This is a genomic window from Nostoc paludosum FACHB-159 (assembly GCF_014698835.1).
Classification (GTDB): Bacteria; Cyanobacteriota; Cyanobacteriia; order Cyanobacteriales; family Nostocaceae; genus Nostoc; species Nostoc paludosum.
The window spans coordinates 1-115,343 of the sequence record NZ_JACJTU010000003.1; the positions used below are offsets into that span (position 1 = coordinate 1).

The following is a 115,343-nucleotide window of genomic DNA, read 5'->3' on the forward strand; positions in this document are numbered from 1 at the left end:
TTACTGGTAAATATTTTTAATCGGCGGTGAATTCAACAATGTGTCAATTAATTTATCCTAAATCTGGCTAATCCAGGTGTTTTTTTCTCCCTCGTGAGAAATCCGGGTTAGGTGCAAATTTTTCAGCAGCTAAACGGATTCGTCCTGCATCAAATTCTGAAATATTGCTGCTATAGCTTTTGACTGCAATGTTAAGTTTGTCGCAAATTGCTACTAACTCTCTGTTATCCAAACTCAATTCTTTTGATAGTTCATAGATTCTGACTTGGGCGTTGTTCATCTACTGCTTGCCTTTGCCAACAAAGTTTCCCAAGTCTAGTATTCCCAAATGCTGGCAAGGAACAACATTTTCAACTTCTGTTACTTTGCCTATTTTGTGTATATTGTCCACCAACAAGTTTATATTACCGACTTTTGTAAAAAGTCGGTAATATGATACTTTTACATTTAAAGCGAAAAATACTAGCTTTTGTGATGGGTAATTTGCCAAGTATATCACCTAAATTGAGTGTAAAAATTCTTGAGATTATCATCAATAAGTTTACCTGATGAGACAATAAACATCAACGAAACCTTCATATAAACTCACAATATTTTAACTTCAAAATAGTATTTACAATTTTACATGATTAATGGCTAAATAAATTATGAGAATCAACAATTACTAGTAGTTATTGAGCGCGATAAAAAGCAAGATTTACCCGTTATGGTTTGTTCGCAAATCCCACATTTCCTTTACTATCTTTGTGAAAGATAAGTAGGTAGGCACGAAAAAACCGAACTATGTGAAGATAAGTAAATACGGAGAATAAATCTGCCGAGGTAACTAATATATATGGGCTCTCGTTTAAGAGTGTTCCTGAGTCGTGAGCAAGACAGAACTTTGTTCAACCTGAGAACAGCAGATGTACCACAGAAAGTCAAAGACCGAGCAGAAGTAATTAGGTTAAATGCACACGGTTGGTATGTGGAAAAAATAGCGGCTCATGTAAATTGGACTTCACAGACAGTCAGAGAAGTTTTGCATAAATGGGAAAAACATGGTCTACAAGGGCTATGGGAACAACCAGGCAGAGGAGGGAAAGCAACATGGCAGGAAGAGGACATAGTATTTTTGGAAGAATGCCTGAAAAAAGAACCACGAACATACAACAGTCATCAGTTGGCGCAAAAGTTAGAAACTGAACGCGCGATTAAACTGAGTCCCGACAGAATTAGACGGGTACTCAAAAAAAGGGGATCGATTGGAAGCGAGCCAGAAAAAGCCACAAAAGAAAACAAGACCCCACCGTTCGAGAGTACAAACAAGCTGACCTAGAAATGCTCGAATTATTTGCGGCGACGGGAGAAATAGACCTCAAGTATTTAGATGAATCAGGGTTTTGCTTGTGGAGTGAACCCGGTTACACCTATTACTTTCGCGGTGAACAAAAACGTTTGGAACAAACTCTTCGTCGTGGTCGCCGACTCAGCATCATCGGATTTCTTCAACCTTTGATCAGTTTTGTTTATGGTTTAGTCATTGGGGGCGTTAACCGGAAGTCTTATATCCAGATGATGGAGGAAGAAGCTGCTGATGCTCAGAAAACCGGACGTATTCGCGTAATTGTCCAAGATAACGGGCCAATACACCGATGTCATGAGGTACAAGAACTCTGGCCTAAATGGGAGAGCATGGGTTTGTACATCTTCTTTTTACCCAAATATTGTTCCCAAATGAATCCCATTGAATTGGAATGGCAGCATCTTAAAAAAGATGAACTAAGAGGTCAAACATTTGATGATGAATTAGACCTTGCTTATGCCGTAATTAATGGTGTTGAAGCTAGAGGAAAAAAAGGAGATTACAGTACTCAACGTGTTAAATTTAACTCTAATTCCACTGCTTAATGTTTCGTTACATACTTGGAAATTTTCCCACCCACCTACTTAGTCGAAATTTATGGAGATTATAATTTTGAATTTTCCTTTAGGGGTTTGACGGCTGTTGCAAATTAAGCTCTTGGAATGGTTCAGAAGATTCTTCCAATTTCAAGCTACCAGCAGATTTACCATTGATTTGTAGAGTGTATTGACCCTGTGGCAAGCTTTCTAAATAATACACTCCGGCACCGTTGGTCACGGAAAAACGCCGAGTCTCTCGATCTGTTTGTATAGCTTCTACCCGTGCGCCTGCGATCGCTTGACCTTGAGCATCCGTAACTACCCCCGATCGCGTGTAAGAACGAATTAGCGGAATCATCACAGGGGTGTAACTCCCAGCAATCACATCAACGGCTAAACCCTCAACCGCAGCCTGCCAATCAGGGGGTAAACCTGCTGGATCGAGGTCGAGGCGATAAATTCCAGGAGACATGCGTACTAAAGTGCGATCGCCTTGGATTTGTGGTGAAAATGACTTCAGAGATTTATTGTTCAAAGTCAACAATAGATCGACATTATCTCTATAAACTTCTTCGCCTCCATCCTGTTTGCCGTTATTGTTCCGGTCAAAAAATGGCTTAATCGACAGTCCACCCTGTGTACGGAAGTAATTAGAACGGCGATCGCCTGGACTAATACCCCCTTGTAGATTCAGGCTAGAAGCTAAATCGATGCTGAAAGTTGCTTCGTCGGAACTCGGCGATACACCTTGATAACGCAGCCGTAATAGCAAACCTGGTAAAACTGTTGTTGACAATGTGGCTAGTAGTCCACTACGTTCACAACCAATGCCATAACCCAACTGTGCTTCCCACTGATAGCTACCATCAATGGCCTGTTGTTGCGAACGATAGCGCCAACCCACACTTAGCAAGCTATCGCTACGATTTTGATTGAGTGTTTCATAATTTAACAGCAGCGAGTTGCCACTAGTTGAAAAGCGGTTTTTAGAGAAGTTGTAACTCAGTTCCGACAAACTGCCAATTTCGTTACCGCGTTGCGCTAATTCGAGTCTACCGAGACGTTGCAGCAAATTCCACCGCAGGCGGTTTTTAGTATCTAAGCCGACACGCGCAAAGGTAAAGGCATCTTTGCCACTCAAATTAATTTGCATTCCGCCAGATGTCGCATCAGCGGTGTCAGTACTGGCGAATAAGGTGAATTGAGGCAAAACTCGCCAATCTACATTAAAACGGCTAGACAAGCGATCGCTGGTAAATGCAGCACTCACACTGGAAGATGGATTATAGCGAATATCTGTATTCACATTCCACTTATTGCCCGTCAGTGCTGAAACTGCTACCTGCAAAGGGAACTTTCCAGGACGCCAAAATAATTCTCCTAAGGCTCTAGCCGATTCGTCATAAACTCCACCTAAGCCTACTGTCAAATTTTCCGATAAACCCCAACGCCCAGCAATTCCTCCCCGAAACTCAGAAAAGTTTCCCAATAAACTTTGATTTGCCAAAAAATCCCGTCGTAAACCACCAGAAAAGATTAATCCGGAAGCACCTGCTGGTAATTGTCCCAGTACTGAAGAAAAAGTAGCCTCTTGAATTTGTGGTTGGGCGGTGAGTCGCCCTTGGGGATACAGCAAGATGCGATAATTATTGCCGAAAAATTGATTTTGGCTTTTAATATTTTCAAAGCGGTAAATCCCAGAAGAATCAACTAAAATTTCGGCAATTACGCGATCGCCAAAACCTTGTACTAACCGCACTAATGTACCTGGTTCAGCTTTACCAGAAATTGTGCGTCCAATAGCATCTGCTTGTAAACGCTGGCGGGGATCGGAAAAACCACCACTAAAGGGTTGAGGTGGTACAAACCCCTGTCGTTGAATGTATGTAAAGCCCCAATAGTCTCCTGTTCCTTGAGTTTGCCAAAAAGTTGGCTGAGAACCCACAAAATAATCAGCTGAATTAGTTTGTCGTAAAAACTGGGCTTCGGCAATATTCCAAGTTCGCTGATTTTGTAAATTTGGTTGATCGGTACGGATGAACCACGAACCACCGAAAGCACTACCAACAGCCATCAGATCGCCTCTATAACTTGTCGATCTGGTAGTACTACCGCTAGCATTTACCTTTTGCTCAACTGCGGCAACACTAAAACTTTGAGGCGCAATGCGTGGTAGTCCTTCTAGTTGAATCGGAGTTTCTGTTTCTGCTAGTTTGCCACTAATTCGATCTAGCCCTGGAACATCTAAAACAATGGCATATTCATTGATGTCAAATTTCGCCGCTACACCAAATAGAGTTTGTAAATCTTGAATTGTTAAGACTAATCCTAATTCTGGATCGGTGCGAAGTTTTGTTGGGTCGATGCGAGTCACAACAGTAGGCGATCGCACTTCTAATTGACCATCAGTTAAGGTGGTAACATTTAATTTCAACCCTTGAATGACAGCATCATAGGGTAATAGCCAATTTGCAAAATCAATTGCTTGGGAACCATCTTCTTGACCACGTACTAAAACGCTAGGATTGACATTGCGGTTGCCTACATTCAATCCTACGGGAAAAACTTTAAATTCGGATTCCTTAGCTAATTCGGTATTTGTAGGCGTTTGTAGATTTGAAATCGCAGGTGTATCTGCCTTAGCTGGGGCGATGGTGATTTGACAGATAAGAGCGATCGCAGCTAGCAGGCATTTACCTCTATTTACTAACCGAAGTTGCACAAATTTTTCACTTCTCAGTAAATTTATGTATAAAAATAGAGACATTTTACAACGTCTCTACAAATATATAATTCCCACGCAGCAAGTAAAATTATCGATATTAAGCTGACGAGAGCATTTAACGCAGCAGTTTTTTTTCGTGTTACCTGTTGCCTTCTATACAAGCTATTTTTTTTCTAATGCAGCGGTTTGTGTAGGAATCGTAACATTTACATTGAAGGGCAACTTATTTTTGTTATTGTCTTCACCCCAGACCAACTCACCACTTAGCTGATATTGACCAGGTTTGAGGGCTGGTTGGTCTTTATTGGGGTAATTTAATAAGAAATTGCGATCGCTATTTGCCACTACAGCATTAGCAGATATCTGCCCAGTTTTGATAACAGTTTGCCCTTGGCGTAAAGTCCAATTTAAACTAGGGAGAACAGTTGCTTGACCGCTATTCCGAACTAAGATTTGAATTTGTTTTTGTTCTTGATTAAAGCTGGCACTATCAATTGCTAGTTGGGGAGAAAGATTGCCTATTCTGACATAGAATGTTACACCAATTCTTGCCACCAAAGTAACGTTATTACCAGCACCATCTTGTGATTGATTGAGAGTTTCATTAAATATTACCGCCCGATATTCTCCGTCAGGTAAATTAGGAGCCAAGCGACTGATGAGGCGCACCCGCCGAACTTCTCCTGGTTGGACAGTCAACTCACGCGGTGAAAATTGCAGATAGCTCGTCAGGTCATTAGGGCTAGAGGGTAAGGTTTGAAACCCTGTATCACGGTTATATGTGAAAGGTTGAGCATAGATCCGAATACGAGAAGGGGTCTTACTAGTATTGGAAATTGTTATCATTCCTTGGGCTTGTCCGCGTTCTGCTTTGGCTTCAATTACCAGTGGAGAAACGCTCATTTGTGCTTTAGCAGCAACAGGAAACAAAATTAGGGCAAATAAGCCGGCACTAACAGCAGCTAAAGAGCGCCAATTATTATTGAGCATATTTATAACTATGGCAGGATTGCAAATTTAATTCCTGATTTATAGTTCCCAAAAGCAGACTTATTTATCTATAGGTCATCAGAAAAATATCTTGCCACTTGAAGATTTACTCTCTAGCAGCAAGATATTCAGCAACTATTTTTCTCAATCAATTTGAAGGTAAACTGCAAAAATTCTAGACTATGGCACGATAGTCAATGTTGTTACATAGCTGTAGTTTCCAGGAACTAGGGTACTGCCTTTATCTACTATCATGTCTATATCCAAAGGCAAGCCACTACCAGAGGGCAGTAACACAGAATTACTACTCTGAGAATCTGTACTGCCAAAAGGTGAGTTGATTATCCCAACAGAGTAAGAGGGTGTAAAGCTAGGACCTCCAGTCTGCTGTGGCTTAGATATACTCACTCTGGCACCTTGGTTACAGCTAACAAAAACCTTACCAAATGCTCCTCCAGGAAATCCTCCCGCTAGTGCAGTTGGGTTAGTCACCTGGTTGAGTCCCAATTTACCAGGGGTAATTTGATCGAAGTTGCAGACACCACTGACATTTCCTGTAAACGGAACATCAGCAGTTTGTGCCAATGTTTTGGGTGCAAGAGCAGCAGAACCAACAATTATCAAAGCAGCAGTTAATAAAGAACGACGAATCATTTTTTAATCCTTTTAAAATAAATAAGGGTTGGAGAAAACAGTTATGGTGCGATGGTTAACGTAACTACGTAGGTATAAGTTCCTGGTGTAAAAGCTACTGGCCGCTTTACTAACAAACCGACCTCTAGATTGGTGTTGCCTGGCGGCAAAATTCCACTCCCACCACCAACATCACTGCGAAGGCTGGTTGAACCAAATTTTAAAAACCCAATGTGCGTTGTCTGGGATGGATCGACACTAGGCCCAGATACTAACCTTGGGGCAGAAACAGAGATGGTGGCAGATGTGCTGCTTTGCACACTCATAGTCGCAGGAGTTTGCGATTCAAACTTTGTCGGAATTCCACCAGAATCACTAGAAATAGTTGGTTCAGCAGTACCAGGGGCAGGAGAACTAAAGGTAGCTTCAACTGGAACTGTTCCACTGAAAGGAACATCTGCACTTTGAGCTAGTACAGCTCGATTTAGAGCGAATGCACTTGCCAGCAACAGGCTAGAGGTTAACGCCAGACGGTAAAGCATAAAAAAGTTAACTGATTGCTCAGCTTTTTCCTGTATCAGTGCCTTGTTTTTAGATTAGCAATCAAATACTACAATCTAGATAGAGAAAATACGCAATTCTTATTCCTAAGATCGAATTGCGTTAGAATACTTAGTCCAAGTTATGATTTATGAAATTCTAGATTTTGCATCCGTGGATTTGTAGGATGCCTGCGGTGTTTGCTAGCTTACGCACACTACTTTATACAGGCGACCAAGATGCCCACCCCACAAGATTGAATAATTTATTTCTTGGAAATCCTTTAAGAGAAATCACCAGCTATTTCTGAAGCGCCTGCTGAAAAGTCTTGATGGCATCAACATGATTCACCATATCAATGCAGCGTAACAACAAATCCAGATCGATCCCTTTGACCTCTTCACTACTAGAAAGTTTTTCATAGTGAAGTTTGTTGCCCTCTTGACGCAAGTGATAAACTTCTAATACGCCATCCTCCCAGAACCACACTTCAGGAATCTTAAACCGCTTGTATGCTTCCAGTTTGTTGATACCGCCACTGGTAAACACCACCTCTACCGCCAAATTAGGACGCACTCGACCAGGAGCAAGTTTATAAGATTCATCCGCCTCTCGTTTGACAGCACCCGCTTCACTTTCCAAGGTCATTGAGCCAGTTGGAGTAAAGTCGAACCCTGGCATGAGCAGGTAAAGCTCTAACAATGCGGCAATTCTCTTCTTAACAGTTTCGTGCGGTTCTCCAGGCATTCTTCGGATCTCCAAAACACCATCTAAAAAAGACAGCCGATATCCTGGGCGGTCTAATAATTGCTCAACTGCTTTGAATTCTCTCCAAGTCAGTCCCTCAAATAAAAGGGGTGATTCTTTTATGGGTGTAGTAATGGCTGCTGTAGTCATAAAAGTCTCCAGTCTGTTTCCAAATGAGCAATTATCAGCTTTGGAGTTCAGTTGGTTAATTCTAACTTCTTTCTAAGATATTAAAAATTACTTTTTATTTCTTCAGCGTTTAATTCACAACAAAAGCTATTTTTTCGCTTAGATAATTCGAGAAACATCAACGAAACCTTCACGAAGGCTGACAATATTTGAAACTTCAGAATACATATTTCCAACTTTACCTGCTTGATGGGTAAATAAATCATGACAACCGACAATTATCAACAGTTCTTGAGCGCGGGAAAAGGCAACATTCACCCGTTCTGGTTTCTTAGCAAATCCCACATCTCCTTTATTATTGTTACGAACCATACTCACAATTACAACAGGTCTTTCCATCCCTTGAAATCTGTCTACTGTCCCAGTACGAATTTCTAGGGAAGGGAAAAGTTCAGATTGCAGGCGTTCATCGATTTTTCTTAATTGAGCGCCATAAAATGTAATTACAGCAATTTCTTTTTTTGGTTCGCCATTGGCAACTTGAGAAGCCCAAGTCTTCTCGAACTGCTGGCACAAACGTTCAATGGCATCGATTTCGGGAGTATTAAAGTAAGAAGTTCCGTGACGTTCTTCTAAATATTTCTTTTCTATAGGAGTTTTTACCCAGAGAATATGGTGAGATTCTTGAATGATTTCACCTGCTAAATGATGTGCGCGTTTTCTATCGGGTTCCAAAATACCAGATTCTAGTTTACCGTCGTAAAACTGATTGATTGCACCCATAATATAGGGATGCATTCGATATTGTGTAGTCAGCATTTGCTTGATGCTTTCATCAGCAGATTCAAACTGACTTTTAAATAGTGATTCTTCTAAAAATTGTAGTTCGTCTCGTGTATTGCCAATTGCTTGGGCAACTTCTTCTAAAGTGCTAGTATCAAGCATGGGTGGTAATTGTCGATGGTCGCCTACCATGACTAACTTTTTACCTTTCAATGCTGGAATTAGTAATTCTGGTGGAGTACACTTACTAACTTCGTCAATGATGACGACATCAAAGGATTTAAATTCTTCAGAAAAACCTCTATTTGCAGCTTGAACGCAGGTGATACCGACGACGTTGGCATTATCTAAATATATACGCCTTAAATCGTCGCTATCCCCTTCCGTTGGCTGTCTTAATTTTTTTATCCAGTCTTGCACAAAATTCTGATATTTGTTGAGATAAGCCTCTTCTTTTTGGAGTTGTTGTTGCCAAGATTCAAACTGGAAATTTAAACTCTGTAAAAAGTCTATATTAAAGAAATCACCATTAGAATTTTCTGGTTTAAATTTATCGGGTATGGTTTGCCATTCTGTCAACCACCAGTTTCTTTGAGCAATTAAACTTTCTGATGGCTGTGGTTGTAATTGTTGTTCTAATTCCCGGAGACTAATTTGCAATTTTTGAAGTTGCTGTAGAGAATTTTCAGTTTCTTGTTTTAGTTTTGCTAAATGCTCGTGTAGAGAAGTCTTAATTACTTCCAACACGGCAAAAGGTTCTATTAATGAAATTAAAGTTTCAAGCTGACTGATACAATTTACCCAACAATGCACTTGGTTTGCAAATTCTTGGGGTTGTTCCCAAATCTTTGATTGTGTTGTGAGATATTGCTCGGCTAAAGTGCGTAGTTGGTTGGGTATGTTTGGCTGTTGGCTCAGTTCTTGCAAGATATTAAGAACTTGTGCAAGTTGGCAATTCGCATCTTGCTGCGTTTTTTCTAGCTGATATTGAGTAGTAGAAATTTGCTGTTGGCTGATTTCATTTTTTTGAAGTTCATTTAATTGTTGATGTAGATGATGAAGCTGCTGTTCGGTTTCAGTTTTGACTTTTAAAACGCATTGACGTGCATTTGCTAGGATAGTTTCTAACAATTCTTGTGTAATTCGGGTGAGAGTCGAGTCAATATTATTCCATTCCCAGGATGCACCATAGGTTTTTTGCATTCTGATTAAGAAAAACTGGGTATTTTCAACTAATAATTTTCGCTGTTTGGGGTTGAGTAATTGATAATTATTAAACTGTTGATAAGTCTCTTGCCATTGAGTGCGATCGCTTTGTGATAACACCATTGGAATCTGGCTAAAATTTTGTTGTAAAAAATAACTAAAATTATGCTGTTTGCCTCGCCTGTCAGCAAAATTGCCATCTATTTCATAAGCGATCGCTTTTGTCAATAAGTCCCAATCTGGCAGGTTAATTTTGTAGTTTTTTGGTACTATCGGTAATTTTAATGTATTAGCAAACATCAATAAGCCTAGTGGCAAGTCTACTAAATTATCTGTTAGTGGTAAACCTGATTGTTGGCAATCTTTTAAAGTTTGATAGAGATGAGAATGTGCTGTAGACTTCCATTCTTTAACTGCTGAGATAATATAATCAATTTCTCTCTGACGGTTTTGCCATATCTGAATTGTTTGCTGTAGGTTTTGCTGCTTGGTAATAAATTTCTGATAATCTGCTTGTAACTGATTTAACGATTCAAAATTCTGTTTCACAGTTTGCGCTAACGCTGCAACTGCTGACATATTTTCACTGGCACTTTGAGCAGAATTCAAAGCAGTTTTAAATTGTAAAATTTCTGTTGCGATAGTTTCACGTAACCAAATCGCTAAACCAAAAGCGCCAAACGCTGGCCGCACAAAGCCAAGTTCATCACTACATTTAATAGATTTACGAACATTGGCTAAAAATTCTTCTACTAAACTATTACCTTCTGCATAGGGTTTAAGCAGTGGCAAAAAATTTGTGATTTCTGGAGATTCCCAATTGACATTGGTAACAGTATTTAGTATATTATCTAAACCAGAAATTAAGGATTCAACCTCATTTTGTGCTGCTAAAGAATCGTTATAAGATTTTTCTTGATTTTTAAAGTTTGACTCAATTTTTAACTTATTTTTCTGAAATTTACTTAATTCTTTATCGAATTTTTCTTCCGCTTGCAAGTAGGCTGTAAATCTTTCTGATGATGAGAGCAATTTCCGAAACAGTTCAATATTTTCGAGTCGTTGATTTAGATTATTTTCGCAGTCATTTGCAGTATTTTCTAGCCATCTACCAATTACTTGGTCTTCTAAAAATGGCTGTCCTTCCTCTCCAACTTTTTCGGCTTTTCCTTTGCGTACAGCCCGAATAACTGGGTTGTGAACTAATCGACTCAAGGCGTTATCTACTGCTAAATTCGCTTGAGAAGCAATTAAAGTGCGTCCGCCACGAAGGGCAACTTGATAGCAAATTTCAGCGATTACGGTAGTTTTACCAGTACCCGGTGGCCCTTGAATTAAAACAAGATCCTTGGCTGCAAGTACTTTTTCTACTGCTGCTTTTTGACCGGGATTTGCAGCAGATAATAACAAATCTTGTGGTTGAATTTCAATAGTTGTTTTGATTTTTCTAGCCTGAGAAGCATCGAATAAAAAGTTACCCAAATATGGATTTTGAGTATAGCCATTATTCAAATCTTCTAAAGCTTTTTTCTTGCGTTGAATCTGCTGAATATCACCAACTGCTTCAAAACACAAAAATCCTGTAGCTGGCAATTTATAACGTTCTGTTGTCATATATTCAGCTAAGTCTCTTTCTAATCTTACGCTGATGATGCAACGATTAGGATCGATTTCTTCAATAGTCCCTAATTGACGACCACTCATCCAATTTTTGCCAATGGGAGCAGTTTCAAAAAGTTTTAAATCTTCGTTTTTTGCTTGCTTTGCACGTTCCCAAAAGTTTTCTAATTCCAAAGAATTTTGATAAAAGCCATCAAGGGTTGCTGAGGTGACATCAATTTCAAAATTAATTCGCCTTTTGTGATTATAGTTATGACTTATATAACGTACACAAAATTGACGTGCTTTAGCAATTTTTTCTTCAATTTGTAAAAACGCTTTCCAAGCTTTTAGCTGATCTTCTGTAGGTACATTATCGCCACAAACTGGTGCGGCTGCTATGCGCGTTAATGTTGTTGGTGGGATGTCGAGATGATGCTGGTGATTAGGTAACAAACGTAAAGGAAAAGCTACAGAATAGCTATCAGCATTTCCCCGCGATAGTTGTAATAAGTGAGCCGAAAGTATCTTTAAACCGTCGCGTCCATCTTTTTGGACAGCTACTGTAAATCCTAATGTTTTTCTTAGCTTCTCAAGTCTTGGTGGTAATTGAAAATTCTCAGAATCTGTTGCTATTGTTAAATCCCAAATTTCTTCTTTTGGGTCTTTTCCTGCACCTTTGCGACGCACATAAAACAGACAAGGCTTTTTACCAACGCATTCAAACATTAATTCATTAGCATGTTCGCGTCGTTCTCGAAACTCAGGATATGCTTGTAGGGCGCTTTCTCCTTCGAGGTTGCGGATAAGTCTATCAATTGTTGAACCTACGAATGTATAACCCCAATCTTCAGAAGATGTTTTAGTTTTTGCGGATTTTGCTGTTAGTTTATTTACAGCTAAACGAATGCGTTCTGCCTCTGATTCTGAGATGGAACTTGTATGACTTTTGACTGCAATATTGAGTTTTTCACAAATTACTAATAGCTTTTTACTATCTAAATTCAATTCTTTTGATAGTTCATAAATTCTTAGTTTAACTTTGTTCATTCAAGATTGCCTTTACTGATGATTATATAGATAATTCATATAAAAACTGCATTTATTAAATACTAAAGAATAATATTTTTATTCACGCAGAGACGCAGAGGCACAGAGAGAGATATGAGATTATACTCTTTAATTGGCATTACTAAAATTAAATATAAAAATCAACTCTTACCAACTCTTACTCTCTGCGACTCTGCGCCTTTGCGTGACATATTCATACCTTCATCTGGGTTTAAAATAATATATCAGGATTTTTATTAGAAGCCTAAAGTTTGTACTGTTGATAAACTTGACTCGCGGCGCGATGCAACAAAGAGTGTCGCCAAACGAGGGATTTCATATCATCAGCATAACCGCCACCAATGACGCAAGCGACAGGATAACCAGTACTCATACAAGTACTTAAAACCTGCATTTCTCGACGGAAAATGCCAGTATCAGTTAAGGCTAATTTTCCCAAGCGATCGCCTACATGAGGATCTACACCTGCATCATAAAATATTATATCTGGCTTGACTTGAGATAATAAATCTGGTAAGTAACTTGCCAATGTTTGCAAATAAGTATCATCTTCCATTCCCACTGGTAAAGGAACATCTAAATCGCTGGTTTGTTTAGTACCTGGGAAATTGACTTCGCAGTGCATGGAGAAAGTAAAAACACTTTCATCGTCTTGGAAGATAAAAGCGGTGCCGTCTCCTTGATGAACGTCCAAATCTACAATGAGGATTTTTTGCGCGAGTCCGAGTTTTTGTAAAACGCGACAGGCGATCGCTAAATCGTTGAAAATACAAAAACCAGATCCATAACTGGGAAAAGCATGATGAGTTCCACCAGCAGTATTACAAGCTAAACCCTGACTCAGTGCTAGCTTAGCAGTCAGTATTGTACCACCAACCGCTACACAGGTACGATTTGCCAGCGCTGGACTCCAAGGTAAGCCAATGCGACGCTGTGCTTTGGGTTCTAGAGTTCCTTCACAATAAGCTTGAACGTAGTTTGGGGTGTGAACCAACTCTATCAATTCTGCGGGCGGGCGTTCAGGCGTATGAAATTGTTCTTGATTTGCTACACCGTCGGCTAATAGCAATTCGTAGAGTTGCCGAAATTTGGACATCGGAAAGCGATGCCCTTCAGGTAATGGCGCAACGTAATCTGGGTGGTAAATAATTGGCAAGTCCATGTTATTAATTTTGAACCATAGTCTGGTGCCAAATACATCTAGAGATTATGTGGTAATCAATCATCAGATTGTTTTTATACGACAAAATTCATGCAACAGTGGTTTAAATGCAACCAAACAGCACTTACCCAGCACTTATGGCAATTTTTTGGTAACAGCAATGGAGAAAATCCCAATTATTTAACTACCATTGGCCAATGATGGGCAAAATTCAACCGCCAACAGATTATTTAGCAACAGCGAATAATTTGTTATCCCTGTTAGTTGAACTTTCATACTTTATGAGACAATTTCAATCATTAATCCTGAATATCCATACACTTAATTTGTTAAAAAATTTGTTAAAAATTACATTCTCACATACTGTAATATCGCGCAACACCTATAAGCGATCGAGTAGCTAATTCGACAATTAGCAAAGGCCACAGATTTTAGATTTGTCTTATCCACAAGCGTTAGTCTAATATGAACCAAAATCATCTAAAATTTTTTTGATGAACTTTAATCATAATTACAACAAAATTGAAAATGGATATGATGCAATGGATTCTGCCGATCGCCTTTATTGTAGCTGGTTTTGTAGCTGGAATAATTGGTGAAAAACTTATATTCAGAAAACTCGAACAATTCGTTATTAAGAAACACATTGCTGGGGGAAATATTATATTTCATTCCCTGCACCGCATGACCTTTATCTGGTTTGTAATTGGCGGTTTTTTTTGGGCAGTTCTCAGTTCTCCCCTAAGACCAGATATTGTCAATGTACTGCAAAAAATTCTCACCATAGCATTTTTGTATTCAGTGACTTTAGTTTTAGCAAGGCTGGCTGCTGGTTTTGCTAACTTATTAGTTCGGAGAACAGAAGGAGTTCCGACTTCACTAGTTTCTAATCTTGCTAAAGCTGTTGTTTTACTTTTGGGTACATTAATTTTATTACAAACTGTTGGCGTGCAAATTACACCAATAGTTACAACTTTAGGTATTGGTGGTCTAGCCGTTGGTTTGGCACTTCAAGACACATTAGCAAATTTATTTTCTGGTTTTTATTTAATTATTTCTAAACAAGTCAGAACTGGAGATTATGTCAAATTAGATGCAGGACAGGAAGGTTATGTTACAGACATCACATGGCGCAATACAACAATCAAAGAAATTTCCAATAATGTGGTAATTGTTCCAAACTCTAAGTTAGCATCAGCAATTTTCACTAACTATCATTTACCCGCCAAGGAAATCACTTTAACGATGAATGTCGGCGTTAGTTATGATAGTGACTTAGAACAAGTTGAAAAAGTGACTGTGGAAGTTGCTAAGGAAGTTATGCAAGAAATTGCACCGAAGTTAATTGCAAATGAACCATATATTAGATTTCATACCTTTGGAGATTTTAGTATAGATTTCACGCTTTATATGCGAGTCAGCGAATTTTTTGACCAGCGAATTGGCAAACATATATTTATTAAAAAATTACACAAACGCTATCAGGAAGTAGGGATTACAATTCCCTTTCCCATTAAAGAAATTTATGTGCAACATAATATGAATGGAAATTCGACTTTAAATTCTGATTAACAGGATGTTTGAAAAGTCTTCTTGGCGGGATAAAAAGTTTTAGATCCCTCTAAATCTCCCTTTTTAAGGGAGACTATGAGAGTTAAATTGCTAATGCTCGCTTTTCTAATGGTAGTTGAAAGCGATCGCCTGGTGTCGGTTCAATCACCCGCGTCGAAAGATTGTTTTTCTCCAATAGCGAACGAAATTCCGCAGCACTTCCTTTAGTCTGAATCAATTTCATCAGCAATCCTTCAAATATCACGTCTCCACCAGCTGCTGTGGGTAATATTACTTGAGGCTGTAACGATTTTGCTACATCTAAAGCGCTATTTTGTCCTTTAATAATTGACCCAAGCAAAGGTAGTGTCATGTCAATAAACGGTGTAACCACTACATCGATAGGTGCAGCTTGCTTCACTTGTGGAGAATGATACCCGTGAGGCTCATAGTATAAAGTTAAACCGCTTTCCAATTCTTTAATGAGATAACTATTTTCTACCAAAGTGGGGCCAATGGGCGAACCAGGAAAAGCCTTGATTTCAATTTGATTATCTAAAGTGAAAGTTTCACCATGAGCCAGAGTAGTTACCTGGGTGTAACCTAGTTGGTGTACTACCTTGGCTGCATTGGGAGAAGCTACAACCTTGATATTGTGGTCAAGCTGCTTGAGTGTTGGTGGGTGAGAATGGTCTTCTAAACCCTGAGATAGCAGAATTAAATCAATGTTCTCAGGTATTGGGCGATTTTGCGATCGCCAACCTTTAAATAACCAATCCAAATTACTGAAAATTAACGAATCAACTAGCCAAGGGTCGATTAATATTCGTTTCTCGCCGATTTCCAGCAGCCAGCTATTGCTGTCAAACCAAGTTAAGAACATAAAATTTTGTAAAGATAACGTCTATCTTTATTATCAATCGTGTTAGCTCTCTTGCAGGCGCTTCTAACAACTCACTTTAAATCACACATTTCTTTCTTTGCACCTTTGCGCCTTTGCGCCTTTGCGTGAGATAAAAAAGAAGTGATTTATTTACCTAAAAATAACTGTAATGTCCGATCTTGGTTTCACTCATATTGCGCTTGCAGTTAGTAATGTCGATGCAAGTATCGCATTTTATACAAAATATGCTCAAATGACCGTTGTACACCGTCGCACTGATGAAGCGATTAAATCAGATGTTGCTTGGATTAGCGACCTTACCAGACCTTTTGTGATTGTCCTCATCCAATCAACTCAAGTAGAAGGCGTACTGCTACCACAATCCCATCTTGGAGTAGCTTATCAGAATCGGGAAGACATCGATCGCCTGTGCAATGAAGCACGCATAGAGGGAGTACTGTTGGATGGGCCAAATGACTTCGGCCCCCCAGTTGGTTACTGGGCTTATCTTCGAGACCCAGATGGCCATACACTGGAAATTTCTTACGGTCAGGTAGTTCAATTTACAGTTCAAGACGCGATTAATCGCGTCTCTACAAATTAATAGGTATTACCTTTTACCAGGAGTTCGTCCACCTTCATCGTTACTACCGCCGTGGGGACGGGAATTACCTGGGTCACAGCCCTCAGCACCATTACCTATACCTTGGTTGCAATGGCGGCGTTCTCCGTCACGCTGTGTTGAAGTTTCAGTAGTTTCCTCAACTGCAACTTCCTGCCGTTGTTGTCCAACAACGTATTGTGAGGAGATATTTGCTACCCCTCCAGTGCTATAAAGTGCTTGATATAGCAAAGCAGAGACTTCAGACCTAGTTGCTATCCGTTCGGCATTCAGCAAATTCACATTGGGATAGTTAACAACTATACCGCGCTGTGTCAATGCAGCAATTAGACTGCGATGTTCGCTACTTATATTAGTTGCATCGCTGTAAACAGATAAAATCGTATCCGTAGAACCGCTGGCTTGATAATTTAAACCCTGTGCTAACGCTACCAGAATGTCGAGGCGAGAAAGGCTTTGAGTGGGATTGAAATCCTTACCAATCACAGCGTTTAAAAAGCCCATTTGGTAAACATCCCTAATGGCATTGTAAGCCCAGTATCGACTTGAGACATCCTTAAAAGCGATCGCTTGGCGGATTTTGCCCTTGGTGAACGCTTTCCGCAGCATTGCCGCAAATTGGGCACGAGTTACCGGCGCATCTGGGCGAAAAGTTCCATCCGGAAAACCTTCAAGAATTTCCATCGCTGCCAATTCGGCAATAAAATCTTTAGCCCAATGGTCTGTGGAAACATCAGAAAATCCAACTTGGAGGTTGCGAGATACCCCAACTTCGCGATAATTCATCAGCAGTTGGCTGACATCATAGCTAGAGTTATCGCTGACTTCAGTCACCCGCACCAAACTACCAGGAGTAGCTTGCAAAGCCCGTGCCAAGTCGGAACTAAAGATGCTAAAGGAGGACTGGCGGACTAAAGCGAATTCACCTTGAGTGAAAGATACAGGATAAACACTGTTTGCTTTGACTGTTGATAAACCTTCTACTTGGAATTGATTAGCTTGGAAGGCTTGGGAACCGCTAAGGAAATTAACCCTTTGATTGCTGACTTGGGTGAAATAGTCGTAGGTGGTGGTACCTGCATCAATAGTCCCATCTTGGTCAGCATCAATACCATAAATAGTGCGAATGACTCGATATTCTGTTGGTTTAGCTGACAAAATCAGGTTAACTGCGGAGTTTGCTGATAAACATTCAAATTCGCTGTAGCCAATGAAGCGGTTTTGTAGATCGTATAATCGCACAACAATGCGATCGCTAGCTTTTAACCCTTTAACAAATTTCGCTTTTTGCTTAATTTTGTATTTGTAATCACCCAAAAATCGCTCTTTTAAGAAGTTTTTGTTCTGTTTACTCTTAACAGAAACACGGGCAATTACTTCTGACAAATTACCAGATGGTTCCCAAATTGCCAGACTAAAACCTGTTTTTTGTCCCTTGACGGAAACACTATTAGTATTTACTTGAGTGCGGCTTTCTGTGGTTACAGTTTGTCGTTGGATAGTAGTAGTACTACTCCTTGTTTCTACTTCATTATCAGCTAAAATTTGTTGCTCAGTAGAATTATCAGGTATTTGGGCGACGATGGTAGAAAACCCTGAAGTTGCGTAAGCAGAAACTATTGGCGAAAATATTGCCACAAAAGTTGTAGCAAGAACTAATTTGCCCAAATGACCAAAGTTACTATGATTTGTCTTTTTCATCTCACACTACCATTCGTCTAAAAAGTCAAAGGGGTATTTGGTATCCCTAACTTATTAATCCCTGGTAATAGATAAAACTAACATCTCAATTATTTATATAGGCAAAAGGCAAGAGGCAATAGCAAAAAAAGGGTTTTGAGTTCTGCCTAGCTTTACAAAAATCAAATATTAGAATTCCTATTAATTGCATAAAAAAAATTCCGTACACTTGAATTTTCTATAACACTACCCTCTACCTGTTAACTATTGCCTTTTGCCTTTTGCCTCTTGCCTCTTGCCTTTTATCCGCAAATTCTATGGCGAGATGCAAGATTTGACGCCAGAGAACATTACTATATTTAAGAGTAGTTTATAAATCTTTATAATGACTGGAACTACAAAGCAGCCAACAACAGCTACTACCTTAGAAAAATTCTTTTGGACTTGGCAGGGCTATAAAATTCAGTATACCGTCATGGGTACGGGACGCCCTCTGGTATTGGTTCATGGCTTTGGTGCTTCCATTGGCCACTGGCGGAAAAACATCCCAGTTTTAGCAAATGCTGGCTACCAAGTTTTTGCTTTGGATCTTTTGGGTTTTGGTGGTTCCGATAAAGCACCCATTGATTACAGCGTCCAAGTGTGGGTGGAACTGCTAAAAGATTTTTGCACAGCACACATTCAGGAACCGGCTGTATTTATTGGCAACTCCATCGGCGCACTTTTGAGCTTGATAGTACTGGTAGAACATCCAGAAGTTGCTGCTGGCGGTGTTTTAATTAACTCTGCGGGTGGGTTGAGTCATCGTCCCCACGAATTGAATCCGCCGTTAAGGATTGTGATGGCAGCTTTTAATCGGGTTGTACGATCGCCAATTACAGGCAAATTTGTTTACAATCGCATCCGCCAAAAAGCTCAGATTCGCCGCACTCTTTACCAAGTTTACCGCGATCGCCAAGCTGTCACCGATGAATTAGTCGATCTACTTTATACTCCCTCTTGCGATCCAGGAGCGCAACAAGTTTTCGCCTCGATTCTCACCGCGCCTCCCGGCCCCAGCCCAGAGGAACTTTTGCCTAAAGTAGAACGTCCTCTATTGGTAATTTGGGGTGCTGACGATCCCTGGACACCAATTACTGGGGCAAAGATTTACGAAAAGGCACGTGAGAAGGGCAAAGATATCAAAATAGTTTCCATTCCCAATGCCGGTCATTGTCCCCATGATGAAGTTCCAGATGTTGTTAATGCCCAAATTGCCCAATGGTTAGGGCAAATTTGACAATTTGGCGCATAGACCAGCCACTACCCAACTTTGCCAAAGTTGAAGTAGCTGGCATTATCAAAACAAGGGCATCAGTTTGTGTTTATGCGCTTTGGGGCGAGTAGAGTAGAAATTCGGTTAACAATCTGGGTGAGTCGCTCTTAATTTTGAATTGCACCTTGACAAAATCAAACTCATGTGGTGGGTATAATGGAGCTTGATGTGTGTAATGGACATAAAGGGGTAATTCCCTTGAGTCACCATCCAGATTTTTCCCAACAAGGTTATCAAGTCATTAGCGAACTAGGACGCAACAAAGAAGGGGGACGCGTTACTTACCTAGCTAAAGTTCTCAATTGCGATCGCCAAGTAGTAATTAAAGAATTTCGTTTTGCTAGTGCGATCGTTGATTGGTCTGGTGTGAAAGCCTATGAACGCGAAATTGAAATATTGCAACAACTCAATCATTCCCGCATTCCTCGCTATATAGATTCGTTTGAAATGCCAGGGTTTTTTTATATGGTTCAAGAATATAAAAATGCCCCATCCTTAGGTTCAAAACGCAGCTTTTATCCCGAACAAATTAAGCAAATTGCTATATCAATATTAGAAATTTTGGTTTATTTACAAAAGCAAATTCCGCCAATTATTCATCGGGATATTAAACCAGAGAATATTCTAATTGATGAGCAACTAAATGCTTACTTAGTTGATTTTGGTCTAGCTAAGATACAGAATACAAAAATAGCTCTTAGCAGCTTTGTAACAGGAACTCCAGGCTTCATGCCACCAGAGGAACAATTTGGTTATCCTCTCACAGAAGCGTCAGACTTATATAGTTTGGGAGCAACGTTAATTTGCTTACTTAGTAATACCCGTTCTGTTGATATTGGTAAGTTAATTGATGATAATTACCGCTTTAATTTCCAGAAATTAGTTCCTCAAATCAGCCCACGTTTTGAGTCGTGGTTAATGAAAATGGTGGAACGCAATCGTAAACGCCGCTATGCCAATGCGACTGTTGCTTTGGAAACACTCAAGCCAATTGAGGTTGTTGGTACTGGCACTGGAATAGAAAATTTAATCAGGACAATTAAACCTTTAAAACGAGTTACTGTATTGGGAATAGCTACTGTAATGACGTTGGCTGCTTTGGCAGCAACTTTGATGAGTTGTCAACCTGGTGTTACAGTCAGGCAATTGTTAGAAAGTAAAGAATGTCAGGATTTGGATTTAAATGGAAGCTGTCAAGAAAAAACTGAATAGGAAATAGGCAATGGGCAATAGGCAATAGGCAATAGATTTTTTTCACAAATCACTGAGGATTGCTATATCAATACTTCCTATTCCCCACTCCCTATATTTATTCAGAGGTTTAATGCTAACTCGTGACTAAATTTCCCCAACCGACGTAGGGCAATTTTGCGGCTGTTGCCCGAACTTGTTCTGCGTTAGCTACTAACTGACCGCAAGCATCCCAAGTACCAGAAATGAAGGTGCTTCTTGTACCTTCACCAATGAAAACTGGGACAGTGCGATCGCCAATTTGTACTTCCAAAGTTTCCAAATTCACTGTTACATTTACTTCGGGATTGGCGGCTACTAATTCTTGTAATTGTTTGACATTAGCAGCATCGGCTGTCACACAAGGTATGCCCATTGCCACACAGTTACCGAAAAAGATTTCGGCAAAACTTTCACCGATTAATGCTTGAATTCCCCATTTAGCGATCGCTTGGGGTGCGTGTTCCCGTGATGAACCACAGCCAAAATTTCTATTAACTATTAAAATCTTCGCCCCTCGGTATTGAGGTTGGTCAAAGGGATGTTCGCCATTTAACGCTTTGCGGTCATCAATAAACGCGCCTTCGCCTAATCCATCAAAGGTAACGGCTTTCAAATAGCGGGCAGGAATAATGCGATCGGTATCTATATCATTACCCACTAAAGGTATACCGCGCCCTGAAACTGTTTTAACTTCACTCACCATATTAGGGATTGGGGATTGGGGACTGGGGCAGGGGAGGCAGGGGAAAAGGTTAAAGGGAAAAGGGAAAAGGAATAAATTTTATGTTTCCCCTTTTCCCCTTACCCCTTTCCCAATGCCCCTTTTAAAATTACAACAACTCACGCACGTCAGAGACTTCGCCTTTAATGGCAGCAGTAGCCACCATCGCTGGACTCATTAATAATGTGCGGCCAGAGGAGGAACCTTGCCTTCCTTTAAAGTTGCGGTTAGAAGAGGAGGCACTAATTTGTCTTCCTTGTAATTTGTCGGGGTTCATCGCCAAACACATGGAACATCCAGGTTCGCGCCATTCAAATCCAGCTTCGGTGAAAATTTTGTCTAGTCCTTCAGCTTCAGCTTCTTGCTTCACCCGTTCGGAACCAGGGACGACAAAAGCTTTAACTCCCTCGGCAACATGGCGACCTCTGGCGATTTTGGCAGCTTCCCGCAAATCGCTAATTCTGCCATTAGTGCAACTGCCAATGAAGCAGACATCGATTTTGGTGCCTTTGATGGGTTGACCTGGGTATAAATCCATGTAGCGGTAAGCTTCTTCGGCAACAAAGCGGTCTTCTTCTGGCAGTTCTTCCGGCTGAGGAACAAACTGGTTTACACCGATGCCTTGACCGGGAGTAATTCCCCAGGTAACGGTGGGAGGAATTTCGGCAGCGTCGAAGACCACCACATCGTCATATTCTGCATCAGCATCACTTTTAATGGATTCCCACCAAGTTACTGCTTTGTCCCAATCTGCACCTTTGGGGGCAAAATCTCTACCATTGAGGTAATCGTAGGTGACTCGATCGGGGTTGACGTAGCCGCATCTGGCACCGCCTTCGATCGCCATATTGCAGACTGTCATCCTCTCTTCCATGTTCATTTGTTCAAAGGTGGTGCCTGCAAATTCGTAGGCATAACCCACGCCACCTTTAACGCCAAGGGTGCGGATGATATGTAAAATCACATCTTTGGCATAAACACCGGGGTTAAGAGTGCCGTTAACTTCGATTTTGCGGACTTTCAGTTTGGATAGTGCGAGGGTTTGGGAAGCCAGAACATCCCGGACTTGGCTAGTACCAATACCAAATGCGATCGCCCCAAATGCACCATGACTTGAAGTGTGGCTATCTCCACAAGCGATGGTCATTCCCGGCTGAGTCAGCCCTTGTTCGGGTGCGATGACATGAACTATCCCCTGACTACCAGAACCAATATTGTAAAAAGTTATATTATTTTCTTGACAATTCTGTTCCAGCGCCTGAATCATTTCCTCCGCCAAGGGATCGACGAAAGGACGTGCCTGATTTTCTGTGGGTACAATATGGTCTACCGTGGCGACAGTACGCTCAGGGAACAGTACTTTTAAATTTCTCTCACGTAACATAGCAAAGGCTTGGGGACTAGTGACTTCGTGAACTAGATGAAGCCCGATAAATAGTTGCGTCAGCCCTGAGGGAAGTGTACCAACGGTGTGTAAGTCCCAAACTTTATCGAATAAAGTACCTTTGCTCATACGTCAATCGGTGTTTAATGAGTCAGAGTTTTCATGGTATCAAAAAAAAGTCTGACTTTTTCTATACGATTTATTGATTGACGGGATTGGGGATTGGGGATTGGGGATTGGGGATTGGGGATTGGTGACTGGGGACTGGGGAGATGGGAAGATGAGAGTGAAACTTTTGAACCTCAGAGGTTCGTCGTTGAATATTTGAGGTTCGTCGTCGAATATCTGAGGTTCGTCGTTGAATATTTGAGGTTCGTCGTTGAATATCTGAGGTTCGTCGCTGAATATCTGAGGTTCGTTGCTGAATATTTGAGGTTCGTCGTTGAATATCTGAGGTTCGTCGCTGAATATTTGAGGTTCGTCGTTGAATATTTGAGGCTTGTCGCTGAATATCTGAGGTTCGTCGCTGAATATCTAAGGTTCGCCGTTGAATATTTGAGGTTCGCCGTTGAATATCTGAGGTTCGTCGCTGAATATCTGAGGCTCGCCGTTGAATATCTAAGGTTCGTCGCTGAGTATCTGAGCTTTAAACTTCTAGTTTTCACACTCCCTCATCTTCCCATGCCCCATGCCCCATGCCCTTAGTTATTTATAGATATTCTCAAATCCGTCGAATCTCCTCTTGGAATGTTTGGCGATCGCGTTCAGCTTGTTCTCTATTTTGTTGAGTTAATTCGATGTTATGCAGTGTGATTTTTCGTAAGTAATTCACATATTAAGTTAATTGAGCGATCGCCGTAGTATTCGCTTGCTGCTGGGTCGCTACAACAGCTAAAACAGCTTGTATCCGGTCTAATCTGTCTGGTTGATTTTGGGTTATAAAAAATTCTTTTTTTGGAAGTGTGGGCGATCGCAAACTCCGATCCAAATGCGATCGCTTTAAATCTAGGCAAGAGTTTTACCACTACACTATGCTTCCAATCAAAAAGCCGCCCTGTAAGGCGGCTTTTGTTCTATCGGCTTTTGTTCTATGGGCAGTACCAGACTCGAACTGATGACATCCTGCTTGTAAGGCAGGCGCTCTACCAACTGAGCTAACCGCCCTTTTGTCTCACGATTATATAATATAGCAAAAGATTTTCCATTGCGCTAGTGTTTTTAGAAAAATATTTTTTTAACGCTTACCGCAAGCATCAGAGAATCGCAGAAACGGGAAACCCACTTTTTCAAGGGATGGGAGGATGTCAAAAAAAGACTGTTGACTGTTAAGCGTCAACAGTCAACAGTCAACATAAAATCCCATACCTTTTTAGCGGTAGGATTACTTCAATTCCTTCCTTGCCAACGCTGAATAGGGATACAGTCAATATCTAATTGATCTAAAGCACGGGCAACTACAAAATCAACTAAATCCTCGATGGTTTGAGGATTGTGATACCAAGCAGGAATAGCAGGGACAATTCTCACTCCAGTTTCTGCTAAGGAAGTTAAGTTACGCAGATGAATCAAGCTAAAAGGGGTTTCACGCGGTACAATCACCAGTTTTCGACCTTCTTTGAGTTGAACATCAGCTGCGCGTTCTAGTAAATCGGAACTCAAGCCAACTGCTAGCTTTGCCACTGTACTCATGCTGCATGGAATAATTATCATCCCCAGGGTGGCAAAGGAACCACTGGCAATTCCAGCACCAACATCACCCCAAGGATGACAGCGTAGCTTACCAGAAAGTGGGACTCCTGCTTGCTCTCGCCAGAATTGTTCTTGCCCTGTTGGTTCTGGTGGCATCCGAATTTCCTGTTCTGACTGCCAAACCATGTAAGTTGATCTAGAGGCAACCAGTTCAATGCTATATTCTGCTTCCAACAGAAATTTGATAGCGCGAACGGCGTAAATCAGACCAGATGCGCCCGATACGCCTAAAATCAATGGCTTAGTTTTATTCGACACATAAATCCTAAATGTATTTACTCTTCGTCACCATAAGGGTCGAGGTCATCAGCTTCAATGTCATTTGCTAAGTAGAGGTCTGAAATATCTTCATTAGAGCCACTACCAGCTAAACCTTTGGGTACACCATCGCTACCAACAGTTACTAAATCAATTTGCTGACGGTAATAATCGACACTCTTAACTTGTACGGCGACGCGATCGCCTAGTCGATAGGAAGCCCGATTTTTGCGACCAAAGAGTGCTTGCTGTCTAGCGCGATATTCATACCAATCATCTTTGAGAGAACTGACATGTACCAATCCTTCCACTCTCAGGGGTACGCCAGGATTATTGCTGGATTCAACCGCCTCTGCTGGTACTTCAATTTCCACAAAGAAACCGTAGGATTGAACACCGGTAATCACGCCTTGAAATACCTCACCAATCCGCTGTTTCATCAGTTGGGCTTTTTGCAGTCCTGCTAAATCAGCTTCGGCTTCTTGGACTTCTTTTTCTCGGTCATTGATTTGGACAATTACCCTAGTCAAATCGCTTTGCAGTTCTTGTTGCAGTTCTGGGGGTAAAACGTTCCAGTTAATTTCCTCGTGGCTAGAGGAGTGGCGCAAGTTAACTTTCTCTCTCACACGGGTGTTACGGCGATCGCGTCCATGTTCCAGTAGTGTATAATACACTCTCTGCATCAACAAGTCTGGGTAACGCCGCAAGGGGGCGCTAAAGTGGACATATTGCCCTAATGCCAGACCAAAGTGAGGCCCTTTGGTGGTGCTGTATGCAGAGGGTTTGAGAGTATCTTGCAACAAATAGGTAAGAACTTGCTCGGAAGCAGATTCAGCAAAAGCTCTAGTCAAATGTTGATAATCTAAAGGTTGAATATCTGCTTCTGGGTCTAGGGTGAGGTCAACGCCTAAATTGATTGCCAATTTCAGCATTTCTTGGACATCTTCGATATCGGGTGTGCCTTGGACTCGCCAGATAGCAGGAACACCAAGGGCGTTTAAGTGAGTCGCCATCAGTTGATTAACTAGCAGCACCAACTCAGTCAGTAGCGATCGCACTGGTAAATCATTTACCACTACAGCTCCCAGAATTCCCTCATCATAATACGGGTTTTGGCTGGGTGGGAGATTCAACTGGAGGCTACCACGATTTAACCTTACTTGTCTTAAATCTCTTTGCAAAGCTTGGAGATTTTGCAAGATTTCCAATACCTCTGGGGATTGATTGTGAAATTCACCTGCAAGAATTTCTTCGGCTTGTTCTGTGGTTAGTGCAGTCTCGACTTTGATGACGCTGGGTTGAATTTCCCACTCTACTATTTGTCCTGATTTGGGATCGATGGTAATTAAGAAAGAGATGGTTAAGCGATCGCTTCCCGGTACTAAAGAACAGCGTTCTGCCACAATTGGGGGCAACATTGGCAGTATTAATTCTCCCAAATACACTGATTTGCCTCGTTTGAGTGCTTCTCTATCTAGAGCTTCATCAGGTTGCACATAGTGAGAAATATCAGTGATATGAACTCCTAAAAGCCAATTTCCGCTGGGGTTTCTTTCTAAACTAAAAGCGTTTTCGATTACTTTTGTGTCTCCATTTACACCTTCAATGGTGATAGTAAACACATTACGTAAATCTAAACGATTTTTCAGGTCTGCTTTTAAGAGTTTTTTGGGCAACTTGCCAGCGGCTTCCAAGACGTTATCCGGGAAACCACGAGATAGATCGTGCTTACATGTTACCAAATCTATATCAGCAGCCGCTTCGGCATCACTGCCGAGGATTTGCACTACCCTACCCAAGGGGGGGTATTGAGCTAACGGATAACGCAAGACTTCCACATGGGCGAGGTGATCGATGGCGTCTTCTAATTTTGCACCATTAGGCTGAATCTTGAGTTCAAACAGCAATCGGTCGTCTAGAGGTACAGCCCGAAAACCGCTTTCTACTTGCTTAATTCGTGCCAATAATGTGTGGTTGGAACGTTCTAAGATGAGCTTCACCTCTCCTTCTGGAGAGCGACGCCGACTGCCTTCTTTGAGAACTCTTACCAAAACGCGATCGCCATTCCAAGCATTACTCAGATGACTTTCACGAATGTAAATATCCTCAGCACCTTCCACATCTTGAATCGCAAAGCAAAAACCTTTACTAGAACAACGGAGTTTTGCTTCGATGATTCCCTCTTCCATAACACGGCGATACTTGCCGCGTTCTTTCACCAAAATACCGATTTTTTCCAGAACATCTAAGGCTATGTGAAGCTTTTGTAAACTTTTTTCATCTTCACAACCAAGTTTCTTTTCCAAAACTTTACGAGCCACCAATTTATCATCGGTGAAATTGGCAAGGAGTGTAGCGATTGAAAATTCCATGCAGTGAACCGACCTTTGGTCAAAACATCATTTTTTTAATCTGGTTCTTTCCTGTATGCCCTCACCAAAGAAGGCGAAAAGTGACCTCTGCCGATTGACAAAGGGTAAAGGAGAAAGGGGAAAAAGACCAGTCTTAAGACCTTTCCCCTTTTCCTTTAAACCTTTCCCTTCTTCTGTTTTCCCTTTCACCTTTACCTTGATTAAGAGCTTAAAGGGTTTTGAAGGCTTACAGAAACAAGCTGGAAACGAATTGCCCTGAGGCAAGGCTTCCTAATTTCCAAGGAAAGGAAGCCAACCTACCTTGCGGGAAACTGCTCTTGAAGTTGTGTTGAGCCGAAGAAGCCGACCAACGAACAACTCTGAGCGTCTTATTGGACTTCTCACTGCACGATGCTCTCAGAGTTTGCTTGGTTTAAATTCCTTCATCTAACTAAACTTAGAAAGTACGCCTGATAGAGATTTAGCCCCGCTAGGTAATTACGCGACGGTTTTTGAGAAGCTGGGTTTGGAGAATCCATACTGCCCAAAGCGCTATGCAGGGGAGCCACTGCGGTCTTGGGGTCTGACGCCACTCCCTTCAAGCCGGGGAACCCGTCCAACGGGGTGGCTCCCCAAGTGGAGGAGCCAGTGCGGTCTTGGGGGTTTCCCCCATGAGCAAGTGGCGTGGTTTCTTTCCCCCATGAGCAACTGCCGTCAAGCGGCGTGGAAACTACAGGTGTTTGATTGTCTAGATTGAAGGTAATTTTACGCCATTAGACTCTGATTTTTAACTAGGAGGAACTGCTGGTAAACCCAATTTTTCCACACGTAGAATCGGTAACAATTAGGCGAGCAGCTTAATAAGCAGTGAGGGCGAACCTTATCTACATTATTGTAGATTTAGAGCGCACTTCCAGAAAATAGTTATAGACATTAAGTTGGGTAAATAGTATAGCATTACAGATAAAACTACCCAGGTAAGTTGACACTAGCCAAAAATTTCCTCAAAAAAGAGCTACTGCTACAATTGGGACACGGGGCAAAGCAAGAATATTACTTTAGAGCATTGGGCATGGGGAGTTCTGAGTTCTAAGTTAGGAGTTAAAAGTTAAGAGTAAAAGTTATTCTTCCCCTACTCCCTCATCCCCCCCATCTCCCCATCTCCCCATTCCCCATTCCCTTTAGATTGGTAACAGTACTATGTTGGCTCAATTCCAGAGCTTGTATCCCAACGGCAGCCTGATTTCTGAATTAGTCCAAATTTTTCAAGGAAAATATATTGTTCGGGCAAGCGTACAAATTGAAGGTGTAACCCGTGCTACGGGTATGGCAGCAGCAGAAACAATAGAAGCAGCAGAAGACCAAGCCAGAACCAGGGCGTTGACGGTTTTGGGAATCAGTAATGCACCACAGGAATCAATTTCTCAAACACAACCAAATTCTTCGTTGAACGCTAAAGGAGGATTGAGTGAGTCTACTCATTCTTCTGCAAAAAATGAAGATTTTGTTGCTCCTCAGTGGTCAGCTGTTAGCGAAAAAGAAATATCCACACCATCCTCCAAACAAAAGAATATCAAACTAGAACCAGTAACAAACGAAAATTTAGATCTGCCAACGGCTAGCAGCAGAATAGAACTGACACCTGACACGCCAAGCACAAACGATACCTACAGCCAAGATTTAGGTCGAGAGTTTGCTTTGACTGCTAACGGACAACTAGAATTCGATCCGCCAGCCGAAAATTTGCAAATGGAATCTGGTAAACAGATAGAAAATCCAACCTTTCCAGGGATTTCTGCCAGTAATGTCACACCATTTACACCCCGGAATTATAGTGCTCAAGAGGATGCAGTTCCGCAAATAAGTACAAGCAAGAGAAAGAAAAAAGCTGAACCCGTAGATTTATCTGATGTAATTGCCAAAACAGATGTCGAACTTCAGCGCTTAGGCTGGACACCAGAACAAGGACGGGAATATCTGATTAAAACTTACGGCAAGCGGGGGCGTACTTTGCTGAGTGAAGAAGAATTACACGGATTTCTTAGATATCTCCAATCTCAGCCAGACCCGATAGCAGGATTTTAGTGAGTCATTTGTCTTTTGTCATTTGTGATTTGTAAGGACTAATGGCAAAAGACGCAGGCTCTTTTAATTTCTCTAAAGTAATAGCTCAAAAAATAGATGTTGAAATGCAGCGGTTAGAAACTTATGGGAAGCGATCGCCTAGTTTATTGACTGAAGTAGAATTACTAAACTTCCTCGAATACCTCCAATCTCAGCCAGAAGACCCATTAGACATCTAGTGAAATTAATTCTGCGTTACGCAAAACCCTTGTAGAGACGTAGCATTGCTACACCCTTGTAGAGACGTAGCATTGCTACGTCTCTACATTGATTTTCATCAGATGTCTATTAGCCGGATTTTAGTATAGTTATGAGTGCTGAGTTGAAATTCTGCTCAGCACTCAGCACTTTAAACTAGGGCTACCGGACGGCTACCAGCAGCGTGGCGGTCAATTACTTGGTCAATCAAGCCATAATCTTTAGCTTCTTCTGGCGACATAAAAAAGTCGCGTTCGGTATCTTCAGCAATACGCTCAATTGGTTGACCTGTGTGTTCAGCTAAATACTCATTTAGCCGCCGTTTGTGGTAGAGAATTTCCCGCGCCTGAATTTCAATCTCAGTCGCCTGTCCTTGAGCGCCGCCTAGAGGTTGATGAATCATAATTCGAGAATGAGGTAGACTCATCCGCTTACCCTTGGCACCAGCGCTGAGGAGGAAAGCGCCCATACTGGCCGCTAATCCGGTACAAATGGTACAGACATCAGGGCGAATTTGTTTCATAGTATCAAAAATCCCCATACCAGCCGTCACCGAACCACCGGGAGAATTGATATACATATAAATGTCTTTCTCCGGGTCTTCAGCATCCAAATACAGCAGTTGGGCGACAATCAAGTTGGCGAGATTGTTGTCAACTTGTTGTCCCATAAATATGATGCGCTCACGCAACAGCCGTGAGTAGATGTCAAAGGCGCGTTCACCTCGACCCGATTGTTCAATAACGATAGGAATCATTGGAAAGGTGTTTGTGGCTATATTAAATACATTTTATCGATGAGAACAGGAAACTGGAGTCGATCGCTCCTGTTCTCTGGGAGATTAGGAAATAGAATTCTAACCCTTTTAATCGTTAGTTGCACTCAGGGCACTTTTTAGACCTAAAGGCTGTCTTTCAAAATGTCCCTGTTTAGGGAAGAACAATCAAAAAACTCCGAGTGTTGCCAAGGTCATATCTCAACGTTTTTTGTATGACTTTGGTCATTTAGTGATTTGACTTGTTGGGAAATTCTATTAAATGAAGGTAACATTTTAAACATTTTTTCAGAATTTACCTCGACATTTGTCAAATTATTTTTGTTAGATTCGGTAAATCGATAGTACGAGGTGTATTTAGAATAACCAGTCCTAATTGAAATGCTATCCACTTAGAGAGAGACGTGCCATGCGGGAAAAATTTGTACAAGCCGCCATCATCACCTTCTTGCTCCACCTGATAGCAGGACTTAGCCCGAATACTATAGCTCAGACAAAAACAGCATCACCTGTGCCCGAAACGCCAACAAATATTATCGTCAGTTTGCTATTGCGTACTTTTGAGTAAAAATAATTTACAAATTGCACATCTTTAGGTGATATTCAAAACTTAATACTAGTGCTTTTTACTCCAATACGCTTGGGTTCTCCTCAGGTTGCCTATGTTTGTTAGGTCAAGCTGGATCGGTTTTAGTTTTTAATCTTAACTGAACTGTATTTTTTCCTACCTGAGGCATTATCTTTTTGTAGGATTTTTTGTTGTGTACATAGCAATCTAGACGAACATTCCTGGCAAAAAGGTAGACTGAGCAAAGAAGGCAACTATTTGCATTTGATTATGACTAATCGTCTTGCTGAAGCTAAGAGCCTGTACCTCCGGAAACACGCCGAAAACCCGATTGACTGGTGGCCTTGGTGTGACGAAGCACTTGCAACTGCAAAAGCGCAAGATAAACCGATTTTTCTCTCCATTGGTTACTCTAGTTGCCACTGGTGTACTGTTATGGAAGGTGAGGCTTTTTCCGATTTAGCGATCGCCAATTACATGAATGCTAACTTTCTTCCCATCAAGGTAGACCGAGAAGAAAGACCAGACCTCGATAGCATCTACATGCAGGCTTTACAGATGATGAGCGGTCAAGGGGGTTGGCCTTTAAATGTCTTTCTTTCCCCTGAGGATTTAGTGCCGTTTTATGCTGGTACTTATTTTCCTGTAGACCAACGCTATGGTCGTCCTGGATTTTTACAAGTTTTACAAGCACTACGCCGTTATTACGATACAGAAAAACAAGACTTACAGCAACGCAAAGCGATTATTATTGAGTCGCTGCTTACGTCTGCGGTATTGCAAGACGCTACAACAAACGAGCTTGAAGACCATGAATTACTCCGACAAGGTTGGGAAACCAGCACAGGTATAATTACTCCAAATCAAACTGGCAATAGCTTTCCGATGATTCCCTATGCAGAATTAGCACTGCGGGGAACTCGATTTAATTTTGAATCTCGGTATGATAGCAAGGAAGTTTGTACCCAGCGGGGACTAGACCTAGCACTGGGGGGAATTTATGACCATGTAGCTGGCGGGTTTCATCGCTATACTGTTGACCCGACTTGGACAGTACCCCACTTTGAAAAGATGCTCTATGACAATGGACAAATTGTCGAGTATCTAGCTGGTTTGTGGAGTGGAGGAATACAAGAGCCAGCTTTTGAAAGAGCGATCGCCGATACCATAGAATGGCTCAAACGTGAAATGACCGCCCCTGAAGGTTATTTCTATGCGGCTCAAGATGCCGACAGTTTCACTGAACCCACAGCAGTGGAGCCGGAGGAAGGAGCCTTTTACGTTTGGAGTTACAACGAATTACAACAACTGTTAACCTCTGAAGAACTTACGGAATTACAACAACAGTTTACGGTAACCCCTAACGGCAACTTTGAAGGCAAGAATGTTTTGCAAAGACGCCATACCGGGCAACTGAGTGCAACGCTGGAAACAGCACTGAGCAAATTATTTACGGTTCGCTATGGTGCTAACCCTGAGTCACTTGAAACTTTTCCCCCTGCTCGTAACAACCAAGAAGCAAAAACTACTAACTGGCCAGGTCGTATTCCCTCAGTGACAGATACGAAAATGATTGTCGCCTGGAATAGCTTGATGATTTCTGGGCTGGCTAGAGCTGCGGGAGTATTTCGACAAGGGTCATACCTGAAGTTAGCAGCACGAGCAGCGAATTTCATTTTAGATCGTCAGTTTGTTGATGGGCGTTTTCACCGACTGAACTATCAAGGAGAAGCAACCGTTTTAGCTCAGTCTGAAGACTACGCCTTTTTTATTAAAGCTCTTTTGGATTTACAAGCTGCCAATCCTGAAGAGAAGCAATGGTTAGAAAGAGCGATCGCTATCCAAGACGAATTTAACGAATTTCTCTGGAGCGTAGAATTAGGTGGTTATTATAACGCATCAAGCGATGCTAGTCAAGATTTAATTGTGCGCGAACGGAGTTATGCTGATAACGCCACAGCATCAGCCAATGGAGTGGCGATCGCTAACCTTGTGCGTTTAGCTCTACTCACCGATAATCTACATTATTTAGATTTAGCAGAACAAGGTTTAAAAGCTTTTAGGAGTGTAATGCATCGCGCTCCCCAAGCTTGTCCGAGCTTGTTTACAGCCTTGGATTGGTATCGGAATTCAACTTTGATTCGCAGCACAACAGAGCAAATAAACTCTTTGATCCCCAACTTTCTGCCGAGTGCTGTTTTTACTGTGGTATCTGATTTACCAGAGGGAAGTGTTGGTTTAGTTTGCCAAGGTTTGAAATGCCTTGCACCAGCAGAAAGTGTAGAACGGTTATTGCAGCAAGTCCAGCAAAGCCAAAATAGGGGATAATTTTGGTAGCATCGGACGTGTAACTATGAATAAACCGACCGTACAGCTTTGCCTAAAATCGTGGCGAATTGAGGGTTGAAATTTAAACGCAAAGGTACGCAAAGGTACGCAGAGAATTCGCTACGAACTTATGTAAAGCTGTACTAGGATGAATTAGGTGAAGTCAGAATGACGACCTGCAACGAATTAACAGCCATAGTTTTAGCAGGCGGCAAGAGTTCTCGTATGGGTCAGGATAAAGCCTTGATTTCAATTCAAGGGATGCCATTGTTAGAGCGAGTTTGTGGCGTTGCCAAAGGCTGTGCCAATCATGTTTATGTAGTAACTCCCTGGCCGGAACGTTATCAAGATTTACTTTTGTCTGGTTGCCAGTTTATCAGAGAAGTACCTTTGCCTTCTGCCTCTCTCCAGACACACGGGCCTTTAGTTGGATTTGCCCAAGGACTGGCCCAAGTACAGACAGAATGGGTGTTGTTGCTAGCTTGCGATTTGCCGAAATTAGAGGTTGAAGTTTTGCAAGAATGGGCAACTAGACTTGATAGGGTCGGCGATAATGCGATCGCAGCTTTAGCTCATCATCCTAAAGGCTGGGAACCTCTATGTGGTTTTTATCGCCGTCGGTGTTTGCCACAACTCCTAGATTTTATCAACCAAGGGGGGCGATCGTTTCAGGAGTGGTTGCGGCAATATCCTGTGGAAGTTTTGCCGCTACCAGAACTCGAAATGCTGTTTAACTGTAATACACCAGAGGACTTGGACTTAAGTTGAATTCTAGTTAGCGATTGCGGCAAAATTTGCGATCGCTATCATTCTGAGGATATTGCCAAGAATAGGCAAAATGGCTAACTCCCTTGAGTTGGGGAGCAAATTGACGAAGTGCTTGCATTTGCACTTCTAGCGGTGGACGATTACTAACAGGCTTTCCCCACTGACCGGCTAAAGCAGGGATTATCTGCGTACCCGGTTTTGCCATACTCAAAACCCGCTGCACTTGGGAGACAATACAACTGGCATTGCCGCAAGTTGCGTAAGACATGGGATGCCATTGCAATGTGGTGGGGAATCTATCCCAAGGTTGCAAACGGGAATCATAGCCTTGTCCTACAGTTTGGTTCCCATCAGGGAAAAACACCACTCCTGTGGGAATACCTTGCTGTTTTGCTGGATAACTAGCGATGGTGACAAAATCTAGAATTCCTTGCATGGCGTGGGCAACGGCGAGTTGCCACAATTCCCATTGTAAAAGTGGTTGTCTATCAGTTGCTGGCTGAATTGATTTTTCGGCGGGTGGGGGAATGCGTCCTTGCCAAAGGGGTTCGCCTTCTTGGGGATAAAGTTTATCAACTTCTACTACATCTCCAGTAGTGACATATCCCTTGCTCAAAAAGCGGCGAATTAAGTCCAGTCCTTTGTAATTCTGTGCCCGTTTAAATAAAGCTTCTTGAGTTGCGGGACTAAATAGCCATAAATCTGAGACTTTGGTGGCGATGGAATCAGTTCCTGCTTGTCGGGGATAGCGCACGTAGTCCAATAACAAGCCATCTGGACGACGGCGTAAAATTTCCTGCACTAATTGGTAATAGTCGCGTTTTGCTTGGAGGTTGTAGGGGTCGATAAATACTTGAGAGCCATTGTCTACAACATATAAGCTTGTTTGACCTTTGCCATTGCGAGCGATCGCAGCTTCTCTATCTTTTCGCTGGGCGTAAGTATAGCCGAAATTTGTGGTAAACATCCACGCATAAACCTTCAAACCCCGTTGCCGAGCTTTTTTAATTGCTACAGACAACAAATCGATGTTTTCTACTCCTGGAGTACGAATCACAGAAGGCCAAACCGTCGGGTTACCAGTTGCTGGCAATAACACTTGCCCGTCGTAAAATACTTCTAAATAAACTTGGTTATAGCCACCGTTAACAATCCGATCCATAACCAAATCGATTGTTCCTGGCTGAATATCGCAGGGATACAAGCGCAACCAAAGGGCTTGGATTTGTGGCCAAGTCCGACTACGGCACTCGCGTAAGTCCTGTGCCTGTTCTTGTAATATTTTTTGATATCGAGCCTGGGCATTTTGATTGCCTTTGAGGGCTGACAAACGTAAGTTTTCTTTTTCTCGCGCCGCCGCTGGTGATAACTGACAATACTGGGTTACTTGCGCCTTTGCTGGTTGGCTCCCAAAACTAGAAAGTAATGAGCTACTACTGAAAACAACAGCGAATAGGCGTCGCCAAAATAATCTCGTTCTTGCAACGTTCAAAGGACGATTAAACATACCTGCTAGTAGATGGACACAAAAATCAATTACTCCAACTCAGATGGTTATAAGCAACTTGTATCAAATTATATAGTCGAGTAATCAGGGTTTTAAAACCTACTTTTTTAAGACTGGCAAACATCTATTTCTGTTGCCGTATTCTTTTTGTAAACATATAAATACATAAACTCGAATATAAAACATATAAATACAAAGCGAGTTTACCCTGGTATTCGATCAACTCTACTTTGCCCTAATTATTGAAAATCTGCCAAAGGAAATGTGATTTTTGAACTTAAAAATACTGGAAGTTACACTTAATAATTTTTTTGAACGTCAAGATATATACTTTCAAACTTTCTCCAAGTAGGAGAGAAGCTTTGAAATATGATCTAAGGGAGTACTAATTACTTTAGTATAAAATTTTAAATTTTGAACTCAGACTGAGATTCAAGTTAAGAAGGTTACCAAGAGTGGAGGCGGAGTGTCTCCAGCTCCACTCAAGATTGAAGAATCAAAACTTGAGACTGCTGACTCTTAATCATGGAATAGGTAATAGTTAAGAGTTAACCGCCACGCTTGAGTGCTGATTCTACCTGCTGTAACTCCTTCTCTAAGCGATTTTTGAGTTTTTCGGGTACGGGACGATTAGGGTAAGAACTGTAGTGTCCAGCTAGGGAGTTGAGAGCTGTTCGCATAGTTGTAAAGGAGCCAAGACCAGAAACAGAGTTAGCTCGTTGGTAACGAGCTGAAAAGTCATTAATTTTTTGACGCGCTTCTGCTTGAATTGCTCCTTTGTTTGGTGAATCTGGTGATAAATTTATGGCCTCTCTCATGATGTTGACCACAGTCAAAGTGTCTTGGCGATAATCACCAGTCAAACTATCTGGACTGCCAGAACAACCCATCAAGCCGATAGATACAACCAAAACCAGCGCAAGCAGACGCGACCAATAGCGCTTCATATGCATTAACTAAAAGAATACGTAAATCAACGTCCATCGTATCTTGGATTGGTATCTTGGGGATCAATTTTAGTGGGGAATGGGGCATAGGGCATGGGGCATAGAGATGAGGGGTTGAAGAAGGCACAAGGCAGTCCCAATGAAAAAAATTCAAAATTCTTGCATTAAATAACTTTTGCCTTCTCTTACCCAATGCCCAATGCCTAATGCCCTATGTCCTATGCCCCACAACCAACGACTGTTTGATAAAGCGTATCCCGTTGTTGGTAAGGTCGTCCTAAAGAAGCGATCGCAGCTTGTAATGCTTCCACTTCCATGCACGTACCGCCCAAGGCTCCTGCCATTGTGGTAATGTGTTCTTCCATTAAGGTGCCGCCGATATCGTTACAACCCCAAACTAAGGCTTCTGTTGCACCAGCAAGTCCGAGTTTTACCCAACTTTGCTGATGGTTGGGAATCCAATTTCCTAAGTAAATCCGCGCTACAGCGCCTAGTAGTAGTGCATCTTGCAATATCGGTTGGTCGCGTCCAACGCGGCGACGTAAGGGTTTGGGTGCTTCTTGCCCAACGAAGGGTAATAAAATAAACTCTGTAATCCGTGCTGGATATTCTCTTTCGATGGCTATTTTTTGCAGCGATCGCAGTTTTTCTAAATGCCCAATTTGCTGTTCGTGGCTTTCAATATGCCCAGATAGCATGGTACTGGTGGTATGCAAGCCTAGTTTGTGAGCGGTGCTGATAATTTCTAACCAAGTGGCTGTATCAATCTTTTCTGGGCACAGTATCCGCCTAACTGTATCATCTAATACTTCTGCTGCTGTTCCTGGCATTGAACCAACACCAGCATCTCGCAAAGCACCAATCACATCAGCGTATTCAAGTCCGTCAAGTCTGGCGATAAATTGCACTTCCTGGGGAGAAAAAGCGTGTAGATGTATCTGAGGAAATTCCTGTTTGATGCTTTCTACTAGTTTGAGGTAATAGGGCAAAGATTTGCCGTTGATTTGTGCTTGGGGATTTAATCCTCCCTGCATACAGATTTCTGTCGCACCCCGTTGCACCGCATCTGCGGCCTTTTCCAAAATTTGTGCCCCATCCAACCAATATGCGCCTGTATCGCCATCATCTCGACGGAAGGCACAAAAACTACAGTGCTGTTCGCAAATATTAGTAAAATTGATATTACGATTTATTACGTAGGTAACTGTATCACCTGCTTGTGAGTGGCGTAAAGTATCCGATGTAATACGTATTGCAGCGATCGCCTCTGGTTCGGTTTGTTGTAACAATACCACTCCTTCTTCGGGAGATAAATCATACCCCATCAAGGCACGCTCAAGAATTTTTTCAACAGAAATTTTTGTTACCATTACTTTCTTAATATTGTGAGCAAATTTTCAATTTATGAGCTTGCAAATAATACAATTTTACTTAAAAAATACACCAAGCTCTGGATAATTCCATCCTTGAAGGTAAGTTTTTCTTTTAAGTTTATTTTTTTAGTTTGTTAGAAATAATCCCATAACGCTCAAAGTCTTGATAAAGATATTTTTTTGGATACCTGTCGAAATCTTGGCGACATTAATATATTAGACTTGTTGCATAAATAAATAAGTTTTTATCTCACGCAGAGGCGCTCCAGGCGCAGAGAAGAGAACGCAAAGAAGGACTTTTGCAAGAGACTCCATGAACAAAATTCACAACGAAGGAATGAAAATATTTCTTTCCTAGTCACCAGTCCCCAGTCCCCAGTCCCTATTTTCAAGGCAGGTCTATTGAATTATTTCTAGTTTAGATAAAAAAATAGTGTGGCTTTTGTACCACAACTATTTTGACGTATTAATGCAGATTTTTATCTTGGAAATCATCAGTCAAGTGCTGATATGACTAGTTTGTTCTTGGTTGTGGTGTTCGTCGATGCTGTATTAGCAATCCAATGCCCATACCAATACCGACAATGACAGTAAAGTAGAATAAACCAATCAATCGGATATAAATTGGTGGTGCGATCGCTTCGACTTCAACTTCTTGTGCTACTTTTACTGGTGTAAATTGACGACTAGATCCTGGGTTGGGAGTTGCTTCCACCTCAACTTTATGTGGCGCACCATCAAAAAATTGTTCTTGCCATGTTAACTTACCTTCTTGGTCGGTAAGTCCTTTGTAGGCAAAGACTGTTAAATTATCTTCTAGAGCGATCGCTCTTACTTGCAAGATTACATCTTTTATGGGTTGTCCTGTGGCACTATCCTTGACCTGTAACCCTAAATTCGCAAGTTTACCGACAGTCGCGTTTTTATCTCCCTGGAGTTGAATTTCCAATCCTTGCGATTTTTGAGATGATGGTGCGATGGCTTCAGTATCACTTGAGTGTTGTCCAGTGCCATGAGCTTCGGCGACTTCTGCACTAATATTAATAAATAAAAGAGCTAAGATAGCTACCACAGTCAAGCTACTTAATAAAAGACGCACTGATTGGGGTGCAATTTCTCCTTGTTGTAGTTCTTGTTGTCTGCCAATAACCCAACCACCCAACAATCCAACTGCTAATAAAATAGCTGCGATAACAATAAAATATTTATATTTAACTGGATTCTCTCGGACATTCATATTTAAAGTTTGCTCATAGGGAGCAAAAGCATTTGCTACCAACGGTGAAACTTTAACTAGCAACTGATAATTTCCCCGAATGGGGAACATCTGCTGAATTTCTAGCTTTCCATCAGGTGCAATGGCATTCATTTGCAACAGTTTTGTTCCTTCAACAATCGGAAAATCTGTTGTTAACCAAGGATTAGATGGTGGCGTCAAAATTTGTAAGCTAATTTTGGCATTTTCTAAAGATTTACCCGCCGCATCAACAACTTGTAGTCTCAGGTCAACAGGAGATTGATGTCTTTCTGTTCCTGCTTCAAAGGGAAGAATACGTCCTAAAGGTGGGTTCGTAGAAAGTAACACTCTAGAAGTAAGAATTTGAGAGTTACCTGCTAAGGAATAAAGAATTGACAAAGTGATGCAAACAGCACTGATAACTCCAAATAGTCGATATTTTTTCATAAAAGCTGGCGTTGAGGAAGGATTGAGAAGTATTTGGCGATTGCAAAAAGCTACTAATTAACGAGCAACAAATCTATTATTTGATTGGAGTGCAAAAATTCATTTTATAGAGCCACCAGTCGCCAAAGTTTAAAATGAATTTTGACGACTGACTCCTGAATTCCGTTTTGATAACTTTATTAGGTGTCAAAACATTGTCTAATCCACCATTAAAATTTTGGAATTAGGTAGTTTAGTGACATGCAACGCCTAAAGTGTGATGTCGTGCTGAATGTGCTGCGTTGTGCGCCGCAGGATAGGTGGAGAATAACGCAGTCCAAATAATTAAAGAAGATAGCAACATATAAAGCGTTATCTGTACTGGCTTGGACAAGGTAATAGTTGCGGTCTTCTGCAATACTGAAAGATGAGAAAAACTACTCATTTTTGACCTCGGATAATTAATTTGGGTAATCGATCGATCAAAGGGCATAATGCCGATTGATTGAAAAAAGATATACGATAAAGTTCCTATTTGACAAGTGGGTATGAAATTTATTGGGTAATTTGTCCTTAGTGAATACTATACTATCGTTTCAATATTAGCTAATAGTATGCAGAAATCTACACACAAAGTCCATACAAATAACAAAACAATGACACACGGTTTTGATTAACGCGAAGATGACACAGCGAGATTAATTAAAAATTACAAATGTGATGTTACCAAATATAGCAATCCTATTTGATTTACAAACATACTCGTTAAGAAAGTGAACAGGGTTGGGGGAACAGGCAACAGTTTGTATCTCATTTAGGACTACTATATCGAAAGTTCTTTAAAATCCGATTGGATTTATCTCTCGGCCAATTAAATACGCTACACCTTAGCAACAATTTTTTGCTGAGGTTCAGTTACCAAGTACTATGGTATACATTGTTGAAAATTTAATTACTGTTAAGGTATTAACTATATCAAGAATAAATACAAAAAAATATTGATTTTTGAACTTATTTATACTTGTAATTAAGTAAAAATGCTGTTAAATATAATAAAACTTGCCTAGAGTCTTCCAAAACAGCTAATCATCGGAAAATCGCACAACCAAGAACGAACTCTACTTCCTATTTTCAAGGCAGAGTTCCCCGTTGCCTTCTTGTTGATGTGAATTTAATAACTTTGGTAACCGTTTTGAAGCCTTTCAAATTTATTGACAATTATTTTTAATTCATATAATATACACAAGGACAATTGCAAATAATTTTCAATTCTTTTTTGGTGCTAACTGTTAACTGTCATGCCCTATAACTTCGCTCTGGGTAAGGAAAAACTTTGGAGTCGCCGTCAATTACTAAAGCTGGGGTTAGCAGGTGTGGGAGTGACTGGTGCAGCTGCACTTTGGCAGACGCTAAATCTACAAAGTCAGTCAATAGTCAAGGTACCACCATTTGAAATGGAAGCATCAGATAACGTTGCTAACCCGACGAAGATGCTAAGGGATTTTGACTATGGGACGCTCAAGCAAGAAAATGGGCGTACTATCCGAGAATTTCAGTTAACTGCGGGTACTTCCATTATTCAACTAAATAGTGCCGTCTCTTACAACATCTGGGATTTAAACGGCCGCATACCAGGGCCAACGCTACGGGCCAAACAAGGCGATCGCGTGCGAATATTATTTCTCAATAACGCTGGACATTCTCACTCTTTGCATTTTCATGGGGTTCATCCAGCAGAAATGGATGGTGTTCGTCCAGTCAGCAACGGCAAAGCTACTATTTATGAATTTGATGCCGAACCTTATGGCGTTCATTTATACCACTGTCATATTGAACCAGTTACCCGTCACATTGCCAAGGGACTGTACGGGATGTTTATCATCGATCCTCCTACTCCCCGTCCGCCAGCTGATGAAATTGTACTAGTGATGGCTGGATATGACGTGAATGATGATGGCCATAATGATTATTACGCCTTTAACGGTCTGCCTCATTACTACATGCATCATCCCATTCCTATTTATCAAAATCAGTTGATTCGGCTGTACATCCTCAACATTATTGAATACGATCCGGCGGTCACCTTTCACCTCCACGCTAACTTTTTTGATGTTTATCGCTACGGCATGAGTATGAACAAGAGTGAAAAAACTGATGTGATTACGATGGGCATAGCAGAAAGGCACATTTTAGAATTTGCTTTTCGCTACCCAGGTAAATATATGTTTCATCCCCATCAAGATGCGATCGCTGAAAACGGCTGTATGGGTCAATTTGAAGTACTTACTGACAGCAAATCTCAAAAAAGTGTTAAGAATTCCTAACAAAATTCTCAGTAATTATTGGTCAATCTACTTAATTCATAATAAATGGGTGAAAATTTTAATCAACTAGTTGATAAAAAATATCATTATATGCGAAAGTAAATTGTATGACAAATTGTCATACAAAAACTTTTTAGTAATAGTTTTGCAGTGTTTGAATTAATACCTTTTAAATTGTGTGAGGAGCAAAGATGATAAAATTTCGCTATATCTGTTTAACTGTTGCGACTGCGGCAATAATTACCTTGAGTTCCTGTAGCAGTACGCCAACCGCAGAAAATCTCTCAGCCCCAGTTGCTACTCCTCAAGCTACAGAAGCAGCAGCAAATAATAGCAGTCATAGCAGTCACGGTGGTAAAGAAAAAATCAATATTAATACTGCTATATTGTCAGAATTAGATAAATTTGAAGCCAAACTAGGTGTACCGGCTTTATCTAACAAAATTCAGGCGAATCGTCCTTACGGTAGTCCAGAAGATTTAGTCACAAAAAAAGTGATTACTCAAGAGCAATTCGACCAAATTAAAGACCAGGTTGGCGTTCAAGATGTAGTACTTACAGGTGAAGCCAAAGATGTTGATTATATGTCTAAATTAGGCTTAATGAAAGGACATCTTTTAGTAGCAAAAGAACTCCTAGATCAAAATCAACCGAAACAGGCAGAACCTCATATTGGGCATCCAGTTGAGGAGATTTATGTTGATGTAGAAGACCAACTTAATGAGCGCAAAGTTAAAGAATTTAAGACAACTTTGGTGAGTTTGCAAGATTTAGTAAAATCTAGTCCCAAGGATAGTAAAGTTAAAACTAATTTTACTTCTTCAGTGGCAGCAGTTGATGGAGCGATCGCAGCTTTACCAGCACCAGAACGTTCAAAACCAGGATTTGTATTACAGGTAGTTAACGAATTACTGGATGCAGCGAACTCAGAATATGGCGCAGCGATCGCAGATGGTAAGATATCCGCAGCAATTGAATATCAAGACTCTCGTGGATTTGTTGTTTACGCTAATGAATTATACAAAGGAATTTCTAGCCAAGTAGCTCAACAAGATGCCGAAGCAGATAAAGCAATTAATACTAGTTTTGCTGAACTCATAAAAGTTTGGCCTGCCGCAATTCCACCAGCTAAACCGGTAAAGACTCCAGAGGATGTTACCAAATTGGTGAAAACCATTGAGGAAAACTCTCAAAAAGTGATTGATATATCCAGTACCCAAGCACAGCAATAACATTTTGATTTAATGGGAAGCTTAGGGTAAGGTGTTTAAAATTAGGAGAACGTTAAGAGTTAGCAGTGAAGAGTTAGGAGTTCTGGAGTGAGGTAGAGACGCGATTAATCGCCTCTGTACAGGAGTTAAGAATTTAATAATTATAATAATTTTTTAACTCCTCACTCATAACTCCTAACTCCCAACTCATAACCCCTAATTCATAACTAATTACACTCTATTCGTCACTTCAATTAACAACTGATGCAAGAACTTGACCAGAAAAAAACCATTGATTTGCTCAACGCCATCATGGAATTTGAATTAGCAGGAGTAGTACGGTATACACACTATTCCTTAATGGTGACTGGCCCTAACCGCATTCCCATAGTAGCTTTCTTCAAAGCACAAGCAAGCGAATCTTTACTTCATGCCCAACAAGTAGGAGAAATTCTCACAGGTTTAGATGGGCATCCTTCCTTAAAAATTGCGCCAATGGAAGAAACCTACAAGCATACAGTCAAAGATATTTTGGCAGAAAGCTTATCCCATGAAAAAAAGGCATTAGATTTGTATAAAAGTCTCCTAGAAACTGTCAACAATGCCAGCGTTTATCTAGAAGAATTTGCTCGTGGCATGATAGGGCAAGAAGAGATGCATAATCTCGAACTGAAAAAGATGTTACGTGATTTTAGTTAGATAGTTAATAGTTATTAGTCATTGGCATTGGACATTTGCAAATGACTAATGGCTAATCACAAATGATTAATGACTAATAACAAAAATGAATTTTAGTACTGCTATACCTACTTTTGTAATTACACTCCGAGAAGGAGTAGAAGCTGCTCTTGTTGTGGGAATTGTCCTAGCTTTACTGAAAAAAGCTAAAAAATCCCATCTGAAACCTTGGGTATATGCTGGTGTCGGCGTTGGTATTGCCATTAGTGCCTTGATAGGTGTGCTATTCAGTTGGATAATTCAGGTAGTGGGAACTGCTAATCCTCAATATACTTCCGTAGTTGAGCCACTACTAGAAGGTGTATTTAGTGTATTAGCGATCGCAATGCTTAGTTGGATGCTCATCTGGATGACTCAACAAGCCAAATTTTTGAAAGCGCAAGTTGAGGGAGCAGTTACACAAGCACTGACAAAAAACTCAAATGCCGCTTGGGGTGTTTTTAGTTTAGTTTTTATTGCGGTTGTTCGCGAAGGCTTTGAAACAGTTCTGTTTATTGCTGCTAACTTTCAACAAGGACTAATACCCAGCATCGGCGCAGTTGCGGGTTTGACAGTAGCGATCGCCATAGGTGTGCTTTTATTTAAATGGGGCATCAAAATTAATATCCGCCAGTTTTTCCAGGTAATGGGCGTTTTATTAGTATTGATTGTCGCTGGTTTAGTAGTTTCAGCCTTGAAAAATTTTGACGACGCGGTGGCTAACTTTGCCTTTAGCAGTCGTGCCACACAAAGCCTTTGTTTCTATTACGAACGCTTTACTAAAATCCACTCCTGTATTTTAGGCCCAATAGTCTCAAATACTTCCACAATTTTGCCAGAAGAACAATTTCCTGGCATTATCCTCAAATCTTTATTTGGCTACAGCGACAAAATTTATCTCGTCCAATCCGTGGCATATATCGGGTTTTTGCTCACCATAGGCGGGCTATATTTCCGCAGTCTTGGAGGAGACTTTTTTCAAGGTAAAAAGAATACTCCATCTCGTCAAAAACCAATCAATTCTGCAAAAGATTAAAACAATCTCTGAACCCTCTCTGCGCCTCTCTTGCTTCCTGCGTGAGACAAAACCATGCCGATTCTTAAATTATATTTATTATCCTTAAGTACGCTCTGCTCCAAACAAATCTTGTTTCAGTTGCTGACAAGCCTTTTCTATAGCATCTATACTCCCTGGATTCACCAAACCATAATAATCAAACACATAAATTCGGTTGTTTTGAGTCGCTTGCAATTGCTTCCAAAAACTTTCCTTTTTCAAAGAATCTAAAAGCCCTACTTCCGAATTCCCTTGCGGAGGATTAACCAAAATGATCGCATCTGGATTTGCCTCTAAAACTTTCTCAGCCGAAAGCGTCACATAACCACCAACTGGACTTTTACCTTGTAATTCTGCTGCCAGATTATTCACCTTAAATTGCGTTAGTAAATCTCCTGCCCAACTATTTTTATTGGGTGCTAAAATTGGTTGACGGCTAACCAGTACCAAAGCCGTAAGGCTCTGATTATGGTCATTTGGCAAGAAAGTTTTGTAACGATTTAACAAAGGCTGAGGATCGGCATCAATTAATTCAGCTAGTGTTTTAGTCAACTTTTCGAGAGATTCCCAGTTATTAACCTGGGTAAGCAAAGTTGGAATCCTTAATTGGTTAATTTTTTGAATAGGAATAGTAGAAAAACCTTCTGCACCAATAACTAAATCTGGTTTAAGTGCGACAATTTTTTCTAAATTAGGAGGATTTTGACCTTCGCTAACACGAGGAATATTTTTAAAACGAGAGTCATCTTTAAATAATTTACTACCGGTAATTCCGACAATTTTTGTTTTGTCAAGTTCAGCGATAATATCAGCTGACAGAGAAGAAAGGGCAACAACTCTTTTAGCTGATTTTTTTGGTAATTGCTGCGAATTTGAGTTAGTTGTTTCAGTAGTATTTGCTACTTTTGCTGGTAGTTGTTGAGTACTAGCACTGTTGCAAGCAACTAAGGTTATACTCAACAAAAATGCTAAAGCAGATAAAAGCCAACGATGATACATAATAAAATCCCTTACGAGTTTTGTTCCTCATATAGTTTCGCGCATCTCCATGCAGAATTGCTATAAGAATTGCAGAACAAACTCAGGGCTATATTTAAAAATAGCAAATCTAGTTTCTATTTAATTTTTCCAGATTTCAGATTTAGTATTACTTGATTTCTCATAAAATTAAAAAAATTAAGAAAGCATCTATGACAAAAATTTAAATTTACAGATGTTAGTCTATAAATTCTTAGTTTTCTCAGTACTTATATATTCAAAACTAGAAACTGGCTTCATGGACTTTTCCCTAGCCCTACGGATATAAAAAAAGGCGAGTAAAAAGGTAGTTTAAAATTCCCAAAGAATTTTGCCACCGTTTTACCCCCCAGGATCTATACAAGGTTTTTTAAAAAGTTTTCTTGAATTATAAATTTATAGTTGTGTAAGTGATTATTCGCTTATTGATTAACATTATTATACTAATTAGCTCATTATATTAGTATTCTTGACTACAAAAGTCAGGATTTAACCAAAGCTTTAACTTGAGCTTGGTATGTTTGAATAAACTGGCATTACTTAGGGGAATAACTAAAAAGGACTGGGTATGATTGGGTTTTAAGCAGTAAAATTTGAGAACCCTTACCCAGTTCCCAGTTCCTTATAATCAGGATATTTAACTTACTTTGTTTCCATCCAATTTTCACCTGCACGCGCATCGACCAGCAACGGTACACTTAACTGTACTGCGTTCTCCATCACGGATTTAATTTGCGGTTGTAATTCTTGCCACTCATCAGGAGGGATTTCAAATACTAATTCATCGTGAACTTGTAATAATAAACGCGCCTGATATTTTTGCAAAACGTCATGCAGTCGCACCATCGCAATTTTGATAATATCAGCGTTGGAACCTTGAATCGGTGCATTAGCAGCGGAGCGTAGCAAACCAGCATCATAGGCACCCAAATTTTTCAATTTACTCAAGTCAATATCTTCTGGGTTGCTGCCTTTTAATTTCCGTAAACTGTTGTTGGTAAAATCAAAATAACGACGACGACCGAGGATAGTTTCTACATAACCTTGAGCGATCGCTTCTTTTTTCACTCGCTCCAAATAAGCAAAAACTTTAGGATATCGTTCATTAAACCGCTTAATGAACTCGTTGGCAATGCTCTTATCTATCCCAGTTGAACGAGAAAACCTTAAAGAACCCATTCCATAAATCACGCCAAAGTTAATAGTTTTTGCTACTCCACGTTCTTCTGATGTGATATTTTCTTTTTCAAATACTAATCGTCCCGTCACAGTATGAACATCTTCATTTTGCTGATATGCTTGCACTAATATTGGTTCTTGACTCAAATGAGCCAAAATTCGCAATTCAATTTGTGAGTAATCAGCAGCCACCATTAACCAACCTGGTTCTGGCAAAAATGCCTTGCGAATTTGGCGACTAAAAGCTGTACGAATCGGGATATTTTGCAAATTTGGATTAGAAGAAGATAACCTACCAGTTGATGTTGCTGCTTGATTAAAATCAGTATGTACCCGTTGAGTATCTCCACGCACCAACACAGGTAAGGCATCTACATAAGTAGACTTTAATTTAGATAAAGTGCGGTACTCAGTTATCGTCTCAACAAATCCAGTTTGATCGATTTCTTGAAGCTTTTCTAGCGTTGCCGCATCTGTAGAATAACCAGTTTGAATTTTTCGGGAATATTTCGTGCTTAAGCCCAATTTTTCAAACAAGATTTGGCTCAATTGTTTAGGAGAACCCAAGTTAAAGTTTTCCCCAGCAATTTCTGTTGCTTTCTCTTTTAATTTGGCTAATTCTATTTCTAAATGTTGCGAAAGTTCTTGTAAATAACCTGAGTTAATGCGAACGCCTGTGTATTCCATTTGCGCTAAAACTGCTTCTAGCGGCTGTTCCACTTCCACTAATAGCTTAGACAAAGCTGGAATTTTATTTAATTCTGCACGCAGTTTCGATACCAAACCAAATGTAGAATAAACATCCATGCCACAGTAATCTGCTACTGCGGCAATATCTATATCAGCGATGGTTTGACCTTTAGGCACTAAATCTAAATAACTTTTCGCCGTTAATCCTAAATATCGCTGTGCCAAATCCATCAAATTATGACTAGAATCTGGATTTAGCAGGTAACTTGCCAACATCGGATCGAATACCACTCCATCCAAGTTAATCCCTTGACACTTGAAAACCAAGCGGTCAAATTTGGCATTCTGTAAAGTTTTAGGATAATCAGCACTTTCAAGAATTGGGCGTAGTGCTTCTAAGACCACATCCTTATTCAAATTTTCCCCAGTTTTGTGACCAACAGGAATATAAGCAACTTCATCTAACTTCGTTCCCCAGCAGCAACCAATTCCTACTAACTCAGCATCTCTTGGTTCTAAATCTGTGGTTTCAGTGTCCCAAGCAACTGGTGTTTCTGGATTAGTGAATTTTTGCAAAATTCCTAATAATTCAGTCAATTTTGCTTTGGTATTAATAATGCGTGGTTGAATTGCTGACGCAGGTTGTTGTTGTACAGCTTGTGTTTCCGCAAAACTAAAAAATGAAAGATCTGGGTCTTCAAATTCAGGTTCTATTTTTGCTGTTTCTGGTTTTGGCGCTTCTTCAACTTGACCGCCAAAACGTTGCTGTAGGTCGTTGATTTTACCCAAAAACGATTTAAATTCTAACTTTTCTAAAATTGGTGATAAAACGCTTGTATCAAATCCTTTTAATTTGCAATCTTCTAAATCAAGTTCTAGAGGAACATCCAAAACAATTTTTGCCAAATATTGAGACTTATAGGCATCTTCTTTACCCGCTGCCAATTTTTTCTGATTCGCGCCTGGAATTTCATCTAAAGCAGCATAAATATTATCAAGAGAAACATAGGTACTAAGCAACTGTACTGCTGTCTTTTCTCCTATTCCCTTAACCCCAGGAATATTATCTGATTTATCACCGCAAAGGGCTTTGAAATCAACAATTTGTGAAGGTAAAACGCCCAATTTTTGTTTAACTTGTTCTGCCTCAAATTCGGTGATGCTATTTGTAGAACGCTTTAAGGCATCTGGACTAAAATTTAGAACAGTGATTTCTTTATCAGCATCTATCAGTTGAAATAAATCGCGATCGCCAGTCAGAATCTTCACCCTATACCCAGCAGCCGTTACTCGTTGTGCTAAGGTTCCCAAAACATCATCGGCTTCGTAGCCAGGAGCAGTGTAAATTGGTAAATTCAACCCATCAAGTAACTCGTGCAGATTTTCTAAGTCGGGAATAAAGTCTTCTGGTGTTTCTTTGCGATCGGCTTTATATGTATCATCTGTTTCATGCCGGAAGGTGGGCAAACCCAAATCAAAGGCTACAGCCATTGCCTGGGGATGTTGCGTTCCCATTACTTCCAATAAACACTTAAGAAAACCAAAACATACACTCGTGGGAATCCCCGTTTTTGTACGTAGTCCTCCATCTCGCCCTTTAGCAAAAGCAAAGTATGAACGATAAGCCAGCGAGTGTCCATCTACGAGGATGAACGTCGGACGCGTTGGGGTTGCAGTATCAGTAGTTTCAGACATAGCCCTATTCTAGCCACAAGCTTCTTTATTTACATACTGCATCAGTTGGTTTATTGAAATTCCTGTACGTTGAGACACCTTTCTTAACAAAACTTCATATAGTTACCAAAAATGCATATTTACTCAAGAAATTTGAACATCAAAAGTTCACATAAATTTACGTGTATTTATCAAGCCTAGAAGCAAAAGTTAAGAGTTAGAAATAATCTAGTAATCCCTTAATGATTCGGCTTCTGAAAAGCATCTTCCATCATGAAAACAAAACTATTGAACACTCTAGGCGCCGCCACAACGTTAGCAGGAATTGTTGCAACTTCTGGAGTAGCTAATGCTGGTTCTCTCTCGTACACTAGTTCCACTAATTACGATTTTACAAATATCATTGATGCGCCTTTGAGCGTCCAAAAATTTGACTCATCTCTCGGCACACTCCAAGGTGTAACAATAGAATTTACTGGCGACATACTTGGAAATGCTGGTTTTGAAAATAGAAGTCCAAGCGCAAGCCAAGCTACAGTAAATCTTGGCAGCCAATTGAGCTTAAAACTAAATAATCAATCTTTGTTGGAACTGAATCCAAAATATACTTCCAGTTACCAAGTTGCCAAATACGATGGCGTCACTGATTATAGTGGCACATCTGGAAAGACTCTTTCTAACTTAACTGCCACACAATCTGGTAGCCAGTCTTTTACTAATACCACATTCTTGCAGTCTTTTATTGGTACTGGCAGCGTAGACTTTTTCTTCTCAGCCATAGCAAACTCACTAGTTACAGGATCGGGTAACATGAGATCCTATATTGATACCTATGCCAAAGCAGGTGTCAAAGTAACTTATAACTATGAAGAATTGAAATCTGTACCTGAAGCATCAACTACCCTTGGAATTGGTTTAGTTGCTGGGCTTTGTTTGTTGTCACAACGCAAAAAAATTTTGGTCAAAGTCTTAAATTCATAGACTTTAGTTGAATAGGTAAATCTTTTCTATATCTACCTATCAGTCAAGTTTTCTAACTTAAATGTAAATCCCCGATTCTTTCGAGAATCGGGTTTTTTTGTTGTGGTTATGGAGTGGAGAGTACGGGAGAAAACTTTTTTGATTTTTAGTTGTTTTTCCCATGATCTAATGTGTTCAAAAACTTTGAGCTAAAGAAGCGTTGTCTTAAACTTTTCACAAAATCTAAAATCCAAAATGGTATAACCTCTAACTGGAACTTTAAATTTAAGGAATTCATGTACAACGCATCTGCCAAAGATATTAAACTACTGGTTGTGGATATAGATGGGACGATCGCCGGACACTCCAATACCATCAACGAACCTGTAAAGCAAGCGCTGATTGCGGCACAAGCACGAGGCATTCAAGTGGCGATCGCTACAGGTCGTATGTATTGTTCAGCGCTGCGCTTTCACCAAGAAATCGGCTCTACCTTACCATTAATGGCTTATCAAGGAGCCTGGATTCAAGACCCCATCACCCAAAAAATTCATCGCCATTTAGTGCTTTCTAGGGAACTCGCCCACCAATTACTCGATTATTTTGAACAGCCTCAATTACGGCCGCTTTTATCTATCCACTTCTACATCAATGACCAACTCTACGTCCGGGAAATAACCGAAGAAACCAAAATTTATGCACAACGTTCTGGTATTATCCCGATTGCTGTGGGAGATTTGCGCCAAGTTTTAACGAATGAACCGACAAAAATTCTCGCTTTGTGTGATGACACAAATTTCATCAGCGAGGTACTGGGGAATTTGCGCCGCCAATATACACCTGCTGAACTTTATTTAACAACATCTGTTGCCACCTTCTTGGAAGCAACTAACGCCTCTGTGAATAAGGGAACTGCTGTACGTTACCTAGCTGAAGAATTGCTGGGATTAGAAGTAGCCAACGTCATGGCTATTGGTGATAACTTCAACGACCTGGAAATGCTAGAGTATGTCGGTATTGGTATAGCTATGGGAAACGCACCACCAGAAGTGCAAGCGATCGCTCAGTGGGTAGCCCCTAGTGTAGACCATGACGGAGCAGCAGTGGCAATTGAAAAGTTTTTGCTTCAGTGAGGGTACTTTTTCCAACCTAACCCATATCAATCAGAAAGGACACCGACGACTGGCCGTGTTTCGTCTCGGTGCCCCTGCTGGTTCGCTCCTCACACACCTGCTAATGTAGCCGAGGTGATGCATTGAGTCAATAGCTGTGATGAAAGTTTTTATAACTCCAATGGCGCAAAAATTTTCAGCTTTTCCTCCAGCACAAATTTTAATACTGACTGAGTAGCCATAAGTAATCCCAGCCTAGCTTGTGCTAACTTTGGTGAGATAATTTTCACTTCACCCCAAATGCGGCAATTACACCAGAGATTTTCAAAAGCTTGGCTCAAGTTCAATGCTGCCTTTTCCCATTTCACAGAACCCCTAATATCAGGAAATTGTATGTTGTCTACTACCTCCACTAACTCGCTAATTAAACGACGCTCATCTGGGTGATTTAACTGTAATTTTCCATCGCAGTTGAGCCAAGGTATGGGATTGGGGGAAATAACACTCCAAAAACTTGGACTACTATTTGCAAGTGGTTCTTTAAGCTGAATCAATCTCTCTCGGTGAGCCAACAGCACTAGCGAACAGCAACGCGCATGGGCATGTTGAATGGGAAATAAGGCATTGGGCATTGGGCATTGGGCATTGGTTATTCTTTCTCCCCCTGCCTCCCCTGCTCCCCCTGCTGTTTTAGCTCCCTCATCTCCCCATACTTCTCTACGAGAGGCTGCGCTAACGGCTTCGCTCAGTACAAGTCTCCCCATCTCCCTATCTTCCCACTCCCCTACTAGCCTTTGTAACCAACCTGCTAAGGCTGAGTCAGTTAATTCAAAATGTATCCAACCAGGGGGAACTATTTGCACGTTAAAAACGTCGCCACAGGTTGCAGATAGATGAAGGGCGATCGCGCTGGCAAGCTCCATCGTTTCTCGATTCTGAGAGTTTGACACTTGCAACGCCACACTTGAGGTATACAAAATTTTGCTATTGTTTCTATCTTTGTATAGAAGAATTTTTTTATTTTTTATGTGTTCGTTTTTGATACTTTCAGTATTAATACTTAAATATTCACTTAAATACTCATATACTAACCGTTTAAATGACACATAACTGAGTGTTTGTATTTTATTAAACACTAGATTTTACGTAAATAGCTTTGTAAACTATATTTGTTAATTTGGTGTCACCTATCTCCGGATATAGGTTTAATCTAGATGAAGAAAAATGAGAGTAGGATAAAATTTGATGAATAATCGATGAATAGTGAGTAAACTTTACTACCATCATTGTACAGTAGGAAGTATAACAAAAGAATAGAGAGTAATTCTTTGCTTTCTATTCTTTGGATGGCTGGCGCTGTTAGGCGTTAAGCCTGCATCGCCAACACAAAGACACTCCTTGCACCTTTCGATCACGTCTTTGTCTTCAGCCGAACGCTCTTTGTTACCTATGCAATCTCCATCTTCTTTTTCTGAGGCATCACGGCCTTTTTTAACTTGGCAACGGATTCTTGACTGGGCTCAGGAACACTACCGCTGCCGCACCTTCAGCAAAGATGAGCGCATTCCAGCCCGACCTGGATTGCTATATTTGGTGCAAAGGGGTGCAATCCGTATGGTAGGAACCGCCCAGGTTAGCGCGACTGCCAGCCAGCTAACGTCTCGACGAATCAACAGAACTCCAGAGGAAGCGTTCTTGGGTTTTGTTGGAGCGGGACAGCCCTTTGAAATTGTTGCTCAGTCACCATTCACACTCCAAGCTTACGCTCATGTTGACCAAACTGCGGTGCTGTGGATGTACTGGCACGACTTAGATAACTGGCCTCACTTCCGCCGGGAAGTTATGGATGCCTTTAGATATCAGCACCAGCGTAAGCTGCTGTGGCTGAGTGCCTTGGGACAACGCCGCACAATTGACCGACTCTTGGGATTCCTCACATTGTTGATTGAGGAATATGGAGAGCCAGCAATGAGCGACACCGATCCCGATGTCATTCGTGGCTATTGTTTGCCTTTCCCCCTTACCCATGCCCAAATTGGTAGCGCGATTGGTTCGACTCGTGTCACCGTCACCCGCTTAATGGGCAAGCTGCGTCAACGTGGCTTAATCCTTACCCAAGGCGATAATCTCATTTGCTTACCAGCAGAGTCGATTAATAGAGCCAGCTAAAGCACAGTTCAGAGGGGCGATTTCCGCCACTCTGCCTGAATGCGATGGGCTACGCCCCGCCAAAGGCGATCGCAGTGTCAGCGAATTTTGACAAACCCAGCTTGGGTAATCAGTTCCTGCCCCTGCTCAGTCAGCAGTAAGTTGGCGTAAGCGACACCTGCTTGCTGCTCAGTCTGACCATTCTGTTTGACCACCACAAACAGATTGCGGGTAATGGGGTACTTTCCTGATTGAAAAGCCTCAATGTTTAACTTGTTCCGTTTACCAGGACATTCAGACGGGAGGACAAATGGTTCTTGGTAGGGAGCAATATATTGCCCTTGTGTACGCCCCAACGGCAAGGCTCTAATTGAACATTGAGGAATCACCTCTGGGGCAGAAGCGTAGTAAATGCCACCAGGACTACTAGCCAATTTTTGCAAGGCTTGGGTGGTTGTGGAGATAAATTCCACATTGGAGCTGAAAGCTTGACCACCCAAGATGTCTTGGACAAAAAGTTCTACCGTACCGCCATCAACAATTCGGCGGGAATAAGGCTTGATAGGAATATTGGAACCGCCCAATTGGCTCCAATTATTGATTTTGCCAGTATAAATTGACTTTAACTGGTCTACCGTTAGTCCTGGTATGTTGAGGTTTGGGTTAACTGCAACTGCTAAACCATCAATTGCTACAGGAATTTGTTTCAAAGCGAACCCACGCTGCTGGGCGCGGCTAAACTCTTGGTCTAAAATTGGTCGAGAAGACTGGGCAAAAGCTAGTTGACCATCTATCAGCGACTGTATACCAGTACCAGAACCAGGAGATGTATTGCTCGGTTCTACATAACGCAGCCTAAATTCTCCTCGTGCTGCTTGAATTCCTGGGTCAACTATTAATCGAATTGGTGCCCAAGACGTACTGCCTCCGTAATTGAATAATCCAGTGGGAACATCCTGGACCGAGGCGAAAGTGTTAGCACTAGGTTGTGCTGATGGAGGTTGGGGTGTGTTGGTGCTACGAGAATTAATTTGATTTAAGTCAAGACCAGATTTTCTGCTAAACCACCAAAAACCGCCAGCTATTAAGCCAACGGTAATTAGGAGAGATAAAACAAGAATAGGTATTTCATTTTTTTGGGACATAACAATTACCCGCGTGTCCGTTTAATATTAGGAACTGGGGATGGGCATAGGGTACAAGAGGCAGAGGTCTAGGTATTTTAAAACTCACTGTATCCTAAAGAATGGCCATCTTTGTCTGTCACCATGAACTTAAGGCCAGCCTTGAGGATGACTCTTGCACGTTTAGAAATCGCATTCTAACGCCCTAATCCTATCTTGTTTTGAGTACCCATCTGGATACTGCATAAAGCTGGACTTGTAGCAAAATTACAAGTGTAAGTCGCTAAAGATTCTTTTTGATAATTAAATACCCGCATATTGTAACCAAAGTTTCGTGCAGTGCTACCTAAACGATTGACAAAATCATAGCGTTGCACATAGTCTAATAAGCTCCAAATTTGCTGATTAACTATCAAATCAACTCGCGCAGGTTCTTTTTCAAAAGCTGGATATGCTATCCAATTATCCAATAGCTTTTTCTCAGCATTTTGTTGTGCCCACCATAAACTGGGAACGGTTAATTGTGCTGGGTTAATGGTGTTAGCCGTGATTATATAGTCTGTTGGCTTGGTCAATAAATCTAGTTCTAAAGGCGCGCTAGAAGGTGGCGGTATTGGGGATGTTTGTGCTAGTGAGGGCGAAACTATTAAAGCAGCGAGGCTAATAGTTAGTAGTAATGAAAATGATTTCTGACCGCACAATTTAGGTAGATGCATAACTGATACTAATTCATAATTCGTAATTCGTAATTCGTAATTCGTAATTCAAGGACAAGTCAAAATTCGCATATTTTAAAGTTTAATTGCAACAATGCGAATTCTTCGATAGTCTGCTATCCAATTTCCTTGTTGATACAGGGTTGGCTTCAGATATTGTTCCACGACGCGAATTACTTGTATTTGTTGCTCATCAGAAAGTCCTGTTAAAAAACTGCTGGCGAACATCCGAATCCAGTTTGCCATACCTGCTTCTGCTTCTGCTAAAGGTGTTGGACGAGGAAATAGGGCGCTATAGATGACATCAAAGCCTTGCTGTTCTAATAAGGTGGCGTATTCAGCAATACTAGGAAAATACCAAGGATTTCGGCCTTGTGTGGGTATATTAATTGCTTCTAAGGCGTTGGATAAAGCTGTGGCGATCGCTTGCACATTCCCTTTACCACCAAATTCGGCGACAAAACGCCCGCCTGGTTTTAGGGCTTGATGTATGGAAGCGATCGCGCTATCTGCTTGTTTCACCCAATGCAATACAGCGTTGGAAAACACAGCATCAAAAGGCTGTTCAAATTGAAAATTTGTCGCATCAGCAACATCAAAACGGATATGGGGATAGTTTTCTCTTGCCTTTTCAATCATCGCAGGTGCGCTATCAATTCCCCAGACTTGGGCACCAGTTTGGGCAATTTTTTCGGTGAGTTGTCCAGTACCACAACCGAGATCCAAAATTGATTCTCCTGGCTGGGGGTTGAGTAATTGCAACAAGTCCTCGCCATATTGCCAGACAAAGGCGTGTTTATCTTCATAAAGGGAAGTGTCCCAATTATTATTGAGTGTCGAAATATTATTCATAGCTGATTCGCTAATCCTCAACCATCGGCTTGAGGTTCATGAGTGCCTAATCACTACAGTAAAAAAGATTTTTAATCATGTCCAATATATATTTTTTGATTAACTAATATTTAAAAGATATGAGTTCAGGTAAGAGATGGAACTACGACACCTGCGCTACTTTGTCATCTTGGCAGAGGAACTGCACTTTGGGCGGGCGGCAGAACGCTTGCATATTGCCCAACCTCCCTTAAGTCAACAAATTCGTCAGCTAGAAGGGGAATTAGGTTTTGAACTGTTTCACCGCACGAAACGAAATGTGCAGTTAACTCAAGCGGGACAAGTGTTTTTGGGTGAAGTCCAGCAAATTATGAGGCAATTACAACAGGCAATCCAAGTTGGGCAGCAAACCAGTCGGGGCGAAATTGGACAGTTAGTAGTTGGCTTTGTCAGTTCAGCCGCGTATAATATTTTGCCAACTATTCTGCGAAAGTTTCGTAGTTTGGTTCCTGGTGTGAGCTTAGAGTTACACGAATTAACTACAGATCAACAGTTAGAGTGGTTACGAGAAGGTCGAATGGATGTGGGATTGCTGCGTCCACCTGTTGAAGAAAATAGATTTACTTGGGAAATAATTTTTGAAGAGTCGCTGATGGTGGCACTACCTGAAGCACATTTGCTTACCAATCAATCGGATGTGTGTTTGACATCACTTGCTACCGAACCGTTTATTTTATTTCCCAGAATATTAGCACCAGGACTCCACGACTTAATTATCAGTCTCTGCCAGCAAGCAGGTTTTAGTCCCAATGTTGCCCAGGAAGCTATCCAGATGCAAACAATTATCAGTTTAGTGGCAGGCGATATGGGTGTGGCGATCGTGCCAGCATCTTTACAAAATCTACAACGCACTGGGGTAGTTTATAAAACTGTGCAAGAATCTACCCCAAAGGTGGGCATGGCGATGATTTGGCGAAAAAACGAAACATCCCCAATTGTGCAGAGGTTTGTGGAAATAGTTAGACAAGTTGATCGGCAGTGTTAAATTTAAAAGCTTGTAACAATGATTACCGCAGTCCAGACACTCCCATAGGACCACGAGTTACGCCTAGCTGATTTTGTAGCTTCAACTCTCGCCAAAGTTGCGAACCTGTAATTTCACCTTGCAATAATTGGCTGTAGCAATGTATTGTTTTACTCACTTGCTCTGGTGTTTCATTCACAAATTCGATGCGGAAGTGAGTTAAACCAAGCTCTATGAGACGCTGCACGTACTCTGCTCCAGTTTGAGCAGTACCATTAAATACAGTATTACGGCAACCTACATCTGCTTTGACGACGTGTTCGCTACCAACGCGGTCTTTTAATTTCACTTCATGCTTTTCGCAAGGTCGTCCACAGTTAGTGTAGTCTGTTCCCTGAGAGAGGAAAGCACAAAATACACAGTGTTCCATATGGAACATTGGCATATGTTGATGGATTGTCACTTCAAACCACTGGGGCGGACAACTTGTAAGCAGGTCTTCTAGTTGAGTAATATTCAAATCGTAGGATGCGGTTAATCTTTCTAAACCAAAATCCTGCCGAAAGTAGTCTGCTGTTAAAGGGTTGGCAACGTTGAGCGAAAAATCTCCAATACAACGGTCTTGGGCAAAAAATTGCAGTTGGTCATAGTTCCGCACTAGATAGCCATCTGCTTTGCAGGCGCGTACTTGTTGCAAAATCCAATTTTCTCCAGGTTTAGTAATTCGGGGTGGTGCAACCCAGATTGTGGGGAGTGGGGAGTTAGGAGTTAAGAGTGCTGAGTTATGAGTTAAAAGTGAAGAATTGTCTGCTTTGTTTTTTTGCTGTTGTTGGCGTACTAAGTGTACGGCTTCTTGGTAGGCGCGGGGATCTTCAAATTCGCAGTAGAGTATTTCAATACCAGCTTTGAGGGCGGCTTGGAGTTGCTTGAGATTTCGTACCAAAACGATGAGTGAAGGGGATGAAGAAGCCGCAAACTGGTAAAATTTCTCCGTGTCGCCGCGTCCCCGTGTCTCCATGTCCTCTTCTTTGGCGGATGAGGAGGGGAGTAAGTCTTGGAAGGAGACATTAGGACGTAATTGCCAACGTTTTGGTTGACTTCGCAATTCCTCCAATTGTGTCACGATGTCACGCCGCATCCGGTTTAATTCACTTACGGGTAGCATGATGGCATCACTGAGGTGGTTGGTTAGGGTTCCCAAACAAAAGGGAGTGTTACCAAGACGACCGAATTGTTCTTGTAAACGGCCTGTATCGAGAGGTTTGGTGTGCGCTTCTACTAGTGAAATTGCAGACTCCACTTGGACAATATTACCAAGTCGATCGCGGGCGATCGCAATCAATGGCTGACCAACTTCTCCATAAATCTCCAAGTCAATCGGACGCTGAAATTGTGGGTTTTCGCCAGCAAAACTTTGACGCAGTTGCTTATCAAGTTCCGGGTCACTGGTTTTCCAAACTTTATCGCCCACATACACTCGACGTAAGTTCAAATCATTTCTACCAAAGGTCAACAAAGTTTCCTTACCTTTGGATACCACCCCATACACCCGTCCACCTTGTTCCTTCGCCTCTGGGTGACCGCAGTCAAACACAATTCCATCTCCCGGTTTAACAGGCGCTTCCAATTTGATTGCTATCTGTTCGTTGTGGATGCGAGTAACTTCACCTAAATAAACGCCGCGTTTTTTACCGAAACGCGCATGAACTAGTTCCTGATTATTAATTCCACTAAACCAGCCGGTGTATAGTCCGCGAGAAAATGCCATCTCTAAGTTGTAGTGTTCTTGATTTGCCCGTTGTTGATTAAGCGGAAGATCCCCCCAACCCCCCTTAACAAGGGGGGCTATGTTCCCCCCTTTTGAAGGGGGGCTAGGGGGGATCTCCTCCATCACCCGATCCAAGGCTTGGCGATAAACACGGGTGACATTAGCAACATACTCTGGAGCTTTCAGACGACCTTCGATTTTGAGAGAAGTTACCCCTGATTTCACCAAATCCGGCAAAACATCCAACCCAGCTAAGTCTTGAGGACTGAGTAAATATTTGCGTTCGCCTAAATCTACAATTTGACCATCAGCGATTAAATCATAGGGCATCCGGCAAGCTTGGGCACATTCACCTCGGTTTGCAGAACGTCCGCCTAAAGCTTCACTAGTCAAACACTGACCGGAATACGCCACGCACAAAGCACCGTGAACGAAGACTTCCAAAGGTAGCGAAGTTTGCTGTTGGGCAATCTGCTGCTGAATTTTATTGATTTCTTTGAGAGAACATTCACGCGCCAACACTACCAATTGACAGCCAAGGGATTTGGCAAATTCCACTCCAGCTGCACTAGTGATAGTCATTTGCGTGGAAGCATGGATGGGAAAATCAGGCGAAAGGTGACGGATGAGACGACATATTCCGATATCTTGAACAATCACCGCATCCACACCCGCTGCAATAATCGTGCGGATATATTGTTGTGCTTCTGCTAGTTCTTTAGGAAATATTAGTGTATTTACGGTGACATAACCCTTTACACCCCGAAGATGCAGAAATTTCATCAAGGTGGGTAAGTCTGCTTCTGTGAAATTTTGTGCCCGCATTCTGGCGTTGAAGCGATCTAAACCGAAGTAAATTGCATCCGCCCCATTTTCTACAGCAGCTTTAGCACATTCCCAATTACCTGCTGGCGCAAGTAGTTCGGGACGTTGAAGGGAGAGTGGAGAAAGGGAGCGATCGCTTTTCATGTTTACTTGGGGTTAAGTAGCACCATAGCGATCTTACCTAAGTTGATGGGGGATGGTGGGGCGATCGCATCCTTAACTTAAGAGAACCGATACACCAAGATTATTCCTGGGAATACTCAGATTAAGTCTATTTTGACAACAACTATGGTTAATCCATTTACCCAGCGACCAGAACCACATTTGTTTAAGGGAGGAGATGCGTACAGGTTTTCAAAATGTTGTAGAAGAAGTTAAAGATTTAGAAGCTCGTAGGTGCAGAGAAGAGTTTCAGGCTCGAACTTTTCTACTACTCAAAACCTATGAACGATTTACCTATACAGTACCTGAATTACTAGAAGCAGATCCACTTATTCAAAGAGCCGAGGAATTAGAAGCTTGGCTGCGAACTCAACTTAATCGTATTGAAGTAGGCAAACCGGAAAGATTGCCACTAATGGTGGCTCTTGCCTTTAGTGTCAGAGCAAAAGCTGATGCCTTTGAAGCTAAAGGAGGAGATTATACAAGTTTTGCTATTAAAGATATTAGCCTACTAATAAATCAACTGTGTGACGAGGCTCGTGCATTCTGCGAGGGACAGAGTTTATATACTCTTGGAGTAGAAATGCCAGAAATACTTTACCAGTATGCTCTATTGAATCGTAGTCTACGTAAGGGACGTAATTTACAGAGACAAGTAGACTCTGAAGTGATTTTTTCGGCAGAGGAGGTAGCTTGGGATGATGGAATGCAAGAATTAAGAGAAATATTTAAACCTAACATTGAACATACTGAATTTATAGGTGGCAATCAAGTTATTAAGCTAAATACTATGGCAGACTACGATTGGTATATACGTTTTGCAAATCAAGATAGATCAACTTTTAATATTCACTCTCGTTCTTCAATAAAACTTTCTGATATTCTACGAAATATAGGTCATCCAGAACCTCAGACTGGAGGAATTGGAAAAACTACACTCAATACTCTTATGTCTTTTGCTCTACCTAAAAGAGTCAATAAGATTTCACATATTATACAAGCAGAGTTTAAGCTAGAGACTTCCCCTAAATTTCTTGTGGCGTCAAACTGATTTTTAGTCTTAGGGGTAATAAATTTTTTTACCCCAATCCCTCAACATCAGCACTTTCCCCTTCCGACTCAACAAGCTCAAAGTTTACCTTGTTATATAAATCCTGCAAAGAAATCTCAAAGGTTACGGTTGTAAGAGCGATCGCTTCATCTTCTTCATCATATTCACGAAGCGTCCATTGCTTTTTTCCAGTTTTAGAAAATTGCTCTACACGAATTCGAGTTTGGTCAATTAATAGATATTCTTGAAAGGTATAAATAGTCCGGTAAGCTTCAAATTTATCTTGGCGATCGTAGTTTTTAGTGGATTTAGACAAAACCTCAACAATAACTTGGGGATTTGTAATAATATCTGTACGGTTGTTGAAAAATTCTGGTTCACCAGCTATTACTGTCACATCCGGATACGTATAGATACGCTTTTGCTGTATACATAGACGCATATCGCTATTAAACACTTCGTATTCTTGTTGTCTGAACGCGAAGTTTAACACAGCATAGAAATTACCAGCTATCCGATTGTGATTTATTGTTCCACCCGCCATAGGAATTATTTGCCCGTCAATATATTCACTTTTGTAGTTAGCAGCTTCTTCTAGCTCTAAATATTCCTCTGGGGTATAGTATCGCTGTTGTGTTATTTGCATAGCTCTATGGGGGTAACAATGTTTAACGATACGGAGCGTCTAGGCACTAAAGATATTTTATCCATGTTTACCGAACGGGTTAACAGGTTAGATAGAGGTTTTATGTTCGCTATCTTAATTCGCTAAGTACAATATTTCATTAATTCCTAGTGAAATAAATTAGGCAAAACTCTGCGTCACTTTGCGTTTACTTTGCGTTCCTCTGCGTTTAAAAACATTATGAGTTTACACAAAACTGTACTACCTTACTCACTTCAAAAAGCCTGCTAACCCCTTTCCTATTGATAACCGGCAGCTTGCAACAAAAACAATTTGGCATAACGTCCCCCTAGTTGTAACAGTTCTTCGTGAGTTCCTTGTTCTATAACTTCCCCATTTTCTATTACTAGAATTTTGTCAGCCATTCGTACCGTAGAAAAGCGATGGGAAATCAAAAGTACCATCTGATTTTGAGTAATAGCGCGGAAATGATTGAAAATCTCAAACTCAGCTTGGGCATCTATAGCTGATGTTGGTTCATCTAACACCAAGATATCTGCTTGCGATCGCATAAAAGCACGAGACAGAGCAATTTTCTGCCATTGTCCCCCAGAAAGTTCCTGTCCTCCCTTAAACCAACGGCCGAGTTGAGTCTGGAAACTTTGGGGTAATTGGTCGATAAAAGATTGCGCCATACCTTTTTGAGCAGCAGTTTCCCAAAGAGTTTCATTTTCGAGATGTTCTACATCACCGACGCCAATATTCTCACCCACAGTAAATTGATAGCGGACAAAGTTCTGAAAAATTACACCAATGCGACGCCGCAACACATCCACATCCCATTCTTGCAAGTCCAAACCATCTAAGAAAATTCGCCCAGAGTCAGGGGTGTAAAGCCGGGTAAGTAGTTTGATTAAGGTAGTCTTACCGGAACCGTTTTCACCTACAATTGCTAGTTTCTCTCTCGGTTTCAAGTGCAGCGAAATGTTTCTCAATGCTGGCTTGGAACTTCCCGGATAAGTAAATGATACGTTCTCGAAACGGATACCATCTTGGGGATTTAAACCAACGGTTGCCTTACCCCAAGACTTTGGTACTTTCTCTTCCAGAAAATCATAGAGATTTGATAGATATAGGTTATCCTCATACATCCCTCCAATAGAAGTCAGGGCATTGGAGAAAGTAGACTGTCCTTGGCGAAACACAGTGAGATACATTGTCATGTCTCCCAAGGATATCTTGCCTTGTACTGTTTCCAGCACAATCCAAGCATAAGCTACGTAAAAAGCGCCAGTACTGACTAAACTCAGCAAATACCCCCACAATCCTCGCCGGAGAGTCAAATCGCGGTCTTCGCCATAAAGTTGCTCGAACAGGTTGCGGTAACGTCCTAGCAACATCTGTCCGAGTTGGTAGAGTTTGACTTCTGTGACAAAATCTTCTCTGGCTAGCAGATTTTCTAAGTAGTGCTGTTGACGGGTTTCTGATGCACGCCAACTAAACAAACGAAAGGCTTCTCCAGCAAACTTTGTTTCGGCAATAAATACAGGTATGGCAGCCAAAATCAGCATTAGCACCGCCCAAACTGAGAAATTTACTAGCAAAATACCGTATGTGAACAGGGAAAGGGCATTTTGCACTAAGCCAAAGGTGCGGTTTACTAAGGAAAGGGGACGAACTGATGCTTCTCGTCGAGCATTGGTCAATTTGTCATAAAATTCTGAGTCTTCAAACTGCCTAAGATCCAGTGTCAGCGCCTTTTCTAAGATGAGTACATTCACTCGCTGACCCAATAGCGCCCGCAATAACGACTGACAAATAGTGATTCCGCGTTGACTACCTGCTAGTAAAATTACAGCGATCGCTTCTAATCCTACATACAACAAAGCAGGATAAATATTAACAGAACCATTGCTGTCTGAGCTAACCTGAGAGGCAAATACTACTGCATCAACAATTAACTTACTTATGTAAGAGATCGCTGCCGGTAAAATACCAGCCACTAAAGTTAAACTAGCCAGAAAAATAGTAAGCGATCGGCTAGTAGTCCATACTAAGCTTATAGCCCGTCCACTGTACCGGAAAACCGTCAGTGATTGGCGTAGTATATTTCTTTTTTTTTAATCTTCATCTTTACTTGCCGCGAGATACCCCAGTGCAGCGGATCTTCCTGACTTTATTTAATCTTTATAAATTTTAGCAAAAAAGAACTCAGAACTCAGGCGCTACAATGACGAGTGGGCGACAGTTGACACCAGTGGCGTCTCACCCGCCCATGATTACGGGGGTGCAAGATGCCCACCCCACAAGATGGGATAATTTATTTCTTGGAAATCCCTTAACGAATATTCTGACTCCTGAATTTTAACTCCTGACTCATGTTTACATTTTTATCCCCACAATCTCCTACCTGCTTTCCCATTTAATCTTTGGTGAGCATCTTCCAATAAAGCTGGAATATCTAAATTTTCAGGACATCGGGGCAAACAGTCACCGCATTCGGTACAGCGATTAGCTTTCATTCCAGGGAACCAATGACCAGCGTTTTCAAACATTCCATAACGATATTGGCCATAGTCTTTCATGTCATAAGCTACTGCGAGGTTTCGTAACCGCAATACTTCTGGAATATTGATATTTTCTGGGCAAGGTAAACAAGCATAACACTGGCTGCATTTATCAATCCCCAAAGCAATTTTTTGCTGATTTTCTAATCGCTGGAATGCAGAAATTTCTTCTGGCGTAAGTTCAGTATCTCGGTCAGCAACTTGCAGAGGTTCGATTAATTCATCTGGGTTGGCCGGCCCAACGCTCAAGGTAGTAATACGGTTATCTAAAAGTAAAAATCGATAGTTTAATTCTAAGGGTGAATACGGCTGACACAGGTCTTTAAGGGTTTGGGATGGTGTGTAGAGGCGTCCTCCCTTATCAGCAGGGGAAATGATGAAAATTCCCATGTCTTTTTCGGCAGCTAGTTGAATCGCTGGGGCGTGGCGTTGGAAAAAATAATAATAATGCAAATTGACAAATTCAAAAAAGTCTGTATTAATTGCTGCCTGAATTAACTCTAATGTCCCGTGGGTCGAAAAACCAACGTGTCGAACTCGCCCATCAGCAACAGCTTCTTCGACAGCTTGCATACAGCCATTTTTAGCTTGTACCCATTCCAAATGTTGCCAAGTGTTTAAGCCATGAATGCCTAAGCAATCTACATAATCTGTTTGTAATTGTTCTAGGGATTCATCGATGCACCGACGCATGGTGTCGGAATCTCGTGTAAGTGGGATTTTGGTAGTGAGGTGCAGCTTCGTTCGGGGAACCGACAAACCAGCTTTTAGTGCCCTACCAAGATATTCCTGACTTTTGCCGTAACCTTTGGCAGTTTCTAGATGATTAATTCCTAAGGCTAAGGCTTGTTCGATGGTCTGCTGGGCATTTTCAAAATCAGCCAGGTAGCGCATTGTTCCCAAGGAAAAAACCGAGAGGCGCAAATTTGTTTTTCCAAAGCGTCGGTATTGCATCATTAAGAGAGTTAGAAGTTAACAGTTAGGAGTGAGGAGTTAGGAATTGAATAATGTAATTGATAACTCCTAACTCTTAACTCTTAACTCTTAACTTTTCTAACTGTCGCCATTGCCAAAGCGCTTGATCAAATCTTCAGGGCGGAGATTGGAAACAAATTCACGGAAGGCTTGCTGTTCGGCTTCATCTGCATCGCGGTCAACTGGGATAGAAGCATCAGCGATGACTTCTTCCATTACCCAAATCGGAGTATTTGTGCGGAGGGCAATGGCGATCGCATCGCTAGGACGGGCGTCGATTTCCTTTTTGACTTCACCTTGCTGGACAATTAAGGCAGCATAAAAGGTATCCTTTTGCAAGGAATGAATAATCACCTTCTCTAGAGTCATGTTCCAGGTCTCTAGAAGATTCACCATCAAATCGTGGGTTAAGGGTCTAGGAGGCTTCTGATTTTCCAGTGCGCCCATAATTGCCCTAGCTTGTTCTTGACCGATGTAAATTGGCAAAGCCCGCCGATCTGACGAATCTTTCAAAAGTACGATTGGGCTGCGGGTTATGGCATCTAATGCTATGCCAGCGACTTTCATTTCAATCATTGGCTAAGCCTCTACAATTTTTTGAGAGCCTTGGATGGTGTGTAACAAATAGTACTCTTGTCCAGGCGGTTTGGCGACAGTAATAAACATAAGCATTCGTTCTCTATAATTGCTTCTATTAAACTCCGAACTTGTGGTGTACACCAGAGTAATTCAAATGGGTCTGCTTAAACAATAAGCTTCTTACCCAAGTATGCCTCGTGAAGGATGATAATGTGTTAATATTCCCCATATAAAAAAAGTCAGAAAATATACTCAGATATTCTCAATTTCTGTGACAATTACTAATTAATTTCTGCCAAAATTAGGCAATAAATAGAGTTAGTTTGGCAAAAAAGCGGTGTTTACAGGATTAATCCAAGCTTTAGGAACGATGAAACCCTTAGGGGGCGATTCTTGGCAAATTACTTGTGTTAGCCAATCGGGTGAAGTAATTATGCAAGATTTGGCTTATGGTGACAGTGTTGCGGTGGACGGCGTTTGTTTGACGGTGGAAAAAGTTTTAAAGGATGGCTTTATCGCCACTGCTTCACCGGAAACCCTACGTCGCACAACTTTGGGAGGTGAGCAAACCCAACAGAGATATGTCAATTTAGAAGCGTCCCTCAGAGTTGGCAGCAAAGTCGGGGGTCATTTTGTTATGGGTCATGTAGATGGCATCGGGCGATTGTTAATGGCAGAACAAACAGCGACTTCTTGGGAAATGACCTTTAGTGCATCAGAGGCGATCGCACGCTACATTGTCCCCAAAGGTAGCATCGCCGTCAATGGCATTAGTCTCACAGTCGCCACATATGAGCCAGAATTTTCTCAATTCAAGGTGGCGGTGATTCCTCTCACCTATGCTGAGACAAATCTTCGCTATTTGACTCCTGGTAGTTTAGTCAATTTAGAAGGAGATATTCTCGGCAAATATGTGGAAAAATTCCTTTATTCTGGCAAACCACACACCACAGACCCTGATAATAATAGTATAAACGACATTACACCCGCATTCTTAGCAGAACACGGGTATTTGTAGTTGGGTAGTGGGCATGGGGCATTGGGCATTGGGAGGTGTGGGAGGTGTGGGAGGTGTGGGAGGATGGGGAAGAAATCTTTCCCCCCACACTCCCCACACTCCCCCATCTCCCCAGTCCCCAGTCCCCAATCCCCAGTCCCCAGTTAGCTCCCTGGTTGCTGGCTTACCTGGGCAGTTCGCAGGGATTGAAGTAACTGGGCCAGGCCGCTTTGTAATTCTACGCCTGGATCAGCAGCAACCCACCCATTAGGTGTGAGGTGGCGGACTTCAAAGTGCAGGTGAGGGCCTGTAGAGTTACCTGTACTGCCAACTCGGCCGATCATAGTCCCTGCTTGTACCCACTGGCCGGGTTGAACAAAGATTTCTGACATGTGACCGTAGAGAGTTTGTTCAGCAGATTTGTGACTGAGGATAACAGTTAAACCATAACCACCCACCCAGTTAGCAGTTTCCACGCTTCCAGAAGCAGCAGCCAAAACTGGGGTTCCCGTAGGCGCACCCAAGTCTGTACCAGCATGGAAGCGTTGGTTACCTGTGATGGGATGAATTCGCCAACCAAACACAGAAGTAATGGAAGCGGGAACTGACAGTGGGTACATCATTCCCGTACCGCCATAGGCGATTCTCGGACTGTAGGGAATTTGCGGCAATACTGATGCCAGGGAGAAGTCGTAACTTACGCTGCTGGGGCGGGGTGCTATGTTGCCATCTGCCATTGGTGGCGGTAAAGTACCACCACTGGGGGCAATGGGAGTCGCACTCACCTTGGTGGTGCCAAAATCGCTGGGACTAGGAATAAATCGATTCTGGCGGAATCCAGTCTTATTGTCACTACTAGAAACACTTTGAACAGCACGCCATCTGCCATTGTTACCAGCGCTTGCCACTTGTCGCACTGGTGGAACTACTGGCAACTGAGCGTTTTGACTTCTGCTAAGCCAACTAGGTGCTGATTTTCCATTAGAATTGGCTACACGCCCAGTTTGGGGTGCTTTAGCACAAACCCCACCAGATACGTTTTGCCCTGAAGGCAAAGTGGCTCGGCAACCACTAGAACGTTCTGTGAGGATTACGGAACTTGGTGCTTGATAAGTGCCCGTTGCGCCGGTATCATAACTATTGGGGTCAATATAGGCGTTATTATAATCCTTGGCCTTCTCCATCGCCGCCCTGACAGCGCTATTTGAGTTGTTTGCTGGTTGAGCAACTTCTGGGAGTTTTGCAGGTAAGGAACGGGGAGCAGTATTAGGTTTTTCTTGTCGCACCCTTGCAGGAGCAATCTGGGACGTTTCTGGTTTGGGCTGAGACTGTCTGATAATAACAACGGGTTCAGCAGCTTCGATTTTAGGCTGAGACTGCCGAATTGGCTGTTTTGATTGAGCAACTTCTGGCTTGCGTAATCTCTGCCTGAGTCTGGTTCGCCGTTGAGCAAAGTCTGGCTGTGTTTGAGCTGTTTCGGGCGCAACAGTCTGTTTTTTCACTGGGTTTGTAAAAACCACTGCTGGCTGGGAACTTTCAACAGTGGGAACGATGTTGTCTATTTGTGTTTCCGTTTGGGCAGACACGAAGCCGCCGCTTAGGAGACTGACGCTGCTTAGCCAACAGAGACTCTGTGCTGGTAGCGTCGAGGCAAAACGTTTTTTTGTCACACCTCGCTGCCATAAGTAGTGCAAACGATGATGGGCAGAATTTTTGCGCTGCGTCATTTGTTCTCTCAGTTGTGTGTAATTAGCCTAAAGAGATGATGCTAGTGGTTTGTCTTGCCCAAAGAGCGAAATTTTGAACAAACCTGAAATTTAAACGGAAGATTTATGGTATCCCAAACTGATTGTACCGGGTTCAATATAAATTTCCGGTGTCATTAGTTCTTTTGTCCCATAATTTTCTAAATCAATTCGTAAATTTCCTTGGGGAGTCACACCGACTACAGTACCTGAAAGATTATTGACATACACCTTATCGCCCATGTTTGTAAGCAAATTTAAATAGCGAGATAAGAGTATGTTTATTCCTTCTTCCAAGAGGCACTGCATACCGGATTCTATTCCTACTAAAACCGTAGAAGCGAGCATTTCTAAACAAGAAATTGGTCTGGAATTTTGGGAAGCTTGCCACGATTCCAGATTAATTCCTGTTTCTGGTACTGGGTTTATCCAGTTAATGCCAACACCAATTACTGCTTGTGTAATTTGTGCTTTATTTACTTTAGTTTCTGTCAAAATGCCGCCTAGCTTGCGACCGTTTAAAACTAAATCATTGGGCCATTTTATCCCAACATCCACATTGTGCTGGCGCAATTGAGACGCAATTCCCCAAGCACTAGCAAAAGTTAGCTGGTAGCTGTCAGTAGCTTGTATTTTGTGGTCAAAAGAAATCGCCAGCGAAAGATACAATCCCCCGACTGGAGAAATCCATTGGCGTCCCCATTGCCCCCGTCCCGCACTCTGTGAAGTGGCAATTACTACTGTTCCTGAAGTCGCCCCAAGGTTTAGCATGTCCCAGAGGGTTTGATTTGTTGAAGAGACACTTTCAAAAAAGTGTGGGGAAAATGTTAAATATGGATACTTTCGCCCTGTTTTCAAGGCTACTTCTAAATTTTGCAGATTAAATTCCACAGCAGTAACCTAAATGGCCTTGTTCAAGTTAGCATTAATTGGCTGATGAGTGATTTTCTCTTTAGGTTTGGTTGATGATGCACACTTGGCACTGGCGCAATTGGGAAGGACTGCCCTATTTGACTTGCAGTATTCTGGAAAACTGGCATCACGGTTTCTTTACCCAGCAGTTTTGGCCGCGATCGCCACAAGATCTCACACTCATACTCGAACCAAAGGCATCAGTCTATCGCTTAAAGCAGGTACATGGCAATACTGTTCTCACCCCCCAAGAAATCGCTACTAGCACTCTTGAAGATGGTTTAGCTTCGGCAGATGCTTTAATTAGCGAACAGCCTCTACAAGCTGTTTGGGTTGCTAGTGCAGATTGTACGCCCCTGCTGATTGGGGACGTGAAAACAGGACAAGTGGCAGCAATACACGCTGGCTGGCGGGGTACTGCCAAGAAGATTGTCCCCCAAGCCATCGCCCGATTCAAATCCCAAGGCAGTAAACTTGATGATTTGCGTATTGCAATGGGGCCGGCGATCGCAGGTGAAGTTTACCAAGTTTCTCTTGAGGTAGCTGCTGAGATCGGAGCCAGCATTATACCACATAATGACGAACAAAAAATTGTCCAAGCATTACAAAATCTGCCAAATTCACCTTTATTAGCAGACCCCAACCCTGGAAAGGTAAAAGTTGATGTGCGGCGAGTAAATGTTTTACAGCTGGAAAGTTTGGGAATTAGTGGAGAACAAATTGCGATCGCTCCTTATTGTACTTTCCAAACTCCAGAACATTTCTTTTCTTATCGTCGGGAACAGGAGAAAAAGGTGCAGTGGTCAGGAATTGTCAGCGGTAAAATCAGTCGATAGCCGATATCCCAATACAGTTCAGATTAGACCAAAAAACTTGTAGAGACGGCGATTTATGAGCCAGCGCGTTGCGGAGCGAGTGTGGTCTTGGGGGTTTCCCCCATGAACAACTCGCGTTGGGGTTCCCCCCGTTGTAGCGACTGGCGTCGCGTCTCGAAAACTATATCCTCATTACAGGATAGTTAGGATGTTCTGGATTCGGGATAAGTCGCTGATTTCTACAGTCCACGAGTAAATCTAACGTCTCAAGCGCCGTTTGTCCAATCAAAACTATATCCCCTGTAACCAATGTTGCTTCGGTAGTTTCCCGTCCGATCAACTCAATAATTACGGGTTCAGTTACGCCTATAGATTCTTCACTACCATTGGCGTATTGAGCAATCTGCTGTCCTCGAATTCTCAAGCCAAGTTGCTCGACAATAGACATGGGTAGCACAGTACGTACTGCCCCAGTATCCACTAATGCTTCAGTTTCATACACCCGCAGCATATTTGGATTGAGTATTCCCCGGCTGACAAGGGCTTCATCAATAGCATTGGTGAGCTTGACTGGGACTCGAACTGCACCCATAGGTTGATTATTGGCAGAATTGGCACGATTGAGATTTACCATAAGACAAAAGTTAACTTAAAGCTTCACTCAACAACTCACGGTGCATTAATGCTCTATCCACTAAAGATTGTATTTGCTCAGGTGATAACGGATCGCCATTAGCATAATGTTCCATCCAAGTTTTACCAATCAAATTGGTGTCATCTGGTAAAGTTGCTAAATCCCAGCCAGGTATCGCCAATTCTTCCATAAGACGATTGACTTTAGGATCGTAACTCAGAGCAAAACAGCGACAGCCTTCAGCAGCAGCCATAATTAAGCTGTGCAAACGCATTCCAATTGCCATTTCCACACCGCGAAACACACCTTTTAAAAGTTGCGGATCTTCCAGACACAAAATCTTGCTAACATCTGGAAGATGCGGTTGAATCGTTTGGGCAATACTTAAATCTTCACTTTTTTGGAATGGCAGTAGTAAGATAAACGCTTGCGTGGCTTTTTGAAAATCTACTAAAGCACGAGTCAAGTTAGCCAAACGTGCTTCTGTAAGTTGGGGATGCGATCGCAATGTTACGGCAACTCTCGGCGCAGGTAAATCCCAAAGTCCTGGTACTGGTTTAGATTCCAATGCCCAAACCGGGTCAGGAGCTATGATACAAGGAATTTGCCATTCAGATAATAAAGCAGCACTGGCGCGATCGCGGACACTGACTTTGGTACAATTTCTAAAAGTTTGCCTGGCTAAGAAGCGAGTTTGAGGACGCACCAAGGGGCCAATACCCTGCGCCCAAGCTACAGTTTTCAAACCGAAATTCTGTGCCAATGACATCAGTCCGCCATAATAAAATGGGCTAATAATACTGGTAACGTCTTGAATCAGACTACCACCACCCCAAATCAAGGCATCACAAGAGCGCAAAGCTTGGAGAACAGGTAAAACAGCCATGCGATTGTAAGTTTCTACATTGTAGCGATCGCGCGTTTCCTCTGGATTACCCGAAAGCACCACAGGCGTCACATCAGGTGGTAACATTTGCAAAAGCGTTGCCAACAAAGCTTCGTCACCACCATTACCTTTACCGTAATATCCAGATAATAACGCCCGCATCTTTGCCATTTTAGATTTTGGATTTTGGATTTTAGATTATCAACTTTATTGAGAACTCAGAACTCCTAACTCCTAACTCCTAACTCCTAACTCCTCCCCACTCCTAACTCCCCACTCCCCACTTCTATGCATGTTCTTTCGATTCCCACGTGGATTATTCATATTTCTAGCGTTATTGAGTGGATTATTGCCATTTGGTTAATTTGGACTTACGGCGAACTCACTCGTAACCGCAATTGGTGGGCATTGTCCCTTGCCATGTTACCAGCTTTGGTTAGTGCCATGTGTGCTTGTACCTGGCATTATTTCGACAATGCCGAATCTCTCGAATGGCTGGTAACGCTTCAGGCTACCATGACCTTAGTTGGTAACATTACACTTTGGGCGGCGGCGTTTTTGATTTGGCGTTCCACAAAGTCTACTAACACTGTTGCACTCCAACCTATTAAATCAAAGCAATGATGTCTAAAGAAACCCTGTTCGCGCTTTCATTGTTTCCCTATTTGGGTTTCTTGTGGTTTATCAGCCGCAGTCCACAAATGCCGCGTTTAGCGCTATATGGATTTTACGGTACTCTTGTATTTGTTTTCGTCACCATTCCCGCAGGAATTTATGCCGTACTGCATTATGGCAAGTCTCTAGCCAATGTAGATTGGTTACACGGTGGTGCAGAAGTATTTTTGACCCTTACGAACATCTTGATTGTTTTGGGTTTTCGGCAAGCAGTCAAGGAATTGAAAAATAGTGAGTAGGGCATGGGGCATGGGGCATAGGGCATGGAAGACGATAAGGGAGATTTAAAACTGAAAGTTGTGAGCTTCAGAGGCTCAAAGTTGGAGTTCAGAGGTTCAAAGTTCGAGTTCAAAACCTAAACGTTCGAGTTCAAAACCTCAACGTTCCAGTTCAAAACCTCAACGTTCCAGTTTAAAACCTCAACGTTTCAGTTCAAAACCTGAAAGTTCCAGTTCAAAACCTGAACGTTCGAGCTCAAAACCTGAAAGTTCCAGTTCAAAACCTGAACGTTCGAGTTCAAAACCTGAAAGTTCCAGTTCAAAACCTCAAAGTTTCAGTTCAAAACCTCAACGTTTCAGTTCAAAACCTCAAAGTTTCAGTTCAAAACATCAACTTTCCAGTTTAAAACCTCAACGTTCAAACTTATTTCCCAATGCCCCATGCCCAATACTTCGACTTGGCTCAGTACAAGTGCCCAATGCCCCATGCCCCATGCCCCATGCCCATTTTCAAACTGCATTGAGAGGAAAAAGTAAATGGATGTAATTCCAGCAATAGATTTACTAGAAGGTCATTGTGTGCGACTGTATCAGGGAGACTACGATCGCTCGCAAGTTTTTAGCGAAAACCCGGCTGATGTTGCTAAACAGTGGGTGGAACAGGGCGCTACAAGATTGCACGTTGTCGATCTAGATGGTGCAAAAGCAGGTAAAGTAGTAAATCTTCAAGCAATTGAAGCGATCGCTAAAGTGGTATCAGTGCCCATTGAAATTGGCGGAGGATTGCGCGATCGCACCAGCGTAGAACAAGTGTTTAATCTGGGCGTACAGTGGGCAATTCTCGGTACCATCGCCGTAGAAGAACCCCAGCTAGTGCAAGAACTCTGCCAAGAATTTCCCGAACAAATTATTATCGGTATTGACGCCCGTAATGGCCGTGTAGCTACTCGCGGTTGGTTAGAAACTTCAGAAGTTTTAGCAACCCAACTGGCTGTCACAATGCAAGAATTGGGCGCGGCAGCAATTATTTATACTGACATACACCGTGATGGTACTCTTTCAGGGCCGAATTTAGAAGCTTTGCGAGAACTAGCTGGTGCAATTTCCATACCAGTAATCGCTTCTGGTGGAGTTAGTTCTGTTACCGATTTGTTGAGTTTGCTGGCGTTAGAACCACAAGGCGTGACTGGTGTAATTGTCGGACGTGCTTTGTATACTGGGGATATTTTACTCAAAGAAGCATTACAAGCGATCGGCCCTGGGCGGATTCAGGATATTCCACCCGATTTCGGTTTTTCTAGTTTTGCTTGACATTTTCTGTATTTCCCAAAAAATCCATACACGTATTTGTCTTAAATAAAGGAGAATATGTTGAGGTGGAAACTAGCCCTACATTTGGGAAGTTACCTGTGATTGAGGGAATATTACAGTTTTTGCAACTCAGCTTGACACAAGGATCTAGTACAGCCCAACGGGCATTTAGGCAGTGGATACGTAAAGCATTAACACAATAATAAATCTCAAGTTTGGTTAAGTTAAGTATTGATCGATATAGTTTGGGTAGAACGAAATTTTTGATAATGATGCTAATTATACACTTGGCTCCATAAATTTCATGTTGCCATATTCTTGGGAAGCCTAGATACTTAAGTATTCAAGATTAAAGCGTGTAGTCAGTATTACTGGATAACATATTACTTTATCTATTTTGTCCAGCCAGAAAGCGATCGCTAACTTAATATATTAAGATTTGTATTTTTTCTGTTAAAAGTGAAGGCATACTACGCGAGTAACTTTATTTACTACATTTTTTGGAAAAAACTTAATTTTTCTGTGAGATATTTCTGTAATCGACAATACCCGTAATGTAGATAAAATTATAGTAGACTTCAAAGTTTAATATTATGGCTAGTCAAGATAAAAATTCCCATCAAGCATTTAATCAAACACAGGCTAATGGAACAAAGAACAAGAAGAAACTACAACCTCCCCCAGATATCAAAAAACCAAAGAAAACAGAATAAAAATTGTTAGACTTTGTTGTAGAGACTTAAATTTAATTAAGCCTCTACGCATAGATTATGTAATGATAAAGGTGTTATTCGCCAGAATCCAGAATGACTAGAAAATCTAGAGTGCCATAGGTTTTTAAATTTACTCAAATTATTCTGAATTCTGCATTCTGCATTCTGAATTCTCACTTATTTATTTTTCACTTGACTCTTTGCCTGTTCTAAAGCTATTTCTTTCATCGCCTGATACGAATTCACGTTAGAAGTACCTTCAATGGCTTTAACTGCCAAATCCTGAACTTGTTTAAGGGCAGATTCAAGTTGTTTAGAAAGATTTTGAATGCGTGCTTCTTGATTAGTAATAGTCTGTTCTAGAGATTGCAGTCTTTGTTCATAAAAGCGCTTTTGCCCTTCTACTTCCTTAGAATATAAATCTGATTTAACCTTAGCTTGGTAATAAGCAATACCTTTGCCTTCTTCTGTAGCTTTTTTGATGGCTGCTTCTTTTTCTTTCGGAAAAGCCTCTACTTTAGCTTTCAATTCTTCAAATTGTTTTTCTCGTTCAGAAATTGCTTTTTCCCGTTCAGCCCACTGTTTTTCTGTTTCTTGGAGTAATTCCTCTAGCTGCTTATATAATGCTTTTTGATGTTGTTCGTATTCATCATCGTCTAGCTGTCGTTGGAGTTCTAAATTATACTTATACTCTGCTGCATCGCGTTGGCGAGTTTTATTCAAGTTTTCATTCCGTTCTTTTATCGCCCGTTGATGTTCTTCTTGTTCTTTTCCCCAAGTATTTCTTTCATCTGCTATTTCTTGCAATAACACTTCAGCACGCTGGCTATATTCTTCCTGATAAGCTTTAGAATTATCTTCATAGGATTGGATAAGAGTATCCAAAATATTATCAGAAATTTCTAAATTATGTAACTGCTTTAATTGTTGAATTTCATCTTCTAAAGTTTGTCTAATTTCATCTAATTTAGAAGCTTTAGTTGTTAATTGTTCGGATAACTCATTAGCAGCGCTACCAAAACCTAATTGAATTTTTGCTAAGCTTTCAATTGTATTATTCATCTTTTGTTGGACACTAGAAAGCTGATTCATAGGTGTTTTTTGTTCTGTTTTAGGCTGTTCTTTAGTTACAGACTTGCTTTCTTTAGCAACTTGCTCAAGTTGCGATTTCAGCGCTGCTTGTTCTTTAGCTAACTCCTCATACGCCTGAAGAATCTCTACTTTAGTATTCTTCTCAGTCGGTTTTTTCACCACCACAACAAACCTCCTCTTCAGGAATTGAAAATTCAAAATGACTAAGACGCTACAAACTCAAACTATTTAGAACTAGAACTACCAAAAGCTCTCATAGCTAAGTCTTGTGCTTGTTTTAATGCAGTTTGCAATTGGGCAGAAATACCTTCTATCTGCTCAGTTTGTTTCTTGATTGTTTCTTCTAGAGATTGAATTTTTAATTCATAACTCTGTTTGTTAGATTCCCATTCTTTCTCAAATAAATCAGCCTCGATTTTGGCTTTTTGATTGGCTTCTTTAATTGCTTCTTCTCTAGCTTTCTTAACAGCTTCTTCTAGTTCATTAGGGAATGTGGCTACTTTTTGTTGATAATCTGCAAATAGCGGCTGATGTTTGGTGAGTATTTTTTCTCGTTCGTTCCAATCTTTCTCTTTGTTTTGAGAATTTTCTTGTATTTCTCTTTCTTGTTGACGCTTGATGGCATCGTAGCTGTCTGTATTAAGTTTACGAGTAGTTTCTAATTTATATTGATATTCTTCTTCTGCTTGCTTGCGTTCTTTGGCTAATAGCTCGTTATAGGCTTGCAGTTTTTCTTCATACTCTGCTTGCTCTTTCTGCCATTCTTTCCGCCTAAGAGCAATTTCTTTCTCTAGAGTTTCCTTTTTACTAATACTATCTTGTTCTAGGATTTTGAGTTTTTCTTGGTGTTCTTGGCTTAAAATATCTAGAGTATCAGCAACAACTCTAATTTGCTGAAGCTCCTGTAGGCGTTGCGTTTCAATTTCTATTGCTTGGTTTAATTCATCTAATTTGGAATTTTCCTGAGCTAATTTTTCAGATAATGCATTGAGAATACTGCCAAACTCTAGTTGTAAATCAGCTAAACCTTTGACAATACTATCAACTGTATATGCCGAAGCTGCTTGCAGAATTTCTTGACTTTTTGCCTTTTCTGCTTCCTCTTGTTTAGTTGCTATTTTAAATTCCAGCTTTTTCCTTTGGATAAGAATTTGTTGAAATGCTTGCATTAGTTGTTGTTTGCTGTCCTTGACTCCAACTGTAGTCATATTCCAACTCCGTTCAATAGGCAATAATTTATTGGGTAGCAAGCCATACCAATGACTACCCTATGCAGACATCAGAGTAGCCTTTACATCGTATTTTTAACGCAGTGTAAACACTGAAATAATCAACATCAGGCACTGAGGTATACTAAGAGTTATCCACAGTATTGTCTTTGGTTTTTCTAAGTATATTTTTCCCTTTGGGGCGCTTTAGTACTTTTGTACTAATAAATATACCCAAGGCAATTTGCCCTTGTCAAGAGAAAAATTGAAGCTATTTGACTAAAAAGACTATTGGCGGCTTCCAGGGGTAGCATTTTATAATCGTAATTAAGGATTTGTGGTAGATATAAATTTTTGTAAAGGAAATCTAAAAGAATTTACCCTAGTAGAAGCACAGTTGCACTCAGGCTAGATAATAGATGTGATCATCCTAATTGATACAAGCACAGTCCTAGACTTTTGTGATATCAATGTATACCAGTGAATCGACCAAGTATTCTGCAAGAACGGACATTGGACAAACCAGCCGAATTCTAGTAGTAGAAGATGAAGAACTAATCCAGGAAATGCTAGCTGTAGCCCTAGAAGAGGAAGGTTACGGGGTGATAACGGCACCCGATGGGCGGTCTGCTATTGAGTATCTCAAAAGTTTTGAAACCAACTCAGGAGAACTTCCCTTTGATTTGGTTATCCTTGATTTGATGCTGCCTCAAATCAATGGTTTAGATATTTGCCGTTTGCTGCGTCATCAAGGCAACCCAGTACCGATTTTAATGCTCAGTGCGAAGGGTAGCGAAACTGACCGCGTTTTGGGTTTGGAAGTGGGAGCAGATGACTACCTAACCAAACCCTTCAGTATGCGAGAATTAGTCGCTCGTTGTCGGGCTTTACTGCGGCGTCAACGCTTAAGTACTTTGCCACAGCTACCAGTCTTAAAATTCAAGGATGTGACCTTAAATCCCCAAGAATGTCGGGTGTTGGTTCGCGGTCAAGAGGTGAGTCTTTCTCCTAAAGAGTTTCGCCTGCTGGAACTATTTATGAGTTATGCCCGTCGGGTGTGGTCGCGGGAACAATTGCTAGACCAGGTTTGGGGCCCGGATTTTGTGGGGGATAGCAAAACTGTAGATGTTCACATCCGTTGGTTACGTGAAAAATTAGAGCAAGACCCCAGCCATCCGGAATATATTGTGACTGTACGAGGTTTTGGCTATAGGTTTGGATAATTAGTTTCGATAGTTGTTAGTTTTGAGTAATCACCAAAAAACTAACGACTCAAATGCTCTTATTGGGATTTTTTCTGGGTTTAGCGGTAGGCATTGGGTTTTGGGTTTGGCAACAGGTTCAACTTAACCGCTACCTAAAGCGCATACTCCAACCGTTAACCCCGCATTTTTACAAAGTGGGACTGCCGCTGATTCCTGGGTTACGGCAAGAAATTATGCTCTTGAGGCAGCAGCGACAAGATTTGCAACAGTCGCTGCAAAGTTACCAAGATGTGCTGGAATTTGCACCAGTAGGATATTTGCACGTGGATGAAGAAAATCAACTCTTGTGGTGCAATCAGCAGGCGCAGGAAATTTTATATCTGCAAAGGTGGCAGCCAGGGCAAGTAAGGTTATTGCTGGAGTTGGTAAGGTCTTATGAACTCGATCATTTAATTGAGCAAACTCGTGATTGGCAAAAACCACAGGCTAAGGAGTGGGTATTTCACCCCTCTTGTGACAATGCCGCGCAAATACCGAAAATCAAATCTCTGACTTTGCGGGCATGTAGCTTACCTTTACCTAACGGACAAGTAGGCGTATTTTTAGAAAATCGTCAACCCCTATTGGATATAAATCAAGCACGCGATCGCTCTTTTTCCGATTTAGCACACGAACTCAGAACGCCTTTAACTTCCATTCGCTTGGTTGTGGAAACTTTACAAAACCGTTTGGAACCACCTTTAAATCGCTGGGTTAACCGCCTGATGCAAGAAGTTGACCGCTTGATTAGCTTGGTGCAAAGCTGGTTAGAACTCACCCAAATGGAAACAAACCCCAACATGCAATTGCAAACCGAAGCTGTGGAATTGCGATCGCTAATTGCATCTGTTTGGGAAAACCTAGAACCTTTAGCACAGCGACAACATCTGTCTTTGAGTTATTCTGGCCCAGAAAATCTGTGGATTAAGGCAGATCCAGCCCGTATGTACCAGGTTTTTCTCAACTTGCTGGACAACAGCATTAAATATAGTCTTCCTTCTACTTCCATTCGCATCCAAGCAAAAATCCTATCAGCGAATAATAATGGGGATAATGCTGGTTCCTCGTGCCTCGAAATAAATCTTATTGATTCCGGTGTAGGCTTTTCCCAAGCAGATTTACCCCACATTTTTGAGCGATTTTATCGTGGAGATAAAGCCAGATCCCATTCCCCGCAGGATAATAATTCTATAGGGGCAATTGTTGGCAATGGCTTAGGTTTAGCGATCGTTCAACAAATTCTTCTAGCTCATGGAGGTTCCATCAAAGCGATGAACCATCCAGAAACTGGTGGAGCGTGGATGCAAATTCTATTCCCAGAAGTGATGTCAAACTCCCTAAGCCAAGACTATAGTTAAGAATATCTTCACGTTTGAGATTACAAGTGTGAAAGCTGTCCGTTACAGTCCCAATTCTCAGAGACCCCAACTGGCACGCGGTATTAGGCGTTTAGAACGGGATGTATTACGCATGGGAGCTTTGGTTGAACAATCATTTCGCCTCAGCCACCAAGCGTTATTTGCTCGTAACCTAGCAGCAGCTGAGGAACTTCCCCGATTAGATAAAAAAATCGATCGCTTTTATAGACAAATCGAATCAGATTGTACAGCAATCATGACGCTGCAATCACCTACGGCACAAGATTTGCGTTGCTTGAGTGCTTTTATGCAGCTTGTGAGAGACTTAGAGCGTATTGGTGATTATGCTAAGGATTTAGCTGAGATTGCCATTAAAATCTTTCCCTATACGCCTCATACGTCTTTACCAGATATTGAAGTCATGTCCCGTCACGCTCAGGCAATGCTAGCAACTAGCTTAGTCGCTTTGGCAGAGTTTGATGAAGCCGGCGGACGGGGTTTAAAACACTTAGATGATACCGTAGACGATGCCTACGATCGCGTTTATCAGACTTTAGCCCAACAACGTGATGTACCAGGTGTCGTTGAGCCAATTGTACTGTTGGCGTTGGCGATTCGTTGTCTAGAACGTATGGCAGATCACGCCACTAACATCGGTCAAAGGGTAGCATATATCGTCACCGGTCAACGCTCCTAATTAACCTTCTTTAAGAACTATCACTAAATAAAAATCTAGAACCTTATTTATCAAGGCTTTTAGCAATTTACGCTGAGATTGAAGAGCCAGTGTATTGCTGGCGTTACCACGACAGTTGCTCGTGGCTAAAACCTCTACGTACCCGTTGCTGGCTCCTCGTTATAGCAACTGGTATTTGAGGAACTTACCAAGATCCCGTTCGCGTAGCGTCTCCGTTCGCTCTTAGCGTCCCGAAGGGAAGGAGAAGAGTAACCCAACACTCAAAAGTCTTGCTATTATTCGGTTTGGCTCTATTTAACTCCAAGTAGATTTATTTTTATCTCGGCAGAATGATAAAAAGAGGTTAACTTGAGTTTACAACAAAGGCACAGGTTAAGTCAAACTAAGCCTTGGTGCAAAGATTTTTTCAATGATATTAAGTTTAAATCAAATACCAAAAAATTAAGTTAATTAAATATTTTACAAAAAGCTTACCTTTTCTTAAACTTGCACAATTAAAGTAACGGGTGAACAGCTAAATGACTCTCTTTTTTCTCACTATCATAGACGGCTTAAACCAAAAGCTATTGTGATGAGAAAGTTTTAATTTAGCTACTATTCGTTGAAGTGTCAGCATAAATAAATACTCAATATAAGAAATATTAGATTTTTTAATAAATTCAGCAGCAATATTCCCTAGTAGTTTGTGTGGCTACGGTTCATGATCTATTCCACAATTTCCACTCCAAACCCTTCTGGGCTGTCAAAAAACTCTGCTGTAGAAGGGCAGGTATCGCAATACATATTTACCCGTCGAGAAGTAATTCCACCTCGAAACGATGTACTTTGGCGCATCGAACACGGCGCAGTTCGTACCCTAACGTGGGGTGAAGATGGAACATTCATCACTCTCGGTTATTGGGGACTAGGAGATCTCATTGGGTATCCTTTGTCTAGAATTCAGCCATATCAGATCGAATGTCTGACAGGTGTAGAAGTTAGTGTTGTCCCCGCTCATTTGTGGCATCAAGATGTTGATGCTTTATTGTCTCACATCCAACAGGCAGAAGATTTACTGAGCATAGTGCATCGGAAACCGATTTCTTTACGTTTATGGCAGTTTTTGCTCTGGTTGAGTGAAAAGTTTGGACGTGATATAGACAAAGGCAAGCTGATAGATCTGAATATTACCCATCAGGATATTGCAGAAGTTTTAAATACTACGCGAGTAACAATTACACGTCTACTACAGCAATTCGAGGAAGAAGGAACAATTTTACGTCACAAACGCCGTATTATTTTGCAGTTACCAAAAAATATTAACTGAGTAGTTTTAATTCAGCAGTATATTAATTTGCTTGTATTAATCAGAGGACATAAGGTATAATTGGTGCTGTAATTTTGTGTGAAATAACCCAAAAGTAAAATGTTTTAAGCATTTTACCGTTCTTGGATTAGTAGGTGTGAGTGAAACTAAAAACATGACAAAACAATTCTGGAATCTTATTAAGGTTAGTCCAATTGTTGTCGCTGCTACATTTTGCACAGCAAATGCCGCTTTTGCTGATGAAGTTAACGACCAAATAACAAATGTTGCTCAGTTATCTCAAGCTCAAGAATCTAACAATATAGATCAGGTAACATCAGTTTCTCAGTTTTCTGATGTTCAGCCTACAGATTGGGCATTCCAAGCTTTACAATCTCTAGTTGAGCGCTACGGTTGTATTGCAGGTTATCCTAACAGCACCTATCGCGGTAATCGTGCTTTGACTCGTTACGAATTTGCCGCAGGTTTGAATGCTTGTTTAGACAGAGTTAATGAGCTAATTGCTACAGCTACCGCTGATTTGGTAAGCAAACAAGACTTGGCTACCCTACAGCGTTTACAAGAAGAATTTTCTGCTGAATTAGCAACCTTGCGCGGTCGTGTAGATGCCCTAGAAGCTCGGACTGCGGAATTAGAAGCTAATCAATTCTCCACTACTACCAAGTTGGTTGGGGAAGCAATTTTCAACGTATCTCAAGCTTTTGGTGACGGAAGAGCCGTTCCAAGTGGCGATCCAACTCAAGATTTAGATGCCAATACTACCTTTGATGACCGCGTTCGTTTGAACTTGTACAGCAGTTTCTACGGTACAGACCAGTTACAAATCCGTTTGAATGCTGGCAACATCATTTCCAACGCTGGTGTTACTGGTACTAACATGACACGCTTGGGCTATGACGGTAATAACAACAACTCTGTTGTCTTCGATAAAGTCAACTATGCATTCAACTTCGGTGATGCAGTGCGGGTGAAAGTTGATGCCGTTGGTGGTGAATTATACGAAAACGTCAACACCTTTAACCCCGACTTTGCTAGCTCCGGCAGAGGTGCGCTATCTCGCTATGGACGTTTCAGCCCCATCTATCGCCAAGGTCAAGGCGGCGCTGGTGTGACTGTTACTTTCAATCCTAAAGGCGCCATCAGTTTGAGTGGTGCTTATCTAGCTAGAACTGCTAACGACCCCACCGTTAATAATGGTCTGTTCAATGGTGATAGCGTTATCTTTGGTCAGTTATCTTTCCAACCTACCAAAGCCTTTAATATTGGTCTGAGCTACGCCCGTACTTATCAAACAGATACTGTTGCTAACAACCTTTTCCAAGGTACAGGTAGCGCTTTTGCTAACAACCCCTTTGGAGCTGGTAGTCGTGTTGAATCTAACAACTACGGCGTACAAGCTACCTTCCAATTTAGTCCTAAATTGGCTCTGAGTGGTTGGGGTGGTTATGCAACAGCTGATGCGAAAACTGGTGCGAATGCCGGTACAGATGCGGATTCTTGGTGGTGGGCTGGCTCCCTTGCTTTAAAAGACTTTGGTGGAGAAGGTAACGTCTTAGGTGTTATTTTTGGTCAACCACCTAGAATTACTGGTGGTAGCATCAAAGATGTTGCCGCGAATGTTAACTTAGATGACGATACCTCTTATCACTTAGAAGGTCTTTACAAGTTCAAGGTATCTGATAATCTGCAAATCACCCCTGGCTTGTTGGTAATCTTCAATCCAGAACACAACGATGCTAACAATACTATTTATGTAGGTACTCTACGTACTACTTTCACCTTCTAAAATTGTGAATTAGATAAACAAAACCCCACCTGAAGGTGGGGTTTTGTTTTGGAAAAAAATGGTTATGTAGGATTATAATCTGGTTGATTTGATAGATCTTTTGGGCGGCGATCGCTACTCCAAGCCCACCACACACAACCACAGTGACAAGAATAGAATTCTTGCCATTTACGACGACGGTCTTCTGTTAGTACAGGCGATCGGCGATTTAACCAAACTTTTTCAGCTTCGAGGCTACTTGAGGAGCAGCTAGGGCAACAAAACTTATAAGCATGTGTCGCCTTATTTGTCCATTCAGGTGGGAGGGGAGCAAAAGCGTCCATGATTAGGACAGGGAGTAGAGAGTGGGTTGACGCGATTAATCGCGTCTGTACGGAGTAGTATAGTTCAATATAATTGAAAAACACTGTGAAATTAGCATATTGATATTCTTACAGCACTTTGCAAGTAAATGAACTACACATCTTAATATGATAAATCTTGTGGGATGAGTATTTTGGCCGTCCTAGTTATTCTCAAATCAGAGAAACTTGATATTTTAGCAACTAGTCAGGGTGGACATTATGGCTAATAATTAAAATTATGGAGCCAAATGCTGAAATTCGCCGTTTATTAGATGTCATGCCTGCTTCTGGTCGGATGACAACAAAAATTGTGAGCAAGCCAGAGCAAGCAAAAGTGATTGACGCCTCCTTTCCTCAACCCTGGAATCAGGCACGACCGATATACATTAATTTCGATTTGTGGCGTCGCCTAACAAAGCCGCAACGAGACTTGCTGCTATTGCAGGTGGTTAGCTGGTTGACGGGCGTGAGGTGGTTTAAACCCGATATTTATCAAGGTGTGGTGTTGGTGGGGCTGTTGGGTGGATTATTGGAAGCAGCACAATCAGATGTGGTGGGTGTAGCTGTGGCTGGAGGATTAAGTGCTGTTGCTCTTGTTCGCATCTGGCGGACTAACAAATCTCAAGAGTCAGAGTTAAACGCTGATGCAGCAGCAATTAGGGTAGCGCAACGGCGCGGTTATTCAGAGGTTGAAGCCGCAGGGCATCTGTTATCTGCCATTGAAGCGGTAGCCAAAATTGAAGGGCGTTCCAGTTTAAATTTTAGCGAATTGATTCGTTGCCAAAATTTACGAGCGATCGCTGGTTTGTCACCAGTAAGTATGCCAGAAAATTATCAGTAGAAATAAAGAATTTAAAATTTAGGAGGCACAAGGTAAAAGCTGCTCCCTCACTTGATTTCACTGAGTAATATTTTATAGCATTTGAAGCATAGTTTAGGAAATAGGCTAAATCTCAAACCGAGACAACAAGAAACTTTCAAGCCTATTGCTGTTCCCTGACATCCATTTAATTCTGTCTATATTCTTAAAAAGAATAATAAAATACTTTACACCCTAAGGTAAATTAACTGTATATATAAATTTGAAAAAAATCAATTTAATTTTGCAATAACAATGTTAAAGAACAAAATCATCAAATATACTTCGAGATTACCTTTTTCTTCTCCTTGGTTTATTATAATTATTTTTTCTGCGCTTGGTTTAATAGGTATTCTCAATCATTCGATGTGGCGAGATGAACTAAATCCCTGGCTGATTGTCAGAGATAGTGAATCTTTAGGCGATTTAATTGAAAATATTCGTTATGAAGGTCATCCTGTTCTATGGTATTTTTCTCTGGCAATTCTGAGAAAAATAGTTGATAATCCTTTGATTATGCAAATTTTCCATTGGGGAATTACTGTTGTTTCGATTACCCTTTTTTGCTTATATAGCCCTTTTAATTATCAACAAAAGTTTTTATTTTCGTTTGGTTATTTTACTTTTTACGAATATCTTTTGATTTCTCGAAACTATGCCTTTAGCATGTTATTTGTTTTCGCATTTTGCACAATTTTTTCATCGAGGAAAATAACTTATAGCTATTTGGCAATTTTATTGGGCTTACTAGCAAATAGTAGTGCTTACGGTTTATTGGTATCATTTTCTTTATCATTGACTTTGCTAGCTGAATTTTGTTTTGATAGCGAACATCGCCGTCAGTATTTTAGCCAAAGTCAAAAATATGATTTAATATTGAGTATTTTGATTATAATATTTTCTTTTATTTTATCTATTTATATTATTACTCCCCCTACAGATAGTTATCTTTATGGTGGGTTAAAGAATGGTTGGGTAATGCAATTAGATTTCCGCCATCTTTTGAGAAGCATAGGTAGAATATTTGGTGGTTATTTATTAATTATTCCTCAACATAAAAAATGGCTAGACTTAATTATTTGTACAATAATTGCTTTATTCATTGTCACTTTAACCTTGATTAAATTATCTAAAAAGCCAGTTCCTTTATTCTTATACATTACAGGAAATTTTGTAATACTCACCTTTACATACTTGAGATTTACAGGTATGCCGAGGCATTTTGGACATTTCTATTTAATTCTGATAGCGGCTTTATGGCTAGGAAATTATTATCAAGACTCTCTAGTTTTACTCAATAAATTTTCTGTTCGCCCAAATTCAATTACATTTGTTCATAAATGGCATCATATTGCTTTGATGTTAATTCTTTACGTCCATTTGTTAGGAGGTATTTATAGTTTTTCAAGAGATTTGATTTTACCATTTTCTGCAAGTCGTGAAACAGCTCAATACCTTCAAAAATCTGGGTTAGACAATGAATTTATTGTTGCTAGTCGAGACGCCAATATGGCACCTTTATCCGGTTATCTTAATCGAAAGTTTTACTATCCTGAACTAAAAAAACTGGGAAGCTTTACTTTATTTAACAAAGCTCGTAAAGATGTTGAACAAGCTGATATCTTAAACCAAATTAATTCTCTACTCAAAAATCAAGACGAACAAAAGAAAATTTTGTTAATTTTAAATCAAAAACTGAATGTGAACCGGAATGATTTGAACATTGCTCCGATCAAAAATTTTGAGAAAAACTGGATCGATAGCGAACGATATTATCTTTATTGGGTAGATAAAGTATAGGGATGATGAACCAGATAATTTCAGCCTAATGAATGTCGGCAGGTGCAGGAGATATGCCATCGCATGAGCGTCACAAACATCGAAATCCACCACTAAATTTGCAGATTTAGTGGTGGAACGAACGCCGCTTTAGTATTGCAAACTGGGAAAATTCCAAAATATCGAAGGAATTAGAGCAAATTGTATAATTTTTTTGCTTATTATCCAATCTTCATTACCCTTAGTCCCCACGACTAAAGAAAGTAGGGACTTTGAGTTCCCTAATTCCTTTTATTTGATAATGGTTATGTCTTCATCGCTACTAACGCTGCTAACATTTTCATTACCATTTAAGTTGCCAATCTCTCGATCGAGATTTGCGTTGCTTCTCTGTTCTTCACGCAGGAGATCGATCAGAAAAGGACGTAAAATATCCTTAACTGGACGAATCAACTCAGACCAAAATAGCTTCTGCTCTCCTAATAATTGGATATAGCTTTCAACGCTGTGGGGAAAGGGAACGCTAATTGGGAGTTCGACAATACCCCCAAATGATAAAGACCCACTTTGAGAACCAAATCCTACAACTGTAATAGGTTGACCACCATTAGCATAGTTGCCAATGTAAAAATCTCCAATCCGTAGTCCTTCAGGAGCAATGAGTGAGAGAGGGAAGGGGGGATCTAGGGGGATCTTTGGAATAGTATCAAACACATTTTCGATGCGATAGCTGAGTTCATCACCTATTTGCTGGTTGTAGTAATCTACAAATTGTTGATTGCCAATTTTACATGCTGCGATCGCATAAACTTTCAGCAGTAACCCCCCAGATGAAACTGGCCCAAACCAGCGTCGCAGAGCCAAAGCCGCAAGCTGGCTGATGGATGCACCCAAGCTGTGACCTGTTACGAATACCTCTACAGGTTGATTTAAAGATGATTGCTTAGATAAAAGCTCTGCTTCTACAAATTGCAAAATTTTCTCAAGTTCTTCATCGTCATCAATTTCACCGTCGGCAACTACTTGAGTAATTAAATCTTGAGCTTGTTGCTCAAACTCTGCGCCTAGCCGAATTCCTCCTGCATCAGCTAAAGCATTAATGCAAGCAAATTTTCGCAGGGCAGGTAACTCATGAAGCCGCCGGAAATCTGAGGGTTTTAGCTCACCCCGTAAAGCCTTGAAGAAGAATAGAATTTCATCAGCGACGGACTCAAAAGCCAGATTAAACCCTCGCACAACTTTTGCCCGTTGGATAGACAAAGCGCCGTAACGAACCAAATCCCAATCTACATCAGAAGCCACATCAGTCAGTTCGATGGCACCGCGATCGCTAATTATTGAACCTCGCAAGGAAATTACGTACTGATGAGCTACTTCTGATTGAGTATTTTTCAGAATTAGTCCCCGAATATTCGTGTCATCATTGCGAACAGTATGAACTAACTGCCATCCCTGATTTCTATAGAGAGCCTTGTAAATTGTTTTTAGCTCTACATCATCAACACTACCATCATCATACTGAAAAACATCGTAGGCATATTTGGAAAGATTTGCAAACAGGATAGCTTCATCAAAACTAAAGCCCTTACGCAATCTCAAAGATGTAGTCATGGGTCGCTCTCCATTTCATAAATTCAATTGAGAATCGAACACAAACTAGAATTGCATGAGTTAATTCTAGTAACTTTTAACAATGGACTTGGACGGTTAAACGTTGCTAAATTCCAAGCCGTGGCAATCTCCATCAGAAGTCAGCCATAGCACTCCTTCCCTAACGAGATATTTGATTTGGAACACGATCGAGGTATCCTTTGAGGATTTCGGCGATCGCCTGTACATACGGTTGTCGTAGTAAGGTCATATGATTACCGGGTACAGAATATACCTTGGCTCCATCTCTTGCTAACTCACCCCAACCCCAAGTTACATCTTGCTCATTTGCCATATCACTTGTCTTTAAAAGGATCACTTTTCCGTCATAAGATTTTGGCTGATAACGGAATATAGCTAGGGTGTTAGCTAGCAGAACCTTGGCTAAACGTGTGACAGCAGGCTGTTGTTCTCCTGCGATAAGTTGGGGAGACTGGGCAGCAACCTGCATAATTTCCGAACGATTCCCCAACCGGGATACTAAGTGCTTGATTAGACCTTTAGTCTGATAATTTTCCTGAGATGGCTGCAAAGATGATTCTGCTGTTACAAGAGACAGGTAATCATGGACATAAGGCCAGACATCCTGCACAATCATTCTCAGTAACTCAGCAGACAGTTTCAAGGCATCCTTAGGTTTGTAGCTGCCGATTAAGGAACGGGGAGTATCCAGAAGTGCCACTAGGGCAACTTTTTGATTTGCTTGTTGAAGTTGAACAGCCATTTCATAGGCAATGTAGGCTCCTAACGACCAGCCTCCAAGGAAGTAAGGGCCTTCAGGTTGAACTGAACGCATGGCGTTAATGTAATAACTAGCCATGTCTTCAATTCGCTTGAAAGGCTGTTTCTCTCCTTTGAGTCCTACTGACTCTAGCCCATAGACAGGTTGGTCAGAATCAAGCAGATAAGACACGGAGTAATAAGGAAAGATTACACCAGCCATCGGGTGAATCCAGAAAAAGGGTCGCTTACTTCCATTTGGTTTGATGGGAACTAAGCAGGAATCAGAGGTGGGAGCATTTCCCATACCTCTGTCACCATTTGCCAAGTCTTCTGATGGTAGTGATGGTGTTTCTATAACTTGAGCGAGTTCTGCAATGGTGGAAGACTTAAACAGAACCCATAATGGTAGCTCACAAGCAAAAGTTTCCCGTAGTTGAGATACAATTTGCGCTGCCAGTACCGAATGACCACCCAGTGCAAAGAAATTATCATGGATGCCTACTTTTTCTAGCCCCAGCACTTTTTGAAAGATTTCAGCTAGCTGGCGTTCGACTTGATTGCGGGGTTCTGTTTGTTCAGGAACCTTCAATCCTGTGTAAGTATGAGTTAACTGTTTGAGATCGACTTCCCCTGAATCTGTCAAAGGCATTTCATCGAGTTGGACAAAATGGCATTGGGTGGGAGTACCGAAGCGATCGCATAATTGCAATTGCTCAATGGACAATTCGCGGGTATTAGCTGTAAATAAGGCGCTTAATTGCTGTAGACTTATACAATCTAACGTAAAGCGTTGAATATGTGACTTGCCAGCATCTAAACCTATTAACAGATGGCTAGAGCGATGTGCTAAAGCTATCAACAAAGAATCCATTCCTTGAGAGGGTGAAATAGCACAATATCCCTTGGCTTGACTGAGGTCTTTCATGGGATAGCCACGACTCATACCAGTTTCGTCCCACATACTCCAACTCAAGCAATAGCTTTGCCAGGAACTATGTTGTCTTTGATAAGTACTAAAGGCTTCTAAAAAACTATTGGCTGCTGCATAAGCGCCAACACCCGTACCTCCAAAGAAACTATTGATAGAGGAGAAGTGAACGAAGAAACCATGATTCTGATTTTGTAGCAGGTGATGAAGTACCCAAGTTCCCATTACCTTCTGTTGCAATCCAGCCATTAAGCTTTCTTTAGTTGCAGATGCTATTAATTCTTCTTGGAGAACTCCTGCTAAATGGATCACCCCATCAAATTGAGTTGACCACTGGGATGATACCAAATCAAGGGTCTGCTGCATCTGTGCCACATTGCAAATATCCACAGCTTTATAGAGAATAGAGCCTGAAAGTTGTTTTAGCTGTTGATAAGCTTGAATCTTAACTGTTAGTTCATCTTCGCCTTCTTGATAATTCTTCCAAGTGCTTTCATCAGGTAAAGGTGTGCGACCAATTAACAATAAACGAGCTTGGTAATGTTCTAATAAATACTTGGCAATTTTAACGCCAATGCCTCCTAGTCCACCAGTAATTAAGTAGACACCACCGTTTTTAAAAGGTAGTTCTTGCTGTTGTTCTTTTTCAAAATCTGTCTTTTGCAGACGAGGAACTAAGCGCTGTCCATCTCTGTAAGCTACTTCCGCTTCTGGAGTCAAGGCATAAAATTCTGACAACAGATAAGTTCTATTGATTTCAACTGGTGCAATGGGTAGATCGATGTGGCGACAGTCCAACCAAGGGATTTCCTGCGGGATGGTTTTGAGCAAGCCTAAAACTGTTGCTTTTGAGGGGGCGATCGCGTCAGTTGGTAAAATAGATTGACTGCAACTAGCTACGAAGAGTAACTGTATACGATTTTTTGTTTCATGCAACTGCCCTATCGCTTTTGCTACAAACAGTAAGCTGTAAAGTCCTTGTCGTTGACTAACCTCAAGAGCTTCCAGATTGGAGATGGGAGTATTATAGGCTTCATAATTCCAGAGGTGGAAAACATGACCGATGGAGTAATTGTGAGTTTTTAATGCTTTTATTAAACGCTGATAATCTTTTTCATCAGCAGGATCGATCGCATAATGTTCACTACTCATTTGCACAAAATTATTTCCTGCCTCAACTTTGATACAAGAATAATTTTGAGCTTCCAACCTTTGACAAACTGATTGTCCTAATCCCAAATCATCAAGGAATACTATCACTGCTTGTTTGACAGTTGAAATAGGATTAGTTCGAGCTTGTTTTTGACACCAGATTTTTTGATAAAACCAATCAGGAATCGTATTCTTGCCTAGTTTAATATCAATTTCTTGAATCAGCGAACTAAAATCACCAGACTCTAGTTTCTGTTTGAGTTGAGAACGCTGAATTTTGCCACTTGTAGTTTTAGGAAATTCCTGACGTTCTACAGGAATCACATAAGTGGGAGTAATTCCCAACTGAGAGCTAACTTCTCTTTTAATGACTTGAATAGCTTCCAAATTTAGTTGAAATTCTGTTGCTTCCGGTGAAAAGAAGATTGCTAATCCTTCAGTTCCAGTCTGTTGGTTAGAGAATGCACAAGCACCTGCATAGGTGGGAATTACACCATCGATACTATTAACAATATCTTCGATTTCATAGCAGTAATAATTAGCTCCATTAATGATGATTATTTCCTTCTCTCGTCCGGTCAAAACCAAATGACCTTTCAAAATAAAACCTAAGTCTCCTGTATTAAACCAACCATCACCAACAAAAGCCTCTGTATTAGCTTGGGGATTATTTAGATAACCTGGGGTAACTACTTTTCCCTTAATCTGCAAACGCCCTATTACACCTTCTGGTAAAAGGGAATTTTCATCATCAACTATGCGAATTTGCACTCCCGGAACTGGAAGACCAAGGTCAGTAAATTCAATTACATCATGAGAATCTGTTATGAGTTCTAACTGACGACCAACAGAAGATTTTTTAATTCGATAAATATCAGTTTGCTCGTTAAATTGATTTTGATAAGTCATGCAAGTACAGACTTCAGCCATACCAAAAGCCGGTTGCATAACTTGGGAAGAAATACCAAAAGATGCAGCGATCGCCAGAAATTCTCGTACAACTTTAGGTGTTACCTGTTCTCCTGCATTCATCAAAAATTTAACTGACGAGAGATCCCAAGTTTTACCAGGATTTTTTGCTACTACCTCACTAATCAACTTAAATCCAAAGTTGGGTGACCAACTATGAGAAACTCGATATTGCTCAATCAAATCTAACCATTTTAAAGGGTTAGCTAAGATAACTGCTGTTTCCACTTCGATTTGTTGACAACCCAAATATGTATCTTTGAAGTGACATGTTAATAAGGGTACAACATGGTCAAAAGGCAACCAATTTAGGCAAATATCTTCAGTTTTATATCCATTAAATTGTTTAGCTGCATGGATATGAGCAATGATACCTTGATGAGTTTCTTGAATACACTTAGGAACTCCTGTGCTACCAGAAGTTAGCTGTAAAAAAGCTACTTCATCAGGGCGACTAGGATAAAATTCTGACGTGGCTGAATAATTTCTTAATTCTGTTACAGAGCAAATTTTTAATTCTGATAAAGCTAGCGATGAGCGCAAATTTTCCAGTGATTCTTTAATTGAATCACTTGCTAAAATACATGGATGGTCTAGTAGTTTCCATGTATTGTATAGCTTATTGATAACTGCATTTTTCTCTGTATAATTGGGGGCTACAGCTACAGTTACAGGTTGAATTCCTCCAAGAATGCATCCCCATAAAATTGGGAAATAATCTCGTAGCGATGCAATTTGCAGGATAACTCGCTGTCCTGGCTGCAAACCTTGATTTCGCAAGCCGTTAAGAATGCATTTAGCCTCGTCTAATAGGCTAGTGTATGTTTGAAATTCTTTTTGACCTTTTGCAGAAATGTAAGTAATGCCTTGATTTTTGTATTGAGTTGCTGTTTGTATTAATGCTTGTGTTAAAGTCTTGGGAGCATCTTCTGGTATGTTCAGCGGTCCGCCATCACTAATAGCAGGTGTTGTGAATTTTGGTTTTTCTGTCGGCACAAAACCCACATTGGAAGTAGTTTCAGCAATCGGTAAGGCAATAGTTGTGCTGTTTGTTCCTGGTGGCAGTAATTTTGATAAGTGTAGTGGTGAGGGTGAAGGTGTGTGACGTGAAGTTGCAACCACCACCGCCTGCTGAATTTCAGGAAGGCTGTTTAATTGTTGCTGCCATTGTTCTATAAGTTTAGTATCAATAACTTCTAAAGAAGTGAGAACTTGTTCATCAACTTGCCCTGTTGCTGTTAACGGCAAAGTTGATACAGGTAGATAGGTAACTGGCAACATATAATCGGGCAAGTTAGCCTGTAATTGAGTATGCAAAAACTCAGAAGATAAGGATTTTGAGGAAACAATGTAAGCAACGAGTTTCCCCTCCCGCGCCAGAACATAGCAATCTTCTACACTGGAAATTGATAGTAAAACCTGCTCTATACTCTGAAGATTTATCCGGTGTCCCCTAATCCAGGCTTGCCGTTGTATTAATCCCAATACCTCTAAAGATCCATCTAGTCGCAGGCGACCCCACTTTCTTGTTCTTACTAAGCTTCCTAATAAGGGATGTTCTAAAACCTCAATTGAACCTTCTTCTTGCTGCAAGTGATTTTTATTTAAATAGCTATTACCAATATAAATTTCTCCTTCCACACCGAAAGGAAGCAATTCTCCATAATTATCTAATACATAAATTGGTGAATTATCAATATATTCAGTACTAATAAATCTATGATTTTGAGTTTTGATAGCAGGGTCGTGACATACCGCTAATATCTGCTGTCGTTCTCTTTCATTTAGAAGAGGCAGTTGACTCACTTTCTGCTGCGGATTGGATACAATTGCTTCTAATAAATTCTGAAAATGACCAGCCATCTGAACAATAGTTTGTTCATCAAATAAATCAGTATTGTACCTGAAAGATCCGACTAGATCCGAACTACCTTCAGACATCATCAAGTCAAGATCAAACTGTCCCTCCATTTGGGACATTTCGTAAGGTTTTAATTTAAATCCTTCTCGATCTACTTCACCACCCAATAACAATTGTTGGCTATACTCATACTGGCGTAAGTTTTGCAAAACAAAGTTGAATAAAGCCTGAAAAATAGGGGAACGGCTAGGATCGCGCTTTGATTGCAATCGCTCTACCAGTAAAGCAAAGGGAAAATCTTGATGCGCTAATGCTTCGGATACGCAAGAGCGAATTTGAGCGAGAAACTCGTGAAAACTAGGATTTCCTGAAAGATTTGCCCGCATGACAACAGGATCGACAAAATAGCCCACCAGTGGCACAAATTCGGGCTGAGTTCTACCTGAGGTGGGAACACCAACTAGGATATCTTCTTGTCTGGTATAACGATATAACAGAACCTGAAAAGCAGCTAGCAGAAGCATATATTGAGTTACGCCTGCTGTTTGAGCTAGCTGTTTGAGTTGTTCTGTTAGCTCTGGAGATAGTTTGAAGCTATGAGAAGCGCCGTTATAGGTTTGTATGGGTGGTCGTGGTCGGTCTGTGGGTAAATTGAGTACAGGTAAGTCCCCTGCTAGTTTTTGCTGCCAGTAGTTCCAAAGTTTTTCTCCTTGAGTACTTGACAATAATTCTCTTTGCCAGCGCACGTAATCTATGTAGGAGTGCTTTAGAGGAGTTAGAGATGGCTGAACTCCTGACTTTAGGGCAGGATAAATCATAATCATCTCTTCCATCAATAGTGGAAGACACCAAGCATCAAGCGCAACATGGTGTACTGTTAGTAAAAGAACATGATTTTGGTCAGAGCAAGTGAACAAACGCACTCGCATCACTGGGCCATTTTCTATATTAAAAGGTCGCAAGTATTCCTGAAAAACTTTTTGATGAAGCTCTTGTTCACTCCAAGTAGAAGCATCGATTTGCTGAAAGTCTGCTACCTGAGTTTGATAAAGTTGTTGAACTGGCTTATTGCCTTGCTTGGGAAATGTGCTACTTAACAGTGGATGACGTTCCATTAAAGTCTGGAAAGTCTTGTGCAATGTCGTGACGTTGACTTGGCAACAGATACGACAGGTAGATGCAACATTATACGTCGCTTTTTCTGGTGCTAATTGCCATATAAACCACATGGCTTGTTGACCGTAGGAGAGCGGATAAATATTTAAAATATTTGGAGAATCATGGAGTATCTGTAAAATTTCAGTTTTATGCTGTTTGAGTTGAGCAATTACATCAGGTGTTAAGACGGACTGAGAACCACCAATACGCAGTTTTTCCCCGACATGTGCTAACTTAACTCCTTTAAAAGAAAGCTCTTGTAAAAATTCTACTAAACTCATATTTCTATCTCAATCCAATCACTAACTTTGGCGTTCACTAGCTGAAATTGCTCATTCTTTTCTGGCTCCACAGTTTGAGTAACATTTGGAGCTAGTTGATAGTTAAGCTGATTTGCTAGAGTTACAATAGTGGCTCCTTCCATAAAGGTGTTAATAGAAACATCAGATTTCAAATCGGTTTGAATTTGGTTACGCAATTCCACAACCATGAGAGAATCCATGCCCATTTCAAAAAACTTTTGCTCTGTACTCGGTAGTTGAGAGCCTTTAAATCCTACAATTCTCCCTACTTGTCGTTGTAGATAAGCTATTAATAGACTGAGGCGATCGCTTTCTTTTTTCTCTTCTATTTCCTGAAGAATTGTAGCGTTTTTGCTGGCAATTAACGGTTTTGTTGGCTGTGGTTCTACTTCAATTTTTTCTAGTAGTAATCGCTGTCGTCCTATGCCATACAATTGTTTAAATAAACTCCAATCGACATCAGCGATCGCTGTCTGTACACTACCACTAGTCCATAAATGTTCTAAAGCTGCGATCGCTTGTTCGGGGGATAATGGTTCTACGCCTCTTTTGCTCAGTTCTCTCAACCCTTCTTCATCAGCCATACCACCGCCAGCCCAAGGGCCCCAACTAACGCTGAAACTGGGCAATCCCATAGCTTGACGGTAATAAGTTAGCCCATCTAAGAAATGGTTAGCTGCTGCATAATGGGCTTGACCAGCAGCACCCCAAACACCAGCAATTGAAGAAAAGTTAACAAAAAAGTCCAGTTCTTTATCTTGGGTGAGTTGATGCAGAATCCATCCACCGATGACTTTGGGACGCATCACCGCTTCTAATTGACTGAGTTCCATTTGCCCCATTGGTTGATATCCTGCCACACCAGCAGCGTGTACAATTCCTTTGAGCGGTGGCATAGAAGTGTCTATTTGCTCAAACACGCTTGCGAGTTCTGCAAAATTGCAGACATCAGCCTGAAGCTCAACTATTTTGGCTCCCTGTTGTTGTAAACGACTAATGGCTGATTTTGCTGAGTTTGAGGGTTGACTCCGACTGATTAATACTAAATACCTAGCTCCCTTATCTACCATCCATTGGGCTGTGTGCAATCCTAAAGCACCCAGTCCTCCCGTAATTAGGTAGGTAGCATTGGAGGACAATGACATCGGTAAAGATACAGTTGGGGGTTGCTTGACTAAACGAGATATATAAGTTTGCCCTCCGCGCCGGGCTAAATGGTCTTCTTGTGAGTTGTCTGTGAAGATTTGCAGAAGTATTTCTGCTTCATCTTCGGTAGCTTGTGGGTCTAAATCTATTAAACCACCCCACAGTTGGGGATATTCTAAGGATATGCCTCGACCAAAGCCCCATAAGGGGGATTGAGCCACTGCTAGTTTCTCTGTTTTTGATGACACTGGCTGAGAACCCTTGGTGATTAACCATAGTTGAGGCGAACTAGCAGTAGGATTTTTGACTATTGCTTGGAGCAAGTGCAACACACTACCACATCCCCAAAGTTGGGATTGTTCTAAGCCAGAAATTGTTAAATCTTGTGGAACAGGAGCATCCAAACTCCACAAATGAATTACCTTTTGCAGTGGCAATTGGCTGGTTTTTAAGATGTCTTGATAAATTTGTTCAAAATCTTGAGGATGAGAGGGATTTAGTTGATAAGTTTGTGTCTTTTGGCCTGTCTTTTCATTTTGATAGGTATGCCCTCGATGAACTAAAGTGCATTCATGTCCTTGCTGCTGCAATTTAGTCGCTAAAGCTGTCCCCAATCCTGTGGAATCAGCAAAAATTAACCAGTGACTCAATTTTTGAGAATTTGTTTTTAAATGATGACTTTGAGGCTCCCACTCTATTTGATAAAACCTACTTTGTATTTCTCCTAACAACTGCCTTTGCAAAACATTCAAAAGGCTCTGGCGACTGACGCGTTTTCCAATTAAGCCTTCAATTTCAGCAACTACAACTCCATTATTATCAAATAATAATGCATTAGAACTAGAAATATCTTTATTACTGGTGTCTTTGTAGGATATTTCTACTTGACTCCACAGTTGAGAGCTAGAACAACGATATACTTTTAGACGCTCTATCTTGATTGGAAGATAGATATCAATTGAATTAACTCGATCGATATCTAGTTTTAGACCATATACTGAATGCAAGCAGGAATCTAGTAAAGCTGGATGTATTTTGTATTTTTCTGCTTCCTGGGAAAGCTCTGGTGATAATTGAATTAAGCCGAGGATTTTATCTTGAGTCTTCCAAAGATTTTTCACAGCTTGAAAACTTGGGCCATAAATCATGCCTTGGTCTTCTAGTTCTCGATATAAAATTTCAATCGCAACTTTTTCTGTGTATTCTTGTTGCAATACAGACAAATTGACAAAACCAATATCATCTGTCTCTTTGCCTTTTAATACCTTACCGGAAGCGTGGAGCGTAAAAGACTGATTTTCTTGGTTTTGTTCTGTACTTAAGCTGAAAATTTCAAATTTATAAATATTAGTTTCTAAAGGTTTTAAAACTATTTGTACTGTTTTATCTTGAGCTTCGGAAAAAATTAATGCTTGGTAGATATTTACATCTTCAAGAATTAAATGATCTGATTTGAAAATAGCTGCTCCTGCCGCCAAAGCCATTTCTAAGTAGGCTGTCGCAGGTAATACTGGCTTGTTAAAAACACGATGGTGGTTGAGATAAGCAGGTTCAGAAATACTTAACTGGGATTCAAAACGCTGTTCTTCTGAACCAGCTAGGCGAAGCTTTTGACCCAGTAAGGGGTGGAGATTTTTAATTTTTGGTAAATATTGCTTTTGAGGATGGGTTTTGCCTGTTTCAAACCAATAGCGTTGGCGTTGGAACGGATAAGTGGGCAATATCACCTTCTGACGCCCATACTCCCGGTCAAGTCTTAACCAATCTACCTGGAATCCGGCCACATACAACTGCCCTAAACTAGAAAGTAACACTTGCCATTCGTCGAAACCAGGACGCAAAGAAGGTAGCCACAGATCCTCGCTAGCAGGTTGGCATTGACGCCCCATACCCAATAAAATCGGCTTGGAACCAATCTCTACGAATACTTCATACCCAAGCTGATGTAATGTCTGCATACCACTAGCAAACTGCACTGCTTGACACACATGATTCACCCAGTATTGCGCTGTTGCGATGTCCTCCTCAGCAAGTTTTCCAGTGACATTGGATACTAATGGAATTTGCGGCTGATTGTAGGTGAAGGAATTAGCGATGGCGGAAAATTCTGCCAACATTGGTGTCATCAATGGCGAATGGAAGGCATGAGAAACAAGCAATCGTTTTGTTTTGACTCCCTGCGTCGCCAGTTTGTCACAAATTGCAGCAATATCAACACTGGCTCCAGAAATCACTATACTTTCTGGGCCATTAATTGCTGCGATCGCTACTGTCTCATGAAATGGTGCAATGGTTTCTCTCACCATTTCTTCTTTTCCCATCACCGAAACCATCTCGCCACCAGCAGGTAACTGCTGCATTAATCTTCCTCGATGGGCAATGAGTTTGAGTCCATCTTCTAAGCTCAAAACTCCTGCCACAACTGCTGCAACATATTCACCAACGCTATGCCCCATGACCACATCTGGAGTTATTCCCCAGGATTTCCACACCTGATACAGGGCATATTCCAAGGCAAATAACGCTGGTTGCGTATAGGCGGTTTGGTCTAACAATAATGATGCAACTTCTTGTGTTGCTTGCTGTGGATATAGTATTTCTAAGAGCGAATTTTGCAGATATGGGCGTAAAATTTCATTACACTGGTCAATAGTTTGGCGGAAAATCTGCTCTTGTTCGTAGAGTTGCCGTCCCATGTTGATGTACTGGGAACCTTGCCCTGTGAACAGAAACGCTATCTTTGACGGCTTTTTACCTGGGTGGTTGCTGAAGGTATGGTTTGCTGATGCTAGTTGTTCAATTAATTGTTCTGTTGAGTCAGCCACAACTGCCAGACGGTGCTGAAAATGCTCGCGTCCTGTATTCGCCGTATAACATATATCTGCTAATCCTAGCTTTGGATTAGTCTCTAAGTGATGTTGATAACGACTAACCAACGCTTGCACAGCTGGTTCTGTTTTTGCCGATAAAGTTAATAAATGAAAAGAACGCTCCCGCAAATTTTGACTTTTGACTTGAGGGGGCGCTTCTTCTAAAATCACATGAGCATTAGTACCGCCATAACTAAAGGCGCTAACTCCTGCCAGTCTGGGTTGTCCTTGGGCTGGCCATTGCTGGAGTTCTGTGGGAATTTGAATAGGAGTATTTTTAATCTTAATGTAAGGATTTAACTTTTTTAGATGCAGATGAGGCGGAATCTCACTATGTTGTAGCGACAAAACTACTTTTATCAGCCCTGCGATCCCCGCAGCAGATTCTAAATGACCAATATTCGTCTTGACTGAACCAATCCAACAAGGCTGATTGGGTTCCCTACCTTCCATCAGAACCGTTTTGAGAGAATTCACCTCAATGGGATCTCCCAAAGATGTTCCCGTACCGTGAGTCTCGACATAGCTAATCTGTGATGGTTTCACCCCAGCATTTGCTAAGGCCTGGCGGATAACTGCTTGTTGAGCAGGGCCATTGGGAGCTGTCAGTCCATTACTTAAACCGTCTTGGTTAACCGCTGAACCTCTAATAATCGCTTGAATATTGTCTCCATCCCTCAGTGCATCAGAAAGACGTTTTAGAACTACAACTCCACATCCCTCTCCCCGGACATAACCATCCGCAGCAGCGTCAAAGGTTTTGCAACGACCGTCTGCTGCCATCATTCGGGCATGAGAAAAGGTAATTGTCGGTTCTGGAGAAAGAATTATGTTTACTCCTCCTGCAATACATACATTGGACTCTCCAGTTTTTAAACTCTGGCAAGCATAGTGCAGTGCTACTAGAGATGAAGAACAAGCTGTGTCCATCGCAATAGATGGCCCCCGCAGATTCAGTACATAAGATAATCGCGCTGCAATAATATATGGATGTGAACCGATACCGCTATATGCTTCTAAACAAGAAAGATCTTTGTAAGTTATTGTGTGGTAGTCAAAATTGGTAAAACCAATAAAAACCCCTGTCTGACTACCATCTAATCGTTCTGGCGCTATGGCGGCATTTTCCAATGCTTCCCAAGCCACTTCCAGCATCAATCTTTGCTGCGGGTCTATATACTCAGCTTCACGAGGGGAAATACCAAAAAAAGCGGGGTCAAATTCATCTACTTTTTTGAGAAAACTGCCCCAGCGGGTATTCATTTTTCCTGGGGTAGCCGGATTGGGATCGTAAAATTCATCAATATCCCATCGGTCTTTAGGTACTTCAATAATTGCTTCTTTCCCATCCTGCAAAAATTTCCAGAAAGCTTGTGGTGTTTCTGCTTGGGGAAATCGGCAACCAATACCAACGATCGCTATATGTGTTGATTCTAAATTCATCTAATCAAAAAATTACTATTAATAGTAATTACTTTTATTAATTATTGTTTGCTCTAGGGATGTAAAACTTTGCATCCCTAGTTCCAGCAAAATAATTGATTTATTACAATTACTTAATTGCAATAAATCAATCTTTCTCAATTGTTCGGTAAAAATTCTTAAAACCTTTGATATTGTTTTTCAGAGCATTCTCGATTGATCCTCCTGAAACCATCAAACGCACTTCGCGATTAATAGGCCACAAGTAGTCGAGATTTTCTAAAAATTCACGCAGACTGGATAATAGATGATTGTGTATCTTCAAATTAACATGGAAACCTTCATGTTCATAGCACAGGCACTTTTCTAGCCAATAAATTGCCTCTTTCTGTGACATATCAAACACAGGACTCTGCAATATCTTCATAACAAACTTTATGATATTTCTATCACTCTCAAACCGATTGGATATGATTCCAGAGAGACTATTGAGATTTTCATATTGGATCTGTAACACAGATAAATTGGCTATGATTTTTTCGTATGCCGATGGTTCGGGAAGATATTTATAGAAGTCTCTTCCCATAAACAAAGAAGTTGTTGTATGAAAAGCTTCATCTAAAAAATGATAGTGGGATATTTGTGTCGGAGCCGGGATAAATTGATTATTTCTCCGCAATTTTTGGTAATATTTATGTATTTCAAATTCGCCATTTTTCAAGGACAGATTAGCCATGTAGCGCACAGCATAAAAATTACTAGCTAAGAATGGAGAACTTGCCCAGCCCACAGGCAAGAGTTCTCGCATTGATTGATGTCTATTTCCTGAATAGCCATTGAAAAATCCACTAGTATTAGGTAATGAAATAGATTGATCGACATATTTCGATGCCAGATTTTGAGAATAATTTTGTTTTTGTTGTTTGAGAAAGATCTTACCGATCAAATTTGCACTTGATGATAATAAATATGGTAAAACTTGGAAGTTACTGCTTGCAAACGAAAAATTATCTAAATCAGCTTTTAGCCAATTTTTAGCACCTATTAAACTTCTTAAAGTTTGGTAATTTACTTTGTAAAAACAATGAATGTGGTGACGCTCCTGTTCACTTTCATGAGCTAGCAGATTTGCTATAAATTCATAATCCTTATTTGCCTTTCTCAAGCAATCTGCTGTGATTGTATTGTAGAAAATCACCTCCATTTCACTATCAGCAACTATTTTGTAAGAGCCAAGCCAATGAAGATGGTTAAGAGCTATTTTTTGAGCTAAAGAAGCCTGTTGATAGAGTGGGGTTCCATAAAGAATTGACTGCTGCGGCTCACTCCAGTAGCAATCACTGTTACTCTGGTAACTAAAATTTTTATCTAATTCTTCTATTTTTTCAGTGTAGTCAGATTCAAGATTATTATTATAGTTCTTTTTCAAAACGGGGAGACTTTTGTTAACTCTGGATTTTGGCGAATCATTGGTGAGAACTGTCATAAGATGCTGTTACTGTGTAGTTGATTGAGCGTTATTAGTTGCTGAGTAGATGAAAATATTACAGCTTTTTTCACTTGGTGTTAGTACACTCTGGTGAAGAAATTGGGCTAGGCGTTAGGGACTAGAATGGTGTATTCCATCCACCACATGAAAATCGCTATAAATAAATTAGAGGCTATTTAAGTTGCTAGGCAAAACTGCTTCGCTTTATTAGAAATTTTCTAAATATTTTTTAACTGCCCTTAGCTATATGATTTGCTAGGGTAGCTATTGTTGAATAATTGTAAATTAAAGTTGGATCTAGCTCTTGACCTAGCCAATCTCCTAAGTCGCCGCTTAAAAATACCGCTGCCGATGAATCTAGTCCATAGCGTTCAAAAGGCTTTTTAACATCTATTTGATCGGGTGCAACTTCTAGTAAATTTGACAAATAATTAACTAACCATTCTTGGACTTTTGCTGCTGTTAATTGACCGAGTTGTTCGTTTTTTGTTTGGTCTTGGAATACTTGAGTCATTTTACAAACCTCGATTTTTAGGATATGTATGTTTGCTGGAAATTTCGGATTTAGTTACTGAGTATTTTTGTACTTGATGTTAACACGTTTGGAATAATAATCAATGGAATAATTTTTTATTCGGCCTCCAAATTGGAGTTTAGACTAATTTTATCCAGAAAATTGCCAAACCCTTATCCAGAAAGGCTTTGATGATTTATACGCTTGTTTAGATTCCGAAGTTTAAAATGCTTGCTACACAAGGGTTGTAGCCTTAAAACAAGAATTTAGTCTAAACTACAGTCCAAATTGATAAAACTTAATTTTTTTAGCTTAATTTTAGCTTCAGCTTCCGGTGAAATATTTACTATTTTGGAATCACACTACCTTCCTGTACTTATGCTAGGAGGGAGTTCATATCAGATGCTAACTGTTGAAAATTATTTTGATTGTTAGGCTTTGTAGCAGAGTCCTCTACCATATTTAAACTGTGGTCTAAAAATCCCCGCCGACAACTTTGACGTTGAATCTTGCCACTAGATGTTTTGGGAATACTGCCAGGTCTGATCAAAACTGTGTCATATACTTGTAACCCGTGATTAGCTGCTACTGCCTCTGTGATATTTCCTACCACTTCGGCAACATTCAAACGTCTGATATAAACTCGTTCTACTTCTTGAACAATAACTAATCGTTGTTGTCCTTTTTGCTCTATTGTGAAAGCTGCACCACAATTTGGTCGTAGTGCTGGATGACTTTTTTGAACTGTTAGCTCAATATCTTGGGGATAATGATTTTGTCCTCGGATAATAATCACATCTTTAAGTCTTCCAGTGACGAACAACTCGCCATCTTGCAAAAAGCCTAAGTCCCCGGTGCGAAGAAACGGCCCTTCACCTGTGTCTGTTAGATAAGCTTGGAAAGTTTCTTGGGTTTGTTCAGGTCGTTGCCAATAGCCAGCAGCCACAGAAGTACCATGAACCCAAATCTCTCCTACTTTGCCATCTGGACATTTAGTTAAATTTGTGGGGTCAGCGATCGCAATTTTTTCATCTAACCAGGTGCGACCACAGCTGACTATGATTTTAGTCCCTTCTTTTGGTTTGGCAACTTCTACCACATGATTTTCTTCAAGGGCTGCACCATCAACTGAATACAGAACCGGCAAAGTTGTTTTTAATCCCCCAGTAATAAATAAAGTTGCTTCAGCCATACCGTAACAGGGGTAAAAGGCTTCGCGGCGAAAACCACAACAAGCGAAATAGTTTGCAAAGTTCTCCAGTGTCTGTGCACGCACTGGTTCTGCGCCGTTAAAAGCTACGTCCCAACTGCTTAAGTCCAGAGTCGAACGCTGTTCTGGTGTAATCTTGCTGACGCACAGATCGTAGGCAAAATTCGGGCCGCCACTGGTTGTTGCTTGGTAACGAGAAATAGCTTGCAACCACCGCAAAGGTCTTTGCAAGAAAGCCATTGGTGACATGAGAATCGATGGTGTACCCAAATACAACGACTGCAAGACATTGCCAATCAGTCCCATATCGTGGAATAAGGGCAACCAAATCACATGACTTGTTTTTTGGGTGTGTCTAAAACCTTTTGCGATCGCTATTTGGTTGCACAGCAAATTACCATGAGAAACCATCACTCCCTTGGGTGTTCCTGTAGACCCGGAAGTGTATTGCAAAAATGCCAAGCTATCACTTAAAAGCCTCGGTTGTTGCCAATCGAAACTGAGATTGTCGTCAATGTCATCGGTACTTAAGCACCTCATAGTCGCCAATTCTGCATCTTCAACGAAGCGCTTCTCCAGATTGGCTAACAAGGATTTGGTGGTCAATACGAACATTGCTTCGGCATCTGTAACGATCGCCAGCAACCTAGACAGTTTCATATTAGCCCTTGGTGGATAGGCGGGAACAGCTACCACACCGGCATACAAGCAACCAAGAAAGGCGGTAATAAATTCTAAACCTGGTGGATACAACAGTAAAGCTCGTTGGTTAGTAGCTCCAATAGACTGAAGATGAAAAGCGATCGCCCTTGCTTTTTGGTCTAATTCTTGGAAATTCAGGCTCGTTTCTTCAATTTCTCCATCTCGCAGAAAAGTATATGCTTTTTGTTGTGGCTGATTTTGCGCTCTATAGCTTAATATCTCTACTAATGTGAAAAATCTCTCTAAAGAGTTTTGCAAATCATTCAAAGGGACATTCATAAGCCAATATCTTACAGGTTAGGAAGTAACGCGAGTAAATATATTTGTTTTCAGCCTTCAACCAAGAGCTTTACCAACTTTATTGTTTATCTTTAGGCTACGAGTGCTACAAAATTCAAATGACTTGCAGGATTAGCTTTTTGGCAGACCATGTTTTTATCATCTAGCGATCTCCTTTAAATAGGCAAGGACAGTTAAGACAGTTAAGACAGTTAAACGAACATTTAAGTAAAGTTTATATAACAGCTTAGTTGCTTAACAGTAAATTCATAATACCTAGAACACGATTCACTAATGATGCTGATACCGTTGGCGAAACATTAATTAACATAAAAACGCCGATTTTACTGCGTAATACATGGAAAGGATAAGTCCACCTTTTCGTGTATTACATGGGTGAGGAAAAAATTAAGTTAGCTGCCTCAATAATCAATAAACAATGATAATCAAACAGAGGTGAAGGAGGCGAGCGTCGCTCACCTCCTCCCTCGTACAGGATTATCATTTTCATTTAAGTTATTTTGAGTATTTCAACTGATTGACAAAATGCGCTTTATTTTAATTTTTTACCAATGGGGCTATTCTATTTGAGAAACTAAAGGCTTGATTGTTGCACAAGCACAATGCACCGCCAAAACACCTGTAAATTAAGCTTTTACATCGTTTGACTAGGTTAACACCGCTGATAAGTAGCTGTCATGGGTGAGGCTAATTTACACTGGAATAGGAGAATGTGTCGTTAATTGATTGAGACTTCAAAGGCTGGGGAGTTTATTGATACCTTCTCGATACTGCTTATGAACTACTTACCTTGTGTGGTAAAACTTAATTTAAATTCTGTCAGTTACTAATGGAGTTGATGAGAATGAACTTTATACTTTTTGTCTTAGCAGTGGTTTATGCAGGAGGCGCTTGGAAATTTTGGACTGGATTTGGGCGGACTAATTTTAATCCAAGTTTGACCAATCGCATTGGTTTATCTCTGCTATGGCCAGCTTTGTTTATTACTAATCAATCCTATCGTCGAAACTTTAGAAAGGCATTAAAGGGCTAGATTTAAGTTATCTTAAGTGGACGGGGATATATAGTAGAATTCAGAATTAAAACAGAGTTTCTAAGTAGCTTAGACAGCCAGTTTTTGTACTTCACTTTCTTTGAAATCTGCTGTACATCTTAATATACATCTAACCTACAACCCCCCTTTCCCACTAGGAAAGGGGGGTTGATTCTACTCATCCTAAAAGGAGAGAATTAGGGAAGGGATAATTTCCTAACATTTATTTACCATTGGTGAGAAGATGGATTGCTCCACCCACCGCGGCACCATCGATCGCATTGCCGAGGGTGTCTTTGCGATCGCCAGTAATTACGCCAGTTAAGGCACTAGCACCTGCACCAACACCGACATCTTGAGCGGCATTGCGATGACGGCGATCGCCTCTGAGTCCATTTGCACCGTTGACCGCTGCACCAGTGGCACCACCTTTAACAGCATTACCTAAGAAATCTCCATTTCCCCTAATAGCTCCGGTTACCACATTGGTAGCAGCCCCGATACCGATATCACGTAGTACTCGATCGTCGGCAGAAGCTTGTTGAGCTGGTACTAAAGTAACACCAGCTAAACTTGCAGCCATGAGGCTGGGTAAAAGTGTGCGTTTTAGGATTGTATTCATTATGTTACCTTCTCAAAACATCAAACAATTGAATAAAGTTCAAAGTTACTGGGGTCAGACAAAATCTGATTTTTTCGTTTGGACAACAGCAACTATTTATTGTTTGAGAACACATACATCATGACATTTACAAAATCATAATTACTTCTACTCAAAGCATGAAGTTATATTCAGTCTAGAGAAGGCCTTGGCTATTTATTAGGTCATTCTAGCGACTACACATTGACAAAATAAATTAAATATACAGTAGGGTTTTGCCGACATGAAAGTTTGATTTTTGATGGTAAACCACGTAGTGTTTACCGTATCTATCTCAAGGTAGTCGCCAAAACGATTAAACTAACTCATCGGGGTTAATGTTTAATTCTCTGAGCTTAGCAGCCAAGCGTTGCGATCGCTCCCATCCTGTCTGTAGCAAATTGCCTTGATCATCCCACCAGCGCAACCAAGGTAATTCTAGATTCTGATAGCGACCTTGCCAAATTCCTAATTCTACACCCATCGGTTCAATAGGATAATGTCCGCGATCGTTTGCAGGTATTAGCTGATATTCACCTCTGAGCAATTGATACACCTCGACACTAGCTTTCTTAACTTCATAAATGCCATAAAAGGGAACTCTAATTGCTTGTTCATAAACCCAAAACTTACCCGTAATTGGTGTTTTGTCTCGTTCTTCCTTACCATCACCAGAGACGAATTCCAATACAATCAGCGGTGCAACGTATTCTTGCCACAATACATAAGAACGGCGTACTTGACCATTTAAAGTCGGTGGGACATGTGGTACATAAAACCAGTCTGGTGCTTCGGCGCCTTTTTCTGGCGGTTCAGTAATTCGCCAATAGATACCGCTATCTTGACCGATACAATATTGTTCATCAGGGTGTAGCTTCTGCAAGATTGGTTCAATTGAATCTGTCAGCAATATGCTTTGAGGATGTTCTTGCAGATTTTTCACAAAAGTGCCGTCGGATTCTGGTAGCTGCGTATGGTCTGGTAGGGTTGATTCAACGCCGAGTGGTGTTTGTGCTGAGGTCATGGAAACCTCCTAAATGTGGGAGTTAATAAGTAATATGGCATTTTTTATAATTGTTTGCGGACTTATCAATGCAATTATTCCTAATATATGTTACAAACAGTACATTCTATAGTTGATACATCAAACTAATCCAGCTAAGCGAAGTTAAATATTTTTGGAGGTAAGATAAATGCCAACTAACGATAGCATAGTTCTTGATACTATTCTTGAGCAAAAAAAGAGTCAGATTGCCGATTGTCTACGCGATGATGAGTATTTTGAAATATTCACCTTTGAGCAGATTTTGAAAAAATATGACCTTTCTTATGAAGAGTTAATATCTGGAAAAATAGGAGCAGGTGATGATGGAGGAATTGATGGATTTTTCACATTTATTAATGGGGAAATTCTCGATAAGGATACTAATTTAAAAAATTTTAAAAGATATCCATTGATAGAACTATTTTTAATTCAATCTAAGCGTTCACCCTCATTTTCCGAAACTGCTGTTGAACATGTAATTAGATCGGCAATGAATATATTTAATTTAGACAATGATCTATCCATTCTCAAAAAAACTTATAATTCTGAGCTTATTGATGCAATCTCATCTTTTAGAGAAACTTACCTTGAATTAATCTCAATTCATCCTAGCTTAAAGATTATTTACATATATGCTAGTAAAGGTGAGACACAAAATATTCATAAAAAAGTATATCATAGTGCAGATAACCTTAAAGAAACAATTCTGAATTGTTTCAGAGGAGCGACAGTCAATATACAATTTATTGGTGCACGTGAATTAATTGATGCTTCTCGATTAGAAAAAAATTATAATTTAAAACTTAAATTCATAGAAAATTATATTTCTAGAAGCGAAGATAATTATATTGTACTAGCTACGTTAAAAGATTATTATGAATTTGTTACAGATGAAAATAACGAATTGAGACAATATATATTTACTTTCAATGTACGCGATTACCAAGGCAATGTAGAAGTCAATAAAGATATTCAAAAAACGCTTGAATCAGATAATGAATTAGACTTTTGGTGGCTTAATAATGGTATAACTGTTTTATCATCTAAAGCCACAGTTGCTGGTAAAATTATTAGTCTTGATGACGTACAGATTGTTAATGGGCTACAAACAACTAATACAATTTATAAATATCTAAAAAATCACTCAAACGATAATGAAAAAGATAAAAATAGAGCTATTTTGGTAAGAATCATAGCAACAAATGATACAGAATCTATAAATCGTATTATCAAAGCGACTAATTTTCAAACTCCTATACCACCCGCTTCATTAAAAGCAACCGATCCAATTCAATCAGATATAGAAAATTACTTTTTAAGTAAAGGTTGGTACTATGATCGCCGCAAAAACTACTATAAGAATATGGGCAAGCCCATTGACAGAATTATTAGCATTCCCTACTTAGCTCAAGCAGTAATGGCAATTGTTCTTCGTGAACCTAATATTTCTAGATCTAGACCATCTTCAATTATAAAAACAGATAGCGACTATAAACGTGTATTCAAGGAAAAGTCAAACCTTGAGTTATATATGTTTTGTGTTAAAATGATGAAGCAGGTAGAATTATTTATACGCAGCACAGTTGCTGAGAAATCAAAACAAGATGATTATACTTTCTGGAAGCATACTTCCCCACTTCAGATTCTAAGTTTTCATCTGGCAATGCTTCTTGTGGTTAAGTTGCTTAGCAAAAATGACTACAATCCTACAGATGTAGAAAAACTGTTACAAGTTGAATTGAAACAAGAAATTATTAGTCAAACACTATTTGAATTAATTCAGTTGATAGATGGATACGTAAATTCTCGACCGTCATTATCAATTAATACAATTGTTAAACAAAAAGAGTTCGTTACATATTTGTTAGAAAACGTAAATTTATCTAGTATTGAGTAATTAACTAACTCTTCATTAATCTTGAATTTCTTAAAGTTATCGTACATTCAAGGGTTTAAGACCCCTACGTCTACACGTAGCATATTTGGAGTAGGGGTTTAAATCCCCGACTCCAAATGTCTTTAATTTTGAATTTTGAATTTTGATTTGTTAACGCTTTCTTCTTATGATACACAACTTAAGATTCTATTATTGCCCAATTTTCTAAAGTCAATCCCTGCACTCTGAGCAAATCATAATCATTAGATACTACAATTAAACCGCGTGCGATCGCAGTAGCCGCAATCAATATATCTTGTTCTTGTATCTTTAAACCCCTGCGTTGTAAGTCCACATGAATCTCGCAGGCTTTTTCAATAATTTCTATATCATCTAAAAATAAAACTTCATATTTTCTAGAAAATTCATTGAACTCTGCTAACTGCCTCGTGGCATTTGCATATAAAAGCCCTCTTTTAACTTCATAATAAGTTATACAACTGATGAAAAGTTCTTGTCCTGAAAGATTAGCATCCCGTAGTTTACTAGTAACATCTGCATTTTTCCTCAGAATATAACTAACAATATTCGTATCTAATAAATAAGTCACTCGATCTATTTTCGCTTTACTGCTTCATCGTACATTTTGATTTGCTCCGGCGTCAAATCATTTAACGTACCAGAAACAGCTTCTAAGACAAGAATCTTATCAATTCTGCGTGTCAGTTCATGCTCCGTAATAGCTTTCATTTCTTCTGGTGAAAACTGGTCAAACATATTTACTAACATTTTTATCATTTCTTGTTTGCCTAATTTCAATTTATATAGATTATTATCTCGAAACAATTTTTCTACAATTGGTAATATTCGGGCAATCAAGATATCTCTTTGGCTTGAAGTTTCCTGCATAACTTTCTCCCAATGATTTACTAAATTACTTCAATTATAAACAATTATCCTCAGCGAACCTCCGCGTTGACCTCAGCGAACCTTTGCGTTTAAAAAACAAAAAAAGGGGGGCAAGATGCCCACCCTACAAAAGATTAAAACAATATTCTGTTGCTATTAACCCAATAATTGCTTAGCCTTGGCTAACACATTATCAACGCTAAAACCAAACTTCTCTAAACAAACACCACCAGGAGCGGAAGCACCAAAGCGATCGATACTAACGATGTCGCCTTCAGTACCTACATACTTGTGCCAACCGAAGCTAGAGCCAGCTTCTACAGCCAAGCGCTTGGTAACAGCTTTCGGCAATACAGACTCTTTATAAGCTGCGTCCTGTGCTTCAAACAAATCCCACGCAGGTAGAGAAACAACACGGACTTTCTTGCCTTCGGCTGTGAGTTTCTCGGCTGCGGTGACAGCGAGGTTCACTTCTGAACCAGTGGCAATTATGATTAACTCTGGTGTACCGTCGGAATCCACCACTGTGTAACCTCCCTTGGTAACGCCTTCAATGGAAGTACCTGCCAAGTTGGGGACGTTTTGACGGGTGAATGCTAACAAAGTAGGAGCATTTTGCTTTGCTCTTTCGATCGCCACCTTATAAGCACCAGAGGTTTCTGTTCCGTCTGCGGGACGAATCACCGTCAGGTTAGGAATAGCCCGCAGGGAAGCTAGGGTTTCGATGGGCTGGTGGGTTGGGCCATCTTCACCTTGTCCAATGGAATCGTGAGTCATCACCCAAATCACCCCAGCTTGAGACAGGGCAGATAGGCGGATAGCAGCACGCATGTAGTCTGTGAAGATTAAGAAGGTTGCACCGTAAGGAATTAATCCCGAACCGTGCAGCGCGATACCATTACAGATGGCGCCCATACCGTGTTCCCGGACACCAAAGTGGATGTTGGGGTTTTGGTATTGCCCTTTTTGGAAGTCACCTTTACCCTTGATTTCAGTAAGGTTAGAGTGAGTCAAGTCAGCAGAACCACCGATTAACTCAGGTAAAACTGCTGCTAGCTTGTTGAGACAGGTTTCCGAGTGTTTGCGGGTAGGTAGTGCCTTGTCTTCTGCGGTGTAGGTGGGTAATACTTTATCCCAACCATCAGGCAATTTGCTAGTTACGTAGCGTTCAAATTCGGCTGCTTCTTGGGGATACTTAGCTTTGTAGTCAGCAAATGCTTTGTTCCACTGGTCTTCGTAGCCTGCGCCGCGTTCAACTGCTTTGCGTGTATGGTCAAGAACGTCTTGAGGAATTACAAATGGCTCGTATTCCCAACCCAAATTTTTACGAGTCAGTGCTACTTCGTCTCCACCCAAGGCAGCACCGTGAACGCCAGCGGTGTTTGCTTTGTTGGGGGAACCGTAACCGATGGTGGTTGTTACCTTAATAAAAGAAGGTTTATCGGTGACAGCTTTGGCTGCTTCAATGGCATCGGCGATCGCTCCAAGGTCAGTGTTACCTTCTTTGACGTGTTGGACATGCCAACCGTAAGCTTCAAACCGCTTGGAAACATCTTCGGTGAATGCCACATCTGTGGAACCGTCGATGGAAATGTGGTTGTCGTCGTACAGAGCGATGAGTTTGCCTAATCCCAAGTGTCCTGCGAAAGAACAAGCTTCACCGGAAATACCTTCCATGTTGCAACCGTCACCCAAAATTACGTAGGTGTAATGGTCAACAATGTTGGCATCGGGTTTGTTGTATTTAGCGGCGAGGTGTGCTTCTGCGATCGCCAAACCGACTCCGTTGGCAATTCCTTGACCTAGTGGCCCGGTGGTAACTTCCACGCCTGCGGTCATAAAGTTTTCTGGGTGTCCGGGAGTTTTTGATTCCCATTGACGGAATTGCTTGATATCTTCAATCGATACGCTGTCGAAGCCTGCTAGGTAGAGTAGGGCATACTGCAACATCGAGCCATGGCCGGCGGACAAAACAAAGCGATCGCGGTTAAACCATTTGGGATTTTTGGGGTTAAACCGCAAAAAGCGATCCCATAGTACAAAGGCCATGGGAGCCGCGCCCATCGGCAGCCCTGGGTGTCCCGATTTTGCCTTTTCTACGGCGTCAATAGCCAAGAAGCGGATCGAGTTAATACAAAGTTCTTCGAGGGATTGGGTTGCAACAGCCATAATATGATTGTTTTTAACGACGGGTTAGCACTCTTTGAGCTTCTCACTCTTACTGGGTTGATTTTTCACAGTTAACAGTTAACAGTTAACAGTTAACAGTTTTATTCCTTGGGTTTGAGTTTCCCATATAAGCGTGGTAACTGTTCATTGATAACTGAACACCGATCAAAATTCCCACAGTATCCTCATCATCCCATTCCCGATTGTCGATGGACAAGCGGGATGTCCTGAGTTTCTGGTGATAAATCAAGCTGATAATTGGGTCATGTTGAACCCTTGGCTTATACCAGAATGATATTTATGGTACTTTCGGCATGGGGCATTGGGCATGGGGAGATGAGGGAGAAAAAGAACTCCTAAATTCTGACTCTTGAATTCTGATTCCTGACTCCTGAATTCTGACTTTTTTTACAGGTATTTCTTAAAGGCTAGTGTGACATTATGACCGCCAAATCCGAAAGAATTCGATAGTGCCACTTCAACTTTTTGAGTGCGGCTAGAGTTTGGTACGTAATCTAAGTCACATTCTGGATCGGGATTTTCGAGGTTGATTGTTGGGGGAATTCGGTCGTTGGCGATCGCTAGTACTGTTGCTACTGCTTCAATACCTCCAGAGCCGCCCAATAGATGACCTGTCATGGATTTGGTGGAACTGATTGCCACTTTATAGGCATGTTCTCCGAAAGCTTTTTTGATGGCTGAGGTTTCAGTTGAATCGTTAGCTGGGGTGCTGGTGCCGTGAGCATTGATGTAGCTAACTTGTTCGGGAGTTAATCTTGCATCCTTGAGAGCCAATTCTATGGCTCTAGCTGCGCCTAGTCCGCCAGGTACGGGGGAGGTAATGTGGTAAGCGTCACAGGTCATGCCATAGCCGATCATTTCGGCATAAATGTGAGCGCCGCGACTGATGGCGTGTTGCAGTTCTTCTAGAATTAAAATTCCTGCACCTTCACCTAAAACAAAGCCGTCGCGATCGCGGTCAAAGGGGCGGCAAGCATGTGCTGGGTCGTCATTACGAAAAGAAAGCGCCTTGCACGCAGCAAATCCAGCCACAGACAATGGTGTGACAGCCGCCTCTGTGCCGCCGCAAATCATTGCTTGGGCATATCCCCCTTGAATTAAGCGAAAAGCATCTCCAATGGCGTTGGAACCTGCGGCGCAGGCAGTTACAGCACAGGAATTCGGCCCTTTAGCACCTGTATGAATTGCTGTTAGCCCTGCTGCCATATTGGCAATCATCATTGGTATCATGAATGGACTACAGCGATCGGGCCCGCGGTTGAGGTAGACAGTTTGCTGATCTTCTAATACTTTGATGCCACCGACGCCAGAACCAATCATGACACCCACCTGTTCCGCGTTTAAGTCATTGATAACTAACTGCGCGTCAGATATAGCTTGTTTTGCTCCTGCAACCCCAAATTGAGCAAATCGATCCATCCGCTTGGCCTCTTTGCGCTCCAAGTAATCATGTGGATCGAAGTTTTTCACTTCACCAGCAATGCGGCAATCATGGCGAGACGCATCAAAAAATGTGATGTAGTCAATGCCATTGCGTCCACTCAATAATCCATCCCAATACTCTGTTGCTGTGTTACCAATAGGTGTAATCGCGCCAACACCAGTTACAACAACGCGTTTACGTGTAAGATCTGTCATGATTCAGTTAAAGGTGGCGAAAAAGCGAAAAGTCAAAGCTAAGGCTTGCGGCCTAGACGCCTGTTGGCGCAGCCTCTCGTAGAGAAGGGCAGCTTGTCGTCAGACATCTGTTAGCGCAGCGTTCGCGCAGCGTCTCGTAGATAAAAACGAGCGTCACTTTTCAAGACGAATTAGGCAAAAAATTCTCTATTACCGACTAGGTACTGGTGACTAGGTGCGAGAGAAAAATCTTCCCAATCCCCAATCCCCAATCCCCAACTCTTAATTAAGCTGATGTGGTAACTTTGTTGCTAATGTAATTTACAGCGTCTTGAACTGTTAAAATTCCTTCGGCAGCTTCGTCAGGAATTTCAATATCAAATTCTTCTTCCAAAGCCATTACTAATTCAACGGTATCTAAGGAATCAGCGCCTAAATCTTCCATAAATGTGGATTCCGGTTTAATTTCGGTATCCTCCTTAAGGCTAAGTTGTTCAGCAACGATTTTTTTAACTTTGTCAAAAAGTTCCGTTTGGCTCATGGATATAAAGTCCTCAACTAATTGCTAGGATCTGCTCATTATAGGAGACATTTTTTTGAGCATATACAATCTTATCGTCAAGCGCGATCGCCCGTACACTTCTGTTAGAAAACTCTTGCCCTGATTCAAAAGAATCGCTGAGTTTTGTCTTTGAACAGTTGAACACTAAGGCGTGGTACGCCATCGCTAACATCATGTAAATGCTTTTGTTTTCCGATTGATTATTGTCTAGAGCGATCGCTCTAACCCAAACTATAGTTATATGCTATCTCAGACACTGAAATACGCTTACTTTCCTGGCTGTGTTGCCCAAGGAGCATGTCGGGAACTTTATCAGTCAACTCAAGCCCTGACTCAAGCACTGGGTATTCAACTAGTTGAACTTAAAAAAGCTGCTTGCTGTGGTTCCGGCACCTTTAAAGAAGATTCCCAACTGCTGGAAGATACAGTCAACGCCAGAAATATTGCCCTAGCAGAAGAATTAAATCTGCCGTTGCTCACCCATTGCAGTACTTGTCAAGGTGTTATCGGTCACGTCAACGAACACCTGAAGGAATGCCAAACTACTAACCCTAACTACATTGAACAGGTTAATGGCTTGCTGCACAAAGAAGGCTGTTCGCCCTATCGTGGCAGCACTGATGTTAAACATCTCCTCTACGCCTTGGTAACAGATTACGGTTTAGAGGAAATTACCAAACGTGTGACTCGGAA

Annotated in this window: 89 protein-coding genes, 1 tRNA gene and 1 pseudogene (1 of these 91 running past the window's edge); 38 read left to right on the forward strand and 53 right to left on the reverse strand. The window is 41.1% G+C overall.

Annotated elements, in window-relative coordinates; all coding sequences use genetic code 11:
* Window positions 1-112: 112 nt before the first annotated feature.
* A pseudogene (locus tag H6H03_RS03865) lies at window positions 113-280 on the reverse strand (translation initiation factor IF-2 N-terminal domain-containing protein); the annotation flags it as partial.
* A 555-nt stretch (window positions 281-835) separates the two neighbouring features.
* On the opposite strand from H6H03_RS03865, the gene H6H03_RS03870 reads away from it, so the two are divergent.
* Window positions 836-1,890 (forward strand): IS630 family transposase gene (locus H6H03_RS03870; RefSeq protein ID WP_242057721.1). Its coding sequence is split into 2 segments (ribosomal slippage): window positions 836-1,228 and window positions 1,231-1,890, totalling 1,053 coding nucleotides; the frame shifts between segments, so codons are not numbered across the junction.
* A gap of 79 nt (window positions 1,891-1,969) precedes the next feature.
* Here the strand turns inward: H6H03_RS03870 and H6H03_RS03875 are convergent.
* The 7 genes from H6H03_RS03875 to H6H03_RS03905 all read right to left on the reverse strand — a co-directional run bounded on the left by H6H03_RS03875 (window position 1,970) and on the right by H6H03_RS03905 (window position 13,469).
* Window positions 1,970-4,651 carry a carboxypeptidase-like regulatory domain-containing protein gene (locus tag H6H03_RS03875; protein ID WP_190953837.1) on the reverse strand — a complete coding sequence of 894 codons (2,682 nt, stop codon included), beginning with the start codon at window positions 4,649-4,651 and terminating at the stop codon, window positions 1,970-1,972.
* A 120-nt stretch (window positions 4,652-4,771) separates the two neighbouring features.
* Window positions 4,772-5,599 (reverse strand): P pilus assembly protein, chaperone PapD, encoded by an 828-nt coding sequence (locus tag H6H03_RS03880; protein WP_190953838.1) that lies wholly within the window; start codon window positions 5,597-5,599, stop codon window positions 4,772-4,774.
* A gap of 180 nt (window positions 5,600-5,779) precedes the next feature.
* On the reverse strand, window positions 5,780-6,253 hold the full coding sequence (locus H6H03_RS03885; RefSeq protein WP_190953839.1) for a hypothetical protein: 474 nt from the start codon (window positions 6,251-6,253) through the stop codon (window positions 5,780-5,782).
* Window positions 6,254-6,294: 41 nt separating this feature from the next.
* A complete protein-coding gene (locus H6H03_RS03890; protein WP_190953840.1) occupies window positions 6,295-6,774 on the reverse strand; it encodes a hypothetical protein in 480 nt (159 codons plus the stop codon).
* Between the two features lie 298 nt (window positions 6,775-7,072).
* A complete protein-coding gene (locus tag H6H03_RS03895) occupies window positions 7,073-7,669 on the reverse strand; it encodes a Uma2 family endonuclease (protein WP_190953841.1) in 597 nt (198 codons plus the stop codon).
* Between the two features lie 138 nt (window positions 7,670-7,807).
* A complete protein-coding gene (locus tag H6H03_RS03900) occupies window positions 7,808-12,286 on the reverse strand; it encodes a translation initiation factor IF-2 N-terminal domain-containing protein (protein ID WP_190953842.1) in 4,479 nt (1,492 codons plus the stop codon).
* 265 nt (window positions 12,287-12,551) lie between these two features.
* Window positions 12,552-13,469, reverse strand: coding sequence for a histone deacetylase family protein (locus H6H03_RS03905; protein WP_190953843.1), 918 nt, complete (start codon window positions 13,467-13,469; stop codon window positions 12,552-12,554).
* Window positions 13,470-14,003: 534 nt separating this feature from the next.
* On the opposite strand from H6H03_RS03905, the gene H6H03_RS03910 reads away from it, so the two are divergent.
* Entirely contained in the window at window positions 14,004-15,041 is a 1,038-nt protein-coding gene (locus H6H03_RS03910; RefSeq protein ID WP_190953844.1) for a mechanosensitive ion channel family protein, read from the forward strand.
* Window positions 15,042-15,123: 82 nt separating this feature from the next.
* Here the strand turns inward: H6H03_RS03910 and H6H03_RS03915 are convergent, their stop codons facing one another.
* Entirely contained in the window at window positions 15,124-15,903 is a 780-nt protein-coding gene (locus H6H03_RS03915) for an MBL fold metallo-hydrolase (RefSeq protein ID WP_190953845.1), read from the reverse strand.
* 169 nt (window positions 15,904-16,072) lie between these two features.
* On the opposite strand from H6H03_RS03915, the gene H6H03_RS03920 reads away from it, so the two are divergent.
* Window positions 16,073-16,507 carry a VOC family protein gene (locus tag H6H03_RS03920; RefSeq protein WP_190953846.1) on the forward strand — a complete coding sequence of 145 codons (435 nt, stop codon included), beginning with the start codon at window positions 16,073-16,075 and terminating at the stop codon, window positions 16,505-16,507.
* Window positions 16,508-16,513: 6 nt separating this feature from the next.
* Here H6H03_RS03920 and H6H03_RS03925 read toward each other — a convergent pair whose 3' ends face one another.
* The gene (locus H6H03_RS03925) at window positions 16,514-18,226 is read right to left on the reverse strand and encodes an S-layer homology domain-containing protein (RefSeq protein ID WP_190953847.1); all 1,713 of its coding nucleotides are present in this window, start codon (window positions 18,224-18,226) and stop codon (window positions 16,514-16,516) included.
* 364 nt (window positions 18,227-18,590) lie between these two features.
* Here H6H03_RS03925 and H6H03_RS03930 point away from each other — a divergent pair, with 364 nt between their 5' ends.
* Both H6H03_RS03930 and H6H03_RS03935 read left to right on the forward strand, forming a co-directional pair.
* Complete coding sequence (locus tag H6H03_RS03930) at window positions 18,591-19,484, forward strand: alpha/beta fold hydrolase (RefSeq protein WP_190953848.1); 894 nt, start codon at window positions 18,591-18,593, stop codon at window positions 19,482-19,484.
* Window positions 19,485-19,676: 192 nt separating this feature from the next.
* The gene (locus H6H03_RS03935) at window positions 19,677-20,732 is read left to right on the forward strand and encodes a serine/threonine protein kinase (RefSeq protein WP_190953849.1); all 1,056 of its coding nucleotides are present in this window, start codon (window positions 19,677-19,679) and stop codon (window positions 20,730-20,732) included.
* A 115-nt stretch (window positions 20,733-20,847) separates the two neighbouring features.
* On the opposite strand, the gene leuD is transcribed toward H6H03_RS03935, so the two are convergent.
* Together leuD and leuC are read right to left on the reverse strand one after the other, a co-directional pair.
* On the reverse strand, window positions 20,848-21,456 hold the full coding sequence (leuD, locus tag H6H03_RS03940; RefSeq protein WP_190953850.1) for a 3-isopropylmalate dehydratase small subunit: 609 nt from the start codon (window positions 21,454-21,456) through the stop codon (window positions 20,848-20,850).
* 127 nt (window positions 21,457-21,583) lie between these two features.
* Entirely contained in the window at window positions 21,584-22,987 is a 1,404-nt protein-coding gene (gene leuC / locus H6H03_RS03945; protein ID WP_190953851.1) for a 3-isopropylmalate dehydratase large subunit, read from the reverse strand.
* 93 nt (window positions 22,988-23,080) lie between these two features.
* Between leuC and H6H03_RS03950 the strand changes: the two genes are divergently transcribed.
* On the forward strand, window positions 23,081-23,563 hold the full coding sequence (locus H6H03_RS03950; protein ID WP_242057722.1) for a hypothetical protein: 483 nt from the start codon (window positions 23,081-23,083) through the stop codon (window positions 23,561-23,563).
* A gap of 130 nt (window positions 23,564-23,693) precedes the next feature.
* On the opposite strand, the gene H6H03_RS03955 is transcribed toward H6H03_RS03950, so the two are convergent.
* The 4 genes from H6H03_RS03955 to H6H03_RS03970 form a co-directional block, all read right to left on the reverse strand.
* The gene (locus H6H03_RS03955; protein WP_190953852.1) at window positions 23,694-23,846 is read right to left on the reverse strand and encodes a hypothetical protein; all 153 of its coding nucleotides are present in this window, start codon (window positions 23,844-23,846) and stop codon (window positions 23,694-23,696) included.
* 103 nt (window positions 23,847-23,949) lie between these two features.
* Window positions 23,950-24,022 (reverse strand) — tRNA-Val (locus H6H03_RS03960).
* Between the two features lie 222 nt (window positions 24,023-24,244).
* The gene (locus H6H03_RS03965) at window positions 24,245-24,865 is read right to left on the reverse strand and encodes a flavin prenyltransferase UbiX (protein WP_190953853.1); all 621 of its coding nucleotides are present in this window, start codon (window positions 24,863-24,865) and stop codon (window positions 24,245-24,247) included.
* Between the two features lie 17 nt (window positions 24,866-24,882).
* Window positions 24,883-27,237 carry a ribonuclease R family protein gene (locus tag H6H03_RS03970; RefSeq protein WP_190953854.1) on the reverse strand — a complete coding sequence of 785 codons (2,355 nt, stop codon included), beginning with the start codon at window positions 27,235-27,237 and terminating at the stop codon, window positions 24,883-24,885.
* A gap of 1,179 nt (window positions 27,238-28,416) precedes the next feature.
* On the opposite strand from H6H03_RS03970, the gene H6H03_RS03975 reads away from it, so the two are divergent.
* A complete protein-coding gene (locus H6H03_RS03975; protein ID WP_190953855.1) occupies window positions 28,417-29,301 on the forward strand; it encodes a hypothetical protein in 885 nt (294 codons plus the stop codon).
* A gap of 41 nt (window positions 29,302-29,342) precedes the next feature.
* On the forward strand, window positions 29,343-29,519 hold the full coding sequence (locus H6H03_RS03980) for a hypothetical protein (protein WP_190953856.1): 177 nt from the start codon (window positions 29,343-29,345) through the stop codon (window positions 29,517-29,519).
* Window positions 29,520-29,689: 170 nt separating this feature from the next.
* On the opposite strand, the gene clpP is transcribed toward H6H03_RS03980, so the two are convergent.
* Window positions 29,690-30,295 carry an ATP-dependent Clp endopeptidase proteolytic subunit ClpP gene (clpP, locus tag H6H03_RS03985; protein ID WP_190953857.1) on the reverse strand — a complete coding sequence of 202 codons (606 nt, stop codon included), beginning with the start codon at window positions 30,293-30,295 and terminating at the stop codon, window positions 29,690-29,692.
* A 427-nt stretch (window positions 30,296-30,722) separates the two neighbouring features.
* Between clpP and H6H03_RS03990 the strand changes: the two genes are divergently transcribed.
* The 3 genes from H6H03_RS03990 (at window position 30,723) to H6H03_RS04000 (ending at window position 33,977) form a co-directional block, all read left to right on the forward strand.
* Window positions 30,723-30,881, forward strand: a complete 159-nt coding sequence (locus H6H03_RS03990; RefSeq protein ID WP_190953858.1) for a hypothetical protein — start codon at window positions 30,723-30,725, stop codon at window positions 30,879-30,881.
* A gap of 270 nt (window positions 30,882-31,151) precedes the next feature.
* Window positions 31,152-33,209 carry a thioredoxin domain-containing protein gene (locus H6H03_RS03995; protein WP_190953859.1) on the forward strand — a complete coding sequence of 686 codons (2,058 nt, stop codon included), beginning with the start codon at window positions 31,152-31,154 and terminating at the stop codon, window positions 33,207-33,209.
* A 168-nt stretch (window positions 33,210-33,377) separates the two neighbouring features.
* Window positions 33,378-33,977, forward strand: coding sequence for a molybdenum cofactor guanylyltransferase (locus H6H03_RS04000; RefSeq protein WP_190953860.1), 600 nt, complete (start codon window positions 33,378-33,380; stop codon window positions 33,975-33,977).
* Window positions 33,978-33,984: 7 nt separating this feature from the next.
* Here H6H03_RS04000 and H6H03_RS04005 read toward each other — a convergent pair whose 3' ends face one another.
* From H6H03_RS04005 to H6H03_RS41130, 5 genes are all read right to left on the reverse strand, one after another.
* Window positions 33,985-35,484: a family 10 glycosylhydrolase gene (locus tag H6H03_RS04005; RefSeq protein ID WP_190953861.1), complete on the reverse strand. Its 1,500-nt coding sequence runs from the start codon at window positions 35,482-35,484 to the stop codon at window positions 33,985-33,987.
* Between the two features lie 548 nt (window positions 35,485-36,032).
* Window positions 36,033-36,431: a photosystem II protein Psb27 gene (gene psb27 / locus H6H03_RS04010; protein WP_190953862.1), complete on the reverse strand. Its 399-nt coding sequence runs from the start codon at window positions 36,429-36,431 to the stop codon at window positions 36,033-36,035.
* 218 nt (window positions 36,432-36,649) lie between these two features.
* Window positions 36,650-37,801, reverse strand: a complete 1,152-nt coding sequence (gene cofH, locus H6H03_RS04015; protein ID WP_190953863.1) for a 7,8-didemethyl-8-hydroxy-5-deazariboflavin synthase subunit CofH — start codon at window positions 37,799-37,801, stop codon at window positions 36,650-36,652.
* A 517-nt stretch (window positions 37,802-38,318) separates the two neighbouring features.
* Window positions 38,319-39,488, reverse strand: coding sequence for a hypothetical protein (locus tag H6H03_RS04020; RefSeq protein ID WP_190953864.1), 1,170 nt, complete (start codon window positions 39,486-39,488; stop codon window positions 38,319-38,321).
* 232 nt (window positions 39,489-39,720) lie between these two features.
* On the reverse strand, window positions 39,721-39,960 hold the full coding sequence (locus H6H03_RS41130; protein WP_313931783.1) for a CbtB domain-containing protein: 240 nt from the start codon (window positions 39,958-39,960) through the stop codon (window positions 39,721-39,723).
* Between the two features lie 805 nt (window positions 39,961-40,765).
* Here H6H03_RS41130 and H6H03_RS04030 point away from each other — a divergent pair.
* The 4 genes from H6H03_RS04030 (at window position 40,766) to H6H03_RS04045 (ending at window position 44,755) form a co-directional block, all read left to right on the forward strand.
* Window positions 40,766-41,791 carry a multicopper oxidase domain-containing protein gene (locus tag H6H03_RS04030; RefSeq protein ID WP_190953865.1) on the forward strand — a complete coding sequence of 342 codons (1,026 nt, stop codon included), beginning with the start codon at window positions 40,766-40,768 and terminating at the stop codon, window positions 41,789-41,791.
* Window positions 41,792-41,982: 191 nt separating this feature from the next.
* On the forward strand, window positions 41,983-43,023 hold the full coding sequence (locus tag H6H03_RS04035) for a helix-hairpin-helix domain-containing protein (RefSeq protein WP_190953866.1): 1,041 nt from the start codon (window positions 41,983-41,985) through the stop codon (window positions 43,021-43,023).
* 243 nt (window positions 43,024-43,266) lie between these two features.
* Window positions 43,267-43,701, forward strand: coding sequence for a ferritin-like domain-containing protein (locus tag H6H03_RS04040; protein WP_096536223.1), 435 nt, complete (start codon window positions 43,267-43,269; stop codon window positions 43,699-43,701).
* 85 nt (window positions 43,702-43,786) lie between these two features.
* A complete protein-coding gene (locus H6H03_RS04045; protein ID WP_190953867.1) occupies window positions 43,787-44,755 on the forward strand; it encodes an FTR1 family iron permease in 969 nt (322 codons plus the stop codon).
* Window positions 44,756-44,839: 84 nt separating this feature from the next.
* On the opposite strand, the gene H6H03_RS04050 is transcribed toward H6H03_RS04045, so the two are convergent.
* Both H6H03_RS04050 and polA read right to left on the reverse strand, forming a co-directional pair.
* Window positions 44,840-45,775, reverse strand: coding sequence for an ABC transporter substrate-binding protein (locus H6H03_RS04050; RefSeq protein ID WP_190953868.1), 936 nt, complete (start codon window positions 45,773-45,775; stop codon window positions 44,840-44,842).
* A gap of 660 nt (window positions 45,776-46,435) precedes the next feature.
* A complete protein-coding gene (polA, locus tag H6H03_RS04055) occupies window positions 46,436-49,357 on the reverse strand; it encodes a DNA polymerase I (protein WP_190953869.1) in 2,922 nt (973 codons plus the stop codon).
* Window positions 49,358-49,609: 252 nt separating this feature from the next.
* Here polA and H6H03_RS04060 point away from each other — a divergent pair, with 252 nt between their 5' ends.
* Both H6H03_RS04060 and H6H03_RS04065 read left to right on the forward strand, forming a co-directional pair.
* A complete protein-coding gene (locus tag H6H03_RS04060) occupies window positions 49,610-50,317 on the forward strand; it encodes a choice-of-anchor E domain-containing protein (RefSeq protein WP_190953870.1) in 708 nt (235 codons plus the stop codon).
* Between the two features lie 275 nt (window positions 50,318-50,592).
* Window positions 50,593-51,429: a Cof-type HAD-IIB family hydrolase gene (locus H6H03_RS04065; protein WP_190953871.1), complete on the forward strand. Its 837-nt coding sequence runs from the start codon at window positions 50,593-50,595 to the stop codon at window positions 51,427-51,429.
* Window positions 51,430-51,578: 149 nt separating this feature from the next.
* On the opposite strand, the gene H6H03_RS04070 is transcribed toward H6H03_RS04065, so the two are convergent.
* Complete coding sequence (locus H6H03_RS04070) at window positions 51,579-52,358, reverse strand: DALR anticodon-binding domain-containing protein (protein WP_313931785.1); 780 nt, start codon at window positions 52,356-52,358, stop codon at window positions 51,579-51,581.
* A gap of 499 nt (window positions 52,359-52,857) precedes the next feature.
* Between H6H03_RS04070 and H6H03_RS04075 the strand changes: the two genes are divergently transcribed.
* The gene (locus tag H6H03_RS04075; protein WP_096536235.1) at window positions 52,858-53,577 is read left to right on the forward strand and encodes a Crp/Fnr family transcriptional regulator; all 720 of its coding nucleotides are present in this window, start codon (window positions 52,858-52,860) and stop codon (window positions 53,575-53,577) included.
* 77 nt (window positions 53,578-53,654) lie between these two features.
* Here H6H03_RS04075 and H6H03_RS04080 read toward each other — a convergent pair whose 3' ends face one another.
* The 3 genes from H6H03_RS04080 to H6H03_RS04090 all read right to left on the reverse strand — a co-directional run bounded on the left by H6H03_RS04080 (window position 53,655) and on the right by H6H03_RS04090 (window position 56,248).
* Window positions 53,655-54,701, reverse strand: a complete 1,047-nt coding sequence (locus H6H03_RS04080; RefSeq protein ID WP_190953872.1) for a PstS family phosphate ABC transporter substrate-binding protein — start codon at window positions 54,699-54,701, stop codon at window positions 53,655-53,657.
* 176 nt (window positions 54,702-54,877) lie between these two features.
* A complete protein-coding gene (locus H6H03_RS04085; RefSeq protein WP_190953873.1) occupies window positions 54,878-55,396 on the reverse strand; it encodes a hypothetical protein in 519 nt (172 codons plus the stop codon).
* Between the two features lie 75 nt (window positions 55,397-55,471).
* Window positions 55,472-56,248 carry a class I SAM-dependent methyltransferase gene (locus H6H03_RS04090; protein ID WP_190953874.1) on the reverse strand — a complete coding sequence of 259 codons (777 nt, stop codon included), beginning with the start codon at window positions 56,246-56,248 and terminating at the stop codon, window positions 55,472-55,474.
* A 136-nt stretch (window positions 56,249-56,384) separates the two neighbouring features.
* On the opposite strand from H6H03_RS04090, the gene H6H03_RS04095 reads away from it, so the two are divergent.
* Window positions 56,385-57,272, forward strand: a complete 888-nt coding sequence (locus H6H03_RS04095) for a LysR family transcriptional regulator (protein ID WP_190953875.1) — start codon at window positions 56,385-56,387, stop codon at window positions 57,270-57,272.
* A 22-nt stretch (window positions 57,273-57,294) separates the two neighbouring features.
* Here H6H03_RS04095 and H6H03_RS04100 read toward each other — a convergent pair whose 3' ends face one another.
* Window positions 57,295-59,988 carry a U32 family peptidase gene (locus tag H6H03_RS04100; protein ID WP_190953876.1) on the reverse strand — a complete coding sequence of 898 codons (2,694 nt, stop codon included), beginning with the start codon at window positions 59,986-59,988 and terminating at the stop codon, window positions 57,295-57,297.
* Between the two features lie 196 nt (window positions 59,989-60,184).
* Here H6H03_RS04100 and H6H03_RS04105 point away from each other — a divergent pair, with 196 nt between their 5' ends.
* Window positions 60,185-61,057, forward strand: a complete 873-nt coding sequence (locus H6H03_RS04105; protein ID WP_190953877.1) for a hypothetical protein — start codon at window positions 60,185-60,187, stop codon at window positions 61,055-61,057.
* A 28-nt stretch (window positions 61,058-61,085) separates the two neighbouring features.
* Here H6H03_RS04105 and H6H03_RS04110 read toward each other — a convergent pair whose 3' ends face one another.
* The gene (locus H6H03_RS04110; protein WP_190953878.1) at window positions 61,086-61,703 is read right to left on the reverse strand and encodes a Uma2 family endonuclease; all 618 of its coding nucleotides are present in this window, start codon (window positions 61,701-61,703) and stop codon (window positions 61,086-61,088) included.
* 278 nt (window positions 61,704-61,981) lie between these two features.
* A complete protein-coding gene (locus H6H03_RS04115; RefSeq protein ID WP_190954075.1) occupies window positions 61,982-63,790 on the reverse strand; it encodes an ABC transporter ATP-binding protein in 1,809 nt (602 codons plus the stop codon).
* A gap of 122 nt (window positions 63,791-63,912) precedes the next feature.
* Here H6H03_RS04115 and H6H03_RS04120 point away from each other — a divergent pair, with 122 nt between their 5' ends.
* On the forward strand, window positions 63,913-64,050 hold the full coding sequence (locus H6H03_RS04120; RefSeq protein ID WP_190953879.1) for a hypothetical protein: 138 nt from the start codon (window positions 63,913-63,915) through the stop codon (window positions 64,048-64,050).
* A 22-nt stretch (window positions 64,051-64,072) separates the two neighbouring features.
* Here the strand turns inward: H6H03_RS04120 and H6H03_RS04125 are convergent, their stop codons facing one another.
* Together H6H03_RS04125 and H6H03_RS04130 are read right to left on the reverse strand one after the other, a co-directional pair.
* Window positions 64,073-65,203, reverse strand: coding sequence for an aldo/keto reductase (locus tag H6H03_RS04125; RefSeq protein ID WP_190954076.1), 1,131 nt, complete (start codon window positions 65,201-65,203; stop codon window positions 64,073-64,075).
* 99 nt (window positions 65,204-65,302) lie between these two features.
* A complete protein-coding gene (locus tag H6H03_RS04130; RefSeq protein WP_096536256.1) occupies window positions 65,303-65,800 on the reverse strand; it encodes a bifunctional nuclease family protein in 498 nt (165 codons plus the stop codon).
* 340 nt (window positions 65,801-66,140) lie between these two features.
* Between H6H03_RS04130 and H6H03_RS04135 the strand changes: the two genes are divergently transcribed.
* Both H6H03_RS04135 and H6H03_RS04140 read left to right on the forward strand, forming a co-directional pair.
* Window positions 66,141-66,821, forward strand: coding sequence for a riboflavin synthase (locus tag H6H03_RS04135; RefSeq protein WP_190953880.1), 681 nt, complete (start codon window positions 66,141-66,143; stop codon window positions 66,819-66,821).
* A 13-nt stretch (window positions 66,822-66,834) separates the two neighbouring features.
* A complete protein-coding gene (locus H6H03_RS04140; RefSeq protein ID WP_190953881.1) occupies window positions 66,835-67,071 on the forward strand; it encodes a hypothetical protein in 237 nt (78 codons plus the stop codon).
* On the opposite strand, the gene H6H03_RS04145 is transcribed toward H6H03_RS04140, so the two are convergent.
* Window positions 66,965-68,527 carry a M23 family metallopeptidase gene (locus H6H03_RS04145; RefSeq protein ID WP_190953882.1) on the reverse strand — a complete coding sequence of 521 codons (1,563 nt, stop codon included), beginning with the start codon at window positions 68,525-68,527 and terminating at the stop codon, window positions 66,965-66,967. The genes H6H03_RS04140 and H6H03_RS04145 overlap by 107 nt on opposite strands.
* 90 nt (window positions 68,528-68,617) lie before the next feature.
* A complete protein-coding gene (locus tag H6H03_RS04150; protein WP_190953883.1) occupies window positions 68,618-69,436 on the reverse strand; it encodes a biotin--[acetyl-CoA-carboxylase] ligase in 819 nt (272 codons plus the stop codon).
* A 77-nt stretch (window positions 69,437-69,513) separates the two neighbouring features.
* Here H6H03_RS04150 and pgeF point away from each other — a divergent pair, with 77 nt between their 5' ends.
* Window positions 69,514-70,293, forward strand: a complete 780-nt coding sequence (pgeF, locus tag H6H03_RS04155; protein ID WP_190954077.1) for a peptidoglycan editing factor PgeF — start codon at window positions 69,514-69,516, stop codon at window positions 70,291-70,293.
* Between the two features lie 160 nt (window positions 70,294-70,453).
* Here pgeF and H6H03_RS04160 read toward each other — a convergent pair whose 3' ends face one another.
* Both H6H03_RS04160 and csaB read right to left on the reverse strand, forming a co-directional pair.
* Window positions 70,454-70,906, reverse strand: coding sequence for a retroviral-like aspartic protease family protein (locus H6H03_RS04160; protein WP_190953884.1), 453 nt, complete (start codon window positions 70,904-70,906; stop codon window positions 70,454-70,456).
* A gap of 10 nt (window positions 70,907-70,916) precedes the next feature.
* Complete coding sequence (gene csaB / locus H6H03_RS04165) at window positions 70,917-71,954, reverse strand: polysaccharide pyruvyl transferase CsaB (RefSeq protein ID WP_190954078.1); 1,038 nt, start codon at window positions 71,952-71,954, stop codon at window positions 70,917-70,919.
* A 126-nt stretch (window positions 71,955-72,080) separates the two neighbouring features.
* Between csaB and H6H03_RS04170 the strand changes: the two genes are divergently transcribed.
* The 4 genes from H6H03_RS04170 (at window position 72,081) to H6H03_RS04185 (ending at window position 74,199) form a co-directional block, all read left to right on the forward strand.
* A complete protein-coding gene (locus H6H03_RS04170; RefSeq protein WP_190953885.1) occupies window positions 72,081-72,416 on the forward strand; it encodes a DUF2499 domain-containing protein in 336 nt (111 codons plus the stop codon).
* A complete protein-coding gene (locus tag H6H03_RS04175) occupies window positions 72,413-72,706 on the forward strand; it encodes a DUF3593 domain-containing protein (RefSeq protein ID WP_190953886.1) in 294 nt (97 codons plus the stop codon). Before H6H03_RS04170 ends, H6H03_RS04175 begins: the two co-directional genes overlap by 4 nt.
* A gap of 516 nt (window positions 72,707-73,222) precedes the next feature.
* The gene (gene hisA, locus H6H03_RS04180) at window positions 73,223-73,996 is read left to right on the forward strand and encodes a 1-(5-phosphoribosyl)-5-[(5-phosphoribosylamino)methylideneamino]imidazole-4-carboxamide isomerase (RefSeq protein WP_190953887.1); all 774 of its coding nucleotides are present in this window, start codon (window positions 73,223-73,225) and stop codon (window positions 73,994-73,996) included.
* 65 nt (window positions 73,997-74,061) lie between these two features.
* Entirely contained in the window at window positions 74,062-74,199 is a 138-nt protein-coding gene (locus H6H03_RS04185; RefSeq protein WP_190953888.1) for a hypothetical protein, read from the forward strand.
* Between the two features lie 687 nt (window positions 74,200-74,886).
* Here the strand turns inward: H6H03_RS04185 and H6H03_RS04190 are convergent.
* Together H6H03_RS04190 and H6H03_RS04195 are read right to left on the reverse strand one after the other, a co-directional pair.
* A complete protein-coding gene (locus tag H6H03_RS04190; protein ID WP_190953889.1) occupies window positions 74,887-75,966 on the reverse strand; it encodes a hypothetical protein in 1,080 nt (359 codons plus the stop codon).
* Window positions 75,967-76,025: 59 nt separating this feature from the next.
* Window positions 76,026-77,009 (reverse strand): hypothetical protein, encoded by a 984-nt coding sequence (locus H6H03_RS04195; RefSeq protein WP_190953890.1) that lies wholly within the window; start codon window positions 77,007-77,009, stop codon window positions 76,026-76,028.
* Between the two features lie 470 nt (window positions 77,010-77,479).
* Here H6H03_RS04195 and H6H03_RS04200 point away from each other — a divergent pair, with 470 nt between their 5' ends.
* From H6H03_RS04200 to H6H03_RS04220, 5 genes are all read left to right on the forward strand, one after another.
* Window positions 77,480-78,232 (forward strand): winged helix-turn-helix domain-containing protein, encoded by a 753-nt coding sequence (locus H6H03_RS04200; protein WP_190953891.1) that lies wholly within the window; start codon window positions 77,480-77,482, stop codon window positions 78,230-78,232.
* Between the two features lie 53 nt (window positions 78,233-78,285).
* Complete coding sequence (locus tag H6H03_RS04205; RefSeq protein WP_190953892.1) at window positions 78,286-79,611, forward strand: ATP-binding protein; 1,326 nt, start codon at window positions 78,286-78,288, stop codon at window positions 79,609-79,611.
* A gap of 28 nt (window positions 79,612-79,639) precedes the next feature.
* Entirely contained in the window at window positions 79,640-80,308 is a 669-nt protein-coding gene (phoU, locus tag H6H03_RS04210; protein WP_190953893.1) for a phosphate signaling complex protein PhoU, read from the forward strand.
* 700 nt (window positions 80,309-81,008) lie between these two features.
* Window positions 81,009-81,614, forward strand: coding sequence for a Crp/Fnr family transcriptional regulator (locus tag H6H03_RS04215; RefSeq protein ID WP_190953894.1), 606 nt, complete (start codon window positions 81,009-81,011; stop codon window positions 81,612-81,614).
* Window positions 81,615-81,768: 154 nt separating this feature from the next.
* A complete protein-coding gene (locus H6H03_RS04220; RefSeq protein WP_190953895.1) occupies window positions 81,769-83,400 on the forward strand; it encodes an iron uptake porin in 1,632 nt (543 codons plus the stop codon).
* Window positions 83,401-83,462: 62 nt separating this feature from the next.
* Here the strand turns inward: H6H03_RS04220 and H6H03_RS04225 are convergent, their stop codons facing one another.
* The gene (locus H6H03_RS04225) at window positions 83,463-83,723 is read right to left on the reverse strand and encodes a hypothetical protein (RefSeq protein ID WP_190953896.1); all 261 of its coding nucleotides are present in this window, start codon (window positions 83,721-83,723) and stop codon (window positions 83,463-83,465) included.
* A 259-nt stretch (window positions 83,724-83,982) separates the two neighbouring features.
* On the opposite strand from H6H03_RS04225, the gene H6H03_RS04230 reads away from it, so the two are divergent.
* Both H6H03_RS04230 and H6H03_RS04235 read left to right on the forward strand, forming a co-directional pair.
* Window positions 83,983-84,585, forward strand: a complete 603-nt coding sequence (locus tag H6H03_RS04230; RefSeq protein ID WP_190953897.1) for a DUF3318 domain-containing protein — start codon at window positions 83,983-83,985, stop codon at window positions 84,583-84,585.
* Window positions 84,586-84,858: 273 nt separating this feature from the next.
* Entirely contained in the window at window positions 84,859-86,403 is a 1,545-nt protein-coding gene (locus H6H03_RS04235; RefSeq protein WP_190953898.1) for a hypothetical protein, read from the forward strand.
* A 270-nt stretch (window positions 86,404-86,673) separates the two neighbouring features.
* Here H6H03_RS04235 and H6H03_RS04240 read toward each other — a convergent pair whose 3' ends face one another.
* The 6 genes from H6H03_RS04240 to H6H03_RS04265 all read right to left on the reverse strand — a co-directional run bounded on the left by H6H03_RS04240 (window position 86,674) and on the right by H6H03_RS04265 (window position 104,757).
* Entirely contained in the window at window positions 86,674-87,993 is a 1,320-nt protein-coding gene (locus H6H03_RS04240) for a lipase family protein (RefSeq protein ID WP_190953899.1), read from the reverse strand.
* 160 nt (window positions 87,994-88,153) lie between these two features.
* Window positions 88,154-95,104: an SDR family NAD(P)-dependent oxidoreductase gene (locus tag H6H03_RS04245; protein ID WP_190953900.1), complete on the reverse strand. Its 6,951-nt coding sequence runs from the start codon at window positions 95,102-95,104 to the stop codon at window positions 88,154-88,156.
* Window positions 95,101-100,584, reverse strand: a complete 5,484-nt coding sequence (locus H6H03_RS04250; RefSeq protein WP_190953901.1) for a type I polyketide synthase — start codon at window positions 100,582-100,584, stop codon at window positions 95,101-95,103. The genes H6H03_RS04245 and H6H03_RS04250 overlap by 4 nt, the downstream gene beginning before the upstream one ends.
* A 127-nt stretch (window positions 100,585-100,711) precedes the next feature.
* The gene (locus H6H03_RS04255; protein WP_190953902.1) at window positions 100,712-102,049 is read right to left on the reverse strand and encodes a diiron oxygenase; all 1,338 of its coding nucleotides are present in this window, start codon (window positions 102,047-102,049) and stop codon (window positions 100,712-100,714) included.
* A gap of 232 nt (window positions 102,050-102,281) precedes the next feature.
* Entirely contained in the window at window positions 102,282-102,566 is a 285-nt protein-coding gene (locus H6H03_RS04260) for an acyl carrier protein (protein WP_190953903.1), read from the reverse strand.
* Between the two features lie 376 nt (window positions 102,567-102,942).
* Window positions 102,943-104,757, reverse strand: a complete 1,815-nt coding sequence (locus tag H6H03_RS04265; protein WP_190953904.1) for a fatty acyl-AMP ligase — start codon at window positions 104,755-104,757, stop codon at window positions 102,943-102,945.
* Between the two features lie 865 nt (window positions 104,758-105,622).
* Here H6H03_RS04265 and H6H03_RS04270 point away from each other — a divergent pair.
* Entirely contained in the window at window positions 105,623-105,811 is a 189-nt protein-coding gene (locus H6H03_RS04270) for a hypothetical protein (protein WP_190953905.1), read from the forward strand.
* A gap of 223 nt (window positions 105,812-106,034) precedes the next feature.
* On the opposite strand, the gene H6H03_RS04275 is transcribed toward H6H03_RS04270, so the two are convergent.
* A complete protein-coding gene (locus H6H03_RS04275; RefSeq protein ID WP_190953906.1) occupies window positions 106,035-106,433 on the reverse strand; it encodes a hypothetical protein in 399 nt (132 codons plus the stop codon).
* A 334-nt stretch (window positions 106,434-106,767) separates the two neighbouring features.
* A complete protein-coding gene (locus tag H6H03_RS04280; RefSeq protein ID WP_190953907.1) occupies window positions 106,768-107,475 on the reverse strand; it encodes a Uma2 family endonuclease in 708 nt (235 codons plus the stop codon).
* 169 nt (window positions 107,476-107,644) lie between these two features.
* On the opposite strand from H6H03_RS04280, the gene H6H03_RS04285 reads away from it, so the two are divergent.
* Window positions 107,645-109,393 carry an AIPR family protein gene (locus tag H6H03_RS04285; protein WP_190953908.1) on the forward strand — a complete coding sequence of 583 codons (1,749 nt, stop codon included), beginning with the start codon at window positions 107,645-107,647 and terminating at the stop codon, window positions 109,391-109,393.
* Between the two features lie 178 nt (window positions 109,394-109,571).
* On the opposite strand, the gene H6H03_RS04290 is transcribed toward H6H03_RS04285, so the two are convergent.
* The 5 genes from H6H03_RS04290 to acpP all read right to left on the reverse strand — a co-directional run bounded on the left by H6H03_RS04290 (window position 109,572) and on the right by acpP (window position 114,629).
* On the reverse strand, window positions 109,572-109,982 hold the full coding sequence (locus H6H03_RS04290; protein ID WP_190953909.1) for a type II toxin-antitoxin system VapC family toxin: 411 nt from the start codon (window positions 109,980-109,982) through the stop codon (window positions 109,572-109,574).
* Between the two features lie 5 nt (window positions 109,983-109,987).
* On the reverse strand, window positions 109,988-110,281 hold the full coding sequence (locus tag H6H03_RS04295) for a hypothetical protein (RefSeq protein WP_190953910.1): 294 nt from the start codon (window positions 110,279-110,281) through the stop codon (window positions 109,988-109,990).
* A gap of 156 nt (window positions 110,282-110,437) precedes the next feature.
* The gene (gene tkt, locus H6H03_RS04300) at window positions 110,438-112,450 is read right to left on the reverse strand and encodes a transketolase (RefSeq protein WP_190953911.1); all 2,013 of its coding nucleotides are present in this window, start codon (window positions 112,448-112,450) and stop codon (window positions 110,438-110,440) included.
* A gap of 408 nt (window positions 112,451-112,858) precedes the next feature.
* Complete coding sequence (gene fabF, locus H6H03_RS04305; protein WP_190953912.1) at window positions 112,859-114,109, reverse strand: beta-ketoacyl-ACP synthase II; 1,251 nt, start codon at window positions 114,107-114,109, stop codon at window positions 112,859-112,861.
* A 265-nt stretch (window positions 114,110-114,374) separates the two neighbouring features.
* Window positions 114,375-114,629, reverse strand: coding sequence for an acyl carrier protein (gene acpP, locus H6H03_RS04310; RefSeq protein ID WP_190953913.1), 255 nt, complete (start codon window positions 114,627-114,629; stop codon window positions 114,375-114,377).
* 262 nt (window positions 114,630-114,891) lie between these two features.
* On the opposite strand from acpP, the gene H6H03_RS04315 reads away from it, so the two are divergent.
* Window positions 114,892-115,343, forward strand: partial view of a CoB--CoM heterodisulfide reductase iron-sulfur subunit B family protein gene (locus H6H03_RS04315; RefSeq protein ID WP_190953914.1) — the 5' end (the start) only. 454 nt of this gene lie beyond the right edge of the window; the window shows 452 of its 906 coding nt (coding positions 1-452); the start codon lies at window positions 114,892-114,894; the stop codon falls past the right edge of the window.

Coding starts and splice junctions, on each gene's coding strand:
- H6H03_RS03875 (WP_190953837.1), bottom strand. CDS start 4,651: ATGTCTCTATTTTTATACATAAATTTACTGAGAAGTGAAAAATTTGTG.
- H6H03_RS03880 (WP_190953838.1), bottom strand. CDS start 5,599: ATGCTCAATAATAATTGGCGCTCTTTAGCTGCTGTTAGTGCCGGCTTA.
- H6H03_RS03885 (WP_190953839.1), bottom strand. CDS start 6,253: ATGATTCGTCGTTCTTTATTAACTGCTGCTTTGATAATTGTTGGTTCT.
- H6H03_RS03890 (WP_190953840.1), bottom strand. CDS start 6,774: ATGCTTTACCGTCTGGCGTTAACCTCTAGCCTGTTGCTGGCAAGTGCA.
- H6H03_RS03895 (WP_190953841.1), bottom strand. CDS start 7,669: ATGACTACAGCAGCCATTACTACACCCATAAAAGAATCACCCCTTTTA.
- H6H03_RS03900 (WP_190953842.1), bottom strand. CDS start 12,286: ATGAACAAAGTTAAACTAAGAATTTATGAACTATCAAAAGAATTGAAT.
- H6H03_RS03905 (WP_190953843.1), bottom strand. CDS start 13,469: ATGGACTTGCCAATTATTTACCACCCAGATTACGTTGCGCCATTACCT.
- H6H03_RS03910 (WP_190953844.1), top strand. CDS start 14,004: ATGATGCAATGGATTCTGCCGATCGCCTTTATTGTAGCTGGTTTTGTA.
- H6H03_RS03915 (WP_190953845.1), bottom strand. CDS start 15,903: ATGTTCTTAACTTGGTTTGACAGCAATAGCTGGCTGCTGGAAATCGGC.
- H6H03_RS03920 (WP_190953846.1), top strand. CDS start 16,073: ATGTCCGATCTTGGTTTCACTCATATTGCGCTTGCAGTTAGTAATGTC.
- H6H03_RS03925 (WP_190953847.1), bottom strand. CDS start 18,226: ATGAAAAAGACAAATCATAGTAACTTTGGTCATTTGGGCAAATTAGTT.
- H6H03_RS03930 (WP_190953848.1), top strand. CDS start 18,591: ATGACTGGAACTACAAAGCAGCCAACAACAGCTACTACCTTAGAAAAA.
- H6H03_RS03935 (WP_190953849.1), top strand. CDS start 19,677: ATGGAGCTTGATGTGTGTAATGGACATAAAGGGGTAATTCCCTTGAGT.
- leuD (WP_190953850.1), bottom strand. CDS start 21,456: ATGGTGAGTGAAGTTAAAACAGTTTCAGGGCGCGGTATACCTTTAGTG.
- leuC (WP_190953851.1), bottom strand. CDS start 22,987: ATGAGCAAAGGTACTTTATTCGATAAAGTTTGGGACTTACACACCGTT.
- H6H03_RS03970 (WP_190953854.1), bottom strand. CDS start 27,237: ATGGAATTTTCAATCGCTACACTCCTTGCCAATTTCACCGATGATAAA.
- H6H03_RS03975 (WP_190953855.1), top strand. CDS start 28,417: ATGTTGGCTCAATTCCAGAGCTTGTATCCCAACGGCAGCCTGATTTCT.
- H6H03_RS03980 (WP_190953856.1), top strand. CDS start 29,343: ATGGCAAAAGACGCAGGCTCTTTTAATTTCTCTAAAGTAATAGCTCAA.
- clpP (WP_190953857.1), bottom strand. CDS start 30,295: ATGATTCCTATCGTTATTGAACAATCGGGTCGAGGTGAACGCGCCTTT.
- H6H03_RS03990 (WP_190953858.1), top strand. CDS start 30,723: ATGCGGGAAAAATTTGTACAAGCCGCCATCATCACCTTCTTGCTCCAC.
- H6H03_RS03995 (WP_190953859.1), top strand. CDS start 31,152: ATGACTAATCGTCTTGCTGAAGCTAAGAGCCTGTACCTCCGGAAACAC.
- H6H03_RS04000 (WP_190953860.1), top strand. CDS start 33,378: ATGACGACCTGCAACGAATTAACAGCCATAGTTTTAGCAGGCGGCAAG.
- H6H03_RS04005 (WP_190953861.1), bottom strand. CDS start 35,484: ATGTTTAATCGTCCTTTGAACGTTGCAAGAACGAGATTATTTTGGCGA.
- psb27 (WP_190953862.1), bottom strand. CDS start 36,431: ATGAAGCGCTATTGGTCGCGTCTGCTTGCGCTGGTTTTGGTTGTATCT.
- cofH (WP_190953863.1), bottom strand. CDS start 37,801: ATGGTAACAAAAATTTCTGTTGAAAAAATTCTTGAGCGTGCCTTGATG.
- H6H03_RS04020 (WP_190953864.1), bottom strand. CDS start 39,488: ATGAAAAAATATCGACTATTTGGAGTTATCAGTGCTGTTTGCATCACT.
- H6H03_RS41130 (WP_313931783.1), bottom strand. CDS start 39,960: ATGCCCTTTGATCGATCGATTACCCAAATTAATTATCCGAGGTCAAAA.
- H6H03_RS04030 (WP_190953865.1), top strand. CDS start 40,766: ATGCCCTATAACTTCGCTCTGGGTAAGGAAAAACTTTGGAGTCGCCGT.
- H6H03_RS04035 (WP_190953866.1), top strand. CDS start 41,983: ATGATAAAATTTCGCTATATCTGTTTAACTGTTGCGACTGCGGCAATA.
- H6H03_RS04040 (WP_096536223.1), top strand. CDS start 43,267: ATGCAAGAACTTGACCAGAAAAAAACCATTGATTTGCTCAACGCCATC.
- H6H03_RS04045 (WP_190953867.1), top strand. CDS start 43,787: ATGAATTTTAGTACTGCTATACCTACTTTTGTAATTACACTCCGAGAA.
- H6H03_RS04050 (WP_190953868.1), bottom strand. CDS start 45,775: ATGTATCATCGTTGGCTTTTATCTGCTTTAGCATTTTTGTTGAGTATA.
- polA (WP_190953869.1), bottom strand. CDS start 49,357: ATGTCTGAAACTACTGATACTGCAACCCCAACGCGTCCGACGTTCATC.
- H6H03_RS04060 (WP_190953870.1), top strand. CDS start 49,610: ATGAAAACAAAACTATTGAACACTCTAGGCGCCGCCACAACGTTAGCA.
- H6H03_RS04065 (WP_190953871.1), top strand. CDS start 50,593: ATGTACAACGCATCTGCCAAAGATATTAAACTACTGGTTGTGGATATA.
- H6H03_RS04075 (WP_096536235.1), top strand. CDS start 52,858: ATGCAATCTCCATCTTCTTTTTCTGAGGCATCACGGCCTTTTTTAACT.
- H6H03_RS04080 (WP_190953872.1), bottom strand. CDS start 54,701: ATGTCCCAAAAAAATGAAATACCTATTCTTGTTTTATCTCTCCTAATT.
- H6H03_RS04085 (WP_190953873.1), bottom strand. CDS start 55,396: ATGCATCTACCTAAATTGTGCGGTCAGAAATCATTTTCATTACTACTA.
- H6H03_RS04090 (WP_190953874.1), bottom strand. CDS start 56,248: ATGAATAATATTTCGACACTCAATAATAATTGGGACACTTCCCTTTAT.
- H6H03_RS04095 (WP_190953875.1), top strand. CDS start 56,385: ATGGAACTACGACACCTGCGCTACTTTGTCATCTTGGCAGAGGAACTG.
- H6H03_RS04100 (WP_190953876.1), bottom strand. CDS start 59,988: ATGAAAAGCGATCGCTCCCTTTCTCCACTCTCCCTTCAACGTCCCGAA.
- H6H03_RS04105 (WP_190953877.1), top strand. CDS start 60,185: ATGCGTACAGGTTTTCAAAATGTTGTAGAAGAAGTTAAAGATTTAGAA.
- H6H03_RS04110 (WP_190953878.1), bottom strand. CDS start 61,703: ATGCAAATAACACAACAGCGATACTATACCCCAGAGGAATATTTAGAG.
- H6H03_RS04120 (WP_190953879.1), top strand. CDS start 63,913: ATGACGAGTGGGCGACAGTTGACACCAGTGGCGTCTCACCCGCCCATG.
- H6H03_RS04125 (WP_190954076.1), bottom strand. CDS start 65,203: ATGCAATACCGACGCTTTGGAAAAACAAATTTGCGCCTCTCGGTTTTT.
- H6H03_RS04130 (WP_096536256.1), bottom strand. CDS start 65,800: ATGATTGAAATGAAAGTCGCTGGCATAGCATTAGATGCCATAACCCGC.
- H6H03_RS04140 (WP_190953881.1), top strand. CDS start 66,835: ATGGGGCATTGGGCATTGGGAGGTGTGGGAGGTGTGGGAGGTGTGGGA.
- H6H03_RS04145 (WP_190953882.1), bottom strand. CDS start 68,527: ATGACGCAGCGCAAAAATTCTGCCCATCATCGTTTGCACTACTTATGG.
- pgeF (WP_190954077.1), top strand. CDS start 69,514: ATGCACACTTGGCACTGGCGCAATTGGGAAGGACTGCCCTATTTGACT.
- H6H03_RS04160 (WP_190953884.1), bottom strand. CDS start 70,906: ATGGTAAATCTCAATCGTGCCAATTCTGCCAATAATCAACCTATGGGT.
- csaB (WP_190954078.1), bottom strand. CDS start 71,954: ATGCGGGCGTTATTATCTGGATATTACGGTAAAGGTAATGGTGGTGAC.
- H6H03_RS04170 (WP_190953885.1), top strand. CDS start 72,081: ATGCATGTTCTTTCGATTCCCACGTGGATTATTCATATTTCTAGCGTT.
- H6H03_RS04175 (WP_190953886.1), top strand. CDS start 72,413: ATGATGTCTAAAGAAACCCTGTTCGCGCTTTCATTGTTTCCCTATTTG.
- hisA (WP_190953887.1), top strand. CDS start 73,223: ATGGATGTAATTCCAGCAATAGATTTACTAGAAGGTCATTGTGTGCGA.
- H6H03_RS04195 (WP_190953890.1), bottom strand. CDS start 77,009: ATGACTACAGTTGGAGTCAAGGACAGCAAACAACAACTAATGCAAGCA.
- H6H03_RS04200 (WP_190953891.1), top strand. CDS start 77,480: ATGTATACCAGTGAATCGACCAAGTATTCTGCAAGAACGGACATTGGA.
- H6H03_RS04205 (WP_190953892.1), top strand. CDS start 78,286: ATGCTCTTATTGGGATTTTTTCTGGGTTTAGCGGTAGGCATTGGGTTT.
- H6H03_RS04215 (WP_190953894.1), top strand. CDS start 81,009: ATGATCTATTCCACAATTTCCACTCCAAACCCTTCTGGGCTGTCAAAA.
- H6H03_RS04220 (WP_190953895.1), top strand. CDS start 81,769: ATGACAAAACAATTCTGGAATCTTATTAAGGTTAGTCCAATTGTTGTC.
- H6H03_RS04225 (WP_190953896.1), bottom strand. CDS start 83,723: ATGGACGCTTTTGCTCCCCTCCCACCTGAATGGACAAATAAGGCGACA.
- H6H03_RS04230 (WP_190953897.1), top strand. CDS start 83,983: ATGGAGCCAAATGCTGAAATTCGCCGTTTATTAGATGTCATGCCTGCT.
- H6H03_RS04235 (WP_190953898.1), top strand. CDS start 84,859: ATGTTAAAGAACAAAATCATCAAATATACTTCGAGATTACCTTTTTCT.
- H6H03_RS04240 (WP_190953899.1), bottom strand. CDS start 87,993: ATGACTACATCTTTGAGATTGCGTAAGGGCTTTAGTTTTGATGAAGCT.
- H6H03_RS04245 (WP_190953900.1), bottom strand. CDS start 95,104: ATGAGTTTAGTAGAATTTTTACAAGAGCTTTCTTTTAAAGGAGTTAAG.
- H6H03_RS04250 (WP_190953901.1), bottom strand. CDS start 100,584: ATGAATTTAGAATCAACACATATAGCGATCGTTGGTATTGGTTGCCGA.
- H6H03_RS04255 (WP_190953902.1), bottom strand. CDS start 102,049: ATGACAGTTCTCACCAATGATTCGCCAAAATCCAGAGTTAACAAAAGT.
- H6H03_RS04260 (WP_190953903.1), bottom strand. CDS start 102,566: ATGACTCAAGTATTCCAAGACCAAACAAAAAACGAACAACTCGGTCAA.
- H6H03_RS04265 (WP_190953904.1), bottom strand. CDS start 104,757: ATGAATGTCCCTTTGAATGATTTGCAAAACTCTTTAGAGAGATTTTTC.
- H6H03_RS04270 (WP_190953905.1), top strand. CDS start 105,623: ATGAACTTTATACTTTTTGTCTTAGCAGTGGTTTATGCAGGAGGCGCT.
- H6H03_RS04275 (WP_190953906.1), bottom strand. CDS start 106,433: ATGAATACAATCCTAAAACGCACACTTTTACCCAGCCTCATGGCTGCA.
- H6H03_RS04280 (WP_190953907.1), bottom strand. CDS start 107,475: ATGACCTCAGCACAAACACCACTCGGCGTTGAATCAACCCTACCAGAC.
- H6H03_RS04285 (WP_190953908.1), top strand. CDS start 107,645: ATGCCAACTAACGATAGCATAGTTCTTGATACTATTCTTGAGCAAAAA.
- H6H03_RS04295 (WP_190953910.1), bottom strand. CDS start 110,281: ATGCAGGAAACTTCAAGCCAAAGAGATATCTTGATTGCCCGAATATTA.
- tkt (WP_190953911.1), bottom strand. CDS start 112,450: ATGGCTGTTGCAACCCAATCCCTCGAAGAACTTTGTATTAACTCGATC.
- fabF (WP_190953912.1), bottom strand. CDS start 114,109: ATGACAGATCTTACACGTAAACGCGTTGTTGTAACTGGTGTTGGCGCG.
- acpP (WP_190953913.1), bottom strand. CDS start 114,629: ATGAGCCAAACGGAACTTTTTGACAAAGTTAAAAAAATCGTTGCTGAA.